General features: G+C 48.2%; 80 protein-coding genes, 2 tRNA genes and 1 pseudogene (1 of these 83 cut by a window edge). 36 read left to right on the forward strand and 47 right to left on the reverse strand.

The window, feature by feature from the left end:
- Together CIK96_RS09975 and CIK96_RS09980 are read right to left on the reverse strand one after the other, a co-directional pair.
- On the reverse strand, window positions 1-141 hold the 5' end (the start) of the coding sequence (locus CIK96_RS09975; protein ID WP_094440495.1) for a DUF4831 family protein. Its footprint begins 924 nt before the window's first position; 141 of the gene's 1065 nt are visible here — the first part of the coding sequence; it begins with the start codon at window positions 139-141; the stop codon falls past the left edge of the window.
- A 23-nt stretch (window positions 142-164) separates the two neighbouring features.
- Window positions 165-1679: an NAD(P)H-hydrate dehydratase gene (locus tag CIK96_RS09980; protein WP_094440496.1), complete on the reverse strand. Its 1515-nt coding sequence runs from the start codon at window positions 1677-1679 to the stop codon at window positions 165-167.
- A gap of 91 nt (window positions 1680-1770) precedes the next feature.
- Between CIK96_RS09980 and hpt the strand changes: the two genes are divergently transcribed.
- Genes hpt through pgeF form a run of 4 tightly spaced genes read left to right on the forward strand, consistent with a single transcriptional unit; the run spans window position 1771 to window position 4891 of the window.
- Window positions 1771-2316 carry a hypoxanthine phosphoribosyltransferase gene (hpt, locus tag CIK96_RS09985; protein WP_094440497.1) on the forward strand — a complete coding sequence of 182 codons (546 nt, stop codon included), beginning with the start codon at window positions 1771-1773 and terminating at the stop codon, window positions 2314-2316.
- A gap of 32 nt (window positions 2317-2348) precedes the next feature.
- A complete protein-coding gene (locus CIK96_RS09990) occupies window positions 2349-2921 on the forward strand; it encodes an adenylate kinase (RefSeq protein WP_094391197.1) in 573 nt (190 codons plus the stop codon).
- Between the two features lie 10 nt (window positions 2922-2931).
- Entirely contained in the window at window positions 2932-4104 is a 1173-nt protein-coding gene (obgE, locus tag CIK96_RS09995) for a GTPase ObgE (protein ID WP_094434436.1), read from the forward strand.
- The gene (gene pgeF / locus CIK96_RS10000) at window positions 4094-4891 is read left to right on the forward strand and encodes a peptidoglycan editing factor PgeF (RefSeq protein ID WP_094440498.1); all 798 of its coding nucleotides are present in this window, start codon (window positions 4094-4096) and stop codon (window positions 4889-4891) included. The genes obgE and pgeF overlap by 11 nt, the downstream gene beginning before the upstream one ends.
- Before the next feature lie 336 nt (window positions 4892-5227).
- Here the strand turns inward: pgeF and CIK96_RS10005 are convergent, their stop codons facing one another.
- The 7 genes from CIK96_RS10005 to CIK96_RS10035 form a co-directional block, all read right to left on the reverse strand.
- Window positions 5228-6289 (reverse strand): CapA family protein, encoded by a 1062-nt coding sequence (locus CIK96_RS10005; RefSeq protein WP_094440499.1) that lies wholly within the window; start codon window positions 6287-6289, stop codon window positions 5228-5230.
- 10 nt (window positions 6290-6299) lie between these two features.
- Window positions 6300-6869: a C40 family peptidase gene (locus CIK96_RS10010; RefSeq protein WP_094391201.1), complete on the reverse strand. Its 570-nt coding sequence runs from the start codon at window positions 6867-6869 to the stop codon at window positions 6300-6302.
- A 28-nt stretch (window positions 6870-6897) separates the two neighbouring features.
- On the reverse strand, window positions 6898-7851 hold the full coding sequence (locus CIK96_RS10015) for a M23 family metallopeptidase (RefSeq protein ID WP_173839805.1): 954 nt from the start codon (window positions 7849-7851) through the stop codon (window positions 6898-6900).
- A 253-nt stretch (window positions 7852-8104) separates the two neighbouring features.
- Complete coding sequence (gene recG / locus CIK96_RS10020; RefSeq protein WP_094440500.1) at window positions 8105-10204, reverse strand: ATP-dependent DNA helicase RecG; 2100 nt, start codon at window positions 10202-10204, stop codon at window positions 8105-8107.
- A complete protein-coding gene (locus CIK96_RS10025) occupies window positions 10201-10860 on the reverse strand; it encodes a 2-C-methyl-D-erythritol 4-phosphate cytidylyltransferase (protein ID WP_094434444.1) in 660 nt (219 codons plus the stop codon). The genes recG and CIK96_RS10025 overlap by 4 nt, the downstream gene beginning before the upstream one ends.
- Complete coding sequence (locus tag CIK96_RS10030; RefSeq protein WP_094391204.1) at window positions 10857-11420, reverse strand: DJ-1 family glyoxalase III; 564 nt, start codon at window positions 11418-11420, stop codon at window positions 10857-10859. The genes CIK96_RS10025 and CIK96_RS10030 overlap by 4 nt, the downstream gene beginning before the upstream one ends.
- Window positions 11421-11476: 56 nt before the next feature.
- Entirely contained in the window at window positions 11477-12190 is a 714-nt protein-coding gene (locus CIK96_RS10035; protein ID WP_094440501.1) for a pyridoxine 5'-phosphate synthase, read from the reverse strand.
- 125 nt (window positions 12191-12315) lie between these two features.
- Here CIK96_RS10035 and CIK96_RS10040 point away from each other — a divergent pair, with 125 nt between their 5' ends.
- The gene (locus CIK96_RS10040) at window positions 12316-13203 is read left to right on the forward strand and encodes an NAD kinase (RefSeq protein WP_094440502.1); all 888 of its coding nucleotides are present in this window, start codon (window positions 12316-12318) and stop codon (window positions 13201-13203) included.
- A gap of 68 nt (window positions 13204-13271) precedes the next feature.
- On the opposite strand, the gene CIK96_RS10045 is transcribed toward CIK96_RS10040, so the two are convergent.
- Window positions 13272-13646 (reverse strand): desulfoferrodoxin, encoded by a 375-nt coding sequence (locus CIK96_RS10045; protein ID WP_094440503.1) that lies wholly within the window; start codon window positions 13644-13646, stop codon window positions 13272-13274.
- Window positions 13647-13828: 182 nt separating this feature from the next.
- Window positions 13829-14809, reverse strand: a complete 981-nt coding sequence (locus tag CIK96_RS10050; protein ID WP_094440504.1) for a bile acid:sodium symporter family protein — start codon at window positions 14807-14809, stop codon at window positions 13829-13831.
- Window positions 14810-15185: 376 nt separating this feature from the next.
- Here CIK96_RS10050 and CIK96_RS10055 point away from each other — a divergent pair, with 376 nt between their 5' ends.
- From CIK96_RS10055 to greA, 9 genes are all read left to right on the forward strand, one after another.
- Window positions 15186-16007: an ABC transporter ATP-binding protein gene (locus CIK96_RS10055; RefSeq protein ID WP_094440505.1), complete on the forward strand. Its 822-nt coding sequence runs from the start codon at window positions 15186-15188 to the stop codon at window positions 16005-16007.
- A gap of 16 nt (window positions 16008-16023) precedes the next feature.
- Window positions 16024-16854 (forward strand): hypothetical protein, encoded by an 831-nt coding sequence (locus CIK96_RS10060; protein WP_144007516.1) that lies wholly within the window; start codon window positions 16024-16026, stop codon window positions 16852-16854.
- A gap of 17 nt (window positions 16855-16871) precedes the next feature.
- Window positions 16872-17240 (forward strand): GntR family transcriptional regulator, encoded by a 369-nt coding sequence (locus CIK96_RS10065; protein ID WP_094440535.1) that lies wholly within the window; start codon window positions 16872-16874, stop codon window positions 17238-17240.
- A gap of 136 nt (window positions 17241-17376) precedes the next feature.
- Window positions 17377-18087, forward strand: a complete 711-nt coding sequence (locus tag CIK96_RS10070; protein WP_094434454.1) for an ABC transporter ATP-binding protein — start codon at window positions 17377-17379, stop codon at window positions 18085-18087.
- Window positions 18088-18093: 6 nt separating this feature from the next.
- Window positions 18094-19356, forward strand: coding sequence for an ABC transporter permease (locus CIK96_RS10075; protein ID WP_094440507.1), 1263 nt, complete (start codon window positions 18094-18096; stop codon window positions 19354-19356).
- A gap of 36 nt (window positions 19357-19392) precedes the next feature.
- A complete protein-coding gene (locus tag CIK96_RS10080; protein WP_094391213.1) occupies window positions 19393-20637 on the forward strand; it encodes an ABC transporter permease in 1245 nt (414 codons plus the stop codon).
- A gap of 41 nt (window positions 20638-20678) precedes the next feature.
- On the forward strand, window positions 20679-21794 hold the full coding sequence (locus CIK96_RS10085) for an efflux RND transporter periplasmic adaptor subunit (protein WP_094391214.1): 1116 nt from the start codon (window positions 20679-20681) through the stop codon (window positions 21792-21794).
- A gap of 4 nt (window positions 21795-21798) precedes the next feature.
- Entirely contained in the window at window positions 21799-23139 is a 1341-nt protein-coding gene (locus tag CIK96_RS10090) for a TolC family protein (protein ID WP_254046310.1), read from the forward strand.
- 45 nt (window positions 23140-23184) lie between these two features.
- A complete protein-coding gene (gene greA, locus CIK96_RS10095; RefSeq protein WP_094440508.1) occupies window positions 23185-23652 on the forward strand; it encodes a transcription elongation factor GreA in 468 nt (155 codons plus the stop codon).
- A 119-nt stretch (window positions 23653-23771) separates the two neighbouring features.
- Here greA and CIK96_RS10100 read toward each other — a convergent pair whose 3' ends face one another.
- On the reverse strand, window positions 23772-23975 hold the full coding sequence (locus CIK96_RS10100) for a hypothetical protein (RefSeq protein WP_094434462.1): 204 nt from the start codon (window positions 23973-23975) through the stop codon (window positions 23772-23774).
- A gap of 64 nt (window positions 23976-24039) precedes the next feature.
- Window positions 24040-24606, reverse strand: coding sequence for a hypothetical protein (locus CIK96_RS10105; protein ID WP_144007517.1), 567 nt, complete (start codon window positions 24604-24606; stop codon window positions 24040-24042).
- Between the two features lie 203 nt (window positions 24607-24809).
- On the opposite strand from CIK96_RS10105, the gene CIK96_RS10110 reads away from it, so the two are divergent.
- The gene (locus tag CIK96_RS10110) at window positions 24810-25031 is read left to right on the forward strand and encodes a DUF4248 domain-containing protein (protein WP_094434466.1); all 222 of its coding nucleotides are present in this window, start codon (window positions 24810-24812) and stop codon (window positions 25029-25031) included.
- 468 nt (window positions 25032-25499) lie between these two features.
- On the opposite strand, the gene CIK96_RS10115 is transcribed toward CIK96_RS10110, so the two are convergent.
- The 4 genes from CIK96_RS10115 to CIK96_RS10130 all read right to left on the reverse strand — a co-directional run bounded on the left by CIK96_RS10115 (window position 25500) and on the right by CIK96_RS10130 (window position 29822).
- Window positions 25500-25700 carry a hypothetical protein gene (locus tag CIK96_RS10115; RefSeq protein WP_371592633.1) on the reverse strand — a complete coding sequence of 67 codons (201 nt, stop codon included), beginning with the start codon at window positions 25698-25700 and terminating at the stop codon, window positions 25500-25502.
- Between the two features lie 15 nt (window positions 25701-25715).
- Window positions 25716-26939 (reverse strand): phosphoribosylaminoimidazolecarboxamide formyltransferase, encoded by a 1224-nt coding sequence (locus CIK96_RS10120; protein ID WP_256387357.1) that lies wholly within the window; start codon window positions 26937-26939, stop codon window positions 25716-25718.
- Window positions 26940-27002: 63 nt separating this feature from the next.
- Window positions 27003-28697 carry a hypothetical protein gene (locus tag CIK96_RS10125; protein WP_094440510.1) on the reverse strand — a complete coding sequence of 565 codons (1695 nt, stop codon included), beginning with the start codon at window positions 28695-28697 and terminating at the stop codon, window positions 27003-27005.
- A 6-nt stretch (window positions 28698-28703) separates the two neighbouring features.
- Window positions 28704-29822, reverse strand: a complete 1119-nt coding sequence (locus CIK96_RS10130) for a CHASE2 domain-containing protein (protein WP_094391221.1) — start codon at window positions 29820-29822, stop codon at window positions 28704-28706.
- A gap of 159 nt (window positions 29823-29981) precedes the next feature.
- On the opposite strand from CIK96_RS10130, the gene CIK96_RS10135 reads away from it, so the two are divergent.
- On the forward strand, window positions 29982-30209 hold the full coding sequence (locus tag CIK96_RS10135; RefSeq protein ID WP_371327193.1) for a hypothetical protein: 228 nt from the start codon (window positions 29982-29984) through the stop codon (window positions 30207-30209).
- A gap of 68 nt (window positions 30210-30277) precedes the next feature.
- Here CIK96_RS10135 and rplS read toward each other — a convergent pair whose 3' ends face one another.
- Window positions 30278-30637: a 50S ribosomal protein L19 gene (rplS, locus tag CIK96_RS10140; RefSeq protein ID WP_094391223.1), complete on the reverse strand. Its 360-nt coding sequence runs from the start codon at window positions 30635-30637 to the stop codon at window positions 30278-30280.
- A gap of 189 nt (window positions 30638-30826) precedes the next feature.
- Here rplS and CIK96_RS10145 point away from each other — a divergent pair, with 189 nt between their 5' ends.
- The gene (locus tag CIK96_RS10145; RefSeq protein WP_094440511.1) at window positions 30827-31588 is read left to right on the forward strand and encodes a 5'-nucleotidase C-terminal domain-containing protein; all 762 of its coding nucleotides are present in this window, start codon (window positions 30827-30829) and stop codon (window positions 31586-31588) included.
- A gap of 72 nt (window positions 31589-31660) precedes the next feature.
- Window positions 31661-32488 carry a bifunctional UDP-sugar hydrolase/5'-nucleotidase gene (locus CIK96_RS10150; RefSeq protein WP_254047127.1) on the forward strand — a complete coding sequence of 276 codons (828 nt, stop codon included), beginning with the start codon at window positions 31661-31663 and terminating at the stop codon, window positions 32486-32488.
- Window positions 32489-32526: 38 nt separating this feature from the next.
- On the opposite strand, the gene CIK96_RS10155 is transcribed toward CIK96_RS10150, so the two are convergent.
- Window positions 32527-33276: a porin family protein gene (locus tag CIK96_RS10155; RefSeq protein ID WP_094440538.1), complete on the reverse strand. Its 750-nt coding sequence runs from the start codon at window positions 33274-33276 to the stop codon at window positions 32527-32529.
- A gap of 209 nt (window positions 33277-33485) precedes the next feature.
- Between CIK96_RS10155 and CIK96_RS10160 the strand changes: the two genes are divergently transcribed.
- Both CIK96_RS10160 and CIK96_RS10165 read left to right on the forward strand, forming a co-directional pair.
- On the forward strand, window positions 33486-33656 hold the full coding sequence (locus CIK96_RS10160) for a 4Fe-4S binding protein (protein WP_094391225.1): 171 nt from the start codon (window positions 33486-33488) through the stop codon (window positions 33654-33656).
- A 93-nt stretch (window positions 33657-33749) separates the two neighbouring features.
- Window positions 33750-34115, forward strand: coding sequence for an MmcQ/YjbR family DNA-binding protein (locus tag CIK96_RS10165; protein WP_094391226.1), 366 nt, complete (start codon window positions 33750-33752; stop codon window positions 34113-34115).
- Window positions 34116-34298: 183 nt separating this feature from the next.
- Here CIK96_RS10165 and CIK96_RS10170 read toward each other — a convergent pair whose 3' ends face one another.
- The 11 genes from CIK96_RS10170 to CIK96_RS10220 all read right to left on the reverse strand — a co-directional run bounded on the left by CIK96_RS10170 (window position 34299) and on the right by CIK96_RS10220 (window position 46383).
- Window positions 34299-35414 (reverse strand): DUF418 domain-containing protein, encoded by a 1116-nt coding sequence (locus tag CIK96_RS10170; RefSeq protein WP_094440512.1) that lies wholly within the window; start codon window positions 35412-35414, stop codon window positions 34299-34301.
- A gap of 294 nt (window positions 35415-35708) precedes the next feature.
- Entirely contained in the window at window positions 35709-37136 is a 1428-nt protein-coding gene (locus CIK96_RS10175) for a hypothetical protein (RefSeq protein ID WP_094440513.1), read from the reverse strand.
- Between the two features lie 48 nt (window positions 37137-37184).
- Complete coding sequence (locus CIK96_RS10180; protein ID WP_094440514.1) at window positions 37185-38144, reverse strand: PstS family phosphate ABC transporter substrate-binding protein; 960 nt, start codon at window positions 38142-38144, stop codon at window positions 37185-37187.
- 1 nt (window position 38145) lies between these two features.
- A complete protein-coding gene (locus CIK96_RS10185; protein WP_094391230.1) occupies window positions 38146-38970 on the reverse strand; it encodes an energy transducer TonB in 825 nt (274 codons plus the stop codon).
- 33 nt (window positions 38971-39003) lie between these two features.
- Complete coding sequence (locus tag CIK96_RS10190; RefSeq protein ID WP_094391231.1) at window positions 39004-39648, reverse strand: biopolymer transporter ExbD; 645 nt, start codon at window positions 39646-39648, stop codon at window positions 39004-39006.
- 3 nt (window positions 39649-39651) lie between these two features.
- Complete coding sequence (locus CIK96_RS10195) at window positions 39652-40278, reverse strand: biopolymer transporter ExbD (RefSeq protein WP_094391232.1); 627 nt, start codon at window positions 40276-40278, stop codon at window positions 39652-39654.
- Between the two features lie 30 nt (window positions 40279-40308).
- On the reverse strand, window positions 40309-41139 hold the full coding sequence (locus tag CIK96_RS10200; RefSeq protein WP_094391233.1) for a MotA/TolQ/ExbB proton channel family protein: 831 nt from the start codon (window positions 41137-41139) through the stop codon (window positions 40309-40311).
- Between the two features lie 181 nt (window positions 41140-41320).
- Window positions 41321-42514: a pyridoxal phosphate-dependent aminotransferase gene (locus CIK96_RS10205; protein ID WP_094391234.1), complete on the reverse strand. Its 1194-nt coding sequence runs from the start codon at window positions 42512-42514 to the stop codon at window positions 41321-41323.
- 111 nt (window positions 42515-42625) lie between these two features.
- On the reverse strand, window positions 42626-43837 hold the full coding sequence (locus CIK96_RS10210; RefSeq protein WP_094391235.1) for a bifunctional 3,4-dihydroxy-2-butanone-4-phosphate synthase/GTP cyclohydrolase II: 1212 nt from the start codon (window positions 43835-43837) through the stop codon (window positions 42626-42628).
- A gap of 87 nt (window positions 43838-43924) precedes the next feature.
- Window positions 43925-45853, reverse strand: a complete 1929-nt coding sequence (locus tag CIK96_RS10215) for an LptF/LptG family permease (protein WP_094440515.1) — start codon at window positions 45851-45853, stop codon at window positions 43925-43927.
- Window positions 45854-45987: 134 nt separating this feature from the next.
- Complete coding sequence (locus tag CIK96_RS10220) at window positions 45988-46383, reverse strand: START-like domain-containing protein (RefSeq protein WP_094391237.1); 396 nt, start codon at window positions 46381-46383, stop codon at window positions 45988-45990.
- A 130-nt stretch (window positions 46384-46513) separates the two neighbouring features.
- Here CIK96_RS10220 and CIK96_RS10225 point away from each other — a divergent pair.
- From CIK96_RS10225 to rodA, 7 genes are all read left to right on the forward strand, one after another.
- Window positions 46514-46587, forward strand: a tRNA-Met gene (locus CIK96_RS10225).
- Between the two features lie 520 nt (window positions 46588-47107).
- Window positions 47108-47701 carry an IMP cyclohydrolase gene (locus CIK96_RS10230; RefSeq protein WP_094391238.1) on the forward strand — a complete coding sequence of 198 codons (594 nt, stop codon included), beginning with the start codon at window positions 47108-47110 and terminating at the stop codon, window positions 47699-47701.
- 34 nt (window positions 47702-47735) lie between these two features.
- Window positions 47736-48758, forward strand: coding sequence for a rod shape-determining protein (locus CIK96_RS10235; protein WP_094391239.1), 1023 nt, complete (start codon window positions 47736-47738; stop codon window positions 48756-48758).
- A 6-nt stretch (window positions 48759-48764) separates the two neighbouring features.
- Window positions 48765-49631, forward strand: a complete 867-nt coding sequence (gene mreC, locus CIK96_RS10240; RefSeq protein ID WP_094391240.1) for a rod shape-determining protein MreC — start codon at window positions 48765-48767, stop codon at window positions 49629-49631.
- Between the two features lie 8 nt (window positions 49632-49639).
- Window positions 49640-50137, forward strand: a complete 498-nt coding sequence (gene mreD / locus CIK96_RS10245) for a rod shape-determining protein MreD (protein ID WP_094434482.1) — start codon at window positions 49640-49642, stop codon at window positions 50135-50137.
- Window positions 50138-50140: 3 nt separating this feature from the next.
- On the forward strand, window positions 50141-51994 hold the full coding sequence (gene mrdA / locus CIK96_RS10250) for a penicillin-binding protein 2 (RefSeq protein WP_094391242.1): 1854 nt from the start codon (window positions 50141-50143) through the stop codon (window positions 51992-51994).
- On the forward strand, window positions 51975-53444 hold the full coding sequence (gene rodA / locus CIK96_RS10255) for a rod shape-determining protein RodA (RefSeq protein ID WP_094391243.1): 1470 nt from the start codon (window positions 51975-51977) through the stop codon (window positions 53442-53444). The genes mrdA and rodA overlap by 20 nt, the downstream gene beginning before the upstream one ends.
- A gap of 45 nt (window positions 53445-53489) precedes the next feature.
- Here the strand turns inward: rodA and CIK96_RS10260 are convergent, their stop codons facing one another.
- From CIK96_RS10260 to CIK96_RS10295, 7 genes are all read right to left on the reverse strand, one after another.
- Complete coding sequence (locus CIK96_RS10260; protein WP_094391244.1) at window positions 53490-53954, reverse strand: gliding motility lipoprotein GldH; 465 nt, start codon at window positions 53952-53954, stop codon at window positions 53490-53492.
- On the reverse strand, window positions 53947-55305 hold the full coding sequence (locus tag CIK96_RS10265; RefSeq protein WP_094440516.1) for a regulatory iron-sulfur-containing complex subunit RicT: 1359 nt from the start codon (window positions 55303-55305) through the stop codon (window positions 53947-53949). The genes CIK96_RS10260 and CIK96_RS10265 overlap by 8 nt, the downstream gene beginning before the upstream one ends.
- 84 nt (window positions 55306-55389) lie before the next feature.
- On the reverse strand, window positions 55390-56502 hold the full coding sequence (locus CIK96_RS10270) for a DNA polymerase III subunit delta (RefSeq protein ID WP_094391246.1): 1113 nt from the start codon (window positions 56500-56502) through the stop codon (window positions 55390-55392).
- Window positions 56499-57455, reverse strand: a complete 957-nt coding sequence (gene metF / locus CIK96_RS10275; RefSeq protein ID WP_094434486.1) for a methylenetetrahydrofolate reductase [NAD(P)H] — start codon at window positions 57453-57455, stop codon at window positions 56499-56501. Before metF ends, CIK96_RS10270 begins: the two co-directional genes overlap by 4 nt.
- Before the next feature lie 315 nt (window positions 57456-57770).
- Window positions 57771-59447 carry a glycoside hydrolase family 43 protein gene (locus CIK96_RS10280; RefSeq protein WP_094391248.1) on the reverse strand — a complete coding sequence of 559 codons (1677 nt, stop codon included), beginning with the start codon at window positions 59445-59447 and terminating at the stop codon, window positions 57771-57773.
- A gap of 154 nt (window positions 59448-59601) precedes the next feature.
- Entirely contained in the window at window positions 59602-63648 is a 4047-nt protein-coding gene (locus CIK96_RS10285) for a two-component regulator propeller domain-containing protein (RefSeq protein WP_094440517.1), read from the reverse strand.
- 737 nt (window positions 63649-64385) lie between these two features.
- Window positions 64386-64458, reverse strand: a tRNA-Pro gene (locus CIK96_RS10295).
- Between the two features lie 118 nt (window positions 64459-64576).
- On the opposite strand from CIK96_RS10295, the gene CIK96_RS10300 reads away from it, so the two are divergent.
- Together CIK96_RS10300 and CIK96_RS10305 are read left to right on the forward strand one after the other, a co-directional pair.
- Window positions 64577-65830: a 3-phosphoshikimate 1-carboxyvinyltransferase gene (locus CIK96_RS10300; protein WP_094440519.1), complete on the forward strand. Its 1254-nt coding sequence runs from the start codon at window positions 64577-64579 to the stop codon at window positions 65828-65830.
- A gap of 19 nt (window positions 65831-65849) precedes the next feature.
- The gene (locus tag CIK96_RS10305) at window positions 65850-69053 is read left to right on the forward strand and encodes a tetratricopeptide repeat protein (RefSeq protein ID WP_254047126.1); all 3204 of its coding nucleotides are present in this window, start codon (window positions 65850-65852) and stop codon (window positions 69051-69053) included.
- A 1316-nt stretch (window positions 69054-70369) separates the two neighbouring features.
- On the opposite strand, the gene CIK96_RS10315 is transcribed toward CIK96_RS10305, so the two are convergent.
- From CIK96_RS10315 to CIK96_RS10330, 4 genes are all read right to left on the reverse strand, one after another.
- The gene (locus CIK96_RS10315) at window positions 70370-73513 is read right to left on the reverse strand and encodes a glycoside hydrolase family 2 TIM barrel-domain containing protein (protein ID WP_094440520.1); all 3144 of its coding nucleotides are present in this window, start codon (window positions 73511-73513) and stop codon (window positions 70370-70372) included.
- Between the two features lie 23 nt (window positions 73514-73536).
- Entirely contained in the window at window positions 73537-74412 is an 876-nt protein-coding gene (locus CIK96_RS10320) for a chitobiase/beta-hexosaminidase C-terminal domain-containing protein (protein ID WP_094440521.1), read from the reverse strand.
- A gap of 25 nt (window positions 74413-74437) precedes the next feature.
- Window positions 74438-76429 (reverse strand): glucosamine-6-phosphate deaminase, encoded by a 1992-nt coding sequence (locus CIK96_RS10325; protein WP_094440522.1) that lies wholly within the window; start codon window positions 76427-76429, stop codon window positions 74438-74440.
- A gap of 139 nt (window positions 76430-76568) precedes the next feature.
- Window positions 76569-77537, reverse strand: coding sequence for an ROK family protein (locus tag CIK96_RS10330; RefSeq protein WP_094440523.1), 969 nt, complete (start codon window positions 77535-77537; stop codon window positions 76569-76571).
- A 766-nt stretch (window positions 77538-78303) separates the two neighbouring features.
- Between CIK96_RS10330 and CIK96_RS10335 the strand changes: the two genes are divergently transcribed.
- The 3 genes from CIK96_RS10335 to tsaE all read left to right on the forward strand — a co-directional run bounded on the left by CIK96_RS10335 (window position 78304) and on the right by tsaE (window position 81488).
- Window positions 78304-79398 (forward strand): ROK family protein, encoded by a 1095-nt coding sequence (locus CIK96_RS10335; protein ID WP_158214859.1) that lies wholly within the window; start codon window positions 78304-78306, stop codon window positions 79396-79398.
- A 115-nt stretch (window positions 79399-79513) separates the two neighbouring features.
- Entirely contained in the window at window positions 79514-81058 is a 1545-nt protein-coding gene (locus CIK96_RS10340; RefSeq protein WP_094440525.1) for a bifunctional response regulator/alkaline phosphatase family protein, read from the forward strand.
- A 19-nt stretch (window positions 81059-81077) separates the two neighbouring features.
- A complete protein-coding gene (gene tsaE / locus CIK96_RS10345) occupies window positions 81078-81488 on the forward strand; it encodes a tRNA (adenosine(37)-N6)-threonylcarbamoyltransferase complex ATPase subunit type 1 TsaE (RefSeq protein ID WP_094440526.1) in 411 nt (136 codons plus the stop codon).
- Between the two features lie 97 nt (window positions 81489-81585).
- Here the strand turns inward: tsaE and CIK96_RS10350 are convergent, their stop codons facing one another.
- The 3 genes from CIK96_RS10350 to dnaE form a co-directional block, all read right to left on the reverse strand.
- Window positions 81586-81906 (reverse strand): hypothetical protein, encoded by a 321-nt coding sequence (locus CIK96_RS10350; RefSeq protein ID WP_094440527.1) that lies wholly within the window; start codon window positions 81904-81906, stop codon window positions 81586-81588.
- A 19-nt stretch (window positions 81907-81925) separates the two neighbouring features.
- Window positions 81926-82240 (reverse strand): thioredoxin, encoded by a 315-nt coding sequence (gene trxA, locus CIK96_RS10355; RefSeq protein WP_094391263.1) that lies wholly within the window; start codon window positions 82238-82240, stop codon window positions 81926-81928.
- An 80-nt stretch (window positions 82241-82320) separates the two neighbouring features.
- Window positions 82321-86046, reverse strand: coding sequence for a DNA polymerase III subunit alpha (gene dnaE, locus CIK96_RS10360; protein ID WP_094440528.1), 3726 nt, complete (start codon window positions 86044-86046; stop codon window positions 82321-82323).
- A gap of 142 nt (window positions 86047-86188) precedes the next feature.
- On the opposite strand from dnaE, the gene CIK96_RS10365 reads away from it, so the two are divergent.
- Genes CIK96_RS10365 through CIK96_RS10375 form a run of 3 tightly spaced genes read left to right on the forward strand, consistent with a single transcriptional unit; the run spans window position 86189 to window position 87992 of the window.
- The gene (locus tag CIK96_RS10365) at window positions 86189-86878 is read left to right on the forward strand and encodes a phosphatidylserine decarboxylase family protein (RefSeq protein WP_094391265.1); all 690 of its coding nucleotides are present in this window, start codon (window positions 86189-86191) and stop codon (window positions 86876-86878) included.
- Between the two features lie 28 nt (window positions 86879-86906).
- Window positions 86907-87608, forward strand: a complete 702-nt coding sequence (gene pssA, locus CIK96_RS10370; RefSeq protein ID WP_094391266.1) for a CDP-diacylglycerol--serine O-phosphatidyltransferase — start codon at window positions 86907-86909, stop codon at window positions 87606-87608.
- Window positions 87609-87623: 15 nt separating this feature from the next.
- A complete protein-coding gene (locus CIK96_RS10375; protein WP_094440529.1) occupies window positions 87624-87992 on the forward strand; it encodes a DUF4834 family protein in 369 nt (122 codons plus the stop codon).
- 78 nt (window positions 87993-88070) lie between these two features.
- Here the strand turns inward: CIK96_RS10375 and pyrH are convergent, their stop codons facing one another.
- Together pyrH and CIK96_RS10385 are read right to left on the reverse strand one after the other, a co-directional pair.
- Window positions 88071-88781, reverse strand: coding sequence for a UMP kinase (pyrH, locus tag CIK96_RS10380; RefSeq protein WP_094436613.1), 711 nt, complete (start codon window positions 88779-88781; stop codon window positions 88071-88073).
- Window positions 88782-88832: 51 nt separating this feature from the next.
- Complete coding sequence (locus tag CIK96_RS10385; protein ID WP_094440530.1) at window positions 88833-89534, reverse strand: biotin--[acetyl-CoA-carboxylase] ligase; 702 nt, start codon at window positions 89532-89534, stop codon at window positions 88833-88835.
- A 484-nt stretch (window positions 89535-90018) separates the two neighbouring features.
- Between CIK96_RS10385 and CIK96_RS10390 the strand changes: the two genes are divergently transcribed.
- A complete protein-coding gene (locus CIK96_RS10390) occupies window positions 90019-90471 on the forward strand; it encodes a nucleoside deaminase (RefSeq protein WP_094436609.1) in 453 nt (150 codons plus the stop codon).
- 66 nt (window positions 90472-90537) lie between these two features.
- Here CIK96_RS10390 and CIK96_RS13380 read toward each other — a convergent pair.
- Window positions 90538-90757: pseudogene (locus tag CIK96_RS13380) on the reverse strand (IS4 family transposase); the annotation flags it as partial.

Below are 90757 nucleotides of genomic sequence, written 5' to 3' on the forward strand. Positions count from 1 at the left end.
ATTGAGTTGGAACACCGTTTTGGGTAGGAAATATACCACACCCTCTGGAGTCCTTCCGGGTTTCAAAGGTGTTGATACCGCCTGTGCCATGGTGATGATGCTCACGAAGAGCAAGGGCAGTGTGAGTATGTACTTCTTCATATTAGTCAATAGTTGTTATGTTTTTATTCTTTTAATCTTTTGAATGCTCGAGGCAGATAGTCGATGATGTCGCTTGCCGTGAGGCTCTCTTCTCCCAAGTCGCGTGCAGCGAGGTCGCCAGCCAGTCCGTGGAGATACACACCCACAATACAAGCATGTTGAGGCTCATAGCCACGTGCCAATAGTGCGGTAATGATTCCGGTGAGCACATCGCCACTTCCAGCAGTTGCCATCCCCGCATTACCTGTCGAATTGAAACGTATATGTCCGTCGGGCATGCAGATGGCGGTATATCTTCCCTTTACGATGACATAGCCATGCAGTCGTTCTGCCAGTTGGTGAGCTTTGGTTAGTCGTTCAAAGCTATCCACCGATGCACCTTCCAGTCGGTCCAGTTCCTTGGCGTGTGGGGTGAGTATGATGCCTTTGGGCAGCTGTTGCTTCCATGCGCGATGACTTGCCAGGATATTGATGGCATCTGCGTCAGCCACAATGGGGCAGGTGGCGCGTCGCAACTGTGCGATGAATGGTATGGCAGTAGCTTCGTTTTGTCCTATACCAGGTCCAATGCCCAGTGCTTGGAAGTTTTCTGTATCTACCGCTTCAGTGATGATAGTTTCTTCATGGTCGAGCTGCAACACCGCTTCGGGCACTGCCACTTGCATGATCTGACAGTTCTTGCGTGGAGTATGAACCGTCACTTTTCCAGCGCCAGCACGCAGACATGCCTTGGTAGCGAGTATGGCAGCACCTGCCATGCCGTAACTTCCAGCCATAATCAGTGCGTGTCCCATCTGTCCCTTGTGGGCGAAAGGATTGCGATCTTTCAACAATGGCCTGACATCAGACTCTTCGATGACGGTGTAGTTGGCATCTATTTTACTGATACCCTCCTGACTCAGTCGAATGTCGAGTGTTCGCAATCGGCCGATAAACTGTTGGTTTTCAGGGAAGAGAAACGAGAGTTTGGGTTGTTGCAGCGTCAGTGTGACCGATGCTCTGATGATGTTAGAGCTGACATTGTAGGTATTGTCTTCACTCATCAAGCCAGAAGGCATGTCGATAGCCACGACCTCAGCCGGCGAAGCATTGATGTATTTCACCAGTGAGGCAAATCCACCCGCCAGCGGTTTGTTGAGTCCCGACCCGAAAAGTCCGTCGATGACAAGCATTCCCTTCTCCAGTTGTGGCGGGTCAAACTCTTGTGTTACCTCTACAAATTTCTTGATGTGCTTACATTCCTGCACTCTCCGTTTGTTGATCAGACAGTCGGGCGATAGTCTGCCTCTTATGTTGAAGAGGAAAACAGCCACTTGATACCCTTGCTCGCCGAGGAGTCGTGCCACGGCAAGCGCATCACCGCCGTTGTTGCCAGGGCCGGCAAAAACGACAACTTTCACTGAGCTGTCCCATGTATTGGCAATGGTTCTTGCCAATGTGGAAGCTGCTCTTTCCATCAGATCGATACTCTGAATGGGCTCATGCTCAATGGTATATCGGTCAAGCTCACGAATCTGAGCGCTTGTAAATATCTTCATTTCACTGCAAAATTAGCAAAAATATAGTAATATATAGTCATACTTTGCTGAAAATTTAGTAATTTTGCAAGAAATTTTATATTCCTTATATATGGGAGTCGTAAAGATCAAGGACAAAACATTCGAGACATCGATATCAGAATCGCAAATCAAACAACGCCTCAAGGAGCTCGGCAGCCAGATCAGTGCCGACCTGAAGGATGACAATCCGCTGTTTATGGCGGTGCTCAACGGATCGTTTATATTTGCCGCCGACCTATTGCGCGAGGTGACGATTCCCTGTGAAGTGACATTTGTCAAGGTGGCAAGCTATGAAGGTACAGCCTCTACTGGTAAGGTGAAGCAGTTGATCGGTGTGAACCAAGACCTCACCGGACGCACAGTGGTTATTGTGGAAGACATCATCGAGAGCGGTCTGACCATGCGCAGCATCCTCAACGAACTGCACAACCGCCATGCCGAGCGTGTGTTGATATGTACGCTGACGATGAAACCCGACCGCTTGCAGGAGCAGCTCGATATTAACTATGTGGCATTCACCATCCCCAACGACTTCATTGTGGGCTATGGTTTGGATTATGACCAGCAAGGTCGTCAGTTGAAGGAAATTTACAAAGTAAAGACAGATAACGAGTAAGGATAAACTTTTTAATTTTATTTGGAAAAGAAATGAAGAATATTGTAATCTTCGGAGCTCCCGGCTCCGGTAAAGGAACACAGAGCGATTTGCTCATCGAGAAGTATGGCTTGGGTCATATCTCTACTGGCGATGTGCTTCGCAACGAGATTAAAAACGGAACAGAGTTGGGCAAGACCGCTCAAAGCTATATTGAAAAGGGTGCGTTGATTCCCGACGATCTGATGATTAGCATCCTTGCCAATGTGTATGACTCATTTGGCAAAGATCACGCCGGAGTAATCTTCGACGGTTTCCCCCGCACCATTCCACAAGCTGAAGCACTGAAGAAAATGCTTGATGAGCGTGGCCACAAGGTAGCAGCCATGATAGAACTCGACGTACCCGAAGAGGAGTTGATGACTCGACTCATCAAGCGCGGAAAGGAAAGTGGTCGTGCCGACGACAACGAGGAGACTATCAAGAAGCGCCTCGTAGTATATCATTCACAGACCATGCCCCTCGTAGAGTGGTATAAGAAGGAAGGCCTTCACCACCACATCGACGGACTTGGCACTCTGGATCGCATCTTCGGCGACATCCAGAAAGTAATCGATAATCTTTAATACGACTGATATGCCGGAAAGCAATTTCGTTGACTATGTGAAAATCTGTTGCCGTTCGGGTAAAGGCGGACGTGGGTCTATGCACCTGCGCCATGTGAAATACAACCCTAACGGCGGCCCCGACGGGGGCGACGGAGGCAAGGGCGGAAGCATCATTCTGCGTGGCAACCACAACTATTGGACGTTGTTACACCTGAGATACGAGCGCCATATCTTCGCCGAACACGGCGGTAATGGCGGTCGCGACAAGTGTCACGGCACCGACGGCAAGGATATCTACATCGACGTGCCCTGTGGCACGGTGGTCTATAATGCTGAAACCGGCAAATATGTCTGCGATGTAACCTACGATGGACAAGAGGTGATGCTCCTTAAAGGCGGTCGCGGCGGATTGGGTAACTATCAGTTCCGATCAGCCACCAACCAGGCTCCGCGCTATGCGCAGCCCGGTGAACCGATGCAGGAAATGACTGTGATCCTCGAACTGAAATTGTTGGCAGATGTCGGCCTTGTCGGTTTTCCCAATGCCGGCAAATCCACACTGGTCTCAGCCTTGTCGAATGCCCGTCCGAAGATAGCCAATTATCCCTTCACCACGATGGAGCCCAGCCTCGGTATCGTGGGCTATCGCGACCACAAATCGTTTGTGATGGCAGATATTCCCGGTATCATTGAGGGAGCCAGCGAAGGCAAAGGACTCGGTTTGCGATTCCTCCGCCACATTGAGCGCAACTCACTATTGCTCTTTATGGTGCCTGGCGATACCGACGATATCAAGCGCGAATACGAGATACTGCTCAATGAATTGCGGCAGTTTAATCCCGATTTGATCGATAAGCACCGTGTGCTGGCGGTCACCAAGTGTGATTTGCTCGACGAGGAACTGATCGACATGTTGCGCGAGACTCTGCCCGACGATCTCCCCGTGGTATTCATATCGGCTGTTGCCAACCAAGGTCTTGACGAGCTCAAAGATGTGCTTTGGGCAGAACTCAACGACGAAAGCAATAAGTTGGCTACTGCCATCGGTGAAGAGAATATCGTACACCGCGACAAGGATATGTCGATGTTTGCACAGGAAATGGCGGATGAGGGCGAAGATGAAGATATCATCTACCTCGACGACGACGACCTTGAGGATGTTGACGACCTTGAAGATTTTGAATACGAAGATGAAGAATAATCTGCCCCAGTGGCACGATTACGATATGGGAAACGGCGTGATTGCCTTCAGCACCACCAGAAAAGGTGGATGCAGCGAGGGCAATTACGCCGCTTTTAATATCAATAGATATTGTGGCGACGACCCTGCCCACATCGAAGCCAACCGCACAGCGCTCTGCCAACGCCTTGGCATCGGTATGGCGCAACTCGTAGTGCCCCACCAGGTGCATGCTGCCGAGGTCAAACAGATAGGCCGCGACTTTACCGAACAGCCTGCTGTGGTGCGTGACGAACTGACAGACGGTTTCGATGCGGTGATGACCGATGTGCCGGGCATCTGTGTTGGCGTGTCAACAGCCGATTGCATTCCCGTGTTGATCTATGACGCGGCACACCATGCCGTATGTGCTGTCCATGCCGGATGGCGTGGCACCGTACAGCGTATTGTGGTCAAAGCCATTGAACGCATGCGTGCTGCTTACGGTACACAACCTTCAGAGCTTACCGCAGCAATAGGTCCTGGTATCAGTATCGACCATTTTGAAGTGGGCGATGAGGTCTATCAGCAGTTTGTTGGTGCTGGCTTTGAGATGGAACCAATTAGCCGGCGATACCAGAAATGGCATATTGATCTGCCCGAATGTAATCGCCGCCAGTTGATTCAACTTGGTGTTGACCCTCAGCGCATCATCTCTTCAGGCATTTGCACTTATGCGCAGTCGGATATGTATTTCTCTGCGCGCCACCTTGGAATAGACAGTGGTAGGATATACAACGGCATCATGCTGACTCCCCATCGCGATTGACGGTGATGGGAGCATGCTGTTGCGATTGATATAGTCGGTTTCTGCGTGTGTTTTTGAGTATCATTGAAACCGCAAAGTATCAATCAATTACACCATTTGAAACGGTCTGTTTGCTTGCAAATTCAATGAATTTGCTGAGTAAAATCAATGAATTTGGTCTGCAATTTCAATGAATTTGCTGAGGAAAGTAAATTGATTTGCTGAGGAAAGTAAATTGATTTGCTGAGGAAAACAAATTGATTTGCTGAGGAAAGTAAATTGATTTGCTGAGGAAAACAAATTGATTTGCAATGCCAGGTGATAATTGCAAGGGAGGAATGTGGTATCGGCTGGTGGTCAAATGGTGGTCAGAGAACGTCGTGTGTAACGTATCAGTCCGATGTTTCCATGCAGATCTATCCATGCATCACTATGTGGGAAATCGGTTTCGGATAGTGCTTTCATCTGGTGTGCCACCAAGAAACGCTTACCATCTTGCTTGCGCGGACCTGCGCCGTAGCTTTGTATGAACGAATAGATGCGACCTTTTTGAAATCTGCCCTTGTGGTCGATTGTCACCGTCACTATAGGTGCGTAGCCAGAAACACCTTGCAGACTGATGCCGAAGGGTGTGCAGAAATTGCCCAGACTGTAGGCAATGAACCGTCCTTTATAGACTTCAATGCCCCTAACCACATGCGGACCGTGACCATAAACCACGTCGGCACCGTGGTCAATGCAGTAGTGTGCCAGTTGGCGCAATGCTCCACGACGCTCGCCCAGAAAGCCCTCCATGCCGTTGGGTACATGACTCTGTGCCGTCCCCTCGGCTCCACCGTGGAACGAAACGATGATGATGTCGCACTGTTGGCGCAGCTGTTTCAACAGTTTACCCACTTTCTTCAGGTCGAGATGACTGACTGTATAGCTGTTGTGGCCTAAGGCGCAGAGACCGATGCGCACACCTTGGCGCATGACAACGGCTGTTTCCGATCGTCCGGCAATGCCTGCAAAGGCGATGCCCTGCTGTCGCAAAGCGTGTTCTGTGGATATGACTCCCTCTATGCCGAAGTCGAAACTATGGTTGTTTGCCATGCTCACAAAGTCGTAGCCGGCATCCTTCAGCCACCAGGCGTAGCTTGTTGGTGTGCGAAAAGCATAGTTGTTGGCTTTGCCCTCCTTGCGTGTTTCGCCCTTGTCGCATAGTGTTCCTTCAAGATTGCCCACTGCCAAGTCGGCTTGCCTGAGGATGTCGCGTGTGTCGCGAAACAGGTATTTGCCATCCCCTCGCGGTAGTCGTGGTGTGGGATAGGTGGTGCCCATCATGATATCTCCCGTAAGAGCGATGGTCAGTGAAGCAGAAAGGCAGGTCAAAGAATGACCTGCCCATATAGTAAGAGTGAGTAATAATCGGAACATGAAGATGCTGTTACTTCGCCACGCGGCGTGCGCCTACATAGCGGCGATTATAGTAGCCTTCGGTAGAACTGCTGATTTTCACACCTTCGTTGGTGCTGGCGTGGATAAAGGTGAAGGTGTTGTTGATGGGATCATAGTCCATCACAATACCTACGTGACCTACACCGCGTCCGGAGCGAGGACTGGTGAAGAACACCAAGTCGCCACGTTGCATCTCCCAGCGCTTGATGGGGATGTTGCGTGCATACTGGTCGCGCGACGAACTGCCGATGTTGATATCGTGTTGTCCAAACACATAGCTGGTGAAACCAGAGCAGTCAAAGGCGTATGGGCCTTTGCTTCCGCTGCGATAGCGTGTGCCGATGAGAGCTGTGGCCTGATCCATGATGCTGTTTGAAGTGGCAAATGTTGCCGTACCGTCATAATCATCGGTATATAAGAAGTCGAAATTCTCTATCTCTTCATAGACAGTTTCGGTGCGTTGGGTCTTTCTTGTCTTCTTTCTCTTGCCTTTTGCCCATGTCATATCCACAGAGGACAGCAACACAAGCATGATGCATAGTAGAATTTTCTGTTTCATTTTCTTTAGTTTAGGTTATTTGGTTGGTTTAGTTATATTTCAGGATTTGACCTGGTCTGAGTCTGGTGCTCTTGCTGATGTGATTCAGTTTGCAGATGGCATCAACAGATGTACCGCGCTTGCGAGCGATAGAATAGAGCGATTCACCCTTTGATACTTTGTGGAAACGAGCTGCTGCAGAGCGGCTGCTTGTGGCCTTCTGGCGTGCAGCAGGAGTGCTGTTGTCAGCAAAATCGAGGTCGTCGCCAAATGAACTGCCGCCGGCTACACCACGCAGACGGGTAGCTTCTGCCGACTCGCGATTGTAGGTAGATTTGCGGAATACATAGTAGTCGTCAACCACGTCTTGGTTTCTGAAGTCGAACATCAGGGCAGGGTTGAGTGCTATGCCACACAGACGCGTCTCGAAGTGGAGGTGTGAACCAGTGCTGCGTCCGGTATTTCCGCCCAGTCCGATGGGATCTCCGGCACGCACCTCTTGGTTTTCAGCCACCAATTGTGCAGACATGTGACCGTAGATGGTCTCCAGTCCGTTGTTGTGTCTGATGACTACGTATTTTCCGTAGCCACGTCCTTCGTAGCGCACGATGCGCACCTTGCCACTGAAGGCAGCGCGGATGGTATCGCCGATATATACTTTGATGTCCAGTCCCTTATGTTGACGTCCCCAACGCGAACCGAAGTTGCTGGTGATAACGCGGTTGGTGGTGGGCATGCAGAAGTTGCGCAGGTTGATGCGGAAAGTGTCGGGGAGGTTGGTTGCCTTATGGGCATATCTGTTATCCCAGTCGTTGTAGAGGTCGGCTGCTGGTGATTCATAGCTCTCTGCCTGAATGAGGCGACGGAGAGCCATGCTATCTACTGCTTTCATCTTTCTGTCTATAGGGGCCTGACGTGCCAACAGATCCTGTCCCATCGTCGGGAGAGTACATACGGTTGCAACGGTTAGGAATGCTATTTTCTTTAGATTTTTAAAAAACATAATTATTCTTTTCGGTTCGTATTCTCGTTCGGTTTCAATAAAAACAGAACGATGCAAAGTTACGAAATTATTTCTAAAATCGGTAAAGTGTTAACACTATTTGTGTGTAATTTAACACTTTACGTAGCGAATTTTGCCTTTTTTTTGATTTGTCGCAGGTAGTCTTTTGTCTGTTTTTGCCCTCGTTTTTATGGGACGATTGTGCATTTTCTATAGGAAAAATAGATTTCCCCAGTTCGTTTTCCCCCACTTTTTACGAGATGGCAGACCAGTTGATATTGGTCTTGCGAAGTTGGCGCAGACGGTCCCAAAGCATGTGGTAGCGCTCCGACTGACAGGTGGGGTCTGCGTCGATGATGCGTTGTGCCTCGTCGCGTGCCATCTGTACAATCTGTCCGTCGCGTGCGATATCGGCAATTTTGAGGTCGAAAGCCATGCCGCTCTGCTGTGTTCCCTCCAGATCGCCCGGTCCACGCAGTTTCAAGTCGGCTTCGGCAATGCGGAAACCATCGTTGGTCTCACACATGATGTCTATGCGCTTGCGCGTCTCTTCAGCCAGTTTGGGTGAGGTCACAAGGATGCAGTAGCTCTGTTCGGCACCTCTGCCCACACGTCCGCGCAGTTGGTGGAGCTGGCTGAGTCCGAAGCGTTGCGCCTCCATGATGACCATCACCGAGGCATTGGGCACGTTGACTCCCACCTCAATCACGGTCGTTGCCACGAGCATCTGTGTCTCACCGCGTGCAAAGCGCTGCATCTCTTCGTCTTTCTCCTTGGCTTTCATCTTGCCGTGTACCTTGCTCAGTCGGTATTCCGGAAACACCTGACACAGCGTGGCATAGCCATCTTCCAGGCTTTTCAAGTCGATGCGCTCGCTCTCTTCGATAAGCGGAAAGACCACATAGACCTGTCGTCCCTGTTGCATCTGCTTGCGCAGTCCATCGTAGAGCGATGGTATTCGGCTGTCGAAGGCATGGGTGGTGACCACGGGCTTGCGTCCTGGCGGCAGTTCATCGATGATGCTGACATCGAGATCGCCGTAGAGTGTCATAGCCAGGGTGCGGGGAATGGGTGTGGCTGTCATTACGAGGATATGTGGCGGATTGTCGCTTTTGCTCCATAGTTTGGCGCGTTGTGCCACACCGAAACGGTGTTGTTCATCGACCACCACCATGCCCAGTCGTGCAAACTGTACTGTGTCTTCTATCACGGCATGGGTGCCCACGAGAATCTGCAACGTCCCGTCAGCCAGATCGTTGAGCACTTGTTCTCGCCGTTTGCCTTTCACCATACCCGTCAGCAGTCCGACGCTGATGTCCATGCCCTCAAGAAAGCTGCTGATGGTGCGCAGGTGTTGTTCGGCAAGAATCTCGGTTGGCGCCATGATACAGGCTTGATAGCCATTGTCGAGTGCCATCAGCATGGTCATGAGTGCCACCAGTGTCTTGCCCGAACCCACGTCGCCTTGTAGCAACCGATTCATCTGTCTGCCCGAAGCAGTGTCTTTGCGTATCTCACGGAGCACTCGTTTCTGTGCTTCGGTCAGTTGGAAGGGCAGGTGGTTGTGGTAGAAACCGTTGAAGCACTCGCCGATATGCGAGAAAACATAGCCGCGGTATTTGCGCCGATGATCGCTCGCGTACCTTAATATATTAAGCTGAACGTAGAAAAGTTCTTCAAATTTGAGTCGCAGCCGTGCGCGTTCCAGTTCTTTGGCATTGTGCGGATAGTGAATCTGTCGCAACGCCTCGTCTCGGCTGATGAGGTGGTTGGGGCGCGTGATGAAGTCGGGTAGTGTCTCGGCAATAGGCTGCTTGAGCAAATCGAGTAGTGTTTTGGTCATCTTGTCGAGCGCCCGTGAGTTCAACCCACGTTTCTTCATCTTCTCTGTCGTATTGTAGTAGGGTTGCATCCCCATATCCGAGAGTTGGATGTTTTCGGCAGGTTCAAGGTCAGGATGCACCACCTGTACCCTGCCGTTATATACGGTGGGTCGCCCGAAAACGATGTATGGAATGCCCGTTTTGTAGCGTTTGGGCACATCCTTGGCATAGTTGAACCAGGTAAGGTCCATCACGCCCGTGCCATCGGATAGGTGAGCCACTACGCGCGTCTTGCGGTGTCCCATGTCAAACGACTCGAAACTGAGTATTCTGCCGCATACTTGGACAAACGGCATGTCGCCCGTCAGTTCGTGGATGGTATAGATTCTACTTCTGTCGATATGTTTGTAGGGGTAATATTGCAACAGGTCGCCAAGGGTGTTGATGCCCAGTTCTTCGCTAAGCACCTTTTTGCGGTTGGGTCCGACCCCCGCCATATACTGGATATCCTGTTGCAGTATGTCGGTCATCGGCAGAGCGTTTCGGCAATAGCCAAGTCAAAGGGAGTGGTAATCTTGATATTTTCTCGGTTGCCCTCTACCATTGTGATGGCATGTCCATAGGACTCTACCACCGACGCATCGTCGGTAAACGCCTCGGAGAAAGGTTGGCGGTTGGCAGCCTTCAGTAGTTGGATGTCGAAAGTTTGTGGAGTTTGCACCAAACGGTAGTCGCCTCTGGGCTTTGTGCCCTCGGTGATGTGGCGTAAAGTCTCAACCACCGGAGTCACCGGAATCACCGCTTTTGCCGTGCGTGCCGTGTCGTAGCAGCGGCGAATGACGTCGATAGCAGGGAATGGGCGCACACCGTCGTGCACACCGACCACACCCTGTGCATCGTCGGGGATGAGTGCCAGTCCGTGTTGCACACTATGGAAGCGAGTCTCGCCGCCGTCAGCCAACATGTAGGGCACGTCAAACTGATACTGCCCACACAGCTCATGCCAGTAGGTCTGTTGGGCTTTAGGCAACACAAGGATAATCCGGAGCGCTTCCGAAAAATGGTGGAAGCGTTCGATAGTGCGCATCAGCACGGGTTTTCCGCCGATGGGGAGAAACTGTTTGGGAATGTCGCTGCCCATGCGCAGTCCTTTGCCTCCGGCTACGATGATGATATAGTCGGTCATCCCATGAGGTGTTTATAGCGCATACCTTCTGCAATGGCATCTGCCACATCCACACCTTTAAGCTGTGCCAGCAGTTCGTAGGCAAATGGGAATGCTGCCGCAGGCCCTTCACCGGTGGTGATATTGCCGTCGATGGTCACCAGGTCAGCCGTGTAATGCGTGTTGGTCATATTGCCTTCAAATCCCGGATAGCACGTGGCTTTCTTACCGTCGAGCAGTCCGATAGCTGCCAATACTACTGCAGGCGATGCGCAGATGGCTGCCACGAGTCGTCCCTCTTCCGCCTGCTTGCACAGTGCTTCGCAGAGCGGCTTGCATTGATAGAGGTTGGTAGCACCAGGCATACCACCCGGCAGAAACAGCAGGTCGGCATCAGTCAAGTCGCACTGTTCGAAACAAGTATCAGCCTCGATGTTCACACCGTGTGCTGATGTCACAACGTTCTGACCGGTAACGCTGACGGTAGTGACTTCGATACCGCCACGACGCCAGATGTCAACAGGGATAAGCGCTTCGATGTCTTCAAATCCCGTAGCAAGGAATACGTATGCTTTTGCCATAGTTATATCATGTGTTGGTTAGTTTTCTGAATATGATGCCCATAGTGGCCGTATGCTTATTTCAGTGCGATGAGATATTTCTCGATGGTGGGTTTCAGTCCCATGTAGAGTGCATCGCAGATGAGTGCATGTCCGATGCTCACCTCGTCGGTCCAAGGAATGCGAGAATGGAAATAGTGGAGGTTTTCGAGCGAAAGGTCATGGCCGGCGTTGAGGCCTATGCCTATGCGTCGTGCCTCCTCTGCAGCAGCCACAAAAGGAGCAATGGCAGCCTCTCTGTTGCTGTTGTATCCTGAAGCGTAAGGCTCGGTGTAGAGTTCTACGCGGTCTGCTCCGCATGCCTTTGCCCCTTCCACCATCTTCGGATCAGCATCCACAAAGATGCTGGTGCGTATGCCAGCCTGTGAGAAGGTGTGGCAGATGTCGGTCAGGAAATTGCGGTTTTCCAGTGTATCCCAACCGTGGTTGGAGGTGATTTGGTCGTGACCGTCGGGCACAAGTGTCACCTGTGTGGGTACGACCTCCAGAACCAATTTGACAAACGAGTCGATGGGATTTCCCTCGATGTTAAACTCTGTGGTGATGATGGGGTGCAGGTCGCGCACGTCCTGATAGCGTATGTGACGCTCGTCGGGGCGTGGGTGTACGGTAATGCCTTGTCCGCCAAACGATTCGATGTTGCGTGCAGCCTCGATGACATCAGGGTTGTTGCCTCCTCGTGCATTGCGCAGAGTAGCCACTTTATTGATGTTTACGCTTAGTTTTGTCATCTTCTTCAAAAATTTGTCTTAACAGATAGTGATGTTTCGCCAAAAAATACTAATTTTGTGGCGTATATTCAGCGCAAAGGTACTAAAACTTTGTGAATTAACGCCTAATAAATTAGATTTTTTATATGACTTCAAGAAAACTGCGATTTGCCATTGTCGGCAACACCTACCAAGCTAAAAAGTCGGCATCTGTACAAAAGATACTGAATTGTTTAGCTATGCATGAGGCTGAAGTATGTATGGAGCGCGAGTTCCACCGATTCCTCGTTCATGGTCAGCACCTGTCACTTGACGGGGTAGAGGTGTTTGACGGCAATGATTTTGAAGCAGACTTTACGGTGTCGATGGGTGGTGATGGTACTTTTCTGAAAACCGCTTCTATGGTGGGAGAAAAGCAAATTCCCATCATCGGTGTCAACACTGGAAGACTTGGATTCCTTGCAGATGTCAATCCACCGGAGATAGAGCCCATGGTGCAAGCCATCTATGAGGGCGACTATGCTATCGATACCCGTACGGTGCTACAGGTAGAGACCGACGGACAGCCGTTGGCAGGATGTCCTTTTGCGCTGAATGATGTGGCCATCCTCAAGCGCGATGTGGCAGCGATGATTACTGTGCACACCACGATCAATGGCGACTACGTGACAACCTATCAGGCTGACGGACTGGTCATCAGTACGCCAACCGGCAGTACGGCGTATTCCCTTTCAGTGGGCGGTCCGATCATCGTGCCCGGCACCCATGTGTTTTCCATCACGGCGGTAGCTCCCCATTCGCTCAATGTGCGTCCTTTGGTACTTTCCGAAGATTCAGAAATCACCCTCACCGTAGAGAGCCGTTCTCACAATTTCCTAGTGGCGCTCGACGGTCGTTCGGAGAAATTGCCCGATTCCACCCGACTGACGCTTCGCAAAGCCCCATACCGGGTGAAGGTAGTGAAGCGCGCAGGTCAGAAATACTTCCATACCCTGCGCGACAAAATGATGTGGGGAGCCGATCAACGCGGATGATGCGTGGATGGCGGAAATGATTTGTCAGCCTCGCAAAAGTCAGTTGTCCGCCTTGTCAGCGTCAGTTGTCAGCCTCTCCAGAGTCCGTGCAGGTTGCAGTATTCACGTGCCGTAACCATTTTCGCATCGGTTATGAATTCAGCCACAGGAGCCTCTCCGGGCTTCAACTCGTGGCGCATCACGTCACGGTCGGTCAGCAGTTCAATCCATTCGATGTGGTGTTCAGGTGTCATGGGGTGTTCCACACTCCCCACGCTGACGCGGTAGCCGCCTTCAATGCGCTCTACTATGGGCACATGTTTCTCTACAGCACCATCGATACCTTTCTCGTTCATGCGCTGCATGACTTTTCCGCAGCATGACATTTCTGCACCTTCGTGCAACACCTCTACGATATTTCCGCAGATGGTGCATCGGTAAATTTCTCTTTTCTTTGTTGCCATAGCTCTGAATAATTTAGTTTATAATAATATGGTTATCACCACAAAGTTACGGATTAATCCGTTACCTTGTGTCGTTTGATAGGTTTTCTTGTGTTTTTTTAACCATCATCCCACCATTCCAATCCATAGATTGAAAAGGTGGGACGATGTGATGTAGGTATGATAGGCTATGTGTTACTGCTTCAGTTGGTTTGCTCCTTGCGCTTGTCATACTTCAGGTAAAGCCCGGCAAGGATGGTGCCAGAGATGCTGTGCCACGCACAACTGATGGCGCATGGCAATACGGCGAGTGGTTGTGCTGCAAAGAAATTGCTTGCCAATACCGTGGCAAGACCGGCATTCTGCATACCCACCTCGATACTGATGGTGCGCTTCTTGGCAGTATTGAAACCGGCTGCGCGTCCGGCAAACCATCCTAACAGATAGCCCAATGAATTGTGGCAGAACACCACGGCAAAGGTCCAGAAGAAGAGCATCACGCCGCCTTCCAACAGATCGTCATGGACTGTAGAGATGACACCGCCCACGATGATGGCGAGACAAGTGACACTAATGCCCGGCATGAGACTCTGTATGGTGGGAAAACATGCCTTTCGGCTGTAGATCTTGTTGAGTGCACAACCTATTGCCACAGGTATGATGGTCACAATCAGAATATTGATGAACATGCCGACGGCATCGATGTGGATGATTTCGCCTGCTGTAATCTGCATCAGCAGTGGTGTCATTACCGGTGCAAGGAGTGTTGAGGCACATGTCATGCCTACCGAGAAAGCCACATCGCCATGGCAGAGATAACTCATGATGTTGCTTGACACACCACCCGGACAGCATCCTACCAAGAGAATGCCCAAGGCTAACGGGGCATCGAGGTGCCATACATGTACCAGCAGCCATGCTACGGCAGGCATGATGAAAAATTGCGCACAGGTACCAATCAATACGTCAAGCGGCCGTTGTGCCAGGATGCGGAAATCATCGGTGGTGAGCGTCAGACCCATGGTGAGCATGATGATGCCGAGAATGACGGTTTGGGTTGTGCCACGCACCCAGTCGAAGAGATGCGGGAAAAAGAAGGTGACGAGTGCCACGCCTATGACAAATACTGAAGCGTGGGCAGCCAACAGGCGGCTGACAGCCTGCATGTGTTTTATTGTGTTCATGTCTTTCTTTGTTGTTGAAACGGTTTGCAAAAGTACTCCATTTCTTGCAAACAAGCAAACAAAAAGCAGTTTTCTTGTCCAACAAGCGTTTCTCGAAGATCGTAAGTCCATGGATTGCGGTACGCATCGACAGCTGTGTACGACGTGTCGCACGGGCTGTTCGTGGAAACAGTCCTTGCGTAATACTGAAATGAATAAATCCCACCACAGCGGCACATCTTTTCCACCTCATCGCCCGATGCTCCTTATATATTAAGGTGTAAATGTTAAATGTTGTGTGCAGTGCAAAAAAAATGGCTGAAAATGTTGGATGGTATTCGAATAATACATACCTTTGCGGTGTACTATTACAGTAATACACCAAACACGCAAGTATATGATACAAGTAGAAAACTTAAGTTTCAATTATGTTGGAACGAAACGTGAGGTCTTTTCCGACTTCAGTCTGCAACTGACAGACAACAAAATCTATGGGCTTCTTGGCAAGAACGGCACAGGCAAGAGTACGTTGCTCTATCTGCTTTGTGGCTTGTTACGCCCCAAGAAGGGTGGTGTGTTCATTGACGGAGTATTAGCCAGCGACCGCCGGTCCGCTATGTTGGAAGATATTTTCATGGTACCCGAAGAGTTTACGCTACCTCAAGTGACCCTCGACACCTACGTGAAGATGAACAAGGGATTCTATCCGCATTTCAGCGAAGAGGTACTTGAACGCTGTCTGGCAGACTTTGAATTGTCTCGCCAAACCAAGCTCCACCAACTCTCGATGGGTCAGAAGAAGAAAGCCTTCATGAGTTTTGCACTTGCCACAGGTACTCGCTTGCTCCTGATGGACGAGCCTACCAACGGTCTCGACATCCCCTCGAAAAGTCAGTTTCGCAAGGTTATAGCCAACAATATGACCGACGACCGCATCATGATCATCTCCACCCATCAGGTGCACGACATAGAGTCGTTGCTCGACCACGTGCTGATCCTCAGTCAGAGCAATCTCTTGCTCAATGCTTCGGTAAGCGATATCAGCGATGACTACAAGTTTGAATACCGCACTCCGGCAGAGATGGACGATAGCGTGCTCTATGCAGAACCCAGTTTGCAGGGTAATGCCGTGATAGTCCGCCGACAGCCCGTCGACCATGAAACACCGATGAATCTCGAATTGCTGTTTAATGCAGTAATCACTGGAAAACTGAGATAAACAAACCAAATTAACAATGAATACAAAGAACAATAATTTTCAATTCAGCCGATTGCTGATGGTGATGCGTTGGGATATGTTTACCAACTTGAAGAGCTATCTGAACATGATGCTTGGCATGACCTTCGCCCTGTTGCCCTTCTTTATCATGCAGCAGTATCAGTTGAGCAAGCAGTATCAGCTTTTTCCCGATACCATCGACCTCAGCTATTTGGGGATGTCACAATATGTTTTAATGATTTCCAGCATAGCCATGTATATGATGGCCACACAGATATTCATGGTGATGAAGACCACTGGACAGCGCGAACAGTTTCTGATGCTGCCAGCCAGCAATCTTGAAAAGTATATCAGCAGATTCCTTTTCTCTACGCTTGGTGCTGCCGTCGCAATGATCACCGCCATCGTAGTATCTGACCTGGTGCAACTGATATTCAGTTTCGTACTCCTGCCCGGTCACCATCAGAGCTTATGCCTCTATGCCGTGGCATTGCTATGGAAAATATGGACTACTTTTATAGAAAACAACGATTCTACCGGTGCCCTATTGCTATCTCTGTCGATCGTGACCTGTGGAGTGCTCGTCCATAGCTTCTTCATCCTTTGTGGAACACTCTTCCGCAAGCACACCATTGTGGTGTCAGGCATCCTCTTCATCGTGATGACCTATCTGGTGATCTATGTAATCGAGAGTGTACCAGACACTATAACGACCTGCCTGATGCATGGTGACAACAGCTGGCTCTTTAGTATAGCCGAACTGCTGCTCGCAGGTTTTCAGTATTGGCTATCCTATAAGGTGTTCACCCGTATGCAGGTCATCTGCAACAAGTGGATCAATTTATAAACAAAAAGAAAACTGCTATGAATTTCAGTAATGACAAAGCCATCTATGTACAGATAGCCGACCGCCTCTGTGATGAGATTCTGGCACAAATGTATGAGGAAGACGGACGCATTCCCAGTGTCAGAGAATATGCTGTGCTATTGGAGGTCAATGCCAATACCACGGTGAAGGCCTACGACCTGTTGGCTGCCGAGGGTGTCATCTATAACAAGCGCGGACTGGGCTATTTTGTGGCAAAAGGTGCAAGAGACCAGATACAAACGGTGAGAAAGACCGAGTTTATGAAGCAGCACCTCCCCGAATTGGCACGACAGATGAAGTTGCTCGGCATCAGTATCGATGAAGTGGATGAGGCATTGCGCCAAGCACTCGACGCACAGCCTTGATGCAGCACAGAAACGGCTGTCATAGAAAAAATATCAGCCATGGTGCAACTTTTTTGCGCTATGATGCGTCAAACAGATAATTTTAAGCGCAAACCCACTATCGGTTAGAAACAATGAAACAAAAACAAACAACAAGATGATTCACCTCAGTGACCTCAACAAAACCTATCAGGGCGCACAACCGCTCCACGTGCTCAAGGGCATCAACCTCGATATAGCCCGTGGCGAGTTTGTGTCCATCATGGGTGCATCAGGATCAGGCAAATCGACCCTGCTCAATATCCTCGGCATCCTCGACAACTATGATTCGGGCGAATATCTGCTCAACAACGTATTGATACGCGACCTCAGCGAGACCCGTGCCGCAGAATACCGCAACAAGATGATAGGCTTCATCTTCCAGTCGTTCAACCTCATCTCGTTCAAGACTGCCGTGGAGAATGTCGAACTGCCACTCTTCTATCAGGGCGTGGGCAGACGTAAGCGCCACCAGATGGCGATGGAATATCTCGACCGCCTCGGTTTGGCACCCTGGGCAGACCATTATCCCAACGAGATGTCGGGCGGACAGAAGCAACGTGTGGCTATTGCCCGTGCCCTCATTACCAAACCGCAGATCATCCTTGCCGACGAACCGACGGGTGCGCTCGACTCTAAAACGAGTGTCGAGGTGATGGATCTGCTCAAGGAGCTCCATCAGAAGGATGGCATGACCATCGTCGTGGTGACCCATGAGAGTGGTGTTGCCAACGAGACCGATAAGGTCATCCATATCAAAGACGGACTGATAGGAAGTATAGAAAACAATTTCGACCACCACCTCGTGTCGAAAGACTATGTGAAATAATACATTATGCGAGAACTCATCAAAGAAATATGGAGCACGTCGAAGCGCAACAAACTGCGCACCTCGCTCACCGGTTTTGCCGTGGCATGGGGCATCTTCATGCTCATCTTCCTGTTGGGCGCAGGCAACGGACTCATCAATGCACAGTTGCAACAGTCTGACAGACGACTCTCCACCTCGATGCAGGTGTATGGAGGCTATACCTCTAAAGCCTATCGCGGACTGAAAGAAGGTCGTAACATACAGTTGCGCACCCAAGACCTCGACATTACCAATCGTGCTTTCTCCGACAATACCCAGGAGGTGGGTGCCCTGTTGTCGAAGTTTGGGGTCAATATCACCTATGGCGACAACTACCTCTCTGCCCAAGACCTGTCGGGTGTGTATCCCAGCGACCAACGTATCAATAAGGTGGAACTGCTGGCAGGCCGCTTCATCAACGATATTGATATGAAGGAGCGCCGCAAGGTCATCGTGCTCTGCGAAGCACAAGCCAAAGAGTTGACCAAAGACCCTCGTGCCTTGATAGGCAGGCAGGTCAACGTCGGCAACATCTCGTTTCAAGTGGTGGGCATCACCAAGGACGACAAGCAGAGCAGAAACCAGAGCGCCTGCATACCCTACCACACCCTCAATGCCATCTATATGGGCAATGCCGGCTGGGTAGGCGTCATCCAGTTTGAAATCAAGAACCTGGTCACCGAAGATCAGAACGACGCTTTTGAGAAGCGCTACCGCGCCACCATTAACACCCAGCACGATGCCGACCCTGCCGACGAGTCTGCCATCTACATCTGGAATCGCTATATGGATAATATCCAGATGGCAAAAGGCATCCGTATGATACGCGTCGCCCTGTGGGTGATAGGCATCTTCACGCTGTTGAGCGGCATAGTGGGTGTGTCCAATATCATGCTCATCACCGTCAAGGAGCGCACACGTGAGTTTGGCATCCGCAAAGCCATTGGCGCCAAACCCTGGTCCATCCTCAAACTCATCATCACCGAGAGCGTCATCATCACCTCCTTCTTCGGCTATATAGGTATGGTGCTTGGCGTAGCCGCCAACGAGTATATGGATGCTACCATCGGCCACGAGGTGATAGACACCGGACTCTTTCAAGCCACCATGTTTGTAGATCCCACCGTAGGTCTCGACGTCTGCTTCCAAGCCACCATGCTCATCGTACTGGCAGGAACCGTTGCCGGACTCATCCCTGCCGTCAAGGCAGCCCGCGTGCGACCGATAGAAGCCTTGCGGGCAGACTGACCTGATGTATCATTCAGATAAAACATATTCATTCCTATGAAATTTGATATAGATTCCTATCGCGAGATACTCGACACCATCACCCGCAACAAGAGCCGCAGCTTCCTCACAGGCTTCGGTGTGTTCTGGGGTGTGTTCATGCTCATCGTCCTTATAGGCGGCGGACAGGGACTGAAGGAGATGTTGCAGTCTAACTTCGCAGGCTTTGCCACCAATACCGCCATGATATGGACGCAGAACACCACCAAGCCCTACAAGGGATTCCGCAAGGGCCGCTATGTGTCGATGGTGGAGAATGACATGACGCGCTTGCGCCAGCAGGTGCCCGAACTCGACATCATCACGCCCTATATGTTTGGCGGCAACAAGAAAGCCGTGGTGGGGGAGTACTCCTTCGATGCCACCGTCGCCGGTGTGGACCACGACTATGCCAGGGTGGCACCGCCCGTGATGTACTACGGACGCTACATCAACGAGATGGACGTCAGACAGGCACGCAAGGTGTGTGTCATCGGCAAGGAGGTGTATAAGAAACTCTTCCCCGGTGGTGGCGACCCCTGTGGCAGGCGCATCCGTGTCGATGCCGCCTACTATACCGTGGTGGGTGTTGACTACAAGGTCAACGGCATCAATATCAGCGGACGCCCCGACCAACTCGTCACCATCCCCTACACCCTCTTCCGTAAGACCTACAACACCGGTGACCAGATCCACAGTCTGGCGGTGACTGGCAAACCTGGAGTGGTGATGAGCACGCTGACCGACCGCATCCGCACTGTCATAGCACGTGCCCACATGATCGACCCGACCGACGAGAAAGCCATCACCACCTTCAATACCGAGGTGCTTTTCGCCATGCTCGACAATCTCTTCAACGGTGTCAACTTCCTGATATGGCTCGTGGGCATAGGCACGCTGCTGGCAGGTGCTATCGGTGTGTCCAACATCATGATGGTGACGGTCAGGGAGCGCACCACAGAGATTGGCATCCGCCGTGCCATCGGCGCCACACCGAAGATGATTCTCTCGCAGATCATGTCGGAGAGCATCGTCCTGACTGCCGTGGCGGGCATGAGTGGCATCCTCTTCGGCGTGGGTGTGCTTCAACTCATCGAACTGGCAAGCACCGAAGACGGTATCCTTGCCGCCCATTTCCAAGTGGGCTTCTGGACGGCTATCATCGCCACCCTGCTGCTCAGTCTGCTGGGCGGACTGGCAGGACTCGCTCCCGCATGGCGTGCCATGAGCATCAAACCCGTTGATGCCATGCGCGACGAATAAGCACAGCTAACCATACAAGAAAACAAAAACATATAAATGATATGAAGAAATACTCAAAACTCATCATCGCAGCTATTGTTGCCTTGGTATTCATCGGAACCTTCGTGTTCCTCTATCAGAAATCGCTGCCCAAGGAGGTGCAGTATAGTGAATATACTCCGAAGGTGGAGGATATCCTCAAAACGACCGTCATCACGGGCAAGATAGAACCGCGCAACGAGGTGAACATCAAACCGCAGATCAGCGGCATCATCACCGAGATATGCAAGGAGGCTGGCGACTATGTGCAGGCTGGCGAAGTCATTGCCAAGGTGAAGGTCATCCCCGACATGGGACAGCTCAGTTCGGCGGAGAGCCGGGTGCGCCTGGCTACCCTCAATATGCGACAGGCTGAGGTCGATTACAATCGCGAGAAGAATCTCTACGACCAGAAACTTGTCTCGGCTGACGAATACGACAAGGTGCGACAGCAGATGAAGCAGGCCGCCGAAGAGGCGAAGGCTGCACAGGATGCCCTTGAGGTGGTGCGCGACGGTGTGTCGAAGTCTAATGCCAACGCTTCATCCACCCTCATCCGATCTACCATCAGCGGTGTCATCCTCGACATCCCCGTCAAGGTGGGCAACTCCGTCATCCTCAGCAACACCTTCAACGACGGTACCACCATTGCATCGGTGGCAAACATGAACGACCTCATCTTCCGTGGCAATATCGACGAGACCGAGGTGGGACGCCTCGTGGCGGGCATGCCCATGAAGATCACCATCGGTGCCATGCAAGATCTGAAGTTTGACGCCAGTCTGGAATATATCTCTCCGAAAGCCATAGAAAACAACGGTGCCAACCAGTTTGAGGTGAAGGCTGCCGTCCATGCTGTCGAGGGCGGCAAGGTGCGGTCGGGCTATAGTGCCAATGCCGAGATTGTCCTGGCAAAGGCGTCAAAGGTCATCGCCGTACCGGAGAGTGCCATCGAGTTCAGTGGCGACTCTACCTTCGTCTATCTCGTCCGCGGTACTGCCGATAAGAAGACCTATACCCGCCAGGCTGTGGTCACCGGACTGAGCGACGGCGTGAATATCGAGATTAAGAAGGGACTCTCCCTCAAAGACAGGGTGCGCGGTCCGCAGATCATTGCCGATGATAACAAGGAGGAATAAGCGTATGAAACACCAGATCATTTCTCGCACAGCTCTCATGGCAGCAGCCCTGCTGACTGCTGCCGCCATGCCGGCGCAGACTCCGTCACAGCGCCAGTGGACGCTCCGCGAATGTGCCGACTATGCCGTGGCACACAATATCAGCATCCGTCAGCAGCGCAACCAGTGCAGCCAACAGGCGGTACAGCTCCATACGGCGAAGCACCGCCGCTTGCCCGACCTCTATGCGTCGGCAAGCGAATCGTTCTCCTTCGGTCGCGGACTGACCATGGAGAATACCTATGCCGACCGCAATACCAGCAGCACCTCGCTGGCGCTCTCCGCCTCCGTGCCGCTGTTTACGGGGTTTGAAATCCCCAACACCGTCAAACTCCGACAACTCAACCTCGAAGCTGCCACACAGGATTTGGAGAAAGCCCGAAACGATATCCGCATGCAGGTGGCTCAGGCATACGTGCAGATCCTCTACAACATGGAGATTGCCGATGTGGCTCAACGCCAGGTGACTATCGACTCCATGCAGGTGGCGCGCCTCCAGTCGTTTGTCGATCACGGCAAGGCGAGCATCGCACAGCTCTCCCAACAGCAGGCCACCCTCGGACAGGCGCTTTCCACGGCTACCCAGGCAGCTGGCAACGTCCGACTGGCGCTGCTCGACCTCTCCCAACTGCTCGAACTCCCTTCGCCTGACGGTTTCCAGATTGTGCGCCCGGCGACAACGGCGATTGCTGCCATTCCCGCCAGTCCCGAAGTAGTGTTTGCCGAGGCTGTTGCCCTCAAGCCGGAGGTTCAGGCAGAACAGCTGCGGCTCCATGCCTCCGACCGCAGCATCCGCATTGCGCAGGCAGGCTATTACCCCACGCTGTCGCTCAACGGCGGACTGCAGACCAATTACTACAAGACGAGCGGATTGGCTGCCGACGGGTTTGGCAAACAGTTGAAAAACAATTTCGCTCAGTATATCGGAATCAGTCTCAGCATCCCCATCTTCAACCGCTTCACCACGCGCAACAGCGTGAGGATGGCACGTCTCGACCGCGACAACCAAGCCCTCCAACTCGACCTCGTGAAGAAGCGCCTCTATAAGGAGATCCAACAGGTGTATTACAATGCCGTGGCAGCACAGGCCAAATACGAGAGTAGCCTGCTGGCGTGCCAGTCGGGCAGCGAGGCTTTCACCCTTACCCGGGCGAAATACGAGAACGGCAAAGCCACCGTCACCGAGTTCAACGAGGCCAAGAGCCAGCTCCTCAAGGCAGAGAGCGACCTGGTGCAGGCGCGCTACGAGTACCTCTACCAGACAGCCCTCCTCGATTTCTACCGTGGCAAGCCCCTGCAGTTTTGAGGGTGCATCAGCCCCTCCGTCATCAACCCCTTTTTATTATCTATTATGGAATACATGTCACAAGAAGGCTTCGACAAGATAGCCAACGAACTCCACAACCTTGAAACCACAGAACTCTCCCGTGTGCGCGACGCCATTGCAGAAGCGCGCGACAAGGGAGACCTCAGCGAGAACTTCGAGTACCATGCCGCCAAGCGCGAGCAAGGGCGCCTGTTGGGGCGCATTCGTTTCCTGCAGCGCGTGCTGGAGAATGCACGCGTCATCGACCCTGCCCTGCTCAAGACCGACAGCGTAGGACTGTTGAGCCGTGTTGCCATCACCAATATCGGCAACAACCGCTCCATGACCTATACCGTAGTGAGCCCCCACGAGGCCAATATGGCAGAGGGCAAAATCTCTATCAAGTCGCCCATCGCACAGGCGCTCCTCAACCATCGGGCTGGCGATGAGGTCACGGTGCGCGTGCCTGCCGGCACAGTGCGCCTCCGCATTGACAGTGTCGAGTTAGGGTAGGGTGCGCGTGTCGTAAAAAAAAAACAAAAGCAGGGGCGCATCGCACGTCCCTGCTTTTCGAGTGTGTGTAAGGTCAATAATTGTCAAGAAATATAGCAATTCACTAAGAAATCTCAAAACTAACTGTGCTTGCCTAGCCGTTGGTCTATCACGCAATCCACTCCGATAAGGCTGCCGGAGAATATCAGACACTGTGCCACAAACCACAATACCGACTCGCTGATCTCGCCCGTAGGCGGAGTGAAAAATCCCATGAAGGCAAACACGATGGCTGTGATGATGCAGACCAGCGATGCCGTCTGCTTATAACGGATACTCTTCATGATAAGAATCTGCGGTTAAGCAGTGCCCCTCTCGCCTCAGGGGAGCGAGGCACTGCGGTTAGGTTCAGCCCTCCACTCCGCTACCGCCACTTGGGGTACCGCCTGTTGACGAGCTACCGCCGCCACCGTTTGAACCTGGGTTGCTGTCGGTCACTTTTCCAGGGATGGGCAAGAGTCCCTCCTTGTTGGCCTCCTTGATACCCATGCACTCGTAGGCGTAGCGGTCTGCGCGAGTCGTTGAGGAGTTGTTAAACTTACCGCCGAGCTTCTTGCCGCTGAAGGGGAGGAAGCGGAGGTTCACACCGGCAATCTGTGCCACATCAAACTTGGATGGGTCGCTGACCGCCTTCTTGCCGTCGTTGCGGATGGAGTTGTAGAACGTTCCGAGTTCGCCCAGCTTCACCTTGTAGCCCTGCGCCAGCAGTTCGTTGATGCAGTCAACCATTTTGGTCATCACTCCGACCACCACGTCGCGGGTATAGACTGATCCGTGGTCTGAGATGTGGGCTGCCAGCTCGTCAAGGTTCACAGTGCCCTGCGAAACGGGTTTTGCGTAATACTTGCTGTAAGAGTTGCTCTTGGTGTTCATACTCTTCTGCAGGCAGTAGCGAATAGTAGTTAGTGTACTCATAATAGAAACGAATTTAGTTAAACAAAGAAGAAAATTATCGCCTGCAAAGGTACGGGTATGTTTTTGCGAAATGTCAGTTAATGTCACTTATTGCCACTTATGCCGTGTTAAAAGAACTTAAAGTCGGACGCTGCGCCTCGCTTCTTTTGCCCCATTGCGGCAAAGGCAGTAACTTTGCGTAAAAATAAAATCATCTGATCATTATGCCTACACTACGTCCTTACACCTCTATGAGCCGCACCCGTCTGGCACAGCTCTACTGCCCCGACGTCACCCCTCGCCATGCCTGGCGCACGCTGAAAGCATGGATGGATCGCTGCCGTCCGCTCCTCGCCCGCCTCCGCTCGCTCGGTTACGACGGCCGTCAGCGCATCCTTTCGCCTGCCATGGTAGCCGCCATTACGGAGTATCTCGGAGAGCCTTAAAACGCCGAACGTCAATCGACGAGGGCGATTGGCAATATCTCCTTCGACGATTGGCGTTATCGCCACCGCCGAACGGCATACCTCGCGCGCGCGCCTGTTTACTGCCGATTCGGGCAGTTGCCCGAAAACGGTTACGATTTGAAACCCTTGTTGCAGTGAAATAGAAACTTTAACAGAAGTGTTAATGCGATTTAACGTTTTTTTTTTTTTGTTAACGCAAAGGTTCGTACCTTTGCAGCCGAGGTCCAGCCTCACGGATACAGCGGTATTCGGTCAAGTTACATACGGTGTAATCCTTTCCTCCGCCCCGATTTTAGGAAGACATCTGAGGTGTGCCACAAGGGAACAATTTTGTATTGTTTTTTTTGTATAATATTTTCAATAATAAACACTCAAGCGCAGCAACTCCGAAGGAATTTCGTAGTTTGCTGCGCTTGATGGTATGTGACAGTGCCCGACGGTGGGCGATTATTTCTTTTTGCGGTTGGCGCGCTGCTCACGGTATTTTGCCTTCTGGCGCGCTGAACCGCTGCCATGGGCGCCGGTGATATACTTCTTCTTCTTAGCCTTGGTCTTTACTTTGCCGTCGTCGGCTTTCGGACCGCCGCCCTTTTTGAAGCTGATGCCTCGCTCAAGGATCTGAGAGAAATCGTCGTCGTTCATGTTCATAGGGCAATGGGCTGTTTAGTGGTGGAACAGGCGAACGCCAGTGAACGCCATGGCAATGGAGTATTTGTCGCAGGTCATGATGACATGGTCGTCGCGAACGGAACCGCCAGCCTGGGCGATATACTCTACGCCGCTCTTGTGGGCGCGCTCGATATTGTCGCCGAAGGGGAAGAAGGCGTCGGAACCTAACGCCACGCGGGTGTTCTGGGCAATCCAGGCTTTCTTCTCTTCAAGAGTCAGCACTTCGGGCTGACGGGTGAAGAACTGCTGCCAGGCGCCGTCGCGCAATACGTCGTCGTGCTCGTCTTCTGAGAGATAGACGTCGATGGTGTTGTCGCGGTCGGCACGGCGGATGCCCTCCTTGAAGGGGAGCGCCATGACTTTGGGATGCTGGCGTAGCCACCAGATGTCAGCCTTGTTGCCAGCCAGACGGGTGCAGTGGATGCGGCTCTGCTGACCGGCTCCGATGCCGATGGCCTGTCCGTCTTTCACGTAGCATACGGAGTTGCTCTGGGTGTATTTCAGCGTGATGAGGGCGATGATGAGGTCGCGCTTGGCTTCGGCAGTGAAGGTCTTGTTTTGCGTGGGGATGTTTTCAAAGAGTGCGGGGTCGTCGAGCTTGATCTCGTTGCGGCCCTGCTCGAAGGTGATGCCAAACACCTGTTTGCGTTCGATGGGTTCGGGCACGTAGCTGGGGTCTATCTTGATGACATTATAGGTGCCCTTGCGCTTGGCCTTGAGAATCTCGATGGCTTCGGGGGTGAAGTCGGGGGCGATGACACCGTCGCTGACTTCGCGCTTCAGCAGGGTGGCGGTGACAGCGTCGCAGGTGTCGGACAGCGCCACGAAGTCGCCATAGGACGACATGCGGTCGGCACCGCGGGCACGGGCATAGGCGCAAGCCACGGGCGACTCGTCGAGTCCGGCAATGTCGTCAACGAAATAGATCTTTTTGAGCGTGTCGCTCAGAGGGAGACCTACTGCAGCGCCAGCAGGAGATACGTGCTTGAAGGAAGCGGCTGCCGGCAGACCGGTGGCTGCCTTGAGTTCTCTGACAAGTTGCCAGGCGTTGAAGGCATCCAGAAAATTGATGTAGCCAGGGCGGCCGTTGATAACCTCAATGGGGAGTTCGCCCTCGGTCATGAAGATGCGCGAAGGCTTTTGGTTCGGATTACATCCGTACTTGAGTTGTAGTTCTTTCATTGTTGTGTAGTGTGTATATTCCTTGTTTCCGGCCACAAAGTTACTAAAAATGTGGCAGAAAGTTGCATCTTACGGCGTCTTTTAGCGTGGGAGGTCTGCTTACTTGTTTTCGAGCAAGATGGCTTTGGCCTCGGCATTATTCATGCCCGGCATGGTTTCGCCTACATGGGCGCCGATATAGGTGGGGTCGCAAACGGTGAATTTCTCGCCCTGGAGCATGATGCAATCGCCCTTGACATCATCGGTGAACTGTACTGCCATGGCTAAATGGCCGGGGTAGTGGATGAGGACGCAGTGCAAGCCGAGCAGGTCGCGCACCATGCGCGAGAGCAGGATGGAACGGTCTTCGCAGTCGCAGTAGGGGTAGTAGAGGGTTTCTTCGGGGAAGAAGGCGCGGTCGCAGCCCCACACCTTGTCGTCGTACTCATAGACGAAGGCAGTCTGGACGAAGTTTAACAGGCGCTCCATGGCTTCGAGTTGGCTGAGTCCTGCTATCTTTTCTTTCATCGCCGCCATGAAGGTCTGGCTGATGGCTTTGGGCATCGGCATGTTGGCATACATCGCCCAGAGGGTCTGCTGATTCTCGTTGATCATCGACGGGGGATAGCTGGCGTAGAAGGAGAGCGCTTTCTTGTTGACGGTGGCTTCGACGAGTACCTTGGGGAAGGCTGCCGACTTCAGGCTTCGTGGCGCCGAGGCTTCGTAGTCGAAGCGCTGTTCTTGGGACAGGAGCATGGAGAGGGGTTGCTCCTGTGGGAAGGGAACTTCGCAGATGTAGAGTTTCTCAGCGTTGCCGCCGTAGGGATAGTAGTAGCAGTCTCCGATGGTATAATAGGACCGGTTGAAGAGCACGTGTTTGCTGCCGAAGAGCATGAAGAGGCGGTTGTCGGCAATGCCCATGCGCATCTTGTAGCCACTCTGACAGTAGAGATACGCCATGAGCAGGGTGGCTTCGTTGCTCTTGCCCAGACAGGCCTGTGAGGCGCTGTCGAGCAGGTGGAGGTATGCCCAGTCGCTGAACTGATGGTCGCGACGGAGTTGGAGACAGTCGTGGAGCGTGTTGTTGTAGGCTGGCGTGGCGAGCCTGACCCACAGGTCGGCAATGGCATCCTTGTTGACAGCAGGCAGGCGGAAGCGCTCCTCGTCGCCGAAGCGGATGCGGCACTGGGTGCCAAAGACGGTGAAATCGACATACTGTGGTGCGTCGCCCTTGGGTTGCTCTTCGATGGGTTCGATGGGTTCGGGCTGCGGTTCAGCCTTAGGGATGGTGACCACCACGGGCTTGATGGGCAGCACGCGGTCTTCCTGGGGTCGCGGCTGCGGCTTGTCCTCCTGTGGCTTGATGACGGGCGGCACGTCTTTCTCCTTGGGTTGCGGGATGGGGGCATCGGCATCAAACTGCTTCCAGGCTTCGCGCAGGAAATTGGCATAAGCCTCGTTGATCTGGTTGCGGAAGTTTTCAAAGTCCTGTTGCATCGACTGGTTGAAATCGTCGAAGTTGGCGTTGAGGTCGCCCATGAAATCATCGAACGACTCATCGGCATCGTTCTCCTGCGTACTTTCAGCCTCCTTGACTTTCTGCTCGCGCGTCACGGTGGCAGGGTCGCTCGACCGCTTCTGGGCTATCTGCTGCTTGCCCTGTGCCTTCTTCTTCAGAAAGTTGATATACTGCTGGGTGAGCTGGATGGTGGATTTCTTGCCGTTGGAGGTGCTCTTCTGAGCATTTTGCGCCGTGGCGGCAAGGGTGATCAGGGCAAGTGCAACCAGTAGGGTGGTGATTCTTTGAGTCATCATATCGCATTATTTTGAGTTGTATGCCTCAATACTTTCTTTGATGATGCCCTCGGCCAATACCAGGAAGGCTATGGCGGAGAATGCCCATCCGAAGTTGAGACTGAAATTGTATTTGCAGAAAAGGATGAAGCCGAGCCATACCCATACTGCCATCCAGAGGAACATGAGATAGCTGCGGAAGAAGGTGGCAGAGAGCAGGAAGCGCCAGAAGCGATTGCCGATGCGGCTGACACGATTCTTATAGAAGGAGAATATCGTCTCGGTGAAGAAGACCAGGAGGAAGGCTATGATCCACTGCTGCCATCCGCTGGCACTCTTCACTTCTGTTTGGTTGATGAGGGTGTCGATGGCATAACCTAACAGTTCCACTCCGGCAATCTTGCCGAGGGGAGTGTAGTGCATGTCGTACTCGTCTTTCATGGCGCCGAAGAGCACCACCTTGCCGCGGATCAAATCGCCGCTCTTGCTCACATCTTCGGGATTGATCACGCGATAGTGGCGGGGCGAGAAATTGATGTTCAGGTCTTTGTCGAGGGGCTTGTAGATTTCTTTTCCCTGATAGGTGTTGACCACCTTGGTGATGAACGAGGGCTGGAGCTTGCCCTGATAGCGGCGCCCAAGACTGAGTTGGCGCTTCAGTCCTCCGTAGAGGTTGCGCTGCATATTGGTGAAGCCCTCCATGACGGGAACGGCTTCGGCAAAGAAGGAGTGGACCGATTCGGCATAACCGATGCTGTCGTTCTGATAGTCGAGCAGTTTGTAGGAATAGACGATGTTGTCGTATTTGGCAGCTGTCTCAAAGATCATGGCATCGCCCAAAGTGTCTTCCTTCAGTCCTTCAAACACCACATCGACGCCTACCACGCGGGGTTTCTGCTTGCCGATGGCATCGAGTGTGGCTGCTATCTCACGGCGGCTGTAAAGGTCGGACATATCGACAATGACAATGTCGGGACTGTCTTCGAGGATGTCACCATCCTGGAGGATGTGGTAATAGACGTCGGTCATCTCGAAGTCGGTTACCACCTGGGCTATGGGATTGAATACCGTAAGGTTGAACGCAAAGAGGGCGAACAGACCTGCAACGGCAAAGGACAGAATGGTGACGATGAGGTTGCGTATCATAAAGCGTGGTGTCAGTTTTGAGTTGTAGTATTTGCAAAATTAAACATTATATTTCAGATGCACAACCCTTGTTGACCATTTTTTTGTTGATGTCAAGATGTTAACGGCTGATTTTTACGGAATGAACGATATTCTTTACCGAATGACACATTTTGGGGGATGTTTCGTTTGGTCGTCAGAAACATTTCTTGTAATTTTGCAGCCGTTATGGAGAAAAAGAGACATGCGCTTCGAAAACTGCTGGAGGCAGTGGAGAAGGAGTTGGTGAAGAAGCCCAACCGTAAGACGCTTGACCGACTGGCGCTCCTGGCAGGATTCCAGGACTGGCAGTCGTTTCAAGATGCACTTCATGGGGATGATGATGGGACTTCCAACTATGAGGACTAAAAAAGAGAGAGACACCGTTGCCTGATGGCAGGATGTCTCTCTCCTTATCTTTCTTTTGTCGCAAAGTCTTATTTTGCGATAGCGGTACGCTTCTCCTTGATGCGTGCTGCCTTACCAGTGAGCTTGCGCAGATAGTAAAGCTTAGCGCGGCGAACCTTACCAACCTTGTTCACTTCAATGCTGTCGATATTGGGCGACTCGATAGGGAAGATACGCTCTACACCTACAGTGCCAGACATCTTGCGAACAGTGAAACGCTTTTTGTCACCATGACCGTTGATCTTGATTACAACACCACGGTAGAGCTGGATGCGCTCCTTTGAACCCTCGATAATTTTGTAAGCGACAGTGATCGTGTCACCAGCCTTGAACTCTGGAAACTTCTTGCCGGTTGCAAATGCTTCTTCAGCAATTTTAATTAAATCCATTTTGTTTTTTAAATTAAATTTGTTGTATCGTTCCTACGCAACATAACAGGCAACTCGTTACTTCCTGCCAGCGATTACGTGGAAAGCGACTGCAAAGTTACGGCTTTTTCACGACACTTGCAATTTTTAGTTCTTCTTTTTTGCTAATTATCCGCTTTTTCGTACTTTTGCAGGAAAGACAGATTCGTTATGAAGAAAATTTTAATTACTTTTGCAGCTGCCACAATCATGGTGTCTGCATGCCATACTGGCTATCAGGTGGCATCGGTAGAAAGACAGCGTATCTTAGTGGATGCTCGCTATGATGTGCATCCTGACAAAAAAGCTGTGGGGTTTCTGGCTCCCTACAAACAGATGGTGGATAGCGTGATGGGACCTGTCGTGGGACGTTCTTCCCACTATATGACGGCGCAGCGTCCAGAGGGTGACCTCTCTAATCTGCTGGCTGACATCCTGGTGTGGGCAGGCGAGAGCTATGGTGAGCAACCTGTATTTGGCGTATATAATATGGGTGGTGTGAGAGCTGCGTTGCCTAAAGGGGAAGTGACTTACGGTGATGTCCTCGATGTGGCACCCTTTGAAAACAAGATTGCGTTTGCCACGTTGTCGGGCGCTGATGTGTTGCAACTCTTCAGAGAGATTGCCCGAGTGGGCGGTGAGGGATTGAGCCATTCTGTGCGGTTGGTTATCAGCAGAAAGGGCGAACTCCTCGATGCCACCATCAATGGCGAACCCATAGATCCGGCTAAGGACTATCGCATCACCACTATCGACTACCTCCTCGGCGGTACGGATAATATGACGGCATTTAAGAAGTGTCGCAATATCAATTCGCCACAGAATGCGGAAAACAATTCGCGGTTTGTGATTATGAACTATTTCCGCGAACAGACACGACTCGGACGTGAAGTGGATGCTAAGATTGAAGGCCGTGTGACGGTAAAAGACTAACCCGTAAAAAAGATGAATATCATGGATAAGAAAGATATGCTATATAATAAGGTGATGATGCTGGTGGCTGTGATGCTTCCTGTCTGCCTGTGCTTTGCTGTGCCCACAGAGACAATGGCAAAGAAACCTAAGAAACTTGTCATTCTGCATACCAATGATACCCATTCCACCATTCTGCCCGTCAGCGAGCACTTGCCCGATACGATGAAGGCGGGACGTGGCGGCTTTGTGAGACGTGTGGCTATGATCAAAGAAGAGCGTAAGCGCAATCCAGACCTCCTCTATTTCGATAGTGGAGACTTCAGTCAGGGGTCGGCATACTATACCATGTTTAAGGGGGATGTGGAAATCGGTCTGATGAATCTCATGGGACTGGATGCCGTTACGATAGGCAACCATGAGTTTGATTTCGGACTGGAAAATATGGCACGACTGTTTCGTATGGCGAACTTCCCTATCGTGTGTGCCAATTACGATTTCACCGGTACGGTTTGTGAAGATGTTGTGAAACCCTATGTCGTTCTTCATCGCAACGGACTGAAAATTGGGGTGTTCGGACTGTCACCGAAGATGAAGGGGCTTGTGGCTGACAAAAACTGTGAAGGGGTGAAATATCTCGACCCTATAGCAACAGCACGCAAAACAGCTGAGGTGCTGAAGAAGAAAGAAAAGTGTGATGTGGTGATTTGCGTGTCACACATGGGATGGGCTGACGGAAAGGAATATGATGCCAACGTGATACAAGGGTCACGCTATATAGACCTCGTACTGGGGGGACACACCCATACCTATATGAAACATTTGGAATATGTCAAGGACCATGACGGACATGACGTGCCTGTAGATCAGAATGGTAAACATGCCATCTACGTGGGACGCATTGTGATGAATCTGAAGTAATCGGGCTGGCAGAGATATTGACCCGGTGACGACGGATTCTATTCAAAATAGAAGGTGAGCACCACCATCTTTGTCTGCGCGCTGCTGACACTGCCGGCGAAAGCCTGCTTGTTGGCATCGCGCAGACGGTCTTTATGCCCTCGGTCAAGACTATTGCCCAAACCATAACAGAACTTGAGTTCGGGAATCCACTTGAAGTAGGGTAAGTAGAAATCACAGCCCAAGCCCACTTCGATCATGGTGGTGAAGCGCTTCAAACGGATATAGTCGCTCGAAGGACTCGTCAGATTTACCATCGGACTGATGCCAGCGGTAAGGTAGGGGCGATAGTTGTTCCAACGCTGGGCACTGAACTTGAGGCTTACAGGCACTGCCAGATACGTGTTTTTCAAGTCTTGCGTATATGGGTGGGGATGCCCTTCTGCATCGGTATCCTTCAGATCATGGAATGTGATGTGGTTGGAACCGAAGTGGAGGGCAGGAGATAAACGGAGCGACAAATGCTCGTGTAAGCGCCAATCGGCAAGTACACCGATGGTGAAACCGGTATTCCATCGTTCAGCATCAGTCACGATGAGACGCTCGTGGGGTGTTCCGTCCTCGCTCATGATGGCTTGAAGCCCCACGTTATCCATCTCGATGTCTTGCAGGTGGGTGCCTACCAGTATGCCGAAATGCAATGGGCGCTGATCGATATAGGGTTTGTTCTGCACTCTACGCTGCTGGGCTAAGCCTGTAAGCGTTGTGGTCAGAAATATCGTCAGTAGTATCGTGATTCTTGTCTTCATATTCACAATAACGCTCATTATTAGTGATTTATTGTATTCTCCATGTTTTTTCTTTCCCTATCGCCATGTCGTGATCATTTGTTTTGGGCTTTCTACAATACAAAAAAAACTAAAAAACAATCATCAAAATTAGGTAGTTTCGAAAATAATATATACCTTTGCATCATCAACATTTAGTATTTACATTTAACTAAACAAATATTAAGATTATGGCATACGTAATTGGTGATGACTGTATCGCATGCGGTACATGTATCGATGAGTGTCCCGTAGGAGCTATCTCTGAGGGCGACAAGTATTCAATTGACCCAGATGCTTGCACCGAGTGTGGAACTTGCGCTGGTGTTTGTCCTTCAGAGGCTATCAGCCTGCCTGCATAAGACAATACAAGTCAATAAAGAAATAAGACCCTTCATTTATTTTGAAGGGTTTTTTTATTTCATCACATTCAGTAAACTAACCTTTCAAAGACTATGAATATTGAAACGGTGAGAGACTATTGTCTGTCACTTCCGCTTGTCACAGAAGACTTCCCTTTTGATGACCAGACGCTTGCGTTTCGTATCATGGACAGAATATTTGCGTGCATGGATATGGAACGTCCTGAGTGGGTAACTATGAAATGTAATCCAGACCGTGCACTTGAACTACGAGAAGAATACGTTGAGATTGAAGGGGCATGGCATTGGAACAAAAAATACTGGAACCAAGTCAATCTCTATGGCCACCTTGACGATGAGTTGATACGGTCGCTCATACGACATAGTTATCGTGAAGTGGTGAGAAAACTCAAAAAGGCTGAAAGGCTTGAACACCCCGAAATTACAGACGTTTGTTGAGGTGCTTTCGTCTCTTTTATACCAAATAAAACAGATTATTCGCCTACGACTCTATCCGAAACCGGCCGTTTATTACATGCATGACAGTATTATATGTCCAATGACCGATTTGCGTTTATAAAAGTCCAACAATCCCTCTATCTTTGCTCGACAGTAGCTTTCGTGTTAGACCATGGCAGACTCTTACAGCCAAGTCAGTCGTTTCCATAACTCTTCTAAAGGTCCTCGGCTATGATGCCTGAACCAATATTGACAGAATAAATATTGAACGATGACCATAACGATGCCGATAAGTGCTGCATAAGTGGTTCCTACTTTGTGGTAGTATCCAAACCCATAACCACAGAAAATAATGGTACCTATAATGGATTGCAGCAAATAGTTGGTCAGGCTCATGCGACCAAACAGACAGAGATGATGCATTATGCGTTGAAATCTTGGATATGCATACCAGAGGGTGACTATGGTAGAGACCATGCTTGACAGGATAACGAGATTGTAGATAGGAGATAGCCATTTTTCCAATGAACCAAACGGTGTCAGACTCATCAACACAGTAATCCCAACGGAAACAATCAGCACCTGATACCAATAATACAGGTGTTGACCTTCGTTGTAGAACAACCGATGTCTGCCCAACTGCATGCCGAGGATGAATAGGCAGAGTATTTGTGTCAACCGGCCTGTATAGACGAAAAAGAATACGTCGGTAGGGAAACCCAACTTCAAATTGATGAGCGTATTGTGCCAAAAACTGCCATATTGGTGTACTTCACTCATTGTCCCAAACATCTCCCAAAGGTGCGTAGGGTCTATTTCATATCCTGACAATAGGCACATGAGTTCTATCGGTTGAAGCGCTAGGAAGATAATGATAGTCCATACCCAGCGCGATGATAGATGGCTGATGGGGATGAGTAATAAGCCAATGAGTGCATAAATGATGAGAATGTCACCATCATAGAAGGCTACATTGACGATGCCAAAACAGAGTAGGAGGGACATACGCCACGAGAAACGCCAGTCGAACGACTGATGCTTTTGTTGCTGGTTGTCGTTCATGATGAAGAAACTCAAACCGAAAAGCATGGCAAAGATACCATACATCTTACCAGATAGTAGCCATGCCAATGTGTCGGCAATCTGTTGGTCGATTGGCAATGTGTTTGAAATGGGCTGTGACGTGAAGATGTTGAAATGCTCCACAGCATGATAGATGATAATACCTGCCACGGCTATTCCGCGTAAGGCGTCAGCCACGTCAATACGGGTATTGGGTAGTCCTTTTGTCTTGTACATAACGATCTGTATTGTTGATGGTGCAAAAGTAGGCATAAAAAGTGAATTGCACAATAGCTCGCTCGTCTTATTCCGTCAGATGAAAACTTTTTCAGATATACCGCATCTTAGTAATCGATGTTATCAAACTAACGATATTCATAATTTTAATTTTCTTGTGATAACCTATGCATAACGGCGTGCTATTTGCACTACGTCTTCTATCATAAATAGTTGGAATGTCTCGAAAAAAAGGAAGAACCATCTTGCGATTGGCCCTTCCTCCCAGTTTAGTCCTTGAAAAATTGGGGTTGCTTATTTAACACCAAGTACTTGTTTGGCAATATCGTTTTCTGGATCGATTTTCAACAGCTTGTGTGCAAATTCTGTTGCTTTTGCCTTATCGTCCTTAGCTACATAGTAGTAAGAGATCATATAGCGATATGCCTCGATCAGACGGGCATTGTCTGCCTTGTCTTTTGTCTCTTTAGGTGCAATCATCTCTTCCAACTTCTGATAGAAGGGAAGTGCGAGACCCAGCTTCTGGTCGGGGTCTTGATATGAGTTTACACGTGCACGCATGAACGTTGCATATTCGATGGCATTCTCATAGCGGTTCTGCAAGTCTTCATATGCTACATCAGCGTTCTTCAGTTCTTCTTTCTGAGCATCACCTTCCAAGGTTCCTGCTTTCTGGGTGTGAAGCTGACCGAGTTTTGCCAAATCGTTGGCTGTTGGTTTCTCTACAGTTGCAATGTACTCCTTGTGGTATTTGATGGCGTTGTCGAAGTCATCTTTGTTGAGATATGCCTCGGTAATCTGTTCAATGATACCAGCACGCTTATCCTTGTTGTCCATGTCGGGCTGGGCAAGCGCCTTCTCGTACATCTCAATGGCTTTGTCACTCTGCTTAGCACCGTTGTAGGCATTGCCATAGTAAGTGTAGTCGAAGTAAGAGAACTTTGCTGAGTCTGACTGGTTGAAGAGGGCATCTGCATATTTCAGAGCCTGATCATATTCCTTAAGGTCTGTACTGTTGAAGAATGCCAGACGGTTGAAAGCAGCGCTACGTGGCTTGCGGGTCAGACCATATTGAGCAATCTCAAGACTCTTCTGATTCTGCTGTTTGAAGAATGCAGACATGGCATAGTCGCTCAAGTCGCTATCCTCCATCTTCGTCATATCAGCCTTATTGTAGTATTCAAGAGCCTTCTCGAAATCGTTGGCGAGATAGTAGATACGACCTGCAATAGCATCAACAGCTACATCAGGACGCTGTGCGCGGAGCTCCTCAAGTACGCTGATTGCCTCAGAGGGACTGATCTTGCGATATACGTTGGCATACTTGAAATAAGCCTCAGGGTTCTTAGGATCAGCATAGCGAGCCTGTGTGTAGTAAGAGGCTGCTTCACCACCATTGTCACCCAATGCCTGAATATCACCTAGCATGATGAATGCCTCCGCATTCTTGTTCTTGCTGGCTGCGAGAGTGTAGTTAGCAAAAGTACGAGCATTAGCTGTATCCTTGGCTGCATAGAATGCCTTGGCGAAAGCCAACAGGTTGGCAACGTTCTTTTTGTTCTTCTTATAGTAGTTCTTCATCTGCTTGTCGAAGTCGGCAGGTTTGCTACTAATCATCTGTTTTACTGCAGCTACGTCGGCTGCGGTGCCATCCTGGGCGTTGGCCTGTGTGCTGAATCCTATCATCAGCGCACCCATCAATAGGTATTTAATTGTCTTCATAATCTCTTTTTTTATTATGTTAGTTAGACATAAATTTGTTTCTTCTTGTTATTTCACTATCACACTACGTGTTGTCATGTTGCCATAAGCAGGCAGAATTGACGAGTGGTAGATGATAAGCTGACCCTTGGGCGATGCGATATAATTGCTGAAACCGAAAGGCAGACCGCGATAGGAATCATTCAGCAAGCAATATATGGTACGTATCAATGGATAGCTGTCATCATAGATGTAGTATTGATAGGGCTTGTAGCTATTTTCTGGGGTGGCTGTCTCCATACGGCTGACAGACATCACACGGATATTCTTCTTAAAGGTGACGTTGGTCGTGTCACGTTTGTCGTTCAACCAGTTTGAACCGATGATGCCAATGGCATTCTTGGTGCTTTCCACATAGTTGATGACTTCGGCAGATTTCTCTACAGCCTGAATGTTAGGACTGTTGATGGGCTTGCCTCCCAATATGGAATCCTGACAATAGCGAACGGTGCTCGATTTCGGATGGTCGAATACCACTTCTATATCGCCTTGCTTCGAACCAGGATAGATATCACTCCACTTCTTGGCTTCACCACGGAGTATGCGGGCTATATCCTTGACGGTGATACAGGTGTCGGGATTGGATTTGTTGATGATTAGTGCCAAACCATCGTAAGCAATGGGAGCAGACTTCATCGACTTGTATCCTAAGTTTTTGAGTGTGTTAAACTCGTTTTTGGTGTATTGACGAGAGGTAATGGCGAGAAATATCTTTTCCTCCATCAGCATTTTTACGGCATCTTGCTCATTTGTATAGATGGCAGTAAGCTTGGCTTTAGGATGGTCGTTGTTGAACATCTCTACCTCTTCATCGATAATGGGTGCGAAACTATTATCAGAGGCGAAACTAATCGCCCCTGATGATATAGTATCTGCACGAAATTTTTTCGGCTTGCTGTCTTTGCAGGCAGCAAGTCCGAAAATAATTAGTGCTAATCCAACGAAAATGTTGAATGTGTTTCTTCTCATATTACTGAAGTCTGAAGGTTACAGGAAGGGTGTACTTTACACGTACAGCCGAACCATTCTGCTTACCAGGAATCCAGCGTGGCATGCTCTGCACAACGCGCTTGGCTTCCTTGTCGAGTGAAGAGTCAACTGACTTCACAACTTTCACGTCCGTGATAGAACCGTCGCGCTCAACGATGAACGATACGATTACACGACCCTGAATGCCGTTTTCCTCAGCTACTACTGGATACTTGATGCTCTTGTTCAGATACTCGAACAGGGCAGACTGACCACCAGGGTAAGAAGGCATCTGTTCAACAACGTCGAACACCTTGGCTACTTCTTCCTTTGGAGGCTCTGGCTGTGCGATAACCTCTTTAGCTTTCAGCACCTCACCGGCAGCATCGTCATTACCTTTCACGTCGAAAGAACCGATAGCAGTCTTAGTCTTGTTGAGGTCATCCTGTGACTTCAACTCTTCATCAGGCTTTACTTCGGAGTCCTTCTTGATGACAGGAGGAACGAATTTTACCGAACTCTTTACTTTTTCAACAGGTTTGGCTTCCTCGATCTTCACAGGTGCTTTCTTCTCAACTTTTACCTCTTTCTTGGCAATCTGTGAGAGCTCGACATCTGCTGAAATCTCTTCCTTGCTGTTTGCTTCAATGATGGCGTTGACACCTACGATAAGACCGATGGCAGCAGCCAGGATCACCATGATGATAATTGAATACACGTTACGTGATCCTGTGTTCTTGCGCAGCTTGTAAGCACCGTATTCCTTGTTTCTTCCTTCGAAGACAAGGTCAACCCATCCATTGTCAATCAAATCTATTTTAGACATAGTTTCTTGCTTTTAGATGTTACTTAATGTCATTTACTTGATACCCTTAGCTTTGAGAAGCTTCATGTCGTCGGGGCTAATCTCGTCGATGACGTACTTACCGATACTGCAAATCTGCATCTCATCCAGTGCAGTGACCATGTTCTCGTAGCTTGACGCATCGGTCGGCTTGATAATAATGGTCAGTGTAGGAACTTTCTCGCCATTGAGCAGTTCACCGTTACGAATCTTTGACAACTCATTGTTGTAAGTAGAATCGGGCATTTCTGTCTCCTTCTTCTTCTTGTCCAACTCAAGTTTTGCCAGGCGAATCTTTGCTACAGGAATGATACCTTCCTCTGTACGATGCTCGGTAATGATCTTACGGATACCATCTTTACCCCATGTAGTTTCCTTCATGCAGGTTGGATCGTCATACTTGGGAATACCCTTGATGTAGTAGATTTTGTTGTCGCCACCAAGATAAAAAGTAATGGTGTGTGACTCTTTGGTTGCGTTCTTATCCGCATCGCTGATGTTCTTGTCGTTACTTGGCATGGTCAGCTGCATGGCCTGCGGCTTGCTCAAAGACGTACAGAGCATGAAGAACGTGATAAGAAGCATCATCATGTCCACCATCGGCGTGAAATCGACGCGTACATTGACTTTCTTCTGTTTACTTGCTTTTTGCTTTGCCATTCTTTACTCCTCCGCTTCTTTAAACGATGTAATCAACTGATAACGGTTCTCATCCATAGAGCGCAGTTCTGACATGACGGTCTTAACAACCTTATAAGGTGTCTTTGAGTCTGCATTGATGCAGATCTTCATGTCTTCACCTGCGTCGAGCGCAGTTCTTACCCACAACTGGAATTCACTCATGCCTTTTGTACCGTCACCATTGGCGATACTGTCGGTGGGAATACCTTTGGTGGCCAGTGTCTCAGCCAACTTGCTCTGAGGCAGTGAGAGATACTGTTCCAACTCGTTCATGGGTACACCAAACTGTGTCTCTTCCAAGAACTTCTGCTGAAGGGCAGGGCTGAGGTTTACACCGAACTTGTCGGTCATATCCAACAGCGTTGTCTTCAGATAGTTCACATTGTCCATGCTCATGAACACCTTACCCTGAGGGTTGATGGTGATGTTCAGAACATTGTTCTCTGGAACCTTGACCTTAGCGGCTGACTGTGGTGTGTTGACCTTTACTGGTTCATTCTTCACGAATGTAGATGTCATCATGAAGAACGTCAGCAAAAGCACCATCACGTCAGACATTGGGGTCATGTCTATCCAGACGTCGCTTTTCTTAATTTTTACTTTACCCATAGTGATAAAATTTTAAAGGGTTAGCAAAAATTAAGCCTCTTCTGTGTGGTTTGCTTCGTAAGTCTGAGCAATTGAGTAACCAACCTCGTCGAGGGCGAATGTCAACTTGTCAATCTTGTTGGTGTAGTAGTTGTAAGCTACAACAGCTACCCAAGAGGTCAAAATACCAGATGCGGTATTAACCAGGGCCTCAGAAATACCGAGTGACAGAGCCTGTGAGTCAGCACCACCACCAGCGGCCAGAGCGGCGAATGAACGGATCATACCTACAACGGTTCCGAACAGAGCGGTCAGAGTACCGAGGGTAACGATAGTAGCGATGATAGGCATGTTCATGGTCAGAGTAGGCATCTCCAGCTGAGTAGCCTCTTCGTGAGCCTGCTGGATCTTAGCTACTTTCTGAGCCTTCTTGATACCAGAAACAGCTTCCATCTCCTTGTAAGCACGGAGAGAAGCACCTACTACGTTAGCAACAGAACCGCGCTGCTTGTCGCAGAGCTCCTGAGCCTTTACGAAATCATTAGCGTTAAGAGCAGCCTTGATGTTAGCCACGAACTTAGGGAGTTTGCCCTTACCAAAAGCGGTGTTCAGAGCCAGACCACGCTCGATAGACAGAGCGATTACTGAGAACAGCAGGGTAAGGATCACAGGTACAACGACACCACCTTTGTAGATGGTACCCCACATGTTACCGTCGATAACTTCACCGTTTGCAGGGTTGATGTGATCTGCATTACCGAGGAAGTACTTGAAGAAACATACTGCGAGAACGAAGCAGACAGCGATAATCCAGAATGCTCCTTTTACTCCCTGAAAGCCCTGGCCCTTCTTGGCGGGGGCTGCTTTTTTTGTAGTTGCCATAATTTTGAATGTAATTTTAGTTATTAAATAAAGTTATATATCTTTCTGATTTAGCGTACTTTGCGGTTTCTAGACAGTCGTAAAAAAGCAGTTTTGCCTCTATAACTGAAAGCAAAGATAATCATTTGCGCCGTACAATTGTTATAATTAAGAACTTTTAACTAGTTAATAATTCTTTTTTTTATTTCAGCAGGGCTAATGTCTCCTTGATTCTGCGCATGGCTTCGATGATATTTTCGTCGCTTGTTGCATAGCTCATGCGGAAGCAGTCTGGATCACCGAATGCGTCACCGCCAACGGTTGCCACGTGACCTTTTTCGAGGAGGAAGAGGGCGAGGTCGCTGGAGTTGTTGATGGTGGTGCTTTCGTAACTCTTTCCATAGAAGCTGCTGCATTTGGGGAAGAGATAGAATGCACCTTGCGGTACGTTGACTTCGAGTCCTGGTATGTCTTGCGCGAGCTTGACAATAAGGTTGCGGCGGCGTTCAAAGGCCTGACGCATCTGCTCTACGCATTCCTGACTTTGTGTGTATGCGAACTCTGCTGCTTTCTGACTTACGGAGCATGGACCGCTGGTGTATTGTCCTTGCAACTTGTTGCAACCTTTGACAATCCATTCGGGTGCGGCGATGTAACCGATGCGCCAACCTGTCATAGCGTATGCTTTTGATACTCCGTTGACGATGATGCTGCGCTCTTTCATGCCGGGGAACTGGGCGATGCTCTCGTGGTGTCCTACGTAGTTGATGTGCTCGTAGATTTCGTCTGCTAATACGAAGAGGTCATCGTGACGTTTGATAACTTCTGCAAGTCCTGCAAGTTCTTCCTTGGTATATACGCTACCTGTTGGATTGCTTGGTGAGCAGAGGATGAGCAAGCGTGTCTTGGGGGTGATGGCAGCTTCAAGTTGTTCGGGAGTCATCTTGAAGTTTTGCTCGAATCCAGCTTCTACGATGACAGGTGTGCCTCCAGCCAATTTTACCATCTGCGGATAGCTTACCCAATATGGGGCAGGTATGATGACTTCGTCGCCGGGATTGACAAGTGCCATGACGGTGTTGCAGACGCTCTGCTTGGCACCGTTTGATACAAGTACCTCGTTGACGGTATAGTCAAGTCCGTTTTCGTTTTTGAGTTTTTCTACGATGGCCTTGCGCAAATCAGCGTATCCAGGTACTGGTGAGTATCTGGAGTAATTGTCGTCGATAGCTTTTTTTGCGGCCTCTTTGATGTGGTCCGGTGTGTTGAAGTCAGGTTCTCCGACGCTCATGTTTATAACGTCGATGCCTTGCGCTTTCATCTCTGAGCTCTTCTGCGACATTGCGAGTGTTGCAGAAGGAGCCAACCGTTGGAGTCGGTCTGATAGTTGTGCCATGTTATTTTTGTATAAGTAGAATTGTTTGCAAAATTAGTCAATTATTTCTTTTTTACGAAAGAAATTAGTTGATTTTTACCTTTTTCGTATTAAAATACAATGAATTGGTTATTATTTGAGGTGCAGGGTGTGTCCCATGCGGTTTTTCTTCGTTTCAAGATAATGTCTGTTGAACTTGTTTGGAGTTACTTCAATGGGGACATTTTCAACGATTTCCAGTCCGTAACCTTCAAGACCGACGCGTTTTACGGGGTTGTTGGTGAGCAGTCGCATCTTGCGTACGCCGAGGTGGCGGAGCATCTGAGCGCCACAGCCATAATCTCGCTCGTCGGCTTTGAAGCCAAGGTGTAGGTTGGCATCTACTGTGTCGAGGCCTTCTTCTTGCAGTTTGTAGGCTGCAATCTTGTTCATCAGTCCGATACCGCGACCTTCTTGCTGCATATAGATTACCACGCCTTTGCCTTCTTTTTCAATGGCTTGCATGGCTTTGTGAAGTTGTTCTCCACAGTCGCATCGCATGGAACCGAGGATATCGCCAGTCATGCATGATGAGTGTACGCGTACGAGTACAGGTTCGTCTTCTTTCCATTCGCCTTTGATGAGTGCCATGTGTTCCAGTCCATTGCTGTTTTGGCGGAATGGGATGAGTCGGAAATGTCCGTATTCGGTGGGCATATCTACCTCTTCGCCTACTTCGATGATAGATTCTTTTTGCAGGCGGTAGGCTATCATGTCTTTGATGGTGATAACCTTCAAATCATGCTTTCTGGCAAATGCTATAAGTTCTGGCAGACGAGCCATGGTACCATCGTCGTTCATGATTTCCATGAGTGCTCCGGCGGGATAGAGTCCTGCCATGTGACAAAGGTCGATGGCGGCTTCGGTGTGTCCGCATCTGCGAAGTACTCCGTTGTCTTGTGCATAGAGTGGGTTGACATGTCCGGGGCGTCCAAAAGTCTGTGGTGTGGCGTTGGGGTCGGCTAATGCCTTAATGGTGGCAGCGCGGTCATGTGCAGACACGCCAGTCGAGCATCCTTCGATCTTGTCGATGGTGACGGTGAATGGAGTGCCGAGCAGCGAGGTGTTGTCCTGTACTTGGTGTGGCAGGTCGAGTTCGATGCTACGGCTGATGGTGACAGGTGCGCAGAGTACGCCACGTGCGTATTTCAGCATGAAGTTCACCATTTCTGGAGTGATTTTCTCTGCTGCACAGATGAGGTCGCCCTCGTTCTCGCGGTCTTCATCATCTACAACGATGACGAATTTGCCTTCGCGGAAGTCGTGAATGGCTTCCTCTACGGTATTTACTTTGAGTTTCTCCATATTGTAATTTTCTTTTTATACCTTATTTATATATTATGAGATATTATGTTTCTTATGGTTATTGAATTCCTGTTTTGTCGTGATTGTCTAGGTTTTTTTCAGACTATTATAGTCTGTACCTGTTATTTCAGCTATTCGTTTGACAATGAGTTCGTTGTTTGTTGTGATGGCCGTGAGGTCTTTATACAATCGGAACCTGAACTGGCACATGCGGAGGTAGAATATGATGCCTGTTGGTAAGAATATTCCCGTGATGGCGTTGAGCCATTTGCGCCGGAAGGGCCGAGTGTGTGCATGGGTTGCAACGATGGGGAATCTGTTGAGGTAGGTAATGATGGCACGGTCTCGTGTGTTCATCAAATCTCGTATGATGTTTTCCTGCATTTCGTTGATGCGCTCGATGTTCTGGTCGTTGCCTGGACGGAAAAATACCTTGATAGGGTTGGGTAGGCGCAGCAGCCTGTGTTCGGTGTTATACTGTTGTATTTCGTTGTTGATGTGTAATAACAGCTGTGCATCGTTGATGTAGGATGGATCTTCGATGATGACCTCCTTACTGCTGATGTGTCGTTTGGATCTCAGGCCGAGTATGCGCATGAGAATTGATTTGTAGAGGTCGATATTGAATACTACCGAGTCGTTGTTGGCTTTGTAGGTGAAGAATACTGCGATGGGGGTGAGGATTGCTGTTCCCATGAGTTTTCCGAACCATACTGTCCAGTTGTCGTCACGTGCCATTTTCATTCCTGTGTTCTCGAGTATGAAGTATATGATGAACACGATGACTGATATGATTACCGGTATTCCCAGTCCACCCTTGCGGATGATGGCTCCGAGCGGTGCTCCGATAAAGAAGAATATGAGGCACGATAGTGATAGTGTGATCTTGTTGATGGCTTCTATCTCGTGCAATCTTTCGTTTCGGTTGAGATAAGTAGAATAGTCGGCTTTGAAATCGAGGTCTATTGCTGCCATTTGTGCATTGTCGGCAGCTCGCTTGATGACACTCTGTTTGACGTCAACCGGTAGCTTTGTGAAGGCTGAGTCGAAATTGAGTTGTCCTTTACTGATGTCTGACATGACTTTGAGAGAGTCTTTCTTGTTGAACGAAGGCAGTCGCAGGTAGTTGTTTTGTGCTTCGTGAAAGACTGCGTGTCCTACCGAATCGTTGAATTCCCTAATGGAGTCTAAGTCGTGGAGTATCTGGCGCATGCCTTTTGAGCGTGCGTCGGTGGCTATGCCTCCTGCGTCAGCCATATTGAAGTCGCCGTCGAAGTCGAGTAGGATGCGCTTCTTGGAGAATGTCTCTCGTCGGTAGGGCACATTGGCAGGGCCGGCAATGTCTTGTTGTCTCATGTTTTCAAACCATTCGCCGCTGTAGAGTGTCAGCAGAATGTGTTTCTTCTCTGCGGTGGATTGCATGGTGCCTGAGTCTGCCAGGATGATGGCATGGTCGTCGTAGCCGCCGTTGATGCGGAATATCATGAGTCCGTAGAGTTTTCCTGTGTTGAGGTCTTTTTTCTGAACGTAGATATTTGAACCGCTTACGCCATCATAGAAGATTCCTTCTGGGATTTCCACTTCGGGGTTTTTCTGTTTCATCGACATGAGCAGTTGTCGGAATGACACGAACGACTCTGGTCCCACTACTTCTTGGAAATAGAACGAAATGCAACTGATGCAGCAGACAATGGCGATGAGTGACCGCATGGACTGTATGAGTGAGATTCCGGCAGCTTTGATGGCGGTAAGTTCTGAGCTCTCACCGAGGTTTCCGAAGGCAATGAGTGAACTTAGAAGAATGGCAAGAGGGAAGGCCTGAGGCATGAGCATCAGTCCCATATACCAGAAAAACTGTGCCAGAATATCGAGCGACAGTCCTTTTCCGATCAGTTCGTCCACGTATCGCCATAAGAACTGCATCATCAGCACGAACTGGCAGATGAAGAAGGTTCCTACGAATAGCAGTCCAAACTGCTTAGCGATAAATATGTCTAATTTCTTAATTCGAAACATTCATGAATGTGCTTTCAGACTGCAAAATTACTATAAAAATGTCAGAGCACGGCAATAATTTCGTTTTTTTTATCGTTTCAGGCGCATATATAATGTATGGCCATGGTTTTATGGTCGTCGTGAAGGGTGTGCGACTATAGTCCGCTGACACGGTGCAGGCGCTCCATGTTGTCGTCCCATAGGTTGCTGAGGTCGTCGATGTCCTCGTCGTCGGCATAGTCGGTAATGACAAGATTGATGTGTCCGGTCAATTCGCTCTGTTCGATGCGTATTTCCCAGTATGCCTGTGGGTCTACTTCCTGATAGTCCCATTTTAGTCGGATATAACAGGGCTTGACGATTTCCAATACTTCTGAGACTTTTGTGTCGCGTTCAGTCCAGGGCTTTCCCCAGGTAAAGGTCCAGTGGTTTCCGTCTTCCGTCACGCTGTCTGCAAGCCATTTTTGCATGCCTGCTGCATTACCAATCATGTCCCAAACTATTTTTGGCGATTTTGCGGAAACGGAGTATTCTTTCTTTAGAATATGCATGGTTTCTTCGTTTTTTGGTTTGTTTCTGTTGCAAAAATACAAAAAAACACTGAAATAGCAATGTTTTTTTTGAAAAAAATTTTGGTATTTAAAAAGATTGTATTACCTTTGCACCCGCTTAACAGCCAATGGCGGGGTAGCTCAGCTGGTTAGAGCGTCGGATTCATAATCCGGAGGTCGAGGGTTCGGGTCCCCCTCCCGCTACTGAATAATTTAAATTGTCCTTTGCAATTGTAATGGTTGCAAAGGTTTTTTTGTTTCAATTCTAAGTGAGCGCAACTCGCTCTTGTCATCCTTTCTTCGGCTCACCCGATAAATCTTCTCCTAATGTCCTCCCATTCTTGTTCGCAAGTTTTGGAACTTTATTTGGGACTTACTTGGGACTTGCTTCGGACATATTGCGAAAGTATCGATGTTGGCTTATTGACGATTAGTCCCGAACGCATCCCGAACGCATCCCGAACGCATCGGTGCGCTAATAGATTGATGAAAATAGAGATTGCCCTTCAGTTTGAAAAACCTTGGTTGCAATATGTTTGCAGACAGTAAATCGCTTCTCTTTGGAGTCTATGTAAATGGCTCGTGACCTATTCCATATCAGTAAAATGCGATAAAACCCGATTTTTTTCATAAAACAAGATACAATGTGGCGTCTTTTTTGTAATTTTGCAGAGCGTTTTGAGAAACGCAGGTTTAGACAAACATTATAACGTTATATCATTTTATGGCAGATTCAAAGAAAATTAAGACAGCGCTGATCTCCGTGTTCCATAAAGATGGACTCGAAGAACTGCTTAAAAAACTCAACGAAGAGGGCGTAAAGTTCCTCTCTACTGGCGGTACACAGACCTTTATCGAAAGCCTCGGCTATGCATGTGAAAAGGTAGAAAACGTAACAACCTATCCTTCTATTCTTGGCGGACGTGTCAAGACTTTGCATCCTAAAGTGTTTGGTGGAATCCTCGGTCGTCGCGACAATGAAGGTGACCGCGAGCAAATGGCACAATATGAGATACCCGAGATCGACCTCGTTATTGTGGACCTCTATCCTTTCGAGCAGACTGTAGCCAGTGGCGCAAGCGATGCCGATATTATCGAGAAGATTGATATAGGCGGTATTTCGCTCATCCGTGCAGGAGCCAAGAATTTCAACGACGTAGTTATCGTGCCTTCAAAGGCAGAATATAGTGTGCTGCTCGACATCCTCAACAAGCAGGGTGCAGAGACCACCAAGGAGCAGCGCCGCATGTTCGCTACTCGTGCTTTCGGCGTCAGCAGCCATTACGACACCGCTATTCATGCGTGGTTCGAGAAATAAGCATACTACAATTTAACGAACGAAACAGACTAATATGGGATTTTTTAGTTTTGTCCAGGAAATAGCCATGGACCTTGGAACGGCAAACACCATCATTATCAGTGATGATAAGATCGTTGTTGATGAGCCGTCCGTAGTGGCTCTCGATCGCCGCACCGACAAGATGATTGCCGTAGGCAATGAGGCCAAGATGATGTATGAGAAGACTCATGAGAATATTCGCACCATCCGTCCTTTGCGCGACGGTGTGATTGCCGACTTCTCTGCCTGCGAGCAGATGATGCGCGGACTTATCAAAATGGTGCATACTGGTTCAAGACTCTTCTCACCCTCACTCCGTATGGTCATCGGTGTACCTTCGGGATCCACCGAAGTAGAACTTCGTGCCGTTCGTGACTCAGCAGAACATGCCGACGGACGTGACGTATATCTGATTTTCGAACCCATGGCAGCAGCCATCGGTATCGGTATTGATGTTGAGGCACCAGAAGGCAACATGATTGTTGATATAGGTGGTGGCTCTACCGAAATTGCAGTAATCTCACTCGGCGGTATCGTCAGCAACAACTCCATCCGTACTGCCGGCGACGACCTTACTGCCGATATTCAGGAATATATGGCACGTCAGCACAATGTGAAAGTCAGCGAGCGAATGGCAGAGCGTATCAAAATCAACGTAGGTTCTGCCCTTACCGATCTTGGTAGCGAAGCCCCTGAGGATTATGTTGTGCATGGACCTAACCGCATTACCGCATTGCCCATGGAAGTGCCCGTATGCTATCAGGAGATTGCGCATTGTATTGACAAAACTATCGCCAAGATTGAGAATGCAGTACTCTCAGCACTTGAGAACACTCCACCTGAACTGTATGCCGACATCGTTAAAAACGGTATCTATCTCTCAGGTGGTGGAGCACAGTTGCGAGGACTCGATCGTCGTCTGACAGACAAGATCAATATTCCATTCCACGTAGCAGAAGATCCTTTACACTCAGTAGCAAGAGGTGCTGGCGTCGCTCTGAAGAATATCAACCGTTTCTCATTCTTGATGCGATAACACGAAATGCAAAACCTGCTGGAGTTTCTGCAAAAGTACCATCATTGGTTTCTTTTCGTATTGCTTGAAATCGTCAGCCTTGTATTGCTGTTCCGATACAACAGCTATCAAGGTAGCGCATGGCTATCATCAGCCAACGCCGTGGCAGGACATGTCAATAGCGAAAGAGCAAGGGTGGAATCGTTCTTCTCGCTCACCAAGGTCAATAAAGACCTTACCTTGCGCAATTTCTACCTTGAAAGACAGGTGACACAGCTGCGAAAACTATATGCCGAGCTTACCGGCGATACAACCGCAGCAGAACGACAGGAACTCCAAATGCTCAGCCATTATGAGCTCATACCGGCCAAAGTGGTTACCAATGAGCTCAACCGTCCAGACAACCTGATGACCATCGACCGTGGAGCAGCCGATGGCGTCGAGGTTGGAATGGGTGTGGCATGCGGACAGGGAATTGTTGGCATTACTTATCTCGTCTCCGACCATTATTCCGTCCTCATCCCAGTACTCAATACTACTTCGCGCATCAGTTGCGCCATACGAGGAAGAGGATATTTCGGCGTATTACGATGGGATGGAAAAGATCCTAACGTAGCCTATCTTGAAGATATTCCCCGACATGCACGTTTTAATCGAGGAGATAAGGTGGAAACCAACGGATACTCCAGCATCTTCCCACCAGGAGTTATCGTAGGAAAGGTTAGCACAGTCTATAACTCTGCCGACGGACTATCATATCGCGTCAAGGTGGAACTCTTTACCGACTTCGGTTGCATTCGCGACGTTGTCGTCATTAGCGATAAAACCATCGGGGAACGCACACGGCTGCTTCAGGCTGCACGCGATTCCCTCAAACTTAATGTGAAGGAATAAAAAGGCAAATGTCTATCGATGTGTTGAAACGGGCAGGACTGTTCATCGCCTATGTCTTGGTACAGGCGATGGTACTCGGACGTATCCATCTCTTCGGATTTGCTACCCCGTTGCTTTATGTCTATTTCGTGGTCAAATTCCCACGCAACTACCCTAAATGGGGAATCCTTTTATGGAGTTTCTCGCTTGGATTGGCTATCGACATCTTCTGCAACACTCCTGGGGTGGCAGCAGGAGCTCTGACACTTATCGGAGCTTTGCAACCTTATATCTTCCAACTCTTCGTGCCACGAGATTCTGTTGACGATCTTGTACCAGCCATCCGAACAATCGGATTAGCTAAGTTTGCATACTACGTCACCATACTCGTCCTGGCCTACTGTATTGTATTCTTCTCGCTTGAAACATTCTCATATTTTGATATAGTGGAATGGATGATGTGTGTATTTGGTAGCGCTGTATTTACTTTAGCGCTGATAATGACTTTCGAGAGCGTTAGGGGATAATATATGAAAGATTTCGAACTCGATTACAGACACTTTGTTATCGGCGGAGTAGCCATACTTATCGTCGTTATCTATATCATACGCCTCTTCTTTCTGCAGATTATGAGTGATGACTACAAGAAGAATGCCGACTCAAACGCATTCCTCAAACAGGTGGAATATCCATCACGTGGTGTCATTACCGACAGACATGGAAAACTGCTCGTCTATAATCAACCCGCATACGACGTCATGGTCGTGGTCAACGAAGCGAAAAACCATCTCGACACCCTCGAACTCTGCAAAGCACTCAATATTACTAAAGAGGAGTTTGACTTGCGCATGAACAATCTTAAAGACCGCTCAAAAAATCCAGGTTACAGTCGGTTCACACAGCAGATGTTCATGAGCCAATTATCAGACAAGGACTTCTCTGTCTTTCAGGAGAAAATGTTTCGTTTCCCAGGATTCTATGTTCAAAAGCGAAGCATCCGACAATATCAGTATCCTTATGCAGCCCATGTACTTGGAGATGTGGCAGAGGTTTCGCCATCGGATATTGAAGAAGACAATTACTATATCCCAGGTGACTACATCGGAAAATTGGGAGTAGAGAGAAAATACGAAAAACAATTGCGAGGTGAGAAGGGGATGAAAATCCTGCTTCGCGATGCTCATGGCAGAATACAAGGACGTTATCAGAATGGCGCACTCGATAGGCGCCCCGTTCCGGGAAAGAACCTTACTCTTTCTATTGATGCAGACTTGCAGGCTTTGGGCGAGCGACTAATGGAAGGAAAAATAGGAAGTATCGTTGCCATCGAACCCTCTACAGGTGAAGTGCTCTGCATGGTGTCTTCGCCATCTTATGATCCAAGAAGCATGGTAGGACGTCAACGTTCAAAAAATCATCGAATCTTGACCGCAAGCCCACTTAAACCATTGCTAAACCGAAGCATTATGGGACAGTATCCGCCAGGTTCTACTTTTAAAACCACACAAGGACTAACCTTCGCTTCGGAGGGTATTATTAGTCCTGCCCATACCGCATTCCCTTGTTCTCATGGCTTCAACTTCAAAGGACTTCATGTGGGATGTCACGGCCATGCTTCACCCCTAAGCCTTGTTCCTGCACTCTCCACATCTTGTAATGCCTACTTCTGTTGGGGACTCTATTATATGATGGGAGCCAAGAGTAAATATGGATCTGTACAGAATGCCATGAACCGTTGGCGCGACTATATGGTGAGCATGGGATTTGGCTACCGTCTCGGTATCGACCTGCCAGGTGAGAAACGAGGACTAATACCTAATGCAGATTTCTATGACAACGCCTATCGTGGATCGTGGAACGGACTGACTATTATTTCTATATCCATTGGCCAAGGTGAGGTTAATGCCACACCATTACAAATAGCCAATCTCGGTGCTACAATAGCCAATAGAGGATACTTCTATGTGCCCCATGTAGTGCGGAAGGTACAAGACGAACCTCTTGACACACTCTATAGACGCCGCCATTATACCATGGCCAAACGCCAAGCCTACGACTATGTAGTGGCAGGAATGCGGTCATCGGCTGTTGGTGGAACATGTCGTGAGCTCTCACGTTACGATATTAATGCATGCGGAAAGACAGGTACGGCACAGAACCGAGGTCATGACCACTCGGTATTTATGGGTTTCGCCCCAATGGACAATCCAAAAATTGCCGTTGCCGTCTATGTAGAGAACGGTGGATGGGGAGCCACATATGGTGTACCTATCGGTGGCTTGATAATGGAACAGTATATTCACGGCAAACTCTCAGAAGCTTCGATGAAGCGTGCTGAAGAGTTCCAACATAGACATATAGCTTATGGCAACATCGGCAGGTAGAAGACAAGGCAATAGTGTGTTGCGTTCCATCGACTGGTGGACGATATTGATATATATCGCTCTACTGTCGTTTGGCTGGATTAGCGTATGTGGAGCCAGCTATGATTATGGTGACACAGACATCTTCAGTCTGAGCACTCGTTCGGGTATGCAGATTATCTGGATAGGCACTTCTATTACGTTGGGCTTCGTCATATTGATGTCCGATGACAGGTTCTACGACACTTTTGCCTATGTCATCTATGCGCTATTGTTGTTGTTGCTCTTTGCTACTATATTCAATCCCCATCAGATTAAAGGTTCTCGATCGTGGTTGGTATTAGGTCCACTACGCTTACAACCTGCGGAATTTGCAAAGTTTGCCACGGCTTTGGCTTTGTCGAAGTTTATGTCAACCTATGGTTACAACATTCATCAATGGAAACATTTTGCTGCTACATTAGCAATCATCCTGTTGCCTATGATGTTTATCGTGCTTCAACGTGAGACAGGATCAGCATTGGTTTATCTTGCTTTCTTCCTGATGTTCTATCGTGAAGGAATGCCCGGTTCTATTCTGTTTACTGGTGTTGCCGCCGTTATCTATTTCGTAGTAGGCATTCGTTATGCAGACGTTTACCTTGCAGGCTCACCGACCAGTGTCGGAAAGTTTGTGGTGTTATTGCTTATCCAACTGTTTACAGCCGGCTTGGTATGGGTCTATGGCAATAACAGACGATTGGCATGGCGCATTGGATGGATAAGTCTTGGCATTACTCTTTGCTCTCTCATGTTGCTACGTTTGCCTTTCGATATTGTCTATATCCAGTTGATAATGACCTTCATACTTGTTGGTTATCTTGTTTGGGAGGCATTGGGCACACGTTTACGCAACTATTATTTCATAGCTCTCTTTACCTTGGGCTCCGTCTTTTTCTTTTATGGTGCCAGCTTTATCCTTAACAATGTGATGGAGCCACACCAACGAACACGTATCAATGTGCTATTGGGATTGGAGGAAGACCTTAAGGGTGCTGGCTATAATGTGCATCAGAGTGAGATAGCCATCGGTTCTGGTGGACTTGAAGGCAAGGGCTTTCTGAATGGTACGCAAACAAAATTGAAGTTTGTGCCAGAGCAGGATACCGATTTTATTTTCTGTACTGTAGGTGAAGAGGAAGGTTTCTTGGGATCTGCAGGAGTTTTGTTGCTGTTTCTTGCACTTGTTTTGCGACTTATAAAATTGGCTGAGCGTCAACCGTTTCGATTTGGTCGTATTTATGGTTATTGCGTGTTGAGCATATTCCTATTCCATGTCTTTATCAATGTAGGCATGGTATTGGGACTGACACCAGTTATCGGTATTCCACTTCCGTTCTTCAGTTATGGTGGTTCTTCACTATGGGGATTTACCATATTACTATTTATCTTCCTGCGCCTTGATGCCGGAAGAAATCTCATTCGCTCATAACCATATGATGCTAATTGAAATCAAATAGACAACTTCTGTGTTTGGTTATTGGCGTATTAGAGTGACCCCAATGTCGGTAATGCCAGGTAGCATTTCACGCTTCATATCGTGCCGTATGGTGATGTGAAGTGAGTCTTCTGCTTCTAATGGTATTGTGGCGAGTTTGAACTCGTATTGGTAATGGCTCACGCCTTGTCCTTTGACATTACCGTTATGGTCTATAAGTTTGCAGTTGAGTGTGTCTCTATAGTTTTTTCCCGATTTTACTGCTGTTTGATCTACAATGAGTGTGAGTCCCATAAACGGGTATTCTCCGGTGATGCGCAATCCTACTTTTTCCTGATAATTGCCACTTATTTCAAGGGGAGAAACATCAAACGAAATAGTGTCGTTACGTTCCCATCCTTTTGTTGGTACATGTTCATAATGACTATACACCATATTGAGGTTGCAAGCAGCAACCAACAATATGGTGGATAGGGTCATAGTGTATCGTATCAGTTTACGCATTTTCGTTGTTGTCCTGAGGTCTTGGCTTGCGCTGTTGAGGCTGTTGCTGCTTGTTGCGGCGCTGTTGGCCGTTACCTTGTTGGCGGTTAGGGCGAGGGCCGCGTTGCTCGCCGTTAGGCTGGCGTGGACCTTCGCTTTGTGGCTTAGGAACATTACCTTGCCCGCGTCGGTTGTCGTTTTGTGGGCGCTGGTTGTTGTTGGGCTGTTGTCCTGCATGGTCTTGCTGCCGAAGTGCGCTGTTGTCAGCAGATTTCTTAGCTGGTTTTTTCTTCTTTTTCTTGCTCTTATCGAAGCGATTGATGTTCTCCTGAGTAGCCAGGTCGAGCGATCTTTTATCGTTTTGCTTCTGTTCGCCTTCTACGAGAGACAATGGCTTTTCGCCCTTGCGGTTCATTTCTATGATTTGTTTGGCACGTTCTGCGGTGATGGTTTCCAAGTTTGCTGCCAAGTTTTTGTCGGTCGAGTAGGTGACGAGACCTGCCAAAATATCGGTTTTGAAGAGGTGATATTCAGCGTCCTGAGTAATCAACACGATGTCTTTTGAAGGCAGTTTTCTACTTGCCTCTACGTAGTCATCGACTTCATAGTTAAGGCAACATTTGAGTTTGGCGCACATACCAGCCAGTTTTTGGGGATTGAGTGAGATGTCTTGGAAGCGTGCTGCACTGGTACCAACGCTTACAAAGTTCTTCATCCAAGTGGCGCAACAGAGTTCTCTGCCGCATGGTCCTGTTCCACCGATGCGTCCAGCCTCCTGTCGTGCACCGATCTGTTTCATCTCGATACGTACGTGGAAGGTGGCTGCGAGGTCTTTGATAAGCTGTCTGAAATCTACTCGCTCGTCAGCGATATAGTAGAAGATGGCCTTGTTGCAGTCGCCTTGATACTCTACGTCACCGATTTTCATCTTCAACCCAAGGTTTTTGGCTATCTGACGACTCTCAATCATGGTGGCGTGTTCGCGGCTTTTGGCTTCTTTAAATTTATCCATGTCCACCGGGCGTGCTATTCTGTAGATACGCTTGATGTCATCTGCACTTTTCAGATGTGCCTTCTGCACCTGCAATTTTACCAGTCTTCCTGTTAGTGTTACCACGCCGATGTCGTGTCCAGGATTGGCTTCTACTGCCACAACGTCGCCTTTCTTAAGCTCCAATTTGTTGACGTTGTGGTAATATCCCTTACGTGTGTGCTTGAATTGTACTTCTACCAAGTCGGTAGTATCGATATTGCCCGGTACGTCAGCGAGCCAGTCGTAGGTATTCAACTGTCGGTCTTGACGCCCCACAGCCTGGTGACAGAGTCCGCGTGTGCAACCTGTTTTTATTTCGAGGTCTTTTGCTTTTTCCATGCTTTATATGATGTATTGAATGTATGCTAATGCTTTTGTTATTGTTGCTTGATGATATGTTGGTGTTCTTTTCCGAGCGGATAGTTATTTCTGTATGAGTAGCACAATCATTTGTATGGCGAGATGGAAGAATACGATTTTTGCATTTGCATTTTGTCCGATGTCGCGTATGGCGAGTGTGATGAGATCGCTGATTTCTATCACATTGGCTTCGTTAATGTATCGTGCGAATTTTTTTGCGAAGTCTTCTTCGCGCTCTGTCATATAGCAGAGGTCGCGTTCGCCAAAGTTGTACATGAAGTTTTCGCGTACCAATCGCAGGGCATATTCAAGGAATCGCTTCTGTTTCTCTCGTCCTGCTGTTGCCATTCGTTCGCTCCATGTTTTCATGTCCTTTACCCGTCTAGCGTATGCCATACGCATCAAGGTTTGAAACATATCCAGGAAGAACTCGTTTTCTGAGTCAGCCTTTAGTGCTTCCAAGGCTTTCAGCCAACTGCCTCCTGCCATGTGTGCCACTCGTTCTGCCTTATCGGTCATGAGTCCACGCTGTTCTATGAGAGCATCTGTTATGTCTTTGTCGGCAATGCGTTTCACGTCGATACGTTGTACGCGGCTACGAATAGTTTCCAACAAACGGTCTGGAGCTTCGCAAACGAGCAGGAAAACGGTCTGTTGCGGCGGTTCTTCGAGCAGTTTCAGTATTTTGTTGGCACATTCTATGTTCATTCGTTCCGGTAGCCAGATAAGGCTTATTTTGTAGCCGCCTTGACTCGATTTTAACGAGAGTTTATGCGACAGAGCATCGCTTTCTCCTGCGGTGATGATGGCTTGTTGGTTGGCTGCGCCCATGTGTTCCATCCATTCGGTCATGGTGAAGTAAGGTCCGCCTTTAATCATATCGTGCCATTGTCGTATGAAATCGTCAGACACTGGTTTGTGGTCTGCGCTCATAGATGGCAATTTGATGGTAGGAAAGGTAAAGTGCAAGTCGGGATGCTCCCATTTTGCCAACATGGCAGCATCGTTGGCATTGCGTCTGAGCAGGTGTGCGGCAAAAGCCATAGCTAATGCCATTTTTCCACATCCCATCGGTCCGCAGAGCATGATGGCATGCGGCAGGCGTTGTTCGTCCACCAGTTGTAGCAGTCGCTGTTGTGCTTCTTGCTGTCCTATCACCTGTTCAAATCCTGTCATAACAGTCGTTTAGTTATCTCTACCACCGAGTCAACGGCCGATACAGTATAGAAGTGGATATTCTGAATGCCGTGAGCGTAGAGCTCCTGACACTGTGCGGTAGTCCATTCGATACCCAATTGTCGGGCCTGTTCGTCTGTTTTACATTTGACAATCTCTTTGGCAAGTGCCTCGGGAATGTCGCAATGGAATGTTTTGGGTACTACGGTCAACTGGCTGAGTTTAGCCATTGGCTTGATACCTGGTATGATGGGAATGGTGATACCCATTTGTCGTGCCTTCTCTACAAAGTCGAAATATTTCTCATTGTCGTAGAATAGCTGTGTTACTGCATATTGTGCGCCCAGCTCCTGCTTTTGCTTGAGATACTCCATGTCGCGTTCCAAGTTTGGCGCTTCTTCATGTTTCTCAGGATAGCTTGCCACTCCAAATTCAAATTTGGTGCCTGGGTGTTTGATGGTAGTGCCGTCTGCAAAAGTGCCATTGTTGAATCGTACCACTTGTTCTATGAGGTCGGTGGTGTGCGCATGTCCTCCTGGAGTGGGGGTGAATCGGCTGTCTTCTTTGGCTTTGTCACCTCTGAGGAGCATGAGGTTTTGTATGCCAAGGAATTGTAGATCGAGCAGTTCATATTCAATGTCCTCAATGGTCATACCGCTACATATCACGTGTGGTACTACAGGAATGTTGTAGCGTTGCTGTATGGCAGCTGCAATGGCCACTGTGCCTGGGCGTCTGCGGACGCGAAGTCGCTCAAATTGCCCATTTTTCAATTCCCTGTAAATATATTCGCTGTGATGTGTTGTGATGTTGATGAAACCGGGGTTGAATACCGCCAATTTGTCTATTGTTCTGAACAGTGCTTCGGTGCCGTTGCCTTTCAACGGTGGAAGCACTTCGAAGGAGAATCCGCGCTCTCCGTTATTTTGTTTGATATACTCTGTTACTGTCATTCTTCGTTACTATACACAATTCGCTACAAAATTACAACAAAATGTGCTAATGACCAAAAGTATTCGCTGTTTTCATTTGATATACGTGCTTTTCCGCGACCGTTTTCGATTGAAAACATGTTGTTTAATGCTTGAAGAGACGCTTACCTTTAGTTATCATCTCCAGACGACCGAAAACTCACCTAATGGTTTTATTAAATAGCTTTGATATTTGGATATCTTGATAGTTGTAAAAAAAACAGGCGGCAAAACCTGTATCTCTTGGTTTTGACGCCTGTCAAACGTGTATAATTGATGATTGAGTATGAGTCCTTTTTAGAATGGGCGCTTGGCTTTTGGCTTCATGTCTTTGTCCGATGAGGCATAGAGGCCTATGCATGCTCCGATAAATCCGCCACTCTTCTGGGTGCTAAGGTTAGAACCGTCAACACCGCGTGCCAGTATCATCCATTCGCCATTGCCTTCAGCATAGAAGAAATCATAGTAGCGGTCGTGGGCTTCCACTTTCAATTTCAATGTCCCGTTTCCGATGTAAGCTGATGCAATGGGCATGGTGAATCGCTCACTGCGTGTCAAGGTGATCATAGTTTTACCACCAACTAGTGTCTTACCGAATACGATGTTGTGGTCTTCTTTCTGTAACAAAGCAATACCTGCAATGTCCTTATCGTTGCGAGGAGTGAAGTCGAGCGTAGTTTCTGCAGTAAATGTGCCATGTTGCTGACGTGCCCAAACGGCAGAAAGTGGTTCACGCTGGTAGATATTGCCCGGCATCAGAGTCAATGTGAGATGTCCGTCGCCAGTTTTCCAGAAACCTTCTGAGTTTCTCAGGCGCATCCATCTGCTGTCGAGAGTAGCCTTGTCGAAATGGTCTTCGTAAGTAAAGTTGCCACTGAAATAATTGTTTTCAGTAGGTTTCAAACCAGCTTTTTCTCCCACAGGGCTTATGGCTTTGTTGGGTTCAAGAATGGTAGGCCATCCGTCTTTCCATGTCACAGGTAACAGGTATGTGTCGCGTCCTGTGTTGTACATGTCCTGCTCGTAGGGGCGGCAGCCAAGGAATACAGCCCACCAATTTCCCTTTTCATCCTCAACAAGATCAGCATGTCCGGCACTTGAAACAGGGTTCTGACGGTCAGCCTTCAGGCCTGTGCGCTGTGTGAGGATGGGGTTGTGTGGACATTCTTCCCAAGGACCATTAGGATTTTTGGCTCTGAGAATTACCTCGCTGTGCCAGGGGCCTGTGCCGCCTTCTGCGCACATCAGATAATAGTATTTCTTATATTTAAAGAGGTGTGGACCTTCAATCCAAATAGGACGTTCTTCTACATGTGTTCCTCCGCGCAATATCTCTTTGAAGTCACCTTTGATACTGTCGCCTTTCACGTCAAATTCGAACATTCGGATTGACCGTTGTCCTTCATAGTCGGCACCGCCAACTACAGGACCGTTGTGTACGATATATCCCTTGCCGTTGTCATCAAAGAAGAATGATGGGTCAATACCGTCAATCTTTGGCAGGTAGATAGGTTCGCTCCATCCGGCAGCTGGATTTTTGGTCTTGACAAAGAAGTTGCCGGCTCCTACATTAGTGGTAATCATATAGAACGTCTTATTCTTCTTGTTGTAACTGATGGCAGGTGCAAAGATACCGCCTGATACATTCTGTCCTTTCAGAGGAACCTGCGATGGGCGGTCGAGTACGTGTCCGGCAGGTGTCCAATTAACGAGATCCTTACTGGTAGATAGAGGAACACCAGGGAAGAAAGTGAATGAAGAGTTGACCAGATAGTAAGTGTCTCCTACACGGCATATTGACGGGTCTGGATAGAAACCTGCCAGGATAGGGTTGTAATACTGGTGTGTACGGTCAATAGACTCACTAAACCGGCTGTCGTTGCCGGTGTAACGGAAGTTGGAAAACTGTGCCGTTTGTGCCGATGCCGTTGTGGCTATTGCCATGGCGATGGTGGCGATAATGTTTCGTCTCATGTGCTATGATATTGTTTAACTGTTAGCATTAAGTTATCGATGCTGCAAAGTTACACATTTCATTACACACAGGCATTTTTCCTTGTTACGGAAAGTTTGTGCTATTGCCCATTTTTGTTTTTTAGCATATATTCCTTGTTACGAAAAGTTTATGCTATTGTTCATTTCCATTATTCATGTATTCTCGTGGTGAGCAACCATATAGGTTTTTAAACATTGTGCTGAAGCTTGCAGCATTAGAGAATCCGCAGAGATACATCACTTCGGTAATGTTGCGCTTGGAGGTGCGCAGCATCTTAGCAGCCTGTTTCAGTCGGATGTTACGCACAAAGCTGTGTGGTGTTTGGTTGGTCAGCTCCTTCATTTTGCGGTGCAGGTGTACACGACTGATACCAACTTTCTGTGCTATAATATCTACGCTGAGGTCTGAATCGCTGAGGTTCTCGTTGATTACTTGCATGATGCGTTCCATCAAAGCTTCGTCTGGTGTCTGTACCGTAACCTCTTCGATGCGTGATTCCTGACTTTCGTTGCCATTGAATTTATTGCGGAGTGTGCGTCGTGTAGTCAGTAGATTGATGACTGTGCGGCGCAAGATGTCCATATTGAAAGGTTTCAGAATATAGGCATCTGCACCAGTTTCAAGGCCTTCCAACTGATCTTCTTCTCGGCTTTTTGCTGTAAGCAGGATGACGGGGATGTGGTTGGTATTGACATTGGCTTTGATTTTTGAGCAGAGCGTCATACCGTCCATTTCCGGCATCATCACATCTGATATAATCAAATCGGGTTGCAATTTAACTATTTCGAGTAGCGCTTCCTTGCCGTTATGATAGGTTAGTACCTTGAAATCATCGGCAAATTGTGTGCATAGAAAGTCTCGGATATCGTCTTCGTCTTCGACGATAGCCAGTGTGGCTTTTCCTCCTTTGGTGTTATTTGTTAGTTCTTCTGCCTCCGTCTGGGGGTTGGTCTCCATAGTCATTGCCCGATTGTTTTCCAGTTCCATCTCTTGCAATAGGGTAGGCTCGTTTTTTATGTCTTCTTCGTTGACCATCTCCTCTGGCTTGAGGTGTGCATTACCTAATGGAATACGGATAGTAAACTCGCTACCATGGGTGAAGTCGGATCCCTCTGACTCTTCGTTGTTTCTTGCCACGATGGTGCCATAGTGAAGTTCTACAAGTGAACGGGTAAGGTCCAATCCGATTCCTGTGCCGATATTGCGGTCGTTGGGATTGGTCGGACTTTGATAGAAACGCTGGAATATGGTTTCTATTTTATCTTTTGGTATGCCTATACCATTGTCTTTTACAGAAATATATGCATGGTGTTCGGTATGTGTAAGTCGGATGATAATATGACCTCCGGTGGGTGTAAACTTGAAAGCATTCGACAGTACATTCATGATTACTTTGTCGAAATTGTTGCGGTCAATCCATACTGGGAGTGTTTCCGAGTCGTGTTCAAACTCGAAGGTGATGTTTTTGTTGGTGGCTTGTTGTAGGAAGAGTTTGTATTCATCGTTGATGAAAGCCACGAGGTCTGTCTGACTCATGTGCATGGTCATTTGTCCCTTGTCAATCTTTCGCAGGTCCATCATTTGATTGATGAGGTGTAGGATGCGCTCAGAGTTTTTCCTGATAATCTCGTAGATACCTTGCCGTTGCGGGTCTTTGTCGTCTTTGATAAGTGAGAGCAACGGAGTGATGATGAGTGTCAGCGGTGTGCGTATCTCATGGCTGATGTTCATAAAGAAACGTAGTTTGGCTTCGCCCATTTCTTCGGCATGGATGTGGTTTTGTAGTAGCATGCGGTCCTGCTCCAGTTTGCGTCGATGCTTCATGTATGTCCATAATAGCAACATGGCAATGATGAAGTAGATGAATCGTGCCAAAACGCTGGCATACCATGCTGGATGTATTTCTACTGTAAATTCGCGTATGGGAGTTTCTTGCTGATTGTTGATGGCTTTGACACGGAATTTGTATGTGCCTGCTGGCAAGTGTGAGAATGTCACCTCGTTGATACCTGGTTGCATGAAGTGCCAGTCTTCTCCGTTGATGCTGTAGGCATAGGCAATTTGCTCCGTATTATTATAGGTGAGGGCAGAAAACTGTAGGGTGAAAGAGTTGTCATCGTGTGCCAAATCAAATTTCTTAGAGTAGAATACGCGTTCTTCCGTAATGGTATAGCTGCCCGATTCCATGCCGGGATATACGGAGCGGTTGCCTACGATGAGGCGTGATATATATACGTTTGCTTTCCAAGAGTGTAGTTTTAGCTTGAGTGGATCAAACCAGTTGAGACCTCCGGTTCCTCCGAGCAGTAGCAATCGACCGCCATCAGCGGCAAAAACTGCTCCGTCGCTAAACTCATTGCTTTGCAGTCCGCTTTCTAAGAAATAGTTGTTGGTTTTTCCCGTTTTCACATGCAGTCGGCATAAGCCATGTATGGTGCCGATCCAAATATCGCCACGTGCATCTTCCGTCACAAAGGCAATGCTGTTGTCGGGCAGTCCGTTGTCTGTATTGTAGAGCTTTGCTTCTGTACTTCCGTTGGAATAGCAATATACTCCATTTTCTGTTCCATACCACACGTTGCCTCTGCTGTCTGCAAAAACACAATGTGAGAACGATCCGTAATTGACGCAGTTTGTGGAGAATTTGCTTACCCAGTTGTTTGTGGCAATATCCATGCATGCCAAACCTACCGATGTGGCAACGTAGATATATTTATGGTCGGGCGACAGCGCAAGTTTCATGATATAGTCGTTGGGAATACTATTGATATGTCTGTCGCTGTCGGCTTTTGGTAATTGCCTGAATATTTTCAGGCTGCCGTCGGGCCGGCGACATATCAGTCCACTTCCCATAGTGCCTATCCAGATATTCCCGTTGCGGTCTGCTTTTATGTCAAAGACGCTGGAGTTTTTTCCTAAAGGCAAATCAAAGTTGTGGTAGTTGCCAGATGGATCTACGTATCCGCATCCGTCTTCATAGTTTCCTACCCAGATATTGCCATGTAAGTCTTCGCAGAGTGAAAGGATGGCCAACGGTTGTTTCACTACATGGGTTGAAGATATTGGCATTGAGGTGCCGAAGTGCAGTCGGTAAAGTCCGTCTTTGTCGGTTCCTACCCATACTGATCCGTCTTCGCTTCGTAGCACGCTTGTCACACTGTTCTCGCCTATCATGTTTCGAGAGCCTAAGCGGAATCCCATATATCCGAACTCGTAGGGTCTGGTGGGTTGCATGAATACACCTTTCTGAAACATACTCATCCAGATGTTTCCTTCTGCATCTTCGATGATGCTTGTCACTTTTGTTTTACTCAGATTGATGCGGTTGCAGAAAAACGGATTGTTGGTCAGTTTTCCTGTAGCAGGTTCATAGACGTAGAGTCCTTCGCCGTTGCACCCAATGTAGATGTTGTCATTGCGTGCAATATAGATGTTGTTGATGGCTAAGCCTGCCGTACCAGCCACATGGGTGAATCGGTCTGTCTGTGGTGCCATGACAAATAGCCCTTGTCGCAAGGTGGCTACGTAGATGTTGCCTTGTCGGTCTTCGGCTATCTCGCGTATCTGCAAACCAGCAGTTCCTGGTACATGGATGGTCACTTTTCCACTGGTTTCCTGTCTGAGTACGTCTCCATCGGAACAAACCATCCATAGCCTGTCGTTATGATCTTCGAAAGTAAAATTTATATATTTATATTGGTCGATGACTCCACCTATGCTTTCCGCCTTGTTTTTGTCAATTACACGCAGCAAACCAAAGCCAGAAGTGCATACGAGCACATCGCCATTGTTGCGTGTATAGATATATTGGATATAGGTGGTAATCTCTTTTCCGTTTACCAGCATAGGTATTTTTCTAAACTCATAACCGTCGTAGATGAACAGATTGTTGTTGGTTCCAAGGTAGATGTTACCTTCATGATCCTGTCCCATGCAGTTCACGTAGTTGTTGATGTAGTGTCCGTTCTTGTCGGTACTATTCATCACGGTGAAGTTGTAGCCGTCGTAGCGGTTGAGTCCGTTTCGTGTAGCAATCCAAATAAAACCGCGTTTATCTTGTAATACTTGGTTGGCAAAGTTGCTCGACAATTGGTTGTCTGTATCGAATAGTTTTCCTATCTGTGCACTCATCGGCATCAGAAACAGGCTGATGATAAGTGTAAAAATGGTTCTTAGCATTTCGTCTTAGTTATGTAATATGGTGCAAAATTACATAAAATAATCGTTAAAGTGGGTTGAAATGGCCATTTTTTTGTCTGAAAGTCGAAAAAGTTACAAGAAATAAACTTTTTGCGACTTGATTTAGTATTACTAAAGTTTAGGGTACTTACGACAAAGAGTATATCGAAATAACGTCGTATCTTTGCATCGTAGTTATTAGTTTTAGTAGTTTGGTAATATTATTTAGGGTAAAAAAAAAGAAATGATAGTTTTTAAAGCTAATTGACTGGTGTTCCACCAGAGCTACGAAACGGAGATATTATGGTTTTTAAGGAAAATCATGATTAATTGGTTTTTAGAAATGGTGCGTAGGGATACGTGCCATTTCTTTTATAATAGTATGTCTATTGAATTCAATTGCGCCATATAAAATCATCATGTCATAATCCACCACCTTCCTTCGGGATGACTTCGGGATGTGTTCGGGATTCGTTTTGAAAATCTTGGGACTGTCTGCGTGTTTACTTGGGAGTATCTGCGTATTTACTTGGGACTGTCTTCGTATTGCCTTGGGAGTATCTTCTTGATGCTTTTGGGATAGCTTTTGTTGTACATTCGAAATGTCTGTGTAATGTGTCGGGAGATTCTTTTTATTGGTTTGTCGATATGAGTCAACGGCAGGTTGAGGGAGCTTTGAATAATGGCGGAAAACAAAAAAGAGCCGCATCCCATAAGAGATACAGCTCTTGTCTTAGTCGGGATTACTGGACTCGAACCAGCGACCTCGCGCCCCCCAGACGTGTGCGCTACCAACTGCGCTAAATCCCGATAAGCGAGTGCAAAGGTACAGCTATAATTTGTAATATCCAAATTTTTGTTTCACTTTTTTTGTATTTATCCCCAAAAACACTACCTTTGTATCTCTAAACAAACCTAATTATAATATATGCAATACGAAATAACAGCTCCAAAGGAATTAAAACATACAGCAATCCTACCTGCATCGAAGAGTATTTCCAACCGTGCGCTCGTTATTCATGCGCTGGCTGGAGGCTCTATCTTACCCGAAAACCTATCGGATTGTGACGATACCGAAGTGATAATTTCCGCTTTGCGCGATAATCCTTATGAGATCAATATCAAGGCTGCAGGTACTGCCATGCGCTTCATGACAGCCCTGCTTTCGGTGAAAGAAGGCGAGGAACACGTGCTGACTGGTACTGAACGCATGAAACATCGCCCTATTCATGTGCTTGTTGATGCGCTGCGCTACCTTGGTGCTGACATCACCTATGTGGGAGAAGAAGGCTTTCCGCCTCTGCTTATCAAGGGTCACCGCCTTGATGGCGGTCTGCTCGAAGTGCCAGGCAATATCAGTTCACAGTTTATTTCCGCCCTGTTGATGATAGGTCCGACCTTGCAACAAGGCCTGACGCTCCGCTTGAAAGGTGATATTATCTCACGACCCTATATCGATATGACCCTATGGACCATGCGCGAGTTTGGTGCCGATGCCGAATGGTCAGACTATGAGACTATTACGGTGAAGTCCCAACCATACCATGATCGTGCCTACCGTATTGAGAATGACTGGAGCGGCGCATCCTATTGGTATGAGATGATGGCTCTGGCAACTGGCGATGACGACGAGGTGATCCTCAACGGACTGATGGATGCCTCTAAACAAGGCGATTCCTCGGTGCGATATATCTTCAGCTTGCTCGGTGTGAAAACACAGTTTGCCACAACCGAACAGGGCATTCCCACCAAGGTGACCCTTCGCCATTCAGGCCGTTGCGTACCCCGTTTGGAATACGACTTTGTCAATTCGCCCGATTTGACCCAGACCTTTGTGGTCACTTGCGCTTTGCTTGGTGTGCCATTCCATTTCCGTGGACTTGCCACCCTTAAGATTAAGGAGACCGACCGCATATCGGCATTGAAGACAGAAATGCGCAAATTGGGATTTGTCATCTATGATATCAACGACAGCGAACTCGTATGGGACGGTGAACGTTGCGAGCCAGACTATGCCGACGGTATCGATACCTATGAAGACCATCGCATGGCGTTGGCCTTTGCACCTGCCGCATTGCGTTTCCCCAGTCTGCGTATCAACCATCCAGAGGTGGTTACCAAGTCGTATCCCCACTATTGGGACGACCTTCGCCATTGTGGTTTCCAAATCCAACAACGATAATTCTTAATCGCTATATGCTATGAGCTTTCTCCTCTTCGCCCTCATTGCCATCGGAGCCCTCGGCCTTTTGGCGGTCTTGCTGTCTATTGGCGACAGCGATAGCCCCGTGGTACATGGCGATCACGACTGCGCTTCCTGCACAAGCCACGATGACGGTTCGTGTAAGATAGCCTGTATGATGGAGGAGTCTCGTCGGCGAAAAGAGGAAAAAGCACGTGTTGCTGCATCTGCTGATACCGATGGAGATGATGGCGATGACGGCAATTGCGTGACCGATGTTCATAGCGACGAGTCAGACGAGGATACAGATGACGCGTCAGACGATAGGCCTTCGGCCACAGATCGTCTGCCACTTACTCCCATCATACTGCTGCTCGCCATACTCGTTGCCGCCTCGTGTTCTACACAGCGAAATAACAGTCAGACACGAATGTGGCATGCGTTCAATGCTCGCTACAATACCTATTTCAATGCATCGCAAGCCTTTATCGAAGGATGCGACGAACAGGAACGCGGCAATCGAGACGACTATACCCAGTTGTTGCCAATCTATGCGGTGGGCAACAAGCAGAGCCGCAGTATCGGAACAAGTCATTTTGACCGTACGATAGAGAAGTCGGAGAAAGCCATTCGCCGTCATAGCATCAAGCGGCGCCCCGAATGGAACAAGCAACGACGCAAGACTAAAGCCGATATAGAGTGGCTCAATCGCCATGAATACAATCCGTTTCTCTGGCGTGCTTGGCTTCTTTTGGGCAAAGCACAGTTTCATGAAGGAAATTTTGAAGAGTCTGCTGCCACCTTTGGATATATGGCACGGCTATACAAAACGCAACCCATCATCCTTGCCCGTGCTCGGGCATGGCAAGCCAAATGCTATGCGGAGATGGGATGGCGCTACGAAACCGAAGATCTCATCACCAATCAGCGCCGCGACAGCATACCCCGTCAGGCTGTGGCAGATTGGGATTTTACCCTTGCCGACCATTATCTTCGCACCGGACAATATGCCGATGCCACGCGTTATCTCATGCGTTGCATACGTCATGAGCGTCGCCGCCAACGCAAAGCCCGTCTCTGGTATATTGTGGGACAGATCGAACAACATCAAGGTCATTCCCAACAGGCATTCGAGGCTTATCGCCATGTGGTTCGTCTGCAACCGCCTTACGAATTGGAGTTTAATGCACGCATCTCACAAACCGAGGTGATGGCCTCTGCCGATGCTAAGGGTATGATACGTAAGTTGCAACGAATGGCTGCGTCAGACAATAATAAAGACTATCTCGACCAAATCCATTATGCCATCGGCAATATTCGTTTAGCCCAGCGCGATACGTTGCAAGCCATTGCATCATACGAAGAAGGTGCCCGTCGATCTACCAGAAATGGCACCGAGAAGGGAGCTTTACTCCTCCAATTGGCGCAACTCTATTGGCAGCGTGAAGCCTATGCCGATGCACGCCGATGCTATAGTGAGGCAGTGGGACTTATCGATACCGACCTCCCATACTATAAGGAAGTGAATCGCAGGTCGGAAATTCTTGACCAGTTGGTCCCCCTGACCGATGCTGTCCATCTGGAAGACTCGTTGCAACGCTTGGTTGCCATGCCTGAAGCAGATCGCCTCAAGGTGATAGACCGCCATATAGCGGAATTGAAAAATGCCGAACGAGAGGCCAAACGCGCACAGCAGGATGCAGAAATGCAAAGTCAATGGGAGACGCAAAACGCCCAAAATAATGGTATGTCGGCTGTCGGTAATGATACAAAAGCCTCCACTTGGTATTTCTACAATCCGCAACTTGTCAGTCAAGGTCGCATTCGTTTTGAACAACTTTGGGGCAAACGCCCCAACGAAGACGATTGGCAACGCAGTAATCGTTCCGTCGTACCAACGTTGAATGGTGAGGCTGACCATGAAACAGAGGTTGATGCCGATTCCGCAAAAACGACAGCTTCTGCAACAGATACCGAGAGCGATACCACCCAGCTCAATCCTTTTACTCGCGAATACCATTTGGCACAGCTGCCTTTCACCGCCGAACAAAAAGCTGAGAGCGATCGCAAGATGCGCGAAGCACTATTGCCTGCTGCGGTCATCATGAAAGATAAGGTGGAAAATCTCGCCTTGGCCCGTCGCATGTTTACCTATCTTGTAGATCGATGGCCCACCGATTCACTCAACGATTTGGCATGGTATCATCTCTATCTGATGAATGCACGTGAGGGACGGATGGCTGATGCCGATTCTGCTCTTGCGCGATTACAATGTCAGTATCCACAAAGCGAGTGGACCCAACTGCTCTCCAATCCTTATTATGCCGACAACCAGCGTTTCGGTCAACATTTAGAAGACTCGCTCTATGCTGCTACTTATGAGGCTTTCTGTCAGGAACGTTACCAAGAAGTGGCAGCCAATGTGCTACTCTCTGCCCAGCGTTTCCCCCATGGTGCCCATCGTTCCAAGTTCTTGTTCGTAGAAGCTTTGAGTCTGCTTAACGAGGGTAGGGTAGATAAGTCGGCGCAACAACTGAAACAAGTTGTAGAGGACTATCCTGATAGTGAGGTCGGCCCAATGGCTGGTCACATTCTCCGTGGACTTCAGCAGGGCCGCCGACCACAGGGTACCATGCGCTCCAAGGACGATATCTGGCGACAACATGCCTTGGCAGAATCTTCAGACAGTACGGTCGCCGATACGCTCAGCCTTCGTCGCGATGTGCGTTTTGCTTTTGTTTTAGCGTTCCATCCCGATAGTGTGAACCAAAACCAACTGCTCTATGAATTGGCACGTTATAATTTTACCTCCTATTTGGTGCGCAATTTCGAGATTGCTGTCAATAGTGAGGATCCCGTTCATCGACTCACCGTTAGCGGTTTCCGTTCCTACGATGAGGCTTTGCAGTATGCCCGCCATCTTTATGAGACCCCACAGATGACAGTTCGGTTGAAGGGATGTCGTCGCATCATCATTAGTGAAGACAACTTGCCGTTGCTCGGCACACAGTATAGTTACGACGACTACGACCGTTTCTTCCAAGAAACGCTTGCTCCCGTCAAGACCGATTCCCATCCGTTGCTCAACAGTCCCGAAACAATCGTTGAGCAGTCTGCCGACCGTGAAACCGATGATGATGCCGATGAAGATCAGCTTCCCATGCCGTCCTCTTCTTCCGACCAACCCATCGTCATCGATTTCGACGATGACTTCTATCGGTAGGGAGGAACGATATAATCTCCAGTTTTAGTCTGTAGTTTATAGCGCTCCAATCCTGTAATTTGCTCAATAATATCGTATCCATCCCTTTGCTACGATGTAGGCAAGGATCATCGCAATGCAGTATAGTGCCGATATATACCATGATTTCTTTTCTTTAATATCGCTCATAAGATACATGCAGAACACGATGAAAAATAGGGCGGACACTATATTGAGCGTATAGATGAATACTTTATAGTCTATAATGTGGTATGTTACCAATACCCCTAAGAGCATCCAACATATAAAGAAAGACGACCATACCGCCCGTTTTGATAAATGATTTATTTTCATATTATAATCTATTTGTTTGTGATGTGGCAAAATTATAAATGTTCTTAGACTCAGACAAGAAATTAATATAAATTAACCTAAGCGTTGTTGCATTTGCTATTTATGTTTAAAGTGCATAATAAATCTGTTGGTTCTCGTGCATTCCTCTCACGCGCATGCGCACGCGATGTTGCAAAAAATCGACCACTCGACCACCGATGTGGTATAAAATGTTGAGGCACAATGCATTTCGACGGGTGGTCGATGGTGTTGTATTGGCGATTTCGACCACCCATCGACCACCAACAATTATTTGTTGACAGCATTCCAAAACTACAAACCCGATAGAAACCGATGCATGAAATGAAGTTGTTGACGCTTGATAACACCCCTTTCCAATATCATAAAATACTTGCTCCCAATATTTGATAATACCCTTTTCCAATAGCTGACAACACTTGTTTCTAACGTTGAAAAGGCTCTTGTCTAACGTTTGACAACACTCTTATCAAACGTTGGATAATGCCTTTATCAAACGTTGGATAATACTTTTATCAAACGTTGGATAATACTTTTGTCAGCGGTTTGAAAAACCCTGAAAATAATATTCGTTTACAACGTGTGGACTTATGCCTCACGATTATTGGGTGTTTGACAGATGCTCGACAGGTGCTTTGTAAACCCGAATGTGAATCGTTGAATATGGCAATAACGCTTTGTAATACAGAGAATTGTCAAAATGAGATATTCGGAGCTATATACTCTTATGGAAACAGAAATGATAGTGTGTCACCTTCGGCGTATTGTACTGGAAATTTATTAGTTTTATTGTCAAATAGCAACAAGGCAAATCATGATTCGGAAGAAATAGGATACGTAGAAAGATAACAATGGAAAAAGAAGAACCGCTTGACTGGTCCTCAGCGGATGGGTCAAGCGGTTTTACCCTAAAAATAAACCTAAAATTCCAATACTAATGTCCTGTTTTTTGCCAAATGTGTTTCCTATTTAGCTTTTATTTTAAAGGTAAATTCACGGTCTGCATAGTGGAGACGATATTTCTCCATTGGTTTTGCTCCCCAACTGTTAATGCATCCCAAACCATATTGGCGTTGCTGGATGTGAAGCTGAACAAGTCCTTTTTCTACCAAGTCGCCACTATGTTGTCCCCAAGCATGCTCTTTCTTGATGCCAGAATCCAAATCTTCTACCAGGTATGGAATGGCGCTGCACTCCATGGGGGCGTTGCCTTCGAAGGTCAGTCCCTTGCCAGTAGCGGGATTGAAGATAGAGAAATAGCGGATGTCGGTATGGTTACCGCTCTCTTGTGGACGAACGTATGGATAATACTCATCCTTCACGTTAGCCTCATATTTGCCGATAAAGGCAGAAGAGTGGCGGTCGATATAGTTTTTTTCGGGACCTCTTCCGTAGTATTCCAGCTTAGAGAATGTTTCGGGCATCTGTAACTGCATACCATATCTGAACAGATCGGCTACCTTAGCCTCCTTGTCGGTGGTCATCTTCTCGGTGACAATCACCTCGCCGGCGGTATTGATGCGATAGGTAAGCATCAGCTGTGCCTTCACTTCAGGCATGTCAAACTGGGCGGTAAGCACCACGTTGTCGGTGCCGACAGACTTGTTGAATGAGGTCAACTTCATCTGTGGATTTCTCCAAACGCGCAACTCTTTCTGCAAAGATGCGCCAAAGTCGTTGTCGGTAGGTGCACGCCAGAACTCAGGCTTCATGCTTTCGCGGAACTTCAGCATGGGTTCGCCATCCACATCGAGATAGTCAATCATACCTGTAGCCTTGCCAACTGTGACAGTCATTCTGTTGGCAGTCACCTTCACATAGGCGTTGGTTTCTTCCACCTCAATGTTGCTTGCAGCTTGCATCTTGCCGTTTTTGGCAGGTGCTTCGGCCATTTCAGGAGCCTCCAGCTTGTCGAACTGATACTCGCTGACAATGAATTGCTGGCGTGAAGTCACTTGGCCTTTATCAACCAGAGCTTCTGTACCGTCGCTGGCAAATGCGAAGTTGACGGTGATTTCCTCTTTGGCATGTTTCGATTCAGCCTCGCCAATAGCATATTTCAAAGCGTCGCTCTTGATCAATTTGGTGGTCTGAGGAGCGATACCCTTTGCCTCTGGAATCTCAACAACGGTGAGCTTCTGACCGTTGGCATAGACGGTGGCAGTCAGATTCTGGTTATCGGTGGTCTTGAAGAAATTCTCATTATACACCTTGAATGCACCGTTTACAGCATCGAAATCGTTAATCCAGATGTTCTGATGATAATACTGAATCTCATAAGCGTGAGGATTCAAACGACGGTCGGGAGCAATGATGCCATTGCAGTTGAAGTTGTAGTCGCTGGCAGGATAGCGACCGTAGTCGCCACCATAGGTGAAGATTTCCTTACCGGTGATGGGGCTCTTGTCGCGCAGACCCTGATCTACAAAGTCCCAGATGTAACCACCTTGGTATTTTGGATACTTGCGGATGAGATCCCAATACTCCTTGAAACCTCCCTCTGAGTTACCCATGGCATGGGCATATTCACACTGGATGAAGGGCTTTGTGCCATCGCTTTGGCAATACTTCTCGCTTCCTTTATAGTCAACATACATAGAACAATGGATGTCAGTCTTGCTGTCGTATCCGCCACGATCATACTGTACGGGGCGTGTGGTATCTTGTGCCTTCACCCAATCATAGGTTTTTTCAAAGTTGATACCATAGCCACCCTCATTACCCAAGCTCCATGCGATGATAGAAGGATGGTTGATGAAGCTTTTCACATTGCCTTCGTTGCGCTCAATGTGGGGCAGAAGGTATTCTGGGAATTTAGCAAGCGACTTCTCACCGTAGCCCATACCGTGTGTTTCGAGGTTTGCCTCGGCAGTGATATACAATCCGTATTCATCGCAAAGGTCGTACCAACGTGGGTCGTCTGGGTAGTGACAGGTGCGAACAGCATTGATGTTCAGTCGCTTCATAATCTTGATGTCCTGAATCATGCGCTCTACGCTAACCAGATAACCACCGTCTGGATCTACTTCATGACGGTTGGCACCCTTGATGAGGATAGGCTGTCCGTTGATCAGCAATTGTGCATTCTTGATTTCCACGTTGCGGAAACCAATCTTCTGTGGAATCACTTCCAATATGCCCTGCTTGTTTTTCAGCGTAATAAATGCTTTGTAGAGGTTGGGAGTCTCGGCAGTCCATGCCTTTACGTTAGGCACTTTGATCGTACCCTGCGCTCCAGAGGCCTCGGCAATCTGTTTGCCATCCTTGTCAAACAAGGCAATCGCAACATCGGTCTTACCGCCCTTCAGCGAAACGTTATAGTTCAACACACCGTCGCGATAGTTGTTTTCCAGTCCAGCATCCAAGCGGATGTCGGCAGCATGCAGTTTGGGACGTGCATAGAGATAAACTTCGCGTGCGATACCTGTAAAGCGCCAGAAGTCTTGGTCCTCGAAATAGGAACCGTCACACCAGCGCATCACCTGCATGGCAATCAGGTTTTTGCCAGGTTTGAGATATTTGGAGATGTTGAATTCAGCAGCAACCTTGCTGTCTTCGCTATAGCCTACATACTTACCGTTGACCCAAAGAGTCAGGTTGCTTGTAGCAGAACCTACGTGGAAATATACGTCTTTGCCTTTCCAATCTGTGGGAAGGTCGAATGTGCGACGGTAAGAACCGGTATAGTTGTTGGTCTCGCTGATATAAGGTGGATTAGGGTCAAACTGAGTTGCCCACGCATAGCCCACGTTTTTATAGGTGGCATCACCGTAACCGTTCAGTTCGAAAAGTCCGGGAACGGGGAAGTCTTTCCACTTTGAATCGTCATAGTTGACTGCAAAGAATTTTGCGGGACGCTTGTTGTGGTCCTTTACAAAATTGAATTTCCACATGCCCTCCATCGAAAGATAGTTGGCAGACTCCTTTTTGTCAAAGCCTTGAGCCTTGTCCTGCGACTCGTATGCAAAGAAAGATGCACGACGCGGTTCGCGGTTTTGCTGATTGATGTCCACATTTTGCCAGCGTGACTCATTCTGAGCCCATAGGCCAGTACTTACAGAAAGCATGGCGAGGCAAATCGATACTTTTACAATTCTTCTGAAATTCATAGATCTATAATTATTGTTTTAAATTATCTGAATAGTTGAGAGCCACCAACAGCGGTAAACTCCTTTTCGTTGTCTTTACGCATTTCAATAGCGGTACTGCTCCACCATGAAGGCCATCCTCCAATGATATTTGCCAAGAAGACAACCTTGATGGGGTGTAACCCTTTGGCCAATGCCACAGAGCTGTCGTTCATCGTACTTGCCTTTACGTCGCCTTCGTTGTTGACGACGAGCTTGTTGTCAATCCATACTTGTTCCAGACGCGACGAGAGGTAATACACTCCGTCCTCAGGAATGTTGATGTAACCTTCGGCAATAGCAGCGTAATTGTTAGCTCCGCGCAGCGTAGCACCATCATCTTTACGCTGGATTTTAATCTGTTCCAGATTGCTGATGATGGATTTTTCCCATTCTGCATCAGTCCAGTTCAGGTCATCAACCTTTAGGAAATTACCCTTCACACGACTCATCTGCAATCCAGATTTTGCACCATCAATCTTAATGGCAGGTGCATAGGTCTGCTTTTCAATATTGACTGTTCTGATGCGGCTCATCTTGCCGGAAGGCAAAACCGTTGCAATCTTGATGATGGTATTGTCGCTTACCTTGATGGGCGAGGTGTAGATGGTTGACGATGGAGTAGGAGTGGTACCGTCAAGCGTATAGACCATCTTGATAGGACGTGAGGTGGTGAAGGTCACCGTAGTGTCTTTAGTGATGATGACCTTGTCGCAAGAACCCCATGGCTGTTCGGGCAATGGGATATGATAGCGCACGCGATGTTCGTCAAGACGTATGCTGTTGACATCGCCAGCGCATGCTGGAGTGGTGTTACCACCCAGCATTATAGCGCAAACTGCCAACGAACAAAATATCTGATGAATCTTTTTCATGTTCATGAATAGTATTGTTAGTTGTTTTATCTTATAGCGGTTTGTATTCTACGAAGGCTTCCATAGCCTCATAGCAAGCCAGTCCTAAATGGTCATAGAGCTTTGCGGTAGCGCGGTTGCGGTCTTCGGCTCTCTGCCAGAACAGGCGTTCATCGTTGCCTAAGAATGGTGCACTCTCCATTTGGGATTGGTGCTTGAGAATAGAGTTGCGCTTTGCTCTCAATTCCTCTGGACTAAGTGGAACGCACATCTCGATATTCTCTATTTCCCATTCTGCCCATGCGCCACGGTACATCCAGATACGGCAGTCTTTCAACCACTCAGCACCTGCTTCCTTCTCAAGATCAATGGCTGCGAGTACCGCATCGGTACATTTCTTGTGTGTGCCATGAGGATCGGCAAGGTCGCCTGCCACATAAATCTGATGAGGCTTTACCTTCTGCAATAGTGCTCTTACGATTTCTACGTCCTTTTCGGTCATAGGCAACTTCTCTATCTTACCGCTTTCGTAGAAAGGCAAATCAAGGAAGTGTACGTGGTCGAGGGGTATTTGATTGTAGGTGCATGCGGTACGAGCTTCACCGCGACGTATCAATCCCTTGATGGTCAGCACGTCTTTAGTGTCGAAGTCACTTTCTTTCTTGTTGGCAAAGAACGACTTGATTTCTTTGTATTTGGTAGAGATGACACTATCCTTAGAGTCGGTGAAGAGCTGGTTGAAGCCGTTGATGAAGTGCATGAATCGTGTAACTTCCTCGTCGCCAACAGCAATATTTCCCGAAGTTTCATAGGCCACGTGTACGTCGTGATTCTGTTGTACCAATCGACGAATGGTGCCGCCCATAGAAATCACGTCGTCATCGGGGTGTGGGGAGAATACGATGACGCGCTTGGGGTATGGGGTAGAGCGCTCTGGACGATAGGTGTCGTCGGCATTGGGCTTACCGCCTGGCCAGCCTGTGATAGTATGCTGCAGATCGTTGAAGATCTTGATATTGGCGTTATAGGCCGAACCGTATAGGGCCAAGAGCTCGCTCAATCCGTTCTCGTTATAGTCTTTATTGGTCAGTTTCAATATGGGTTTGCCGATTTTCTGGCAGAGCCAAACCAAGGCAGAACGGATCATCTTGTCTGTCCATTGGCAAGATGTGACCAGCCAGGGGTGTACGATGCGGGTAAGTTGACATGCTGCGCCTAAGTCAAGAACAACATGAGCATCTGGGTGAGTCTGTAGAAATGACGCAGGAAGTGTGTCGGTGAAAGAGTTTTCCACTACTTTCTGCATGATCTCTGCCTTTTCCTCACCCCACGCGGTAAGATATACGGTCTTGGCAGAAAGCAGGGTGGCAATACCCATGGTGAGTGAGCAGGGAGGGATGGTCTCCTTGGTTTTCTCACTTGCTTCCATTTCCTTACGTGAGATGTTGCCTATCAGAATGATGCGAGTCATCGACTGGATGCTTGATCCTGGTTCGTTGGCTGCAATGTTTCCTGAACGGCCAATGCCGATAAGGGCAATGTCTAAACCACCGAACGACTTGATGCGCTGTTCGTAAAGGCGGCAGCAATCCTGTACGCTCTCTTGCGCTACAAAACCGTCGAGCGTGAAGATGTTTTGTTCTTCAATATCTATATGGTCGAGGAAATGCTCCTTCAACTGGTTGATGCTGCGGATAGAGCTGTTCTTCTGGAGCGGATAGTATTCATAGGCGTTGAATACGACTACATTGCGGAAACTCAGTCTCTTTGTCTGATAACGGCGGATAAGTTCTTCATAGACTGCGATGAGCGACGAACCTGTGCCCAATGCCATTACATAAAACTTTCCTTCATGTTGTGCTGCTTTGATGCCGGCTTCGATTCCGTCGGCAACATGACTGGCACCTTCTGCCATAGAGGCAAAGATGTCGGTATGAATCTTCTCCATTCTGGAGATTTCGGAGTATTCTACGGTATTCTTTGGCTTGTAGAATTCAACTGGAACTTTGTTAAGTACGATCTGTGAACTAAGATTGAGTCTCATAGTCAATATCAATTTTAAATAGGATGTCTTTTTAGTCTTTATACTCTCGTCACAGTTTTGCTAAACATGTTTAGTTCAATTCATGGCTTGAGGATCACTTTCTGTTGTTGTTATATATCTGATGAGGTCTGTTAGTCGTTTATTTTAAGTCCCATGCTATGGCTGAGGCACCCAAAATGGCGGCTTTAGCACCATCAAGACCGCTCATCAAGAATCTGGCCTTGCCTTTATATAATGAAAGGACATTTTCGTTATACGCTTCTTCTATCGGACGGAGCAACAGTTCGCCTGCCTGGGCAAGACCGCCGAAGAAGATGAATGCTTCGGGACTTAGGAATGTTGCGATATTGGCGCATGCGATACCGATTCTTCTTCCTGTCTGTTTGAATACTTCTTGAGCCATGGCGTCTCCTGCCATTGCTGCTTTATATACTTCGTATGATGTGAGCTTGTCGGTGGCAATATCTCTCACAGAGGTGGCTTCTGGCGATTCTTCCAACATGGCTATTGCTGTGCGTACTACTCCCGTTGCAGAACAATAGGTTTCAAGGCAACCTTTTCTGCCGCAGCCGCAGGGTCTTCCGTCTGGCTCAACAATCATGTGGCCCAACTCTCCGGCAAATCCGTCGAATCCGTAGATGAGTTGACCGTTGGCCACAATTCCTGAACCTACGCCTGTGCCTAATGTCAGTTCTACAAAGTTGGTCATGCCAACGGCCACTCCATATTTCATCTCGCCCATGGCTGCTGCCTTGGCGTCGTTGGTCACTACAACGGGGATCCCTAATTCGTTGACAAACATATTGGCTAATGGCACAATACCTTTGGCCCAAACCAGATTTGCTGCGTGTTCTATAGTGCCTTTGTAATAGTTACCGCATGGAGCACCAATGCCCATGGCACGGATCTTTTCCATACCACCGACTTGTTCGGCTATCTGTTTGATAGCTTTTACAGATTCCATGATATACTGATCTACACTTGGGTAAGCTTGTGTCTTGATAGAAGTAGTGGCTATAATCTCGCCTTTGCTATCGACAACACCAAACACGGAATTGGTTCCTCCCAAATCCAAGCCTATCACTAAAGATTTTGCGCCGTATTCCATAATTCAATTGCCTTATTGTTTTTGCTTGAGTAATACCGTTGATGGGTGTTAAATACTCATTTATAAACTAATTTATTAACAGTTATGCGATAACTAAAATATTTTATTTTGCAAAGTTACAAGTTTTATCATATAATGCAAGCGTTTTATGGTTAATATTTCTAAAACGTATCATTTTTTTTCTGAGATGAGGTCTTAATGGCTTGAAATCGTTGCGTTTTTGCTTGTGCTGGGCCTGTTTGTAGTGGCTTGTGGATGGTGGGTGCTCGATTGAGCGTTTGTGGTTTTAGTCATTTGCATGTGAAAATTTGGTTTGTTTTTCACAAGTGTATTGATTTTCTTTATATTCGGGATGGTTTCGGGATGTCTTCGGGTTGTGGTTGGTAGTGTGTGAGAGGTGTTTTTGCGTAAATCCAAAGTAAGTCCCAACTGCCTCCCAAGTAAGTCTCATTTATTAGCAGAAGGTCATGGGAGTATGCTGGGAGAAATTGTTGGTGTGTAACGTATGATGCGTTTGCTGGTGTAAAAACAAGGCTGTGCTTCTTTGCTTGTATTCTATATATAATAAGGTGTGGGGTGAATTGTTGCTGAAAAGTTTAGATGAAAACAGATAATTTTTATCGGTTTAAGATTTATTAACTACAAAAAGATAGTTATGAATATTAAAAAAGACCATCTTTGCAAATAAAAAATATTATTTATGTTTTGTGACATAATTAAAAATATTAAAAATATAAATAAGAAATCCTCAGTTCAAGGGCGTATATTGGAGAAATTTGTCTCGCAAGGTGCCTTTACAATACCTGAGATATCGAAGGCGGTCGGAGTAAGTCTTCCTACTACTACATGCGCCATCAACGAACTCATGAAGGCAGGGCTTGTAAGAGAGGCAGGGAAGAAAGATAACTCTGCCGGACGCATACCAATGGTCTATGACCTCATGCCGGCAGCTGGCTATTTCGTGGGTGTGAATCCAGAAATGGACTGTTTGGCTCTTGCTGCAAGCGATTTCTGCGGCAATCTGATAACAGAAAAGATAAGAGTTCCTTATACATACGAAAATACTCCAGAGAATCTGGAGCAAATGGCTAAGATTATCAACGATTTCATTGCTACACTTCCTTACGCTAAAGAAGAAATCCTCCAAATTTGCGTGAATGTGGCAGAGCGCGTTAATCCTTTCGAGGGAAACGCCTACAACATGTTTACCTTCCTTGAAGATTCGCTGACCAGTAAACTCACTAAACTTATTCAGATTCCCGTCTGCATCGAAAACGACACAAGAAGTATGACATTTGCTGAATTTATCAAGGGACGAAGCAAAGGACTGAAGAATGTCATTTTTGCCAACGTATGTTGGGGCTTAGCCATCGGCATTATTATTGACGGCAAACTCTACTACGGAAAGTCGGGATATTCTGGCGAATTTGGACACATGACAGCCTATAATAATAACATCATCTGCCATTGCGGAAAGATCGGTTGCATAGAAACAGAAGTTTCAGGAAGGGCACTTAAGAGAAAACTGACAGAGAAAATCTTGAATGGAAAGACGTCAATCCTCTCTGATAAGGTGCTCAACAAGAAAGAGGAACTCACCCTGCAAGACCTTCTCGACGCTATCGCCAAAGAAGATGTGCTCAGTCTTGCTACATTGCAGACAATTGCTGACGAACTCGGCAAACAGTTGGCTGGCGTCATCAACATCTTCAATCCAGAAATGTTGGTCATCGGTGGAGAAATGTCAGTAACAGGCGATTACCTCACACTTCCGGTAAGGATGGGCATTAAGAAATTCTCACTTAACATCATGAACGAGGATTCGCAGATAGTGACCTCAAGCTTTATCAGTGATAGCTGACGTTTTGGGGCAGTCCATGTGCGGTCGATGACCAAGGCAGATGGCATTTATCAGTAGCGAAAGCAGGTTATTTCAGAAAAAAACACTAATTTTGCACACATATTGATAATAAGCAATGACCAACGGACGAATACTTTGGGCTGACGATGAGATGGAACTGCTCCGTCCTCATCTGCTCTTTCTGGAAAGAAAGGGCTACGATGTCGTGACCGCTACCAACGGTACCGACGCCGTAGAACTCTGTAAGCAACAGCAGTTCGATGTGATTCTGCTCGATGAAATGATGCCCGGTATTACCGGACTGCAAGCGCTCGAACGCATCAAACTGATACAACCCACGGTGCCCGTAGTCATGGTGACGAAGAGCGAAGAAGAGAATATCATGAACGAAGCGGTGGGCCGCAATATTGCCGACTACCTCATCAAACCCGTCAACCCCAATCAGATTCTGCTCTCGCTCAAAAAACTTATCCATCGTAAAGAACTGGTGGCAGAAACCACGCAAACTGCCTATCAGCAGCATTTTCAGCAACTATCCATGCAAATGATGGATTGTTGCTGTTGGAACGATTGGGCTGTGCTCTACCGACAACTCGTAGATTGGGAACTCAAGCTCGTTTCGGCTGATCCTGCACTGGCAGACATGCTTCGCATGCAGAAGGCAGAAGCCAATCTCGGATTTGCCAAATTCGTGAAGCGCAACTATGCCGATTGGATGCAACACCACGATTTCACGATGAACCACGACGTCATGCAACACCACATATTGCCTATGCTCAAACAGGGTGAGAAAGTTTTTCTCGTGGTGTTCGACAATTTCCGCTACGACCAGTGGAAGGCTATCGAAACCGAACTGACCGATTACGACATCACCGAACAACTGTGTTGCAGCATTCTGCCCACTGCCACGCAATATGCTCGCAATGCCCTCTTTGCAGGAATGATGCCCAGCGAAATCAAGCAACGCTATCCCGATTGGTGGACTGAAGAAGATGCCGAAGAGAGCAAAAACCTCAATGAGCCACACCTCATACAAGCTTTCCTCGACCGCGTGCGTCGTCGCGATACCTTCTCCTATCATAAGATCAACGCCACCGATGAAGCCGAACAACTCTTGGCAGAAGCCGACGAACTCTTGCAACGCAACAGCCTCAATGTTGTGGTGGTCAATTTCATCGATATGTTGTCGCATGCCCGAACCGAATCAAAGATGGTGCGCGAACTCGCTCACGATGAGGCTGCCTACCGTTCGCTGACGCTCTCTTGGTTTCGCCACTCCGCCATCAGCCAGTTGCTCCATCGGTTGTCACAGACAGACTGTCGCGTTGTACTGACCACCGACCACGGCAGCATTCGCACCGATACACCGGTGAAAATCATTGGCGATCGCAATACCAACACCAATCTGCGCTATAAGTTGGGACGCAACCTCGCTTGTGAAAGTCGCGATGTGTTTACCGTCAAAGACCCTAAGAGTGTCTTTCTGCCCTCGCCAAATATAAGCACCAGTTATGTGTTTGCCACGGGCAACACCTTCCTGGCCTATCCCAACAACTACAACTACTATGTTGCCTACTATCGCAACACGTTCCAGCACGGCGGCATCTCTATGGAAGAGATGATCATCCCACTGGTCACACTGAAAGGAAAAAACAGATAACAGATAAAACAATAAAGATATGGAAATCACTATCAACGGTCTCGACACCATACGCAGCGTCGCACGACAGTTTATCGAGAATATCGGTAGCTCGCGTGTCTTTGCCTTCTATGGCAAGATGGGTGCAGGAAAAACCACATTTGTCAAAGCACTTTGTGAAGAACTGGGGTGTGACGATGTCATCACTTCGCCCACCTTTGCCATCGTCAACGAATATACTGACGGCGAACAACAACCTGTATATCACTTCGATTTCTATCGCATTAAGAAACTCGAAGAGGTCTATGACATGGGATACGAAGAGTATTTCTACTCAGGGGCACTTTGTCTGATAGAGTGGCCCGAACTCATTGAAGACGTATTGCCCGATGATACCGTCCGCGTCACCATCGAAGAACAAGCCGACGGTAGTCGTCTGCTGACGTTCTGATCCGTCTCAACCATATCATAACAGGAGGCAATCACCGACTTCAGGTCGTGATTGCCTCCTGTTCTTGGTATGGCGGTAGCAGAACCGAGAGTGGCTCCTACAGGTTTTGTTCCTGCCAGTCGAAATCGGCTTGCACCACAAAGAACACGTCTTCTACCGGATAATCCTTCTCGTGGTACTCCTTGGCATGCTTGGCCACATAGTCTGCCACATCCTGAAGGTCTATCTCTACTTCCGCATCGGTACACTCCAGCATACCGCTGTCGTAGTAATATTCCACGATGAGATCCATCATAGTACGGATATCATCGGTGGTGTATCGGTCTTGAAGCTCGCTGGACAAGGTGTGGAGAATATATGCCGCCTCACGGGCATCGTTCTCTTCGTCTATGAGAAGCTCTTCTTCAATGCTTGTCATTGTTGTCAGGGTATTGGTACTACAGCAGATTTTCAATCTTCTCCTGCAACTTAGTCTTGGATTGGGCACCTACCAACTTGTCAACAACCTGTCCGCCTTTGATGAACAGCAGGGTGGGGATGTTGCGAATGCCCAGTTCGGCGGCAATATCTTCACACTCCTCAATATCACACTTAGCCACATTGACGCGACCTTCATATTCTTTTGCCAACTCTTCTACTATAGGAGCTATCATGCGGCAGGGGCCACACCATGTGGCCCAGAAATCTACTACAAGGGGCAGATCGCTGTTTTTCAGCTCTGCAAAGTTTTCGTTTGTGACATTCAATTCCATAATTGTAAGTTTGTTAATTAATACTATAGGTATTTATACACTCATGGGTTAAAAGGCAAATATCGTGCCATTTTCCCCGTTTAGTTAATCTTATACGACAGGGCAGACGATTGCTCTATATAGTTGAGCAATGCGGGTTTCACATCAATAGCGGTCGATTGGCTGCGCAACAGTATGCGGCGGCGCTTGCTCTGATCCACAAATTGGAAGAACAGCTGGGTCTTGCCAGGACTCTCGTGAGCCAGTTCGCCTAGTTCGGTCACTATCTGTGAGTCGAGTTGCGATACGTCGATAGAGATGGTGATGCGCTCAATGGCTTTGTCCTTGACACTCTGCATGTATTCTACCGAGGAGACGCGCAGGTCTTTAGGGCCGTTGTCATCTTTATTGCCATACTGAGAGTAGCGCGAAACCACCTTGCCGGTCACATAGACCGTGGCTCCCACTTCAAACATGCCGCGCATCTGTCCCCAGCTTTCGCCGAATAGTGCAAGACGCCCTGAACCTTCAAAATCCTCGATGGTGACAAAGCCGCAGGGGTCGCCGCGCTTGGTAAACTTCTGTTCCACATTGGTGACAATACCGCCCAGCACCACTGTTTCGCGGTCTACCAATGCATTGATGTCTGCCAGTTCGGCACATTTGGTGTTGCAAAGTGCGTCAATCACCACTTTATATTCATCGAGCGGATGGGCAGAAAGATAGATGCCCACCAGATCGCGCTCCTTGTTTAGTCGCATAATGTTGCTCCACTGCTCGCCTTTGGGAATGGGCGGTGTGGCTATCTCCACAGCGTTTTCACCACCAAAGAGTGAGTTGCGCGCCTCTTGCTGCTCGGCCTGATACATCTGTCCGTAACGCACAAGGGTGTCGAGAAACGATTCGCCCTTGTTGTTCTTTGCGAAGAAATCTTCGCGCGGAATACGGAAACCGTCGAAGCCACCGCTCAGCGCAAGACTTTCTATCGTCTTGCGGTTGACAGCGCTGAGGCTTACACGCTGCACAAAGTCGAAGATGTCCTTGTAAAGACCGTTTTTCTCGCGCTCGGTAATGATGGCTATGGCGGCAGGGTCGCCCACGCCTTTAATGGCTGCGAGACCGAAACGTATCTCTCCTTTCTTGTTCACACCAAACTTCTGATAGCTCTCGTTCACATCGGGACCCAGTGTTGCAATGCCCATGGCCTTACATTCATCCATCAGTTTGGTGATTTCTGTAATCTGATCGCGACGTCGGCTCATGATGGCTGCCATAAACTCGGCAGGGTAGTTTGCTTTCATATAGGCTGTCTGGAATGCCACCCATGAGTAACATGCCGCATGTGACTTGTTGAACGCATAGGATGCAAACTTCTCCCAGTCTGCCCATATCTTCTCCAATACCTTAGGATCGTGTCCGTTTTTCTTGCCGCCTTCGATGAATTTAGGCTTCATCGCATCAACGATGTCTTTTTTCTTCTTACCCATCGCCTTACGCAGCGCATCACTCTCACCACGGGTGAAGTCTGCCAACTGACGTGACAACAACATCACCTGCTCTTGATAAACGGTGATGCCGTAGGTGTCTTTCAGATATTTCTCCATGCAGGGAATATCGTAGGAAATTTCCTCTTTACCGTTTTTACGCGCGATAAACGATGGGATATAGTCCATTGGCCCCGGTCGGTAGAGGGCGTTCATGGCGATAAGGTCTTCGAAAACGGTAGGGTGGAGCTCGCGAAGATACTTCTGCATACCTGCCGATTCAAACTGGAAGGTACCGATGGTGCGTCCTTGCTGATAGAGTTCGTAGGTCTTGGCATCGTCTATCGGGATGGTATCGAGATCCACTTCTATGCCACGGGTCTGCTTGATAATGGCACAGGCCTCCTTCAACTCCGACAGTGTCTTCAGTCCAAGGAAGTCCATCTTGATCAGTCCGGTCGATTCAATGACGTGACCATCGTATTGGGTGCAGTTGGTTTTCTCACCCTTGAAATCGGGGTCGTCGGCAGTAGATACCGGCACCCAGTCGCTGATGGGGTCTCGACAGATGATGAATCCGCAGGCATGGATACCCGTACCGCGCACCGTTCCCTCCAACATCTTCGCATATTTGATAGTGTTTGCCATCTTCGAATCGGTCGATACCTCGGCATCGCGCAGCTCCGGCACGCAGGCTATGGCATTGGTGAGGTTCATCTTTTTGCCATCGGGCAACTTGTCGGGAATGGCTTTACAGAGGGCATTGGCTTCGGCAAGGGGTAGCTTTTCCACGCGAGCCACGTCCTTCAGCGAGTTTTTGGTTGCCATCGACGCATAGGTAATAATATGCGCACAGTTCTCATGACCGTATTTATCTTCCACCCATTTCAGCACTTTACCACGTCCGTCATCGTCGAAGTCGGTATCGATATCAGGGAGTGAGATACGGTCAGGATTGAGGAAACGCTCAAACAGCAGGTCGTATTTCAACGGGTCAATCTTTGTAATTCCCAGACAGTAGGCTACCACAGAACCGGCAGCAGAGCCACGTCCGGGGCCTACCATTACACCGAGTTCATCGCGTGCAGAGTTGATGAAGTCTTGCACAATGAGGAAGTAGCCGGGGAAACCCATCGTCTTCATGATGTGCAGTTCAAACTTTACACGGTCGTGCACCTCGTCGGGGATAGGGTCGCCATAGCGGTTGCGGGCACCCTCATAGGCGAGTTTTGCCAGATAGTCGGCTTCATACTTGATACGGTATATTTTGTCGTAACCGCCAAGTTTCTTGATTTTCTTCTCTCCTTCCTCTGGCGAGAGAGGGTTTTCACCATTCTCGTCGGTGGTAAACTCGTCGTAGAGTTGTTGTTCGGTGTATTTCTGGCGCCATTCTTCTTCGGTACCAAACGATTCAGGGATGGGGAAGAAAGGCATGATAGGGTCGTGGTCGAGACTGTAGATCTCAACCTTATCGAGTATTTCGGTTGTGTTCGAGAGGGCTTCGGGAATGTCGGCAAACACCTCGTTCATCTCTTCGCGGGTCTTAAACCACTCCTGTTTGGAGTAGAGCATACGTGTAGGGTCGTCCAAATCCTTACCCGTAGAGAGGCAGAGCAAGTGGTCGTGGGCCTCGGCATTCTCTTGATCCACAAAGTGGGCATCGTTTGAACAGACGAGCTTGATGCCGTATTCGTGTGCCAGTTCTATCAATACCTTGTTGGCTTGTTGCTGCAAAGGGAAGGTTTCGCGGTTGGCACGCTGGTGGGGATCGCGCACCTCATGGCGCTGCAGTTCAAGATAATAGTCGTCGCCAAACACGCGGTGATACCATTCCAAAGCTTCGCGTGCACCAGCCATATCACCGTCAAGAATCTTTTTGGGCACTTCGCCGGCAATACATGCCGAGCAGATGATGAGTCCTTCGTGGTATTTCTCCAAGTCGGCACGGTCGGTACGAGGGCGCATATAGAATCCATCAACCCAGGAATTGCTCACCAGTTTGATCAGATTCTTATAACCTTTATAATTCTTAGCGAGCACAATGAGGTGGTAACCGCCCATGTCTTCCTTGCCTTGGCGATTCTCCTTGCTACCACGGCGAGCCACATACATCTCACATCCGAATATGGGCTTGAAAGGCTCGAGACCTTCCTTCTTACGTCCCTTGTTGACACCGCCCACATAATCGTGGAATTCCTTGATGCCAAACATGTCGCCGTGGTCGGTGATGGCCATGCCGCGCATGCCGTTCCCAACGGCTTTATCCACCAGTCTCTTAATGCTCGACTGACCGTCGAGAATAGAGTAATAGGTGTGGACGTGTAAATGTATGAAATCTTGCATATCTATTGTTTATTGTTTGATAAATGTGGTGTAAAGTTACGCCTAAAAGGTGAGAACTCCAAAAGAATGGAATAAAAAATTTGTGAAATAGATAAAAATAGCGTACCTTTGCAGATGGAATAAAACAATCGTACCACTACGTATGGGAAAAAGACTAAAGAAACTTAAGAAAATTAGAATACACCGTGAAGGTACAAGCGAATTGGCCATTAGCATGATACTTATCATTGTTTTGGCTATCGGATTGTGGTTTGCCTTCGATACGAAGATTCCTTTTTGGATTAGCATACTTGGTTTGGGCACGGCATGGATGCTGGCGCTCAATTTCTATCGCTGTCCTATCCGTTATTTCAATGGAGATACCCACAAGATGGTCGTGGCACCTGCCGATGGAAAGATCGTTGTAATTGAGGAAGTGGATGAGAATGTCTATTTCCACGATAAGCGTTTGCTCATCAGCATCTTTATGAGTCCGCTCAATGTGCATGCCAACTGGTTCCCCGTTGACGGTAAGGTGAAGTTTGTGAGTCATCACAATGGAAATTATCACAAGGCTTGGTTGCCCAAAGCCAGTGAGGAAAACGAGCATGCAGACATCATGATTACCACTCCAGAAGGTGAGGATGTGCTGGTCAGACAGATTGCCGGTGCTATGGCCCGTCGCATAGTTACCTATGCAAAGGCTGAAGAGGAATGTAACATCGACGAGCACTTAGGCTTCATCAAGCTCGGATCGCGTGTGGATGTCTATCTGCCAATAGGTACTGAAGTGCGTGTACGCATGGATCAGCCTACCACTGGCGACCAGACCGTATTGGCGGTATTGAAGTAATACAGTTACATTTTACGAATTCTACATTATGAGCATCAAAAAACATATTCCTAACACCATAACCTGTTGCAATCTCATCTCTGGGTGCATCGCAACATGTATGGCATTCTACAGCGAATGGGATAAGGCATTGCTGTTTATCGTTATTGGTGCGGTATTCGACTTCTTCGATGGTATGAGTGCACGCCTCCTTGGTGTTAGCTCACCCATTGGTAAGGAACTCGACTCGTTGGCTGATGACATCACTTTTGGTTTTGCACCTTCTGCAATCCTCTTCGACTATCTGTATTGTCAGGTTGAAGGCATGGGAGGATTATATTCCCTGTTGCCTTATGTCGCCTTTGTGATGGCTGCCTTCTCAGCGTTGCGCTTGGCTAAATTCAATCTCGATGAGCGTCAGACCACATCGTTTATCGGTGTGCCCACTCCTGCAAATGCCCTCTTTTGGGGGTCTTTGATTGTGGGTAGTGGCAAAGCTATTGAGGCATTACCCTACAGCATTTATGTTGTGGTGGCTGCCATCTTCTTCACCAGCTATCTGCTTATCGCTGAGATTCCCCTTTTCGCTTTGAAGTTTAAGCATTGGGGATGGCGTGGCAACGAGGTGAAGTATATATTCATTCTCTCTTGCATTCCATTGCTCTTACTGCTCCAGGTCAGCGGCATTGCCGTTATCATTGCCTGGTATGTGGTATTGTCATTGTTTACCAATATCAACAAGAAGAAATAAGTAAACCCTATAGTCATGCTTAAAGCCATAGGAGGAATGATCCTCTTTGTTTTTTTCTTTATCGTGTTTCTTGTCCTACTTGTGGGGGGACAGGTGTTGCGAATGATTCGCCGCATGCAGAGACAGATGCGTGATGCTGCAGGCGAACATGCCAGACAGTATCGCAACGAGACTGGACGGCAGCGCCAACAGTATGATCGTCGTGCACAGGCGGCTGGTTATACCAATAGTCGATGGGAGAATGAAACGGTAGAGGAAGATCCTGTTGAGGTGCATACCACGACACAATTTGGTGAAACCATCATAGACCGCAGAGGTCGTGAAAACAAGAAGATCTTTGATGATGGCGATGGAGAATACGTCGATTTCAAGGAAGAGAAATAATCCAAATAGTATATCAATAACAAAGCGAGCCGCAACATTCTGTGTTGCGGCTCGCTTTGTTGGTATAAGTAAGTGGGATTAAGGATGTACGAGGGTTCCAATTTCCTCACCTTCCATGACTTTCTTCAGATTGCCCACCACGTCCATGTTGAATACATAGATAGGCAGATTGTTGTCCTGACACATGCAGATAGCGGTAAGATCCATGACCTTCAAACCGCGTGACAATACTTCTTTATAGGAGATTTCGTCAAACTTAGTAGCGGTTGGGTCCTTTTCGGGGTCGGCGGTATAAATACCATCCACGCGTGTGCCCTTCAGCATCACGTCGGCTTCTATCTCTATGCCACGCAGACTACTGCCGGTATCGGTAGTGAAATAGGGGTTGCCAGTACCTGCAGAGAAGATGCATACCTGTCCTGCTTCCATCGCCTCGATAGCTTTCCATTTGGTGTAGAATTCGCCGATAGGCTCCATGCGGATGGCTGTCAGCACCTTGTTCTTCACACCGATAGCTCCCAAAGCTGATGATAGTGCCAGCGAATTGATTACTGTGGCACACATGCCCATCTGGTCGCCTTTCACGCGGTCGAAGCCTTTCTGACTGCCGCTAAGTCCGCGGAAGATGTTGCCACCGCCGATGACGATACCAATCTGTACGCCCATCTCACTGACTTCCTTAATTTGTCGGGCATAGTCGCTGAGGCGTTCTGCGTCGATGCCGTAACCTTGATTGCCCATCAAACTCTCACCAGAGAGCTTCAGGAGGATTCTTTTAAATCTTGCCATATTATCTTTGTTTTTTATTGATTATTGTCTATCATCATGTAGTAGGGGTGTTCAGATCACAAACGATACTTCTTTGAAAGCATAGCGGCGTCGCTCCCCATCTTCGGTCATCAGTACCAGGTGTCCGTTTTCCTCCACATCTTCTATGCGTGCCATAAAAGCGCCTTGCGCATCGCAGTAGGGGTGAAAGCCTTTTCGGCGGTATAGGGTCTGCATGTAGCGTTCCCTTACATCCTGCAGCATATAGCTTTCCATGCGACAGATAATATCTTCCAATAGTGCTTGCCGGTTGGTTTCCTGTCCGGTTATCTGCCAGAGCGATATGGGGTTGGGGGCATCGCTTTGAAATTCGCGTTGGTTTACGTTGATGCCTATGCCCGCAATGCTATCGCATATCTGCATGCCTTTCAGTCTGTTTTCTATCAGCATGCCACAGATCTTAGCATTTCGCCAATAGATATCGTTAGGCCATTTCACGCTTAAGTCGCCTATATATTGTCCTAATGCGTCGGTCACCGCCAGTGATACTGCCATAGAGATATGAAACTGTCGGTTGGCTGGTACGTGTGTGGGGTGCATCAATACCGAGAACGTGAGGTTTTTGTCTCGTTCCGATTCCCAATGGTTTGATCCTTGTCCGTGTCCATCTGTCTGATAGTTTGCCCATACCACACAGTCTTCATCACCGCCATGTTCTCTCAGCCATCGGTTCGTGGAATCTGTCTCCTCGATATACACTATTTTTTCTTTCATAGTACAAAGGTAGTGCAAACCGAATGGAATACAAAATAAAAACGAGTTTTTATTTTTATTCCCGAGGTGCTGCCTACTTAAGATGGTAATCACTGGTTAGTGAAAACCAAAATCGGATGGTGGTCGAATGGTGGTCGAAAACCCCACAAAATGACAATCGACCACACCTATAATAGATTGAAGGATAGTATGATGCAAGTATCGGTGGTCGAGTGGTCGAATTTTTTTGAAAACTGAATTAACTATATGTGTAGGTGGTGCGACCATTCGCCTGTGATTTCTCTTGCTTACAACAGCAGGCAACTTGCTGTTTTGATGGCTGTTTGATAGCAGGTGTTTGATGATAACGCATGCGCGTACGCAAGCATGCGTACCTTTATTAAATGAAACAAGGTATATGAAATTTTAGTGTGAAAACGGTTTTCTTCTGCATTTATGATCCTTTTCTGAGGATATTCAACTATTTTTTTGTAATTTCGCAACCATGACACAAGAAGAACAATTGAAAACCGACGAACGCTATATGCGTATGGCATTGGTGGAAGCTGAAGCTGCTGGAGCAGCAGGTGAAATACCTATTGGTGCTGTAATCGTATGTCAGGGCAGGGTTATTGCCCGTGCCCACAACCTCACGGAAACTCTCAACGATGTTACTGCGCATGCTGAGATGCAAGCCATAACGGCAGCTGCAAACGAATTGGGAGGAAAGTATCTGACCGATTGCACACTCTATGTTACCGTAGAACCCTGTCCTATGTGTGCAGGTGCATTGGGCTGGTCGCAGATTCCGCGTATTGTCTATGGTGCTGCCGACGATAAACGAGGATTCCATGTCTATGCCCCCAAGGCATTACACCCTCGTACAACGATAAGTGGCGGCATTCTTGAGGAAGAATGTCGCCAACTTATGCAAGATTTCTTTAGAAGCAGACGATAGTTGTCATCGTGTGACTATCGTACTGGTAGTGAGGTTTCGGATTTATTCACCGATCACTAGTGTCCACTAAATAAATTTAAGACTTAATTCTCTTACAGTTTGTAACTTCTCGGCAGGTTCGCTTTTGCCGAGCAAATCTACGAGAGGGGTTCTGTCCAACAATGAGACAGATAAAATTCTTAACAAATCATACATTTCCATATTCAATTTCATTTTTCGTTCAACAATCGCAACCAAGCAATATGCAATGATTGCACTATACAATTGTATCTTTACAGCATTTTCG

This window comes from Prevotella sp. P4-98, from assembly GCF_002251405.1.
In the GTDB taxonomy this organism is placed as follows: domain Bacteria; phylum Bacteroidota; class Bacteroidia; order Bacteroidales; family Bacteroidaceae; genus Prevotella.

Excerpts from the sequence above, each read along its gene's own strand:
- CIK96_RS09980 (WP_094440496.1), bottom strand. The coding sequence starts at position 1,679 with ATGAAGATATTTACAAGCGCTCAGATTCGTGAGCTTGACCGATATACC.
- hpt (WP_094440497.1), top strand. The coding sequence starts at position 1,771 with ATGGGAGTCGTAAAGATCAAGGACAAAACATTCGAGACATCGATATCA.
- CIK96_RS09990 (WP_094391197.1), top strand. The coding sequence starts at position 2,349 with ATGAAGAATATTGTAATCTTCGGAGCTCCCGGCTCCGGTAAAGGAACA.
- obgE (WP_094434436.1), top strand. The coding sequence starts at position 2,932 with ATGCCGGAAAGCAATTTCGTTGACTATGTGAAAATCTGTTGCCGTTCG.
- pgeF (WP_094440498.1), top strand. The coding sequence starts at position 4,094 with ATGAAGAATAATCTGCCCCAGTGGCACGATTACGATATGGGAAACGGC.
- CIK96_RS10005 (WP_094440499.1), bottom strand. The coding sequence starts at position 6,289 with ATGTTCCGATTATTACTCACTCTTACTATATGGGCAGGTCATTCTTTG.
- CIK96_RS10010 (WP_094391201.1), bottom strand. The coding sequence starts at position 6,869 with ATGAAACAGAAAATTCTACTATGCATCATGCTTGTGTTGCTGTCCTCT.
- CIK96_RS10015 (WP_173839805.1), bottom strand. The coding sequence starts at position 7,851 with ATGTTTTTTAAAAATCTAAAGAAAATAGCATTCCTAACCGTTGCAACC.
- recG (WP_094440500.1), bottom strand. The coding sequence starts at position 10,204 with ATGACCGACATACTGCAACAGGATATCCAGTATATGGCGGGGGTCGGA.
- CIK96_RS10025 (WP_094434444.1), bottom strand. The coding sequence starts at position 10,860 with ATGACCGACTATATCATCATCGTAGCCGGAGGCAAAGGACTGCGCATG.
- CIK96_RS10030 (WP_094391204.1), bottom strand. The coding sequence starts at position 11,420 with ATGGCAAAAGCATACGTATTCCTTGCTACGGGATTTGAAGACATCGAA.
- CIK96_RS10035 (WP_094440501.1), bottom strand. The coding sequence starts at position 12,190 with ATGACAAAACTAAGCGTAAACATCAATAAAGTGGCTACTCTGCGCAAT.
- CIK96_RS10040 (WP_094440502.1), top strand. The coding sequence starts at position 12,316 with ATGACTTCAAGAAAACTGCGATTTGCCATTGTCGGCAACACCTACCAA.
- CIK96_RS10045 (WP_094440503.1), bottom strand. The coding sequence starts at position 13,646 with ATGGCAACAAAGAAAAGAGAAATTTACCGATGCACCATCTGCGGAAAT.
- CIK96_RS10050 (WP_094440504.1), bottom strand. The coding sequence starts at position 14,809 with ATGAACACAATAAAACACATGCAGGCTGTCAGCCGCCTGTTGGCTGCC.
- CIK96_RS10055 (WP_094440505.1), top strand. The coding sequence starts at position 15,186 with ATGATACAAGTAGAAAACTTAAGTTTCAATTATGTTGGAACGAAACGT.
- CIK96_RS10060 (WP_144007516.1), top strand. The coding sequence starts at position 16,024 with ATGAATACAAAGAACAATAATTTTCAATTCAGCCGATTGCTGATGGTG.
- CIK96_RS10065 (WP_094440535.1), top strand. The coding sequence starts at position 16,872 with ATGAATTTCAGTAATGACAAAGCCATCTATGTACAGATAGCCGACCGC.
- CIK96_RS10070 (WP_094434454.1), top strand. The coding sequence starts at position 17,377 with ATGATTCACCTCAGTGACCTCAACAAAACCTATCAGGGCGCACAACCG.
- CIK96_RS10075 (WP_094440507.1), top strand. The coding sequence starts at position 18,094 with ATGCGAGAACTCATCAAAGAAATATGGAGCACGTCGAAGCGCAACAAA.
- CIK96_RS10080 (WP_094391213.1), top strand. The coding sequence starts at position 19,393 with ATGAAATTTGATATAGATTCCTATCGCGAGATACTCGACACCATCACC.
- CIK96_RS10085 (WP_094391214.1), top strand. The coding sequence starts at position 20,679 with ATGAAGAAATACTCAAAACTCATCATCGCAGCTATTGTTGCCTTGGTA.
- CIK96_RS10090 (WP_254046310.1), top strand. The coding sequence starts at position 21,799 with ATGAAACACCAGATCATTTCTCGCACAGCTCTCATGGCAGCAGCCCTG.
- greA (WP_094440508.1), top strand. The coding sequence starts at position 23,185 with ATGGAATACATGTCACAAGAAGGCTTCGACAAGATAGCCAACGAACTC.
- CIK96_RS10100 (WP_094434462.1), bottom strand. The coding sequence starts at position 23,975 with ATGAAGAGTATCCGTTATAAGCAGACGGCATCGCTGGTCTGCATCATC.
- CIK96_RS10105 (WP_144007517.1), bottom strand. The coding sequence starts at position 24,606 with ATGAGTACACTAACTACTATTCGCTACTGCCTGCAGAAGAGTATGAAC.
- CIK96_RS10110 (WP_094434466.1), top strand. The coding sequence starts at position 24,810 with ATGCCTACACTACGTCCTTACACCTCTATGAGCCGCACCCGTCTGGCA.
- CIK96_RS10115 (WP_371592633.1), bottom strand. The coding sequence starts at position 25,700 with ATGAACATGAACGACGACGATTTCTCTCAGATCCTTGAGCGAGGCATC.
- CIK96_RS10125 (WP_094440510.1), bottom strand. The coding sequence starts at position 28,697 with ATGATGACTCAAAGAATCACCACCCTACTGGTTGCACTTGCCCTGATC.
- CIK96_RS10130 (WP_094391221.1), bottom strand. The coding sequence starts at position 29,822 with ATGATACGCAACCTCATCGTCACCATTCTGTCCTTTGCCGTTGCAGGT.
- CIK96_RS10135 (WP_371327193.1), top strand. The coding sequence starts at position 29,982 with ATGTTTCGTTTGGTCGTCAGAAACATTTCTTGTAATTTTGCAGCCGTT.
- rplS (WP_094391223.1), bottom strand. The coding sequence starts at position 30,637 with ATGGATTTAATTAAAATTGCTGAAGAAGCATTTGCAACCGGCAAGAAG.
- CIK96_RS10145 (WP_094440511.1), top strand. The coding sequence starts at position 30,827 with ATGAAGAAAATTTTAATTACTTTTGCAGCTGCCACAATCATGGTGTCT.
- CIK96_RS10150 (WP_254047127.1), top strand. The coding sequence starts at position 31,661 with ATGCTTCCTGTCTGCCTGTGCTTTGCTGTGCCCACAGAGACAATGGCA.
- CIK96_RS10155 (WP_094440538.1), bottom strand. The coding sequence starts at position 33,276 with ATGAAGACAAGAATCACGATACTACTGACGATATTTCTGACCACAACG.
- CIK96_RS10160 (WP_094391225.1), top strand. The coding sequence starts at position 33,486 with ATGGCATACGTAATTGGTGATGACTGTATCGCATGCGGTACATGTATC.
- CIK96_RS10165 (WP_094391226.1), top strand. The coding sequence starts at position 33,750 with ATGAATATTGAAACGGTGAGAGACTATTGTCTGTCACTTCCGCTTGTC.
- CIK96_RS10170 (WP_094440512.1), bottom strand. The coding sequence starts at position 35,414 with ATGTACAAGACAAAAGGACTACCCAATACCCGTATTGACGTGGCTGAC.
- CIK96_RS10175 (WP_094440513.1), bottom strand. The coding sequence starts at position 37,136 with ATGAAGACAATTAAATACCTATTGATGGGTGCGCTGATGATAGGATTC.
- CIK96_RS10180 (WP_094440514.1), bottom strand. The coding sequence starts at position 38,144 with ATGAGAAGAAACACATTCAACATTTTCGTTGGATTAGCACTAATTATT.
- CIK96_RS10185 (WP_094391230.1), bottom strand. The coding sequence starts at position 38,970 with ATGTCTAAAATAGATTTGATTGACAATGGATGGGTTGACCTTGTCTTC.
- CIK96_RS10190 (WP_094391231.1), bottom strand. The coding sequence starts at position 39,648 with ATGGCAAAGCAAAAAGCAAGTAAACAGAAGAAAGTCAATGTACGCGTC.
- CIK96_RS10195 (WP_094391232.1), bottom strand. The coding sequence starts at position 40,278 with ATGGGTAAAGTAAAAATTAAGAAAAGCGACGTCTGGATAGACATGACC.
- CIK96_RS10200 (WP_094391233.1), bottom strand. The coding sequence starts at position 41,139 with ATGGCAACTACAAAAAAAGCAGCCCCCGCCAAGAAGGGCCAGGGCTTT.
- CIK96_RS10205 (WP_094391234.1), bottom strand. The coding sequence starts at position 42,514 with ATGGCACAACTATCAGACCGACTCCAACGGTTGGCTCCTTCTGCAACA.
- CIK96_RS10210 (WP_094391235.1), bottom strand. The coding sequence starts at position 43,837 with ATGGAGAAACTCAAAGTAAATACCGTAGAGGAAGCCATTCACGACTTC.
- CIK96_RS10215 (WP_094440515.1), bottom strand. The coding sequence starts at position 45,853 with ATGTTTCGAATTAAGAAATTAGACATATTTATCGCTAAGCAGTTTGGA.
- CIK96_RS10220 (WP_094391237.1), bottom strand. The coding sequence starts at position 46,383 with ATGCATATTCTAAAGAAAGAATACTCCGTTTCCGCAAAATCGCCAAAA.
- CIK96_RS10230 (WP_094391238.1), top strand. The coding sequence starts at position 47,108 with ATGGCAGATTCAAAGAAAATTAAGACAGCGCTGATCTCCGTGTTCCAT.
- CIK96_RS10235 (WP_094391239.1), top strand. The coding sequence starts at position 47,736 with ATGGGATTTTTTAGTTTTGTCCAGGAAATAGCCATGGACCTTGGAACG.
- mreC (WP_094391240.1), top strand. The coding sequence starts at position 48,765 with ATGCAAAACCTGCTGGAGTTTCTGCAAAAGTACCATCATTGGTTTCTT.
- mreD (WP_094434482.1), top strand. The coding sequence starts at position 49,640 with ATGTCTATCGATGTGTTGAAACGGGCAGGACTGTTCATCGCCTATGTC.
- mrdA (WP_094391242.1), top strand. The coding sequence starts at position 50,141 with ATGAAAGATTTCGAACTCGATTACAGACACTTTGTTATCGGCGGAGTA.
- rodA (WP_094391243.1), top strand. The coding sequence starts at position 51,975 with ATGGCAACATCGGCAGGTAGAAGACAAGGCAATAGTGTGTTGCGTTCC.
- CIK96_RS10260 (WP_094391244.1), bottom strand. The coding sequence starts at position 53,954 with ATGCGTAAACTGATACGATACACTATGACCCTATCCACCATATTGTTG.
- CIK96_RS10265 (WP_094440516.1), bottom strand. The coding sequence starts at position 55,305 with ATGGAAAAAGCAAAAGACCTCGAAATAAAAACAGGTTGCACACGCGGA.
- CIK96_RS10270 (WP_094391246.1), bottom strand. The coding sequence starts at position 56,502 with ATGACAGGATTTGAACAGGTGATAGGACAGCAAGAAGCACAACAGCGA.
- metF (WP_094434486.1), bottom strand. The coding sequence starts at position 57,455 with ATGACAGTAACAGAGTATATCAAACAAAATAACGGAGAGCGCGGATTC.
- CIK96_RS10280 (WP_094391248.1), bottom strand. The coding sequence starts at position 59,447 with ATGAGACGAAACATTATCGCCACCATCGCCATGGCAATAGCCACAACG.
- CIK96_RS10285 (WP_094440517.1), bottom strand. The coding sequence starts at position 63,648 with ATGCTAAGAACCATTTTTACACTTATCATCAGCCTGTTTCTGATGCCG.
- CIK96_RS10300 (WP_094440519.1), top strand. The coding sequence starts at position 64,577 with ATGCAATACGAAATAACAGCTCCAAAGGAATTAAAACATACAGCAATC.
- CIK96_RS10305 (WP_254047126.1), top strand. The coding sequence starts at position 65,850 with ATGAGCTTTCTCCTCTTCGCCCTCATTGCCATCGGAGCCCTCGGCCTT.
- CIK96_RS10315 (WP_094440520.1), bottom strand. The coding sequence starts at position 73,513 with ATGAATTTCAGAAGAATTGTAAAAGTATCGATTTGCCTCGCCATGCTT.
- CIK96_RS10320 (WP_094440521.1), bottom strand. The coding sequence starts at position 74,412 with ATGAACATGAAAAAGATTCATCAGATATTTTGTTCGTTGGCAGTTTGC.
- CIK96_RS10325 (WP_094440522.1), bottom strand. The coding sequence starts at position 76,429 with ATGAGACTCAATCTTAGTTCACAGATCGTACTTAACAAAGTTCCAGTT.
- CIK96_RS10330 (WP_094440523.1), bottom strand. The coding sequence starts at position 77,537 with ATGGAATACGGCGCAAAATCTTTAGTGATAGGCTTGGATTTGGGAGGA.
- CIK96_RS10340 (WP_094440525.1), top strand. The coding sequence starts at position 79,514 with ATGACCAACGGACGAATACTTTGGGCTGACGATGAGATGGAACTGCTC.
- tsaE (WP_094440526.1), top strand. The coding sequence starts at position 81,078 with ATGGAAATCACTATCAACGGTCTCGACACCATACGCAGCGTCGCACGA.
- CIK96_RS10350 (WP_094440527.1), bottom strand. The coding sequence starts at position 81,906 with ATGACAAGCATTGAAGAAGAGCTTCTCATAGACGAAGAGAACGATGCC.
- trxA (WP_094391263.1), bottom strand. The coding sequence starts at position 82,240 with ATGGAATTGAATGTCACAAACGAAAACTTTGCAGAGCTGAAAAACAGC.
- dnaE (WP_094440528.1), bottom strand. The coding sequence starts at position 86,046 with ATGCAAGATTTCATACATTTACACGTCCACACCTATTACTCTATTCTC.
- CIK96_RS10365 (WP_094391265.1), top strand. The coding sequence starts at position 86,189 with ATGGGAAAAAGACTAAAGAAACTTAAGAAAATTAGAATACACCGTGAA.
- pssA (WP_094391266.1), top strand. The coding sequence starts at position 86,907 with ATGAGCATCAAAAAACATATTCCTAACACCATAACCTGTTGCAATCTC.
- CIK96_RS10375 (WP_094440529.1), top strand. The coding sequence starts at position 87,624 with ATGCTTAAAGCCATAGGAGGAATGATCCTCTTTGTTTTTTTCTTTATC.
- pyrH (WP_094436613.1), bottom strand. The coding sequence starts at position 88,781 with ATGGCAAGATTTAAAAGAATCCTCCTGAAGCTCTCTGGTGAGAGTTTG.
- CIK96_RS10385 (WP_094440530.1), bottom strand. The coding sequence starts at position 89,534 with ATGAAAGAAAAAATAGTGTATATCGAGGAGACAGATTCCACGAACCGA.
- CIK96_RS10390 (WP_094436609.1), top strand. The coding sequence starts at position 90,019 with ATGACACAAGAAGAACAATTGAAAACCGACGAACGCTATATGCGTATG.